Genomic DNA, 85,212 nt, shown 5'->3' with positions numbered 1-85,212 from the left:
GAATGAGGGTGTGGCGGCGCTGTCGCGTCACTCACTTGCCCATAGCGCCATCATACTCACTTCCCCTTCGCCATCTTCTCCAGCCTCCGCTGCAACGGCGCCCAGTACGTCCCCGGGCGGAAGCGCTGCAACAGGTCCATGAAGCGGGCGTCGTTGCCGATCAGGATGCGGGGCTCGTTCTTCTCGATGCCCTTGATGATGCGCAGCGCAGCGTCCTTCGGCGTGGTCTTTGCCGCGTTCTCGAACCGCTCGATCATTTGCGAGCGGCGGGCATTGTCGGTGACGCCGACCCCGGTGCGCGAGCTCCGCGCGATCGAGGTGGCGACGCCGCCGGGATGCACGACCGACAGCTTTACGGGACTTCCAGCCACCGCGAGCTCGTGCCGCACGCTCTCGGAAAAACCGCGCACGGCGAACTTGGCCGCGGCGTAGGCCGATTGTCCCGGCGGCCCGATGATGCCGAAGATCGACGAGACGTTGACGATATGCGCCTCGCCCCTCGTCTTCAGGTGCGGCAGGAAGGCGCGGGTGCCGTGCACCACGCCCCAGAAATTGATGTCGAACAGCCACTCCATCTGTGCCGGGTCGATCTCCTCGAACGTGCCCAGCAGCGCCACGCCGGCATTGTTGACGAGGATGCCGAGCGACGGATGCGCCGCTGTCGCTTCGCCTGCGAATTGGGCGATGTCGCCGGGCTGGCTAACGTCGACGCAATGCACGCTGACCTTGCGTGCCGTGTCGCGTCCTTCGCCGATCTCGGCGGCGAGCGCCTTCAGCCCGGCCTCGTCGCGATCGGCGAGCGCAAGGTCGCAGCCGCGCCGGGCGAGTTCGATGGCGAGTGCGCGGCCAATGCCGCTCGCGGCTCCCGTGATGGCGGCGGCGCCGCGAATCGCAGTCATGGATCCCCCCTCAAGCTCCGATTTTGGAACTATGATTTACATTTTTTCAGAATGGAACCGAACCGTATTCGAGTTGGCCCCTTAACGTAAGTTACTTGGATGGAGACAAGCAGCATTGGGAGCCGCCGATGGGACAATCAAGACCATTTACTGCAACGGCACTCATCGTTGAAGACGACCCCATGCAGAGAGAGATGCTCAGTCTCCTGCTGGAGGAGAGCGGCTATCAGGTCATCCAGTGCGAGAGCGCCGAAGCGGCCGAGCGGGTGCTCGAGACGAGCGCAGGCGCACTCTGCCTGATGCTGACCGACGTGCAGCTGGCCGGCCGCATGAACGGCGTCGAGCTCGCCCATGTCGCCAAGGGACGCAATCCCAAGCTCGACATCGTCGTCACCTCCGGCCGTCCCTTGATGCAGCCCTTGCCCGACGGCGCCAAATTCTGGGCCAAGCCCTGGACGCCGCTCGACGTGCTGCGCGAGGCCGAGATCGCGCAGCTGTCCTGACGGTGACGGTATCAGAACTGCCTTGTTTGCAGGGCTGGCCTGTTCTCAACCCGTCATCCTGTTTTTGAGTCAGGCTCTGAGGCGCGAGCCGCGCGGCGCAAAGCGTCGCGTGACGAGCCTCGAAGGATGAACGGCCGAGATGCAGCCGGGCCATCACCCTCCGAGGCTCGCCGAACAGGCAAGCACCTCAGGGTGACGGTGCTGGAATTGCTTTGTCTGTGGAGCAGGCCTGTTCTCAACCCGTCCTCCTGACGGCTGATTTCGAGGCGCCGCTTTCTTGCGGTGAGGCGGGATGATAGGGTCTGCTCATGACCTGGTCCTTCCTGCTCACCTCGCTGATCGTCGTCGCCTCGCCCGGCACCGGCGTGCTTTACACGCTGGCGGCGGCATTGACGCGCGGTTCGCGAGCCAGTCTGGCTGCCGCCTTCGGCTGCACGCTCGGGATCGTGCCGCACATGATTGCAGCCATGCTGGGACTTGCCGCCGTGCTCCACACCAGCTCGCTCGCCTTCGCCGCGCTGAAATGGTGCGGCGTTCTCTATCTGCTCTACATGTCCTGGCAGGCCCTGCGCGAGCGAGGTGCGCTGGCGGTGGAGGGTGAGATCAAGGAGCGGTCGAGCGGCCGGGTCATCGTCACCGGCTTCCTGATCAACATCCTCAATCCAAAACTGTCGATCTTCTTCCTTGCCTTCCTGCCGCAGTTCATCGCGGCGGACGAAGCCCATGTGCTGGCGCGGATGCTGGAATTGAGCGGCGCCTTCATGGCGGTGACCTTTGCGGTGTTCGTCGTCTACGGCCTCTGCGCCGCATCCGTGCGCGAGCGCGTTATCTCCCGCCCCGTGGTGATGACCTGGCTGCGCCGCAGCTTTGCGGCGGGATTTGCCGCACTCGGCGCCAAGCTCGCGTTTGCCGAGCGGTAGGCGATGGGCGCGATCTCTTCTTAACCTCGCCCCGCGAAGAGCGGAGCGGAGAGGCCGTCATGCCCGGGCTTGTCCCGGGCATCCACGTTCTTCGTGCCGCGGGCAAGGCGTGGATGGCCGGGACATAGGCGAGCGGAAGCGACGCCGTCCTTCGGACGGCTATGCCCGGCCATGACGCTGCGGAAGCTTCCGCGCCTCCGCCACTCACGTCATGTCGTAAGAAGCGGGGAGAGGGCGACGTAGCAGCGACGCACGGCCAATAAAAAAGCGGGCCTTGCGCCCGCCATCTTCAAATTCTCTCAACCTTACCCGACGCCCGGGCGGAGCGAGGCTCCACCCGGGCAAACAAAAGAAGCCTCGTTACTTCTTCTTCGCTGCCTTCTTGGCCTTCTTCGCCTTCTTCTTCGCCGCCTTCTTCGCTTTCTTAGCCATAGTATCCTCTCAAGGGTTAATGGTGGAACGCGACACGAGGGATGCTCGGCGGAGGGCCAGCCTCGCAACATCCTCGACGACAAACTCAGCAGATTCGCAGGTCTCTGCCCCGCGCCGTCATATCCGTGTCATCACGTTATCCACAGCTCAGATGCGTTTTCGGGTGATTTTTGCCCGCGAATCCGCTCCGCGCGGATCGCGAGACGACCGCACGAGGTCCGCCGGCGACATGCCTAACGATCCGACAATGCGTGCGCCGTTCATGAATCCAAAACCAAAGGCGCGCTTTGAAGGATCGCAGTGAGACTCCGTTAAGTGCAACCCGCGCATTGTTCCCCGCAAGAAAACGGGGATGGGTCATGGACGGACGGCTGCCAGGAATGGGGGGCGGGGCGCTGCGCTTGCCGCACGCGCCATGCTGAACGTACCGACACTCTGGACGGTCTTCGCCGTCAACTTCCTGGCGCTCGGCCTGATCTGGGCCTACGTGACGCGTTCCTATCCGAAATTCGCGGCCGCACGGTTCTGGATGGCATCGGCCTTCGTCGGCGCGGGCGGCGCGATGGCGGCGCTGATCCGTCTGTTCGTCGCCTCTCCCGTGCCGCTTCTTATCGGGGGCGCCGGTATCATTGCGGCGAGCTGCTTTGCCGCCATGGGCATTCAGCGCTTCTACGACCGGCCGGTCTCCTGGCGCGTTATGGCTGCGACGGGGATCATCAGCATCGGCGGCGTTGTCTTCTTCATGGTCGGCTTCGACCACATGCAGCTGCGCATGCTCAGCTACACGATCGGCCAGGCCCTGCCGCTGGTGCTGTCGCTGCGTCTGTTGCTGTTACCGCCTGAAGGGCGCGTCAATCCGGGCGCCCGTCTGGCCGGCATCGTCATCATCACGATCATTGCGATCTTCCTTGCCCGTGCGGTGGGCAATCTGCTCGGCCACGATTTCTCGGCGGTCGCCGGCGGTCAGACCCATGCCGTCATGGTGCTGGGGCTCCTGTTCCTGTCGATGACGCTCAATTTCGGCTTCCTCCTGATGGCGATGGACCGGCTGCGTGGCGAGGTCGCCGACCTCGCGCTGCTCGACGATCTCACCGGTGTCGCCAACCGGCGCCATCTGTTGCAGCGCCTGTCCGAGGAATGCGCCCGTTCGGAGCGCAGCGGCGAGCCGTTCTCGCTGCTGGTGATCGATCTCGACGGCTTCAAGACCATCAACGACACCCACGGCCATGCCGCGGGCGATGCCTGCCTCCAGCACTTCACCCTGATGGCGCAGACGCGGCTGCGGCCCGGCGACATGCTCGCCCGCACCGGCGGCGACGAGTTCTGCATCGTGCTGCCGTCCTCTTCCATGCGCGAGGCGGCCGCAATCGCCCGCCGCGTGCTCGAGGTCTGCCGTCGGGACGCCGCGGCCTGCAACGGCCACGACATCCCGATCGCGATCTCGATCGGCGTGGCGCAATGGGACCGCGGCATCGGCCAATTCCCGGACCGCCTGATCGCGCATGCCGATCACGCCCTCTATGCCGCCAAGAAGAACGGCAAGAACGACTTTGCCGTCTACGATCCGGCGCCGCCGCTCTCGCCCGAGCCGAACGGCACGGGCGAAGCCGCGCACAATTTCGCCTGACGGCGTGCTAGGCTCGGGTCCGCATTGGACCCTTGATGATGTCTCGCCTGCTCGCGGCCATTCTCGCCGCTCTTCTGATTGCACCCGCCGCCGCAGCCGACGCCGAACTCGCAAAGCTCGCGCGCGCCTCCGGCACGCCCGACATTCCCGGCCTGAAGATCGTCTGGCTGGCGCCGTGGGGCGATGTCCGCAGCGCAAGACCCTGGCGCAACATCATCGTGCACCAGACCGAGGGGCCGGCGGGCTCGGCGCGCGGCGGCGCGGCGGAGCAGTCGAAGAACCCGACACGGCGCGGCGTCACGGTCTGGGTCGAGACCGACGGCACGGTCTATTGGGCGGTCGCGGAAAACCTGGTGCCGACCCATGGCGACGGCGCCAACCGCAACGACAACAAGTACATCGACAACAGACCGACCTATCGCCAGGTGGTGCGCGACAATTCGATCGGCGTCGAGTTCGCCGGCAATTATCCCGATGTCGCGGCCGGTCCCACCGAGGCGCAGGTCGCGGCGTGGAAGATCCTCGTAAAGGTGCTGCGTGCGCGCTACGGCATCCCGCTCGACCGCGTCTATGCGCACAACTGGATCGACTACAAGGACGCGCGCTATTGCGAAGGCTGCTGGCTCGCGACGCTGGCGAGGACATGGGGGGAGTAGCCCGCGTGTCATTCCGGGGCGCGCCTCTTGGCGCGAACCCGGAATCCATTCATCCACCAACTCTGTCGCGCGATGGATTCCGGGTTCGCGCTACGCGCGCCCCGGAATGACGGGAGGGGTTACATCGCCTCCGCCATCCAGCCGAAGAACCGCCGGATCAGACCCGGCCGCCGCGGCAATTCCGGCGGCTCGTCCGCTGCGAGCACGCGTTTGAAGAAGTAGTCCAGGAACACCATGTCGTTCGGCTCGGTGACGGTGAATGTCTCGTCGCCGAAGTACACGCTGTAGTTAAAGAAGAACGGACCCATGATCGGGATCGTCGCGGTCGAGGCGTAGTCCTTGGAGATCACGAACCCGGCGGGGTCGAGCCCGTGCTCGCGCATCGCCTGCTCGACCAGCGGCAGCTTGCGCATGAACTGGGCGGAGAAGCCGCCGACGGTGGATTGCAGGATGATCGACACGGCGCGTCCATTCGCTTGCTGTTGTCGGTCCGGTCCTTTTGGGTCGGTTGAGCGGACCCGCGGGTTCAAGGCCAGCGCGGTTCCAAGTCAGCCAGGGGGAGGGCTGTGATGGCCGTCTCGTTCGGCTGTGCGGCCGCGACAATTCTTGCGATACCGCGCAAAGTCGCTGGTCGAGCCGGAGTCGCTCGCGCCACCTTCTCCACGAGGGGAGAAGGGACAGCGAGCATTTGGCAACAAAAAAGCCGGCGTTGCCGCCGGCTTTTCCGTCTCTTTCGATCCGCCAATCTCTGGCGCCAGCGAAGCCCGCTTAATGCGCGGCTTCCAGCGCGGCCTGTTCCGCCCTTGCGATCGTGCCCTTGACCGCGGACTGCACCTTCTCGAAGGCGCGGACCTCGATCTGGCGGACGCGCTCGCGCGACACGCCGAACTCGGCGGCAAGGTCTTCCAGCGTCATCGGCTCATCGGCGAGGCGGCGGGCCTCGAAGATGCGGCGTTCGCGCGGGTTGAGCACGCCCATGGCGCCGTTCAGCGCGTTACGGCGGTGATCATACTCCTCGTGCTCCGCCATCATGGCTTCCTGGTTGGGCGTATTGTCGACCAGCCAGTCCTGCCATTCGCCGGCTTCGCCGTCGTCGCGGATCGGCGCGTTGAGCGACGCGTCGCCACCGAGGCGGCGGTTCATGTCGATCACGTCCTGGTCCGTCACGCCCAGCCGCTTGGCAATGGTCGCAACCTGGTCGGGGCGGAGATCGCCCTCGTCCAGCGCATTGATCTTGCTCTTCGCCTTGCGCAGGTTGAAGAACAGCTTCTTCTGGTTCGCGGTGGTGCCCATCTTCACGAGCGACCAGGAACGCAGGATGTACTCTTGAATCGACGCCTTGATCCACCACATCGCGTAGGTGGCGAGACGGAACCCCTTCTCGGGTTCGAAACGCTTCACCGCCTGCATCAGGCCGACATTGCCTTCCGAGACGACCTCGGAGATCGGCAGGCCGTAGCCGCGATAGCCCATGGCGATCTTGGCCACGAGGCGGAGATGGCTGGTGACGAGTTGGTGCGCCGCGTCGCGATCGTCATGCTCGCGCCAACGCTTGGCGAGCATGTATTCCTGCTGGGGTTCCAGCATCGGGAACTTGCGGATCTCGGCGAGGTAGCGAGAAAGGCCGGATTCTCCATTGAGCACCGGCAAAGCAGCGGTACGGGCCATAGTTGAGCCCTCCAAGGTTCAGGCCCCCGATAGCGGCGGGCCAGGCAGACGACCGCTGTGTTAAAGCCGGCCGTAGCTGCGATGTTCCGCGTTGGTCATTTCCAACGCAGGCGCAATATACCCTATGGGGGGTCAAAAAGGGAAGGATTGCTGACGTCACGTCCCCGTGTGGCAGCTATAACTTTTTGTAATGTAACGCTTTTCCTAACGAGGCTGCGTCATAGCGCCGCTTTCAGGGCGCTCTCCAGGAGAAGCAAATCCTCCGGCAAAGGCGCCTCCCAGTGGAGTAATTCTCCAGTCCTCGGGTGCTCCAATACCAGCAGATAGGCGTGCAGGGCTTGCCGCCCGAGCGCTGCCAAAGCGGCTTGCGACTCCGGGCCGAGCTGGTTGGCCTTGGTCTTGAAATGCGGGCCATAGACCGCATCGCCCATCAGGGGGTGGCCGATATGGGCGAGGTGGACGCGGATCTGGTGGGTGCGCCCGGTCTCGAGCTCGCAGGCGAGCAGCGCCGCGATCGGCTTGCCGTCGCGCCCGGCAAAGCTCTCCAGGATCTCCCAATGCGTCACCGCCTCGCGGCCGCCCTGGCGCACCGCCATCTTCTCCCGCGCATACGGATGGCGGTCGATCGGCGCATCGACGGTGCCGCGATGCCGGTTCGGCACCCCCCAGGCGAAGGCCATGTAGCCGCGCCGCATCGCGCCGGTGCGACCGTGGTCGGCGAACTGCGCCGACAGCGAGGCGTGGGCGAGGTCGTTCTTGGCGACCACCATCAGCCCGGTCGTGTCCTTGTCCAGCCGGTGCACGATGCCGGGCCGGCGCACCCCGCCGATGCCCGACAGCGTCGCGCCGCAATGGGCGATCAGCGCGTTCACCAGCGTGCCGGTCTCGTGGCCGGCCGCGGGGTGCACGACCAGGCCCTTGGGCTTGTTGATGACGATGATGTCGTCGTCCTCGAACGCGATATCGAGGGCGATCTCCTCGCCCTTGGGCTCGGCGGGGGCGGCCTCCGGCACGTCGATTGTGATCGTATCGCCGCCACTGACGTGATAAGCGGGGTCGCGGATGGCGGAGGCCTTCAGGCTCACCGCGCCCGCCAGGATCAGGGCTTTCAGCCTCGATCGCGACAGGTCCGGCAGGCGCGCCGCCAGCACGCGGTCGAGCCGGGCCGAGCCCTCGTCGCCGGCGACGACAACCTCCAACCTTTGCGCAGAGCCTGAGTTTTCCATGACGACGTCTGATACCGCTGTTCCCGAACCGACCCCCGAGCAGGCCGCGCTGTTCGCGCGGGTGCGGCGGATGATGCTGATCGCGGGGTTGACCACGGCGCTGGCGATCTGCGCCGTTCTGATCGCGGTGGGCTACCGCCTTTTCAAGTCGGAGGGAAGGGCGCCCGAGCCGGCCGGCGACGTCACCGCCACCCTGCCGAAGGGCGCCAAAATCGTCTCGACCGGGGTCGCCGGCGACCGCCTCGTGATCACGCTCGATGTCGGCGGGGTCACCGAGATCCGCACCTTCGACGCCCACACGTTGAGGCCGGCCGGAAAGCTGAAATTTGCCAATGAGCCGTAAAAGGCCCATTCGGGTCCTTGCGGCCGACAAATTTCGAGGTTATTGGCTAGCCCTCACGCTCCCTTCGTCTAGCGGTTAGGACGCGGCCCTCTCAAGGCTGAAACAGGGGTTCGATTCCCCTAGGGAGCGCCAAATCCAGGATATTCCGCGATATTTTGCGATGGGAGTCCCGATCGGGAGCGCCTGCCTTCGATCGACTAATTCTGCAAGCGGTGGTGGGCAGGAGTCTTGCCCTGGCTCGATGACTTTGCCAGTTCTCCAGGGTTTCTTAGACGCCTGTCGACTGCAAACGCGATTTGTCCATCCGGCGTCCATTCATCGCCGGCACGATCTGCTCATTCCCGCTCCATCACGTCGGCGATCGCCTTGATGCGGCTTCTGGCGTATTTCGGCAGGCCGGCGCTCAGCGAATCGCCGCTGTTGAAGGAGCTGTTGCCCATGAGCAGTTGCGCAGGCACGAGGTTTCGCAGAATGGGCGTTTTGCTGTATTCCCTTTGCTTGGTCAGCACGTCGTTCCTGACCGCAATCACGATGTAGACCGTTGCGATGGCGGCTTCCCGCTCGGTCGGATGCTGTTGCAGAACCGCAAGCAGCTTGCCGAACTGGATGACCTGGTTCACCCAAAAGATGTTCTGCTCGAGCCCGCTGGTGACTGTGGAGTCGAGCCCTGTCAGGGCCGGTAGCTCGGCAAGCTGCGGCTGCGTGACCAACATGATCTCACTCTGGAACTCGATGAAATCCGGAATGGGCTTTTTGCTCTCCTCGCGGAGCTTGTTTGCAAGCTGAATGCCCGCCGGAATTTTCCCTTCGAACATGTAGCGGGACTGCACGCAGATTGCCTTCGCGTCCTCGCACCAGCGGCGATTCGGCGGACGGTTGTGCGCGACGCCTTCGTCCTTGTTGGGAACGGCATCGCCCGCCGTGATCGGCCGGTGCTTGACTGCCGGATCGATCTGCTCGAGGAACGCGACATTCGCGTACCGCGACAGATCCAATGCCGCTGCCGGTCTTGGAAGTCGAAACCGCGCCTCTGCCTGGTAGACCGAGAGCTTCAGCTTCACTTGTTGGTTGAGCGTGGGCTCAACGAAGCTCGGGAAGAGCGAGAGGAAGCGCCGCTGAAGCGGGCGTGAGCGGGCCCAATCGTCGAAAGGAATGAGCCCGGTCGAGGAATCGGCGAGCTTGTCGTTGCGTTGGTCGGCGAAGATGATCATGCGCGGTTTGATCTGTGCGATCGGAACGCTGGCGGCTGCGGGTACGTCCTCGAGCTGGAATTCCTGCGCTTCCGCGCCCGTGCAAGTGGCCACGCAGGCGGCGACGAGAACAGCGGCACGGTTGACTCTCATGGCGTCAATACTCAATTCAGCCGCCGCCAGAAATAGTCGGGATCGACTCGGAGCGGCGGTCGCGGGACGCGGTCCTCGTCATCGGGATGTCCGCGCCAGGAGGGATATTCGCGCGGACCAAGACGCCAGGTCGGGAATGGAAGGGGCAGCCGGTTATCGCCGTAAAGGCGGTTATCATAAGACCGCGGCTGGAATGGCCCGTCGTCGTCATAACCGCCACGATAGGCGTAACGTTCTGCACGCGAGACGATCCGAAAGTGCGAATCATCGATTCTGCCCGACGGATCCCTCTTGAAGTACTCGGTGAAAGCCCGCCCGGAGCCGGGCGGTGCAGGGTCGCCGGTATAAGGATCGATCGACAGAGCAACGAGCTGATGCATGGCTTCGCGCGAAGGGCCGTTCAACGCCGTCCTGGGAGCGTGCAGCTCCCAGGCTGCCTGGACGATCGGCTCGAACATCGGCAGCGCCACTTTCGCTCCGGTCTGGCCGCGCCCAAGGGTGCGGCGCCCGCCGTCGCCGTTGTCGTAGCCGACCCAGATGGCGATGGTGACGTCATTTGTGAAACCGACGAACCAGGCATCGACCGAATCATCAGTGGTACCAGTCTTGCCGGCGACATAGGGCGAGAGATGCTTCACCACGCGCGCGGTTCCGCGCGCGAGCACGCCCTGCAGCATTGATTTCAACTGGTAAAACGATGCGCGGTCGGCGAAGCCGATCCAGGACACCGCATGCGGATCGTGCTGGTAGATTGGGCGGCCGTCCTGTTCGATCGTTTCGATCGCATGGGGCTGGGGCCGTGCGCCTTCGTTGGCGATGGCTGCATAGAACGCCGCAAGGTCGATGAGCCGCACGGTTTGGGCACCGAGCACGAACGGGTAGTAGCGCACGCATTCTTTGTAGAGCTGTGCTTCCATCGCGAGCTCGCAGACCCGGTCGAGGCCTCGCTCGGCGCTGTCGTCGAGACCGGTCGCGAGCAGTTGCACGGTGGCGAGATTCCGGGAGTTTTCCAGCGCGTGCCGCAGTGTGATGGCGCCGGAAGCGCCGCCGTCGTAGTTCTTCGGCGACCAGAAATCGCGCTGGCGTCCGTGGACCGTCGCCCCGATCGGTGGCAGCGTAATGGGTTCGTCCATCACCAGCGTGTTGGGCTGCAATCCCTTCCGAAGGGCGGCGAGGTAGGTCAGCGGCTTCAAGGTCGAGCCGGGTTGCCGCAGGCTCTGGACGACGCGGTTGAGCTGGCTTGCCGGATACGAAAAGCCGCCCGCCATCGCGAGAATGCGGCCGGTTTCGTTCCCGAGCACGAGCGCCGCTCCCTGCACGGTCGGTCGAATGCGCAGATCGGCACGCGCCGCTTGCTTACCCTTGGCTTCCCGCACCTGCACGTAGACCACGTCGTACGGCTTCAGACCGCGCGGGATCGCGGCGCTCCAGGTGTTCAGCGGCAGGATGCTTCCGTCGGCCAGACCGACGTTGATCGCTTGGCCGCGCTTGCCATGCGTATTCTCCAGGACGACCGCCGATTCCCAGTGAACGTCATAGAGAGGTAGCCGCGTCGCCTTCAACGCCACGAGCCAAGCCGGTTCCGTGGCCCTCGGGACTGCTGCAATCAGACGGACAGCATCGGAAATATTCGCCTCGGGGCCCTCAAATCTGTAACGACCGGTGCTCAGCTCGTACCGCGCGAGGCCCTCCTGCAATGTCGCTTCGACTACGCGCTGCAAGGCCGAGTTGACGGTCGAGCGCACCGTGTAGGAGGAGTTGGTGAGAGTATCGAGGCCCGCGACCATCTTTGCCTCGCGGGCGATGTGATCGACGAAGTGAAAGCCGAAGTCCCGTCGCGTCGGCCGGTACTCGACGAGCTGCGGCAACACTGCTTGCGCCGCGGCAGCGCCGATCATGGCGTCGTCCTGCATGCGGCCCAGCACATAAGCAAGGCGCTCGCGCGCGCGCTCAGGGTGGTGGTCGGGATTGAAGTAATTCGGGCCCTTGGCGAGCCCGGCGAGCAGCGCGCCCTCGACCGCGGAGAGCGCCTTGGCTGGTTTGCCGAAATAGCTGCGCGCCGCCATCTCGATGCCCCAGGCTCCGCGACCGAGATAAATCGAGTTGAGATAGAGCTCGAGGATTTCCGCCTTGGTCAGGGTGCGCTCTATCCGCGAGGCAACGATCATTTCGCGCAGTTTCCTTTCGTAAGTGATGTCGTTGCCCACCAGCAGGTTCTTGGCGACCTGCTGCGTAATGGTCGAGCCGCCCTGCGGCCGGCCCGGCTGCGTGAAGTTGCCGATGAACGCGCGGACCAGTCCGCGCTCGTCAATGCCGGAGTGTTGGAAGAAACGCTTGTCCTCGGCGGCGACGAATGCGTTGCGCACCGCTTCTGGGATATCCGCAAGCTCGACCCAGATGCGGCGATTGTTCGGCGCGTAAATCTCGGCAAGGAGCTCGCTCTTGTTGTCGAGGACTGCGCTGGTGCCAGGAAGCCTGAGGTGCTTAAGCTGTAGCGCGTCGGGCAGATCCTTGACCGCGCTATTGTAGAAGGCGATGACCTGACCAAGATCGACCGGAGATCCCTCCACTTTCTCGACCTTGCAGAACTGCCTGTAGGCCAGGTGGAGGTCGGCCAGATTCAGTCCTTTGAGCGCCTTGATCTCGCTGCTCAACGCCTCCTTGTCATCCATGGCAGTGGCAATCAGATCGTCCAGGTTGAGGTCCTCGATGTCGAAAGCCTTGCGCATGTGGGCGCAGCCGGCACTCAAAAGCTGCGCCACCTCGGAGCGGTCGCGCACCGCATCGAACTCCGTCTTGACCCCATCCGGCCGGGTAGTGACCTGGCTGAAGGCAAGCGCCGTGGCGAAGATCTTGATCAGAATCGAGTCCATGACCTGCCGACGGTCGAAAAAGCCGCCCTCGTAAGGTCCCGTTTTGTAGAACGATATTGAACAAGGCTGTATTGAGGAAAAAGTTCCTGAGGCGCCGCCGCCCGCTTCTCCGGGCCTTCAGCACCGCTCCGACCCGACCGCGCCGCGGAACCAACGCTGTGGCCAGTGCGTTTTAGAAGGACCGTATTGGCAGCGCACTCATGAATGCCCCTCTTTCAGTGGTGCTTGTCGCGGCGCTCCTCAGCGCCGCCGTCGCTACGATGCCTGCGGATGCTGCTTCTCGAAAAAAGAACACTCTTGCCGCGGTCTCCCCTGCAGCGAACGTCGCTCAGCCGCCCACGGACAGATTCTTGGCCTGCGACGTCCGGGTGCGAGACTATCTTCGCGAAGGCGGAGCGGTGACACGGGTGACCAAGATCGACGTGGACGATGCCCGACTGCAGTTGAACATTCATCACGAGTATGGAGAGGCGGGAAAGTCGTCTCGAAAATACCTCCGCGGGGACACTGAAGATGAAATGCGCAAAAATCTGCGTGGAATATTGGATGAGTTCGCTGCGGCTGCGAAGGCGGCAACGGCTGGTCGCGCTTGGTATGTGATCGCTGCTCGCAAGGTCATGCCGGACCCCCGCGACGGTTCGGGCGAGGCCACGAGTCCGTGGACGGCCGTCGTCCTCGCGGATTTCGAGGGAAAATGCAGACCCATCACGTTCTATCAGTCCGTCGACCGCAACAAGCTCGATCCTGAACTGAGCAAGAAATTGGATGATTGAAGTTTTGCGCTTTGAAGTGATTTGCAGTCGTAGCGACGGCGCCTGGACGCCATGAAGCGCGGTGAGGTGCTCAACGGCCGTCGCCGGTGAGTTTGCAGTATTGGCAGCGAGGCGTCGATCGCGCATCGTAGCGGCGAGGTTTGCCGCTTTGCGCACGCCGATTGGCCAATTCGCAGGCGGTCGGCCGGGCGACCTGAACCGCCGGACGGCACGGGCAAATCGACGTGCGCCTGCATCGTCTCAGTGATGCGCCGAAACACTCCTGACGGTCTCGCTCAGCATATCACCTGGCGCGGAACGGCTGAGGTCACCCAGGCTGATGATGCCGATCATCCGCTTGCTCTTGTTGATCACCGGCAACCTGCGGACCTGCAGCTTCTCCATATGATGCATCGCCTTTGCGAGGTCATCGTCCTCCCGGCAGCAATGGATGCCTTCAGTCATCACATCGCGCGCCGTCGCGCGGCCGGCATCGAAGTTGTGGCTCGCGAGCCCTTTGCAGACGATATCGCGGTCGGTCACCATCCCAACCAGTTTGTCGTCCTCGCCAACCGGAATGCAGCCGATGTCATGCGCCCGCATCAATTTGGCAAGCTCGGTGAGAGGGGTGTCGGGGCTGACCCAGTCGACACCCTTGTGCATCACGTCTTTGACTTTCATGGCGAGCCTCCGTTCGTGGGTTTCAAGTGCATTGATGCAACGCAGCAGCCCCCATTTTCTGAATTGTACAACCGATCGGGCGCGAGATCGCAGCAGAAGGCATCATTCCCTGGCCGTCCGACCAGACAAGCGCAGACGTTGTCGCCGTGACCCTCCCTACACTCTAACAGCGACTTCGCGACCCGAGTTCCCGCCCAGGATCGCAAAGGCAATGGGCCGTGTCCAAAATCCTCAGTCGTGCGCGCTAAAGCGCCCGTGCGGCGCATCGGCCGTCAGGCGCGCAAACTGCGCGTGTCCCATATGAAGCAGCGTCTCGTGATCGCCGGCTTCCATGTAGATGTCCGGCTGTGCCTTGATGCTGTCGTCGACGATGATATCCAGCCCGTAGCATTTGCCGACGGCAGGAACTGCACCGTGTGCACAGTCGCTGAACAGCCGATCGATCTCGGTTTCATCGGCCATGTGGACGTCGTCGCCGAGCTCTGTCCTCAGGTCCGACAGGTGGAGGTGGTGCGATGCGGGCAAGATGGCCAGCATGTATTCGCTGTCGCGCCGCAACACGATGCCCTTGGCGAGGCGATCGCCAGGGATGTGGCATACCTCGGCCGTGCGAGCGGACGTCATGCTGAGTTCGTGCGGGATCACCTCGTATTGGATGTTCTCAGCGGCTAGGTATTTCTGGAGCGTGGGAGCAATGGCCATGACATCACCTCCGATGCTGGATGCAAACCATCCACCGTAGGGGCTTCCCGGCAGGCTCGCGCCATACGATGGGCGGCTATCTGACTATAGACCCAACATAGGTCTTCCATCCGCAATTATATATACGAGTTCGCAGTTTTATTGAGGATGGCTCGCCAAGCTGCGCTATTCCACGGTATTATACGGTGCGGCTCCGCTTCGAGAGCGCGATGTCGCTTGACGACTGACTGACAGCGCCGGCTGCATCAGACGATCTCACCGCCTTGTGCCGTTCCGCGATGCCGGTTCTGGCACGCGTGTCCTCGCCGCGAGGTGCTAATCCCGAATCGAACGGGCGGGCGTCGCTCATTTCCGCTATAATGAAACCATGACGATCGGGATTACCGGACCCGGACGCAAGGTACCAAGGCAAAGTGCCGTGGTCAGGCTCATCGTTGCGGCCATCGTCATTGGGACTTGCCTCATCCTGCTCGCGCTCGCGAGCGACCTCCTGGTCGGCTGGCTGTGGTTTTCCTCGATCGGCTATCTGCAGGTTTTTGGGACGACAATCGGCGCCGAGGCCGCCGTCTTTCTTGCTGTCTGGACGGCAACCGCCGTCATCCTTTGGTTGAACGGATGGCTCGCACTGCGCTTTGCCCGACGAGGGTCGACGCAGCCTGTCGCCGCTCCGGCGCAAAGCGTCGCGGGCAACGTGCAACCGGATCTGCTTGCGCTCGTGCGCGACCAACTGCCGCTGCCCCGGTTGATCGCAGGCGGTGCAGCTTTGCTCGCTCTTCTTGTTGCGGCGGAGGAAACCGGCAACTGGGGCGTCTTCCTGCGATTTGTCTATCAGGTACCCTACGGCGCAGACGATCCGCTCTACAACAAGGACATCGGCTTCTACCTCTTCTCACTGCCCGCCTATATCGTCATCAGGAACTGGATGATGCTCGCGCTCGTTCTGAGCGGGCTTTTCGCCGCGGCTGTCTACTGGCTGCATGGCGACATCGAATACGACGTTCGCCGCCGGTCAATATCGCCGGCGGCGATCGCTCATGGTTCCGTTCTGCTTGGCTTCTTCTTCGCGGTAAAAGCCTGGTCCTACGTTCTCGACCGCTATCTGCTGCTCTATGGCGACAATAGCGTCGTCGTCGGCGCAAGTTACACCGACGTGCATGTGGGGCTGCCGGCGTTGTGGCTGATGATCGGAATTTCGATCATCGCGGCGCTTGCCGCCTGGGCGAACGTCCGGGTTCGCACCTACCGGCTTCCGGCGGTGGCGATCGTGCTCGTCGGCGTGGGCATGTTCGTCCTGTCCGGCGTCGTCCCTGTGCTTTTCCGGCAGTTCTTCGTCAAACCGAGCGAGTTGGAGCTGGAGAGGCCCTATATCGAACACAACATCGCGCTCACCCGGCAGGCATACAATCTCGATCAGATTGCAGCCAAGCCGTTTGCCGCCGAGCAGAAGCTTACCCCCGAGGTGCTCGAAGCCAACAAGGCGACGATCGAAAATATCAGGCTGTGGGACTGGCTGCCGCTGTCGGATACCTACGCGCAACTTCAGGAAATCCGCACCTACTACAAATTCCACGACCTCGACGTTGATCGCTACTGGCTCGATGGCTCCTACCAGAGCGTGATGCTCTCGGCCCGCGAATTGCGGTCCTCGCTGTTGCCGCCGAACGCCCAGACCTGGGTCAATCGCCACGTGCTGTTCACCCACGGCAATGGCGCGGTGATGAGTCCGGTCACACGCAAGAGTGCCGAAGGACTGCCGCTGTTCTATCTGCGGGATATTCCTCCCGTCGCAGACGTCGGTCCCAGGATCGACGAGCCGCGCATCTACTTCGGCGAGCAGACCGACGACTACGTCATCGTCAAGGGCAGCACGCCGGAGTTCGATTATCCGAAGGGGAAAGAGAACGCCTATGCGGCCTATGGCGGCGCCGGCGGCATCCCGATCGGGGGAATGGCCGCGAGAATGCTGTTTGCTTACTATTTCAACGACCCGAACCTGATTCTTTCAAGCTACATCACGACCGACAGCCGGATCATGATCCGGCGCAATATCCAGACGCGGGTGAGCACGATCGCTCCGTTCCTCAGGCTCGATCACGATCCTTATCTGGTCGTCAGCAGTGGGCGCATGTTCTGGATGCAGGACGCCTATACGACGAACTCCTATTTCCCGTATGCAGAGCCGGCACAGGGGCTCGATCTCAACTACATTCGCAATTCGGTGAAGGTTGTCGTTGATGCGTATAACGGGACTGTCGACTTCTACCTGGTTGATTCCGGCGACCCGATTGCGGCGACCTACCAGCGCATCTTTCCGAGCCTGTTCAAGCCGTTCACGACGATGCCGCCGGACTTGCGGAAGCACGTTCGCTATCCGGAAGACCTGTTCCTGATTCAGGCCCGGATGTACCAGGCCTACCACATGGAGGCGGCCGACGTTTTCTACAACCGCGAGGATCTCTGGCAATTCCCGCGTCAGCCGGGCGGCGACGGCATCTCGATGATGACCCCCTATTACATCATCATGCGGTTGCCCGGCGAACCGCAGGCCGAATTCTTCCTCATGCTTCCCATGGTACCGAGCCGCCGCGACAACATGATCGCGTGGCTCGCCGCGCGCTGCGACGCACCCGACTACGGCAAATTGATCGTCTACGAATTCCCCAAGGAGAAGCTCGTCTACGGGCCGTTCCAGATCGAGGCGCGGATCAATCAGAATACGGAGATCTCGCAACAGCTCACGCTGTGGAATCAGATGGGCTCGCGGGTGATCCGCGGTGCCAATTTGCTTGCGATTCCGATCGAGAACTCGATCCTTTACATATCACCGCTCTATCTGCGAGCGCAGCAAGGACACCTGCCGGAGCTGAAGCGCGTGATCGCAGCCTATGGCGAGCGTGTCGTGATGAAGGAGACGCTCGCCGAGGCGTTGGCCGCCCTGTTCACGGAAACCGGTCCGGCGCCGGTCGCCTCGAGCCGGATGGAGGAGACGCCCCTGGCAAGCCCGACGGCAAATCAGTCCAGGGAGGCGCTTGATCGCTACAACCAGGCAGTGGAGCGATTGAAGGCAGGAGATTGGAAAGGTTTCGGCACGCAATTCGATGCCATGCGCGAACTCCTGGAGGACATGAACCGGCGCCCCGCCGACCGATAGTGCCGCCCCCCGCTATGCGCATCCTTACATCCTCCCTGGCCGAGGCAACTATGTGCGAAGGTGTGCTTCAAGGGTGTGCCGTTAGGAATTACGGCGCCATTTCGATAATATGAGAGCTCGCGGATTAGTCTGACTAGCGCGCCATTTCTCTGAGCCCGTCGGGCTTCCACGCTTGGAGATTGATTGTTTCGTCCAAAGGATTGAGCCTGTGGCACTAGCCATCAACATCCGCGCCGACAACAGTTCCGCAACCGAGATCGAACGGCTGTGGGACCAGGTTGCTGCCTTTGAGGTCGAGCCGTCGATGCGCGCCCTCGGCTACCGACCGCATTTTACTTTTGCAATCTACGATACCCCTTCGATCAGCGAGAAGACTGCATGGGATGCCATGCTGACGGCCGTCGCTGGCGAGGCGCAGCTGCGTATCGAATTCAAACAGGTTCGTTGGTTCGAAGGTTCGCCTCTCGTCCTCTGGGCCGACCCGACGTCCAATGGGGCCCTAACCCGCATCCACAGCGCCATCAGTGCAGCAATTGATCCGGTGCATTGTCGCCCTCATTATCGGCCCGGAACATGGACGCCACACTACGCTCGGCACGCGCATCGCCGACGAACGGCGCGATGACGCCATTGCCTTTGCAAGGTCATACGACGGCAGGATCGAAGTGCTGTTCGATGTGGTCGATTGCGTTGCCTTTCCGCCGGTGCGAATTATATCCGAGCAGAGATTGCCGTCGTAGTCGGTCGTCAATCCGGGTGATGGTTTCGCGAGAGCTCAGCCCATCCTGAGCGACGCTTCGGACCTGATCCGCTGCAGGCGAGCCATCTCGCGACTGCGTGGCTGTCGGGCAAAACAGCCGAAACAGGATGTCAACCCCGTCCTCCAAAAATATTCCACTTTACCGAAATTCGGATTTATCGTATGTGTCGCCCATCCCAGCCCGGCAAAGGGGCGGTCGTACGTCGTCACGAACGCGGGCTGGGTTGCGGTGGACGCGGGCGGCGTTAAAGGCGGTCGGTAGCGTGCAGGGCGAGATGAACCTCGTGAGCGCGCTACGGACCGCGAAGACGGACGGCGCCCAAGCCCTGCGGAGCCTTTGACGGAGCAGGGCCGTGCCCTGCGAAGCCTCTTGGCGAAGCAGGGTCAGCTCGCGTACGGCGAAACCGTGTGGTCCTGGCCGTCGTTGCTACGGTCAAGCCTTGGCGAAGGCGGCAATCGCGTCAACCGGCGCGGTGCCGTGCATTTCGCGAAGGCGAGGGAGGCCAGAACGAACTCGGCTCCCGGGAGAGCGCGGCATAGGCCGTCAAACCATCGCGCAGGGAAGGCCGGGTTTCGGCTGCCCTGTGTCTCCCCTGTGCATTGCGTGTGCATCTGTTCAGCGCAGGGGTCTCAATGGGTGCCAGCCGGCGCCCGGTCTTCCCTGCGCCCTTTCTTTCGAGGGGGTGTGAAGCGAAGCACAGCTCGGGCAAATCATGCCGCGAGAACGCAGGCGCGCGCCCGGACCTCGCGCCCGGACCTCGCGCCCGGACCTCCCATGTGAGCATGCTGCATCGGCATCCGCGGCGGTGGTCGTCGTCCCGAAAATCTGCCTCTATGCGGTCCAGATGCACCTCCGAAGCTGCTGCCGGGCCTTTGGAGGTTTTGGCAATAGCATGCGGAGCGACGATATGAGCGGTTTGGTGATCTCTGGCGGCCGGGTGGTGGATCCGGCGAGCGGGATGGATGCCATCGGCGATGTGGCGGTGGTGGACGGCAAGATCGCCGCCGTCGGCTCCTCGCTCGGCGGCGCCGAGCGGGTGATCGACGCCACCGGCCTCGTGGTCGCGCCCGGCTTCATCGACCTGCACGCGCACGGCCAGTCGATCCCGGCCGACCGTATGCAGGCGTTCGACGGGGTGACAACGACGCTCGATCTCGAGGCCGGCGTGCTTCCGGTCGGGTCCTGGTATGAGCGTCAGGCCAGGAAAGGGCGCGTGCTGAACTACGGCGCCGCCACCAACTGGGCCTTTGCGCGCATCGGCGCGATGACGGGCTCCAATGCGGAAAGCTCGCTGGAGGCGTTCGGCAACGCCATGCGCGACCGCCGCTGGATGGACAATGTGGCCAGCGATACGGAGGTGGCCGGCATCCTCGATCGCCTCGCGCGCGGCCTCAACGAAGGCGGTATCGGCATCGGGATCTTGAACGCCTATGCGCCGGGCGCCGGCGTGCAGGAGCTGACGGCGGTCTGCCAGCTTGCAGCGGCCAAGGACGTGCCGACCTTCACCCACGTCGCCTATATGTCGCGCATTGACCCTGAAAGCGCGGCGGAGGCCTATATCCGCCTGATCGGCTATGCCGGCGCCACCGGCGCGCACATGCACATCTGCCATTTCAACTCGTCGAGCAAGACCGACATCGAGCGCTGCCGCGTGCTGGTCGAGAAGGCGCAGGCGCAGGGCCTGCCCATTACGGTCGAGGCCTATCCTTACGGCACCGGCTCGACCGTGCTGGCGGCGGCCTTCTTCAGCGATCCCCAATTCGTCGAGCGCAACGGCACCGGTTACGATTCCGTGCAGCGGGTGACCGACGGCTATCGCTTCCACGACCGCGAGGAGCTGCTCAAGGCGCAGGCCGAAGAGCCGTCCTCGCTGGTGCTCTGGCACATCCTCGACACCGAGAACAATTCGCATCACCGCGACCTGCTCGACATGTCGGTGCTCTATCCCGGCGGCGCCATCGCCTCCGATGCGATGCCGTGGACGCTGTCGGACGGCACCACCTATACCGGCGACGCCTGGCCGCTGCCTGATGATGCGACGTCGCATCCGCGCTCGGCCGGCTGCTTCACAAAGTTCATCCGCGAATGGGTGCGCGAGCGCAAGACGGTCTCGCTGCTGGAAGGCGTGCGCAAATGCGCGCTGATCCCGGCGGAGATCCTGTCGCAGAGCACGCCCGCGATGCGCGCCAAGGGCCGGCTCGCGAAGGACGCCGATGCCGACATCGTCGTGTTCGACTACGAGAAGCTCAGCGACCGCGCCACGTTCACGGCGATGAACCGTCCATCCGAGGGCGTGCGGCATCTCGTCGTCAGCGGCCAGCCGCTGATCAGCGACGGCGTGCTGGACGTGGCGGCGCGGCCGGGCAAACCCGTGCGCCGCCCCGTCGTCGAGAGCTGACCCATGCCGGTCCCCGTTCTCCTGGTCACGGGCTTTCTGGGGGCGGGCAAGACCACGGTCGTCAACCATCTGCTGGCGCATGCGGAGGGACGGCGCATCGCCGCCGTCGTCAACGATTTCGGCGCGATCAACATCGATGCGGAGCTGATCGCGGGCGCGAGCGACGGCGTGGTGAGCCTTGCCAACGGCTGCATCTGCTGCTCGCTCGAAGGCGATCTGCTCCGCACGCTCGCGACGCTGCTGCGGCGTGATCCGAAGCCGGACTATATCGTCATCGAGACCAGCGGCGTCGCCGATCCCTCCGACATCGTGCGCAACCTGATGGATCCGGTGATCCTGCGCGAGGCGCCGCTGGAAACCGTGCTCTGCGTGATGGACGCAGGCACACCGCCGTCAGCCCTCGATGACGCGCTGGTGCGCGCGCAGCTGCGCGTCGCCGATATCGTGGCGCTCAGCAAGCTGGATCTGGCGGAGGAGGGCGCAGGTGCCCGGATGCGCGAGGCCATCCGCGCGCTGCGCGTCCCCGCCGTGGTGGTCGATGCGAAACACGGCGAGATTCCGTCCGCGCTGCTGTTTCCCGCAACCATCGATCGCGCGCCTGCGCCGCGCGAGCCGGGGCCACGGCGGCCGGCAGAGGAGCGCTTCGAGACGCTGAGCTGGACCTCGGACCACCCGATCTCGCTGCCGCGCTTGCAGCAGGCCATCGGCCGGCTTGCGCCAAAGCTCGCCCGCGCCAAAGGCCTGTTCGAGACCATCGAGCAGCCCGGCCGCCTGACCGTGTTCCAGTTCGCCGGCGGCCGCGCGACGCTGGCGCCGGGTGAAGCGCCGACACCAGGCGTGCCGCGGTCACGGATCGTCTTCATCGCTGAGCTCGGGGTGCTCTCGAAAGCCGAGCTCGACGGGATTATGGCGGGGTGCGTTGCGAGTGGGTGAGATGAGGCGGTAGGATGGATTGCAGTCACAGGGATCAGCCTGGCATGTCGTCCAAAATCGCACCCGCAGACGCCGCTTCGCGCCGCGCCGCCAAGCCGACGATCGTCTATCCGGCCGGCACGATGCCCGGGCCCGACCTGGCCGCGCTCGAGCAAGCCCGCCGCACGATGGTCAAGACGCACGAGCTCACCGTGCCGCCACGCGATGCCAGAACATTTCGCGTGGCGCGCGGCCAGTTTTTCCGCATCGTCAGCATCGAAGGCCCTCAGGTCGGCGACCTCAATCTCTGGAATGCAGAGGATCTCTCCGAGCGCTTCTTCAGCGGCAAGACGCGGGCGCTCCATGGCACGCATGTCGGCACCGGGGACCGGCTCTGGAGCAATATGCCCTACCTTCGGCCGATGGCGACCATCAGTCACGACACGCTCGGCTGGTACGGCTTCGATGAGGACGGCGCCGGCATTCATGATGTCATCGGCACGCGCTGCGATCCCTATACAAATCTCCTGTTGAACGGCACGGCTTACGATTTCTGCTGCCATTCCAACCTGTCCCGCGCGCTTGCCGCTGAGCTCAAGATGGAGCCACGCGCGATCGAGCATCACGTCCACGACGTGCTCAACGTCTTCATGTGCACCGGCTTCACGAAGGACACGCACCAATATTTCATGAAGGCAAGTCCGGTCCGTTCCGGCGACTTCATCGAGTTTCTCGCGGAGATCGACCTGCTCGGCGCGTTGTCGGCCTGTCCCGGTGGCGACTGTAGCGCAACCCATTCCAGCGATGCTGCGGCATGCCATGCGCTCAAGATCGAGATCTTCGAGCCGGATCGAACGACACTGAAGGACTGGAGCTGGCCGTCGCCAAGTGCGTATCACCGTCGCCACGGTGGGCATGCGCAAAGCTGAGCTTCAATCCAGGCAGCTTCCCCGGAACGCGGCCATGTCACTCCCCCTCCGGCTCGGCCGGCTTCTCGGCCGCCTCCTCGGCGTGAACCGGCGGAGCGCCGTGCGCGCCGCGCAGCCGGATCATGGTGTCGATCACGTCGACCTCGATCTTCAGCATGTCGAGATCGCGCGTCATCTCGCGCACCTCCTGGCCCTTGCGCGCCAGCTCCTCGGAGACGTCGACCGCCATCTTGCGCTCGGTGACGTTGCCCGGCGTGTTGACGAACAGCTTTGCGCGCATCCATTCCAGCCGCGCCCGATGGGTGTCGCGCTCGAATTTCTTCTCCGCGTAGCGGCGCCGCGCGCCCGCATAGGCGCCGACCAGCGCGGTTTCCGGCAGGCTCCACAATTGCTCGACCGACATGGTCATGCGGTTCAGGTCCCGGGTTCGGCTCGGCGGAGGTTTGCCCCGCAGCCTATCAGACCCTTCCGGCCGGCAATTCTCAAGAGGGGGCGGGCAGCTCCGCGTCCGGCAAATTCACGCGAATTGCGCGAGGCCGTGGCCGACGGACCAGTTCTCCCTGGGGGCATCGAGCACGTTCACGAACACGTCTTCGGACCGGACGCCCGGGTTCTCGCCGAGCAGGTCCGCGATCCGGCGGTACAGCGCCTTCTTCTGCTCCGCGGTGCGCGAGGCGAACACGGTGATCTGGATCAGCACGGCGTCCTCGCTTCGCGCGACGCCATAGGCGTTGCCGCAGCGGAAGTTCGCGGGCTCATGCTCGCTGATGGTCATGAACTCGTCGCCCTCGGGCACGTTCAGCGCCTCGCGCATGGCGCGATAAAGGCCGTCGAGGATCGCCTGCCGGTAGGCGTCGGGCTTTCCGGCGCGCATCGAGACGTGAAGGAGAGGCATGAGCTGGTCCCTTTGCATGCGGGCCGACCGGCCAGGGCGCATGGTGCGCGCCAGCGGTCCGGCTCATTGACGAAACGGGCTATCAATCCCAATTGGTTTTTGACACCATGTCGAGAAAACATGTTCTTGACATCGTGTCAAATACTTTCAGGCCGAGGACCGACATGTGAGACCGCGCGAATTCGACCACGACGACGTCCTGCGCATCGCGTTCGACCAGTTCTGGCGCAAGGGCGTGCGCGGCGCCTCGCTGTCGGACATCGCGCGCGATGCCGGCGTCCAGCGCGGCAGCCTCTACAATGCCTTCGGCAGCAAGGAGGCGCTGTTCCTCCAGGCCTATGAACGCTATGCGGGCGATTATCTCCTCGCCCTGCAAAAGGCGCTCGGCGCGGGCAGTTTGCGAAAACGCCTCACCGCGTTTTTCGACCTGACCATCACGAACTTCCGCTCGGGCTCGCCGCCGCGCGGATGCCCGACCACGCGCGGCTTGATGGAGCTCGGCGCGGTCGAAGGCGAGGGGCTCGACGAGGAAGCGCGCCAGGCCTTTGCGAACCTCATCTCGCGCATCACCGCTCTGGTTCAGGACGCGTTGTCGGCAGGTGCGAAACGAGGCGAATTCGACGGCAATCCCGCGGCCGCAGCGCTGCACATCATCACGGTGACGCGCGGCCTCGCGGTGCTCGAACGGGCCTTCGGCGACGAGGCGCAGCTGCGCAAGATCGCCGCCCACACCATCGACCTCGTGCTCGGCAAGGCGGGCGGTTAGGCGTCAGCAGCAGGCAAGCGCGTTGACCGCCCGCGTGGCCGCATCCTCTTTCCCGGAGCCGACGAACTGGCACACGACAGACTCGAGTTCACCAGGCTGCTCGCTGCGGGCGACCGCCAGCAGCCGCATCAATTCCGCCTCGTCCTTCGACAGGCGCCGGCACGACGGCGGCATGAAGCACAGCTCGCACGGCCGGCCGCTGCGCAGGATCCTGACCAGTGCAGCCGCCCGTGCGACCAGAAGCGGGCTGTCGGCAATGCCGGGCGCTTCATCGGCAAAGCGATAGGCCGCCTCCCAGCAATCGGAGGCGCCGGTCGCATAGGCCGCGCCGATGAAGCGGAACAGCGAAAGCGCGACGCGGCAGAATTGATCGTAGCTTTCGACGCTCGGACGGGTCGCGAGCGCGGCCTGGAGCGGACAGGGGCGCGATTGGCCGGCTTCCGGGTCAGGCACGGGATTGCTCGTAGCCTCCATCATGAACGATCTCGTCAATGCAATGTGGGACTGCCCACAAGCCAGCTCTTCATCACCATTGTCCGGTCCTGGTCGAAGGGCTCGGCGTGCCGGTCAGGCAGGATGAGGCCGGCCATGCGGAAGATGGTCGCAAGTCCCCGCACCGGCGCCAGCGCCCAATCCGCGCCCACCGGTGGCAGCCAGCACTCGAACTGCTCGCGCGCGACATCGTCGCGCTCCTTCTGCGCGGCGGCGATCGCCCGCAGGATTCCGTGCTCGCTCTCCGACATGCGCGGACAGGTGGGGCAATGCACTTCGATGGCCGTATGCGCCGTGCAGGCAAAGATCTCGATGATCGCTTCCAGTGATGGCACGGCATCGCCCACGCGGAAATGGTCGTACACCTGCTGGATGTCGGCCGCGGTCGGAACGGCGCTTCCGCTGCGCGCCTTGGCCCGAAAGCCCCAGATGAAGAGCCGCTCGGCCGCGGTCAGTGCCGGAAGGTCGATGGGCTTGGCGTATGTCGATTGATGCATTGAGCCTCTGGCCTTTCGCTGCGGGCACGCCGCGTCTGGCGCTGACGATCTGCGCCGATCGTTCTGCCAGAGCCTGTCGCAAGTCAACGCGTCGAAGGCCGATATCGAGGTCTTCTAGATTTGAAGAGTTTGGATCTCGGATGCGGCCGGCCCCGCAAACCTGCCAGGCCGCAGGCGGCATGCCGGCCGCCTGCCCACGTGACTTTGCGGGGACTTGGGGAGCCCGAATGCTTAAAGCTTTGCTAAGGGGAACGGCATAAACTCGCATATCAGCCTTTCCAATTTTGCGAGCCCCGATGATTTTCTCCCGCATCAGTTTCAAGCTGGTCCTGATTGTCGGTATCAGCCTCCTCGGCATGATTGCGCTGGCGCCGATCGCGCTGTCGACCCTGCGCACGCAGATGGTCGCCGATCGCCAGGCCAAGACGCAGCAGATGGTGGATGTCGGCTACGGCATCCTGGCGCACTATCAGAAGCTCGAGAGCGAAGGAAAACTCCCGCGCGAACAGGCGCAGGCCGCCGCGATGGCGGAGATCAAGAGCCTGCGCTACGACAAGGTCGAGTATTTCTGGATCAATGACATGACCCCCAGGATGGTCATGCACCCGATCAAGCCCGAGCTCGACGGCAAGGATCTCGCCGGGATGAAGGATCCCGCCGGCAACGCGCCGTTCCTGGGTTTCGTTGACGTCGTCAACAAGCAGGGCGCCGGCTTCTACAGCTATCTCTGGCCGAAGCCCGGCTTCGACCAACCGGTCGGGAAGATCTCCTATGTGAAGGGCTTTGCGCCCTGGGGCTGGATCATCGGCACCGGCATCTATCTCGACGACGTCGATGCCGTGTTCCGCCAGAACGCGACGACGTTTGCGCTGGTGTGTCTTATCGTGCTCGTGCTGGTGCTCGGTGCCTCCTTCGTGATCGGCCGCAGCGTCACGAAGCCGCTCGCGAAAATCACCGCGCTGACCGAACGCCTCGCCGCCGGCGACAGTGTGTTCGATGTGCCCTACACTGATCGCCGCGACGAGGTCGGCGGGCTCGCCAACGCGCTCGCCGTGTTCAAGGACAATGCGTCGGCCGTGAGCCGGATGCATGCCGAACAGCAGGAGGCGAAGCTGAGGGCCGACGGCGAGAAGCGCAAGACGATGGCCGATCTCGCCGGCAAGTTCGAGGCGAGCGTCCAGGCCGTGGTCCGCGACGTCTTCGACGAGGCGCGCGCGATGCAGCAGGCCGCCCAGGGCATGTCGGAGACCGCAAACAAGGCGACCGATCGCGCGAGCTTCGTGGCGACGGCCTGCCAGCAAGCCTCGAGCAATGTGCAGACGGTGGCCTCCGCTGCCGGCCAGCTGTCGTCCTCGATCACCGAGATCAGCCAGCGCGTCGCGCAGGCCGCGACGGTGGCCGACAAGGCGGCCGCCGACGGTCAGCGCACCAACGACACCGTGCAGGGGCTTGCCGCCGCCGCGCACAAGATCGGCGAGGTCATCGACCTCATCAACCAGATCGCCTCGCAGACCAATCTGCTCGCGCTCAACGCCACCATCGAGGCGGCGCGCGCGGGCGAGGCCGGCAAGGGCTTTGCGGTGGTCGCGAGCGAGGTGAAGTCGCTGGCGAGCCAGACCGCGAAGGCGACCGACGAGATCGGTGCGCAGATCACCGCGATCCAGGCCGAGACCAACCAGGTCGTCGGCAATATCGAGAGCATCCGCGCCACCATCATGGAGGTCAACGAGATCTCCTCGTCGATCGCAGCCGCCGTCGAGGAGCAGGGCGCGGCGACGCAGGCGATCGCGCACAGCGTGCAGGAGGCGGCCTCCGGCACCGACCAGGTCTCGCAAAACATCTCCGGCGTTACCGATGCGACCGCCGAGACCGGCCGGGCCGCCGGCCTCGTGCTGCAATCCAGCGGCCGGCTGACGCAGAAACTGCAATCGCTCGAGCACGAGGTCAGTACCTTCGTTGCCGGCGTGCGGGCAGCCTAGTATAGCGGCAGGATGGACCCAAACTCCGATCGGCGCGCGCGCATCCTCCTCATCAATCCGAACAGTCTTGAGGCGACCACGGCGATGATGGTCGCCATCGCGAAGTCGGCCGCCGTGCCCGGTTTCGACATCGTCGGCGCCACGGCAACGCGCGCGCCGTCGATGATCGTGTCGGTGGAGGCGCTGGAGGCGGCCGCCCCCGAGGTCGAGGAGATCGCGCGGGCGCATCAAGCTTCCTCGGACGGCATCATCGTCGCGGCGTTCGGCGATCCGGGCCTTGCCGGAATCAGGGCGGCGATCAGGTTGCCTGCGGTGGGCATCGGCGAGTCGTCGATGCTGGAGGCCGCCGAAGGTGGCCGCCGCTTCGGTGTGGCGACCACGACACCGCTGCTCAAAGCGAAGATCGACGCATTGCCGGACGCGCTGGGACTGCGATCGTGCTACGCCGGCACGCGCTTTGCCGAAGGCGATCCGAACGAGCTGATGCGCGATCCGGCGCGGTTGCGCGCAGCCCTTGCCGGCGCGGTCGAGGCCTGCATCGCGCAGGACGGGGCGGAGGCTGTCATCATCGGCGGCGGGCCGCTGGGTGAAGCCGCGCGCGAGCTTCAGCCGATGTTCACAGTCCCTGTCATCGCCCCGATTCCGTCGGCCGTGAGGCGGATCATTCGCCTCGCCACGGCGTAACGCCTGCTTTTTTTCCGCGCCGCGGCATCGGCCGTGATGCGGAAAACTGTTTTCCTTGACATGACGTCGGCCGTGCTCGACGTGTAACGACATCGAGTGATGGCACGCGCGTGCCCTCGCGAAAAGAAAAACAGCACTGGGATGACGTCATGAGCGCGGGCCTCAACGAGAAGGACTACCTCGCCACTCTGAGCGGCCTGTGGGACAAGGCCTGGCCGAAGGGCATGCCGCGTTCGCCGAACTATCTGCACGGCGAAGTTCCCTTGACGGAATATCTGCGCGCCTGGGCGAAGCGGAGCCCGGATCGTCCCGCGGTGATCTTCTACGGGCACGTCACCACCTACGCCGATCTCGACCGGCAGAGCGACCGCTTCGCGGCGCTGTTGCAGGCCAAGGGCGTGCGCAAGGGCGATCGCGTCGCCGTCTTCCTGCCGAACTGCCCGCAATTCCATATCGTGTTCTTCGGCATTCTGAAGCTCGGCGCGGTCCATGTCCCCGTCAGCCCGCTGTCGCGCGCGTTCGAGCTGTCCTACGAGCTGAGCGATACCCAGGCCGATGTGATCGTGGCGCTGGACCAGCTCATCCCCGTCGTCGAGCAGGTGCGGGGCGAGGTGCGGCTGCGCGAGATCATCGTCACCAGCTTCGCCGATGTCGTGCCGGCATCGCCCGCATTTCCCGCACCGGACTCGATCCGCGCGTCGCGCATCGCGGTCGCAGGCGCGACCGATCTGCTGCCCGCGCTTGCCGCGATGCCTGCGCCTGCGCCGCTGCCGCCGCCCGGCCTCGATGAGGTCGCCGCGCTCAACTACACCGGCGGTACCACCGGCATGCCGAAGGGCTGCGTCCATACCCATCGCGACATGGTCTACACCGCCGCCGCCAATTACGGCATCTCGGTCCTGTCGGACGAGAGCAGCGTGTTCCTGTCGTTCTTTCCGGAGTTCTGGATCGCGGGTGAGAATCTTGGCCTGATCTTCCCGCTGTTCTCCGGTGCGACGCTGGTCCTGCTCGCACGCTGGGATGCCGTCGGCGCGATGGCCGCGATCGACAGGTACAAGGTCACGATCACAGCGATGCCGGTCGACGGTGCGGTGGAGCTGATGGATCATCCGCGCTGGAGCGAATTCGACCTGTCGTCGTTGAAGCAGGTGCGCGTCGTCTCCTTCGTCAAGAAGCTCAACGCCGACTATCGCAGGCGCTGGAAGGATCTCACCGACACGATCCTGATGGAGGCGGCCTGGGGCATGACCGAGACCCACACCTCCAACACTTTCACGGCCGGCTTCCAGGACGACGATTTCGATCTCAACAATCAACCGATCTTCGTCGGCCTGCCGGTCCCCGGCGCCGAGTTCAAGATAACCGATTTCGAGACCGGTGCGCTGCTGCCGCTCGGCGCCGAAGGCGAGATCCGCGTGCGCACGCCGTCGCTGCTCAAGAGCTACTGGAACAAGCCGGAGGCGACCGCAGAGTCGCTCGTTGATGGCTGGCTGCGCACCGGCGACATCGGCAGCATCGACAAGGACGGCTTTCTGCACTTCCTCGGCCGCCGCAAGGAGATGCTGAAGGTCAAGGGCATGAGCGTCTTCCCGCCGGAGATCGAGGCGCTGCTGGGTCAGCATCCGAAAGTGCTGGGCTCGGGCGTGGTCGGACGCGACGATCCCGACAAGGGTCAGGTGCCGGTGGCCTATATCCAGCTCAAGCCGGAGGCGATCGGGACCATCTCGGCGGAGAGCCTGCGCGCCTGGTGCGCCGAGCGCATGGCCGTCTACAAGGTCCCGGAGATTCGCATCATTGAAGCCCTGCCCCTGACGGCGACGGGCAAGGTGAAGAAGCAGGACCTCAATCCAAATCTGCCTGCCGCAGTCTGAGTGAGAGACATCATGTCGTTCAAGAAACTCCTGATCGCCAATCGCGGCGAGATCGCCATCCGCATCGCGCGCGCGGCGGCCGATGCCGGCATCGCGACGGTTGCGATCCACCCCGCAGAGGACGCGCTGTCGCTGCATGTGCGTGTCGCCGACGAGGCGGTCGAAATCCCCGGCCGCGGCGCGCGGGCCTATCTCGACATCGAGGCGGTAGTGACGGCGGCGAAGAGCGCCGGCTGCGATGCGGTGCATCCCGGTTACGGCTTCCTCAGCGAGAATTCGGCGTTCGCCAAGGCCTGCGGCGACGCGGGCATTGTGTTCGTCGGGCCGAAGGCTGCGGCGCTCGAGCTGTTCGGCGACAAGGTCGCGGCACGGCAATTGGCAAAACGCTGCGGCGTGCCGATCATCGCCGGCACCAGCGGGCCGTCGTCGCTGGAGGAGATCACGGCGTTCTTCACGTCGCTCGGCAGCAATGCGGCAATCGTGATCAAGGCGATGGCCGGCGGCGGCGGCCGTGGCATGCGCGTGGTCGAGAGCGCGGCGGATCTGGCGGAAGCCTATGCGCGCTGTCAGTCCGAGGCCAAGGCGGCGTTCGGCTTCGACGGCGTCTATGCCGAGCGGCTGATCCGCCAGGCGCGCCACATCGAGGTGCAGATCATTGGCGACCGCCATGGCGCGATCTCTCATCTCTGGGAACGTGAATGCACCATCCAGCGCCGGCACCAGAAGTTGATCGAGGTGGCGCCGAGCCCTTCGCTGGGCGAGCCCTTGCGGGGCCGCATCATCGAGGCGGCAAGGCAGCTTGCGGCGGCGGCAGCTTACGACAATCTCGGTACCTTCGAGTTCCTGGTCGACGGAACGGCGGAGGACAGCTTTGCCTTCATCGAGGCCAATCCGCGGCTCCAGGTCGAGCATACCGTGACGGAAGCGGTGCTGGGCCTCGATCTCGTCCGCGCCCAGCTCGCGGTCGCCGCGGGTAGCACGCTGGCCTCGCTCGACCTTGCGCAAGGATCGATCCCGAAGCCGCGCGGCTACGCCATGCAGCTCCGCGTCAACATGGAGACGCTGGACGAGACAGGCGCGACGCATCCGACCGGCGGCGTGCTCGCCGTGTTCGAGCCGCCGTCGGGGCCCGGCGTCCGCGTCGATAGTTTTGGCTATGCGGGCTACAAGACCAGCGCGGCCTTCGACTCGCTGCTCGCAAAAGTCATCGTGCATACGCCGGGCGAGGCCTGGCATGACGTGGTCGCCAAGGCTTCGCGCGCCTTGCGCGAATTCCGGATCGACGGCGTCGTCACCAACATCGCCTTTCTCCAGGCCGTGCTCGCGCATCCCGACTTCAGGACCAACCGCATCGCGACCGATTTCATCGACCGCAATATTGCGAAGCTCGTCGAGGCCGCCGACGGCGCGGCCAAGCCGCTCTATTTTGCGGCGACCGAGCGAAGCGGCGTTCACGGCACCGAGGCGCAAGTCGCGCAGGCCGTGCCTGAAGGCGCGGTGATGGTCGCCGCACCCTTGCAGGGAACCATCGTCACCATCCAGGTGAAGGAAGGTGAGGTCGTGCGCCCTGGCCAGCAGCTCGCCGTGATCGAGTCCATGAAGATGGAGCATCTCGTCATGGCCGAGCAGGGCGGCCGCGTGATGAAGCTCGTCGCCGGCGACGGCGTCACGCTGATGCATGGCGAAGCGATCCTCTATCTGGAGCCGCTCGACGTCGCGGCCGACGCGTCGGCGGCGGAGACCGATGTCGATCTCGACCATATCCGCCCCGACCTCGCCGAGCTGATCGCGCGCCAGGCCAACACGCTCGATGCGAACCGGCCGGCCTCGGTCGAGCGCCGCCGCAACACCAATCAGCGCACGGCCCGCGAGAACGTCGCGCAGCTCGTCGACGACGGCTCCTTCATGGAGTACGGCAGCCTCGCGATTGCGGCGCAGCGCCGCCGGCGCAAGCTCGATGATCTCATCAAGAACACGCCGGCCGACGGCCTCGTGATGGGCGTTGCCACCGTCAATGCGGAGAATTTCGGCCCCGAGGGCGCGCGCTGCATCGTCGTGGCCTACGACTACACCGTGCTCGCGGGCACGCAGGGCCACATGAACCACAAGAAGATCGACCGCATGCTGACATTGGCGGAAGATTGGCGCGTGCCGCTGGTGTTCTACGCCGAGGGCGGCGGCGGCCGGCCCGGCGACACCGACCGGCTCGGCATGACCGGGCTCGACGGCCCGTCCTTCGTGCAGTTCGCTCGGCTCTCCGGCCTCGTGCCGGTGATCGGCGTCGTCTCCGGCTATTGCTTTGCCGGCAATGCCGCGATGCTCGGCTGCTGCGACGTGATCGTCGCGACCAAGAACGCCTCGATCGGCATGGGCGGCCCCGCCATGATCGAGGGCGGCGGGCTCGGCGTCTATCATCCGGCCGAGGTCGGGCCGGTTTCGTTCCAGTCACCGAACGGCGTCATCGACATCCTCGTCGAGGACGAGGAGGAGGCGACGCGCGTCGCGCAAAAATACCTGTCCTATTTCCAGGGCGCGGTGACGGAGTGGCAAGCCGCCGACCAGCGCCTGCTCCGCCGCGCCATCCCCGAGAACCGCCTGCGCGTCTACGACATCCGCAGCGTGATCGATCTCGTCGCCGACAAGGATTCCGTGCTGGAGCTGCGCCGCGACTACGGCGTCGGCATGATCACCGCGCTGATCCGCATCGAGGGCAAGCCGTTCGGCCTGATTGCCAACAACCCGCGCCATCTCGGCGGCGCGATCGATGCCGATGCCGGCGACAAGGCTGCGCGCTTCCTCCAGCTCTGCGACGCCTTCGATCTGCCGATCGTCTCGCTGTGCGACACGCCCGGCTTCATGGTCGGTCCGGAAGCGGAGAAGACCGCGATCGTGCGCCACGTCTCGCGCATGTTCGTGACCGGCGCCAGCCTCACCGTGCCACTGTTCGGCATCGTGCTGCGCAAGGGCTATGGGCTGGGCGCGCAGTCGATGATCGGCGGCGGCTTTCATGCCTCGTTCTTCACCGCGGCCTGGCCAACGGGCGAGTTCGGCGGCATGGGCCTCGAAGGCTATGTCCGCCTCGGCTTCCGCAAGGAAATGGAGGCGATCGCCGATCCCGAAGAGCGCGAGACCTATTACCGCAACAAGGTCGCCGAGCTCTACGCCAACGGCAAGGCGGTCTCGATCGCGTCGGTGTTCGAGATCGACAACGTCATCGACCCCGCGGAGACGCGGCGGTGGATCATGGCGGGGCTTAGGTCGGTGCCGAAGCCCGAGCCGAGGACGACCAAGAAGCGGCCGTGCATCGATACGTGGTGAGGGCGGTGCAGCAATTTTGCGCGCCCCGATGATCTAGGCAATTTGCTTCCACAACGTCATGCCCGGGCTTGTCCCGGGCTTCTTTCGCATCCGCGACAAAGGCGTGGATGGCCGGGACAAGCCCGGCCATGACGTCGCCGAGAGCCTGCCATCTCCCCCGTTCCGGTTCCCGATTGACATCCCCGCCCGTGGTGCCAGACTTTGCACAATAATATAGGGTGGAGACGTCCGCGATGGCGAGCCTTTCGGCCTCGAACCATGTCGCCCGTGTCTTGTCCGTCGCCAATCACGTGGCCGACGTCGATGCCTCTTCGCGGATTGCCAATTCCTGGCGGCGCTGCCTGATCAGCCACAAGCTCGATCCCGCCCGCCAGGGCCCGCCGCAGACGCTCACCGAGGCCGAGATCCGGCAGGTCGCCGAGCCGTTGGAGGAGACGATCCGGCTCGCAACGCCCGAGCTCGACGACCTCGCCCGCGTGCTGCGCGACGCCGGCTATTGCGTGAATCTGGCCGATGTGAACGCGACCATGCTGTTCAGCCGGCTTCCGGGCGAAGCCGACGCCAGGATGTTTCTGGACTGGAAAATCTACACCGGCTCGAATTTCGCCGAGACTTTTGAGGGCACCAACGGGCTCGGCACCGCGCTCGCCGAGCAGAAGCCAATCCTGGTGCATCGCGACGAGCATTTTCGCGCGCAGTGGCACATGTTCTCCTGCGCCGTGGCGCCGCTGTTCGACCAGGCCGGCCGGCTCGCCGGTGCTGTCAACATCACCTCCTGCCGTGAGGATCTCGAGCGCGCCGCGCATCAGCTCGCGCTCGCGGTGACCATGGAGGCGACGCGGCGGATGGAGGGCGCGATCTTCCGCGGCCATTTCCGCAACGCCTGGATCGCGACGGTGCCGGGTGATGGCGGCAGCGGCCTGCTCGCCTATGACGACGACCGTCGCATCGTCGGCGCCTGTCGCTCCGCGCGTGCGCTGCTCGGCCTCACCGACGGCATGATCGCATCGGGCATCGATCTGTCGCGTTACATCAAGTTCGATCATCACGCCGCGCGCAGTGCGGACGATGTTGCTGACCTGCGCCGCGCCGATGGCAGTCCGTTGGGCCGGGGCCACGTTGCTCCGCCGCTGCGCGCCAAATCCTTCATGGGTCCACACGCTCCGCGCCGCGATGCGACGATCGACCGTTTTGATGCCTTGCATCGGCTCGCCGGCCGTGATCCCGGCCTGATCAGAAGCGTGAAGCGGCTCAGGAGCATCGGCGATCACAATCTGCCGGTGCTGCTGCATGGCGAGACCGGCGTCGGCAAGGACGTGTTCGCGCGCGCCATTCATGCCGCCAGCAACCGTGCGCGCAACCACTATGTCGCGCTGAACTGCGCGGCGATGCCGGAGAGCCTGATCGATGCCGAGCTGTTCGGTTACGAGGCCGGGGCCTTCACCGGCGCGCGGCGCGAGGGCTCGAAGGGCCTGATCGTGCAGGCCGACGGCGGCACGCTGTTCCTCGACGAGATCGGCGACATGCCGATCGCGCTGCAAACGCGCCTCTTGCGCGTGCTGGAAAACCGCGAAGTCTGGCCGCTCGGCGCGCTCAAGCCGGTGCCGGTAGACATTCGCCTGATCAGCGCCACCCATCGCGATCTCGGCCGTATGGCGGAGGAGGGCGCCTTCCGCGCCGATCTCTATTTTCGTCTCCGCGGCATGGAGGTGAAGCTGCCAAGCTTGCGCGAGCGCGCCGACCGCGACGACATCATTCGCCAGATCGCACGCGAGGAAGCGCCCAATTGCCGCCTGTCGGACGAGGCCTGGGCGTTGCTCTCGGCCTATCACTATCCCGGCAACATGCGCCAGCTCCGCCATGTGCTGCGGCTTGCCGGCTGCACCGCGGAGAACGGCGTCATCACCGATGCCGATCTCGATCTGCCGCCGTTCGGCGGCCGTGCGGCGGAACCGGACCTCGCTGCGGCCGAGCGCGCGACGATCGTCGAGGCGCTGCGCAAGCACGGCGGCCGTGTGATAGAAGCGGCGCGTTCGCTGAGGCTTAGCCGCGCGACGCTGTATCGGAAGATCAAGCAGCTGAAGATCGAGACGGCGCAGTAGGACGTCATCTGCCTGCTATCGAGTTCAGGAGCGGCCCCGGATTTCGCCTCTCCCCGCGTGCAGGGAGAGGCCGACGCGCGAAGCGCGGCGGGTGAGGGGGAGTCTCCGCGAGTCCAACTGTCACCTCCCTTGCGGAGGCTCCCCCTCACCCCAACCCTCTCAGCGCGAGCGAAGCTCGTCGCGGTCCCGCAAGCGGGGCGAGGGAGCGCACCGGTGCCGCCGCCCTTACGAAAAATCCGTCCAGCTCAGATGCCGCGAATCGAGGTCGCCGACTGAAACGGTGCCGCGGATTTCGTGAGGAACGTGGAAGCTGCTGCGCAGATACACGAGCGGCGCGGCCCCGTCGGAATGCGACACACCGCGGACCTCGCCGACGAAGATCGAATGCGTCTTGGTTTCGAACTCCTGCGCTAGCACGCAATCGAACGCGGCCACCGCATCCGTCAGCACCGGTGCGCCGGTGGCCCCGCGCGTCCATTGCCCGAATGCAAAGCGGTCGTCGCCATTGACGCCTTTCTGGCCGCTGAAGGTGAGCGCCAGCAGCGCGTGGTCCTCGTGCAGGAAGTTGATCGCGAAGGCGCCTTCCTCGCGGATGCGCGCATGCGCGCTGGCGTTGCGGTTGACGCAGACGATCAGCGACGGTGGATTGTCCGACAGCGAACAGGCCGAGGTGACCGTGAGTCCTGTGCGCTTGCCGTACTCGGCACCGACCGTGACCAGCGCGACGGCGCCGGCGCATTGGCGCATCGCCTGCTTGAAATCCTTTGCGTCCACGCTCACGCGGAAATCTCCGAAACGGGTGCGGATGCGGCACGATCGCGCCGCATCCGCGTCGGGTCAAGCCGCCTTCTTCGCGGAGCCGAGATGCTTCAGGCGCGGCATCACCTCGTTGCTGAGCAGCGAGAGCGAATGGTGCCAGGCCTCGGCCTTGTGCTTGTAGTCGAAGCCGAACACCAGCAGCACGCCGAAGCCGCCGACCTCGTCGTAGATCTTCTCGATCTTCTCGGCGACGGTCGCGGGCGAGCCGACGATCCAGTTCCGCTTGGCGCAATATTCGACGGTGACGTCGCTGTCGGGCACGTCGGGCGCGTGCTTCAGATAGTCCTTGAAGCCGAAATGGCCGAGCAGGGGCAGGAAGTATTCGTGCATCATCCGGCCCATCATGTCGCCGGTCGAGAGCTTCCAGGCCTCCGCGTCGGTGTCGGCGACGAAGACTTCGCGCACCAGCCGCCAGTCCTGCCGGTTCGGCTTGCGGCCGGTCTTCGCCGCACCGATCTCGACCGAATCCCAATGGCTGCCGACATAGGCCGGGTTGAGGTTGAGGCTCATCGGGATGAAGCCGCGCTCGCCGGCGAGCTTCAGCGTGTCCGAGTTCTTCGACAGCCCGGCGACGCCGATCGGCGGATGCGGTGCCTGCAGCGGCTTGATGTGAGGCTTGAGGAAATCGAACATCGTGTCCGGCTTGGTCACGGTCCAGAATTTGCCCTTGTAGGTCCAGGGCGCGGGATCGGTCCACATCTTCAGGATGATCTCAAGCGCTTCGCGGGTCATGTCGCGGTTCTGCCCGCTCATGCCGTCGACGTTGAACATCGCCCAGTCGCTCGGCAGGCCGCTCGCCGCGACGCCGAAATTGAGCCGGCCCTCGGACAGGTGGTCGAGCATGGCGACGCGGTTGGCGAGCTCGGCCGGGTGGTGATAGGGCAGCAGGAAGCCGCCCGGCCCGATGCGCAGGCGCTTGGTCTGCATCAAGGCTTGCGCGATCAGGAGGTCCGGCGTGGGATTGGGTTCCCATGGCGCGGTGTGGTGCTCGCCGACCCAGGCCTCCTGATAGCCGAGCTCGTCGAGCCAGCGCATGACTTGCAGGTCCCAGTCGTTTCCTTCCTTCAGGCCGCACTCCGGTGGATGCGAAGGCATCGTGAAATAGCCGATCTCCATGGGTTTCCTCTCCACAGTTGACGCGTCTTGCTGCGCGGTTCACGGATGTGAGTGGGGACGCATGAGCAAGCGGTGTGCCAGCGCGGCAGCGTCTCAGACCTGCGAGAAAACGCTGGTTTGCGGCGGCAATAGCCGATATCCCGGGGCGAATTTGCTGGCCGTCGTCTCATTGTCGCGAGACGGCGTCTTGCCGGTGAGACGAGGACGAGAACCGAGATGAGCGAACCCGCCTATGTCGCGGTGGACTGGGGCACCAGCAGCTTCCGGCTCTGGCTGGTCGATCGGGCCGGCCAGGTCCTGGCCGAGCGCCGTAGCGATGAAGGTATGCTGGCCGCGGCCAAGACCGGATTTGCCGGCGTGCTGCAATCGCATCTTTCGGCGATCGAAGCGCCGGCTCATCTGCCCGTTCTGGTCTGCGGCATGGCCGGCGCCAAGACCGGCTGGGTCGAGGCCGGCTATGTCGACACGCCGGCGCCGCTTGCTGCCATCCTGAAGCAGGCCGTGCGCGTTCCGGGCGAGGCGCGCGACATCCGCATTCTGCCCGGCATCGCGCAGCGCGACGCAGGCGCGCCGGATGTGATGCGCGGCGAGGAGACGCAGTTGCTCGGCGCGCTCGGGCTCGAGGCCGCCGGCGAAGCGCTGGTCTGCATGCCCGGCACGCATTCGAAATGGGTGCGGGTGAAGGACGGCACGGTCGCGCATTTCTCCACCTTCATGACCGGCGAGCTGTTCAGCGTCGTGTCGCGCGAGACGATCCTGTCGCTCGCGGTCGCCGGTGCCGATGACGCCGAGGATGTCGCGAGCTTCAAGACGGCGGTGAAAGCCGCGTTTGAGGCGCCGGCCTTTGTGGCCAATCTCCTCTTCGGTGCGCGGTCGCGGCAGCTGCTGTTCGGCGGTACGCCGGCTGCGGCGCGCGAGACGCTGTCGGGCACCTTGATCGGCGTCGAGCTGGCGGCGGGTCTCTCCGGCGCCGTGCCGAAAGCCGGCGTCACGTTGATTGCCTCGGGGCGGCTCGCCATGCTGTACCGGCTCGCCTTCGACGCGCTGCCGGTGATCGTGACGCCGATCGATGCGGATGAAGCCGTCCGCCGCGGCCTGTCGATGGCAGCCGCGGCCATCTGGACGAAGCAAGAAGGATCTTGAGATGAGCGTTCCCTTTCCGCCGATGCAGCGGCCGCTGGTCGCGATCCTCCGTGGCGTGAAGCCGGAGGAGGCCGAGGCGATCGTCAGCGTGTTGATCGAGGCCGGTATGACGGCGATCGAGATCCCGCTGAATTCGCCCGACCCGTTCCGCTCGATCGCCACCGCCGCGAAGCTCGCGCCGGCCGGCGTGCTGATCGGCGCCGGCACGGTGCTGACCACCGCAGATGTCGATCGTCTCAATGACGTCGGCGGCAAGCTGATGGTCTCGCCGAATGTGGATACGCAGGTGCTCGCGCGTGCGCATCAATACGCCATGGTGACGATGCCCGGCGTGTTCTCCCCGACCGAGGCACTGCTTGCGGCGCGGTCGGGTGCATCGAGCCTGAAATTCTTTCCCGCGAGCGTGCTCGGCGCGTCCGGCATTGCCGCGATTCGCGCGGTGCTGCCGGCCGGCGTGATGATCGCAGCCGTCGGCGGCGTCTCCGACCAGAATTTTGCGGAGTATATCAAGGGCGGTGTGACCGCATTCGGGCTCGGCTCCAGCCTCTACAAGCCCGGCATGAATGCGGCGGATGTCGCAGCTCGCGCAAAGGTGACGATCGCGGCCTACGATCGGGCGATTGCGAAAGACTGACCTCGCAATAAACCAGCCGTGATCCCGTCACGGTCGCGCATTATCCTATCTTGCCGTAGCAAGCGAGATCAGGAGACCGACATGGCGATCAACAACGTGGCCGATCTGTTCGTGGCAACGCTCGAACAGGCCGGCGTCAAGCGGATCTATGGCATCGTCGGCGACAGCCTGAATGCTTTTACGGAGGCGCTGCGGCGACGCGGCACCATCGAATGGATCCATGTCCGGCACGAGGAGGTTGCGGCGTTCGCGGCCGCCGGCGAAGCCGAGATGACCGGAAGCCTTGCGGTCTGCGCGGGTTCCTGTGGCCCGGGCAATCTTCATCTCATCAACGGCCTGTTCGACGCGCATCGCAGCCGCGTTCCCGTGCTCGCGATCGCGGCGCAGATTCCGTCGGCTGAAATCGGCGGCGGCTACTTTCAGGAAACCCATCCGCAAAACCTGTTCCGGGAATGCAGTCATTATTGCGAGCTGGTCTCGGATGCGAGCCAGCTTCCTTTCGTGATCGAGAACGCCATCCGCGCGGCCGTGGGCCTGCGCGGCGTCGCCGTCATCGCCATGCCCGGCGACGTCGCTTTCCGCGACCCGCCGAAGCGCGCGCTCTCGACGGCGCGGGGGCTCGCGCTGTCGGCGCCGAGGGTCGTTCCCGAGGCCGATGAGCTGAAGGCGCTGGCGGACCTCCTGAACGGCGCCGAGCGCATCACCCTGTTCTGCGGCCGTGGCTGCGCCGGCGCGCATGCGCCGTTGATGCAGCTTGCGGAAGCCTTGAAGAGCCCGATCGTGCATGCGCTCGGCGGCAAGGAGCATGTCGAATACGAAAATCCCTACGATGTCGGCATGACCGGCTTCATCGGTTTCTCCTCGGGCTATGCCGCCATGCACGCCTGCGACGCCCTGGTGATGCTCGGCACCGATTTCCCCTACAAGCAGTTCTTCCCGACCGACTGCCAGATTGCGCAGATCGACATCCGCCCGGAAAATCTCGGCCGGCGCTGCAAGATCGACCTCGGCCTCGTCGGCGACGTCAAGCTGACCATCGAGGCGCTGCTGCCGCTCCTGAAGACGAAGACGCAGCGCAAGCACCTCGACGATGCCGTTGCGCATTACAGGAAGGCGCGCGAAGGGTTGGACTCGCTCGCCAGGGGCACCCCCGGCAGCAAGCCGATCCATCCGCAATATGTCGCCAAGGTCATCAGCGACCATGCGTCCGAGGATGCCGTGTTCACCGCCGATGTCGGCACGCCCACGGTGTGGGCGGCGCGCTATCTCGAGATGAACGGTCGACGCCGGCTGATCGGCTCCTTCGTGCACGGCTCGATGGCCAATGCGATGCCGCAGGCGATCGGGGTGCAGGCCTCGCAGCCCGGCCGCCAGGTGATCTCGCTCTCGGGCGACGGCGGCTTCACCATGCTGATGGGCGATCTGATCACGCTGACGCAGATGAAGCTGCCGGTGAAGGTCGTCGTCTTCAACAACGGCGTGCTCGGCTTCGTCGCGCTGGAGATGAAAGCCGCCGGCTTCGTCGACACCAATGTCGACCTGCAAAACCCTGATTTCGCGGCGATGGCGCGCGCGATGGGGATCTTCGCGAGGCGCGTCGAGGATCCCGGCGAGCTCCCGGGCGCGATGAAGGAGATGCTGGCCCACAACGGGCCGGCGCTGCTCGACGTCGTCACCGCCAAGCAGGAGCTGTCGATGCCGCCGACCATCACGACCGAGCAGATCAAGGGTTTCAGCCTCTGGGTCCTGCGCGCGGTGATGAACGGCCGCGGCGACGAGGTGCTCGATCTCGCGAAGACGAATCTGCTGCCGCGCTAGGCGCAGCGAAGTTTGGTTGAAGACATGCGAGCCAGGAACGCGGCTCACCTCTCCCCAACGGGGAGAGATAGACACCGACTGCGCTTCCCCTAGCCCCGCTTCGCCGACGGCGCAGGCAGCCGCTCGTGGCGGTGCTGGAAGCGCTGCCAGTGCAGCACGCCGCCGATCAGCACGGCCGGCACGAAGCCGAGCACGATCAGGAAATGCGGCAGCTCCTTCGGCGAGATGAAGGCGATGGCGATGTCCGAGATCAGCCACAGCGCGGCGAACATCACCGCGAAATCCGTGCGCGGGCAGTGCAGATAGTAGAACACGGCGGTGATCACCACGGCAGGTCCGATCGCGATGGCGATCAGGACCGCGGTCAGCTCCTTCGGCGTCACCGCGTCGAGCACCATCGACGCCAACAGCCAGATGGCGGCGAACATGGCGACGATGTCGATCGGATGCCGCACCAAGGTACCTCGCGTGGAAGCCGCGCTATCGTTGTAGGCGCAATTGGCGCCCGTCAAGCCCCAATGTGGCGAAGATCAGGCGCCTCGGTTCACACGGTGACACCCGGTCCGCAGGTCTGTTGGCGCCTCATACACCTGCGGTTGGCCTCATGCCACCTGTCAGGATACGCAAATTCGCGACCGCGCGCTCGATGAGCCGGCATTCCGAGAGTTGGCGGTCGAGCAATCGAAGACGCTTCTCGACACATTCGAACTCCGACTTGGACGGCTGCATTTCGGTCGTGGAGCTCCATTTCGCGAGAGCTTCCGGCTCGTCCAGAAGTTGCTTCACTCGTCCGACCAGACCTGTCCGCTCGGCGATCAGTCCGCGAATGACCGTATCAATGGACTCCTCGAGCAAGGCAATCCTTGCGCCGTCGATCGCGGTATCGCGTTTCGACGAGCGAACAGAAAAGCTTGCGACTGCGCGTTCCAGATCGGCCGGCATGACTGCAAAGAGCCTCGATCTCAAGCAGTCTTGCGCGACGGCGATCGTGGTGCGGTCACGAAATGAATCCCGATATGGCTGCCGTTTCTCCAGACCGTCCTGGCCCGTCTCGAAACCTTTGCGTCCGGCGTGATCATGAGAAAGAACTCCTCGTTGCACACGCGTTCTGGGATTTCGCCTTCGATGTGAAGCTTGGCGCCGCTGTCTGAAATATCATGCAATTGCGCGTTGAGCGACCAGGTCGCGTCAATTGCGATGAGGGTAGTGTCGTACCAATTGCCAAACGCGACGCGCTTCTTGCGGCGTTTTTCCTGCATGCTCATGTGCTGCACCGCCCGCTTGATCAAAGGGCTACATCATATGAGGCGCAACTTAAGCGCTCGTGAAGGGAACTATCGGTTTTCGACACCTCCGGGAGACTACGGAGCACTGTCGGTGTGGCCCCATGGTCTCGTGTTGCGTCACCGCGAGATCTGGGCCTAGTCCTGCTCCATGCCTGGGCTCGGTGGCAGCATGAAATGGCCGAAGGCGGTGGCGATCGGCTTGTCCGCGTCGTCCTGCCAGGCGCGCGCCTCGAAGGCGACGATGCGCCGGCCCTGCTTCACGATCGAGACATTGGCAAAGCTGTCGAGCGCGCGGCCGGAGCGCAAGTAGTTGATGGTCAGCCCGATCGGTTTGGGCGGCGCGGCGGCGCCGAGCTCGCGCGCCACCCCGATGATCGCCGTGGTCTCGAGGAAGGCGCCGGTCATGCCGCCATGGATCGCGGGCAGGATCGGATTGCCGATGATCTTCGGCGAGAACGGCATCGTCAGCGTGCCGTCGTCGTTGACGCGGATGCCGAGGCAGCGCGCGAACGGGCTGCGGGCGAATGGGCCATCCGGGTCCGCCGGCGCCTCCAGGGTCGGGATGCTGCGCGAATCCATCCTGCGGTCGGCGAGCATGTTGGTGCGGTTGGCGCCGATCATGAAGCAGGCGGTCGCGGTCGCGACCGGATCGTCCTCGGACTCCTGATACGCGGTGGAGCGCACGAAGGCGATCGAGCGCGTGGTGCGGTAGCAGACCGAATGCGCCTTGATGTCGAGGCCCGGCGTCGCCGGCTTCTGATAGTCGATACGCAGGTCGAGGGTTGCGATCGCGCGCGTGCCGTCGAGCGCGAGCTGCACCGCCATGCCGCAGCTCTCGTCCAGCATCGCGGTGACGACGCCGCCATGCAGCACTCCGGTCTCGGTGTCGCCGACGAAGACGGGACGGTAGGGCAGGCTGGACCAGGCCTCGCCGGGTGCGAAGCGGTCGAGCTGGAGCCCGCTGATATGGCCGTAATCGGAGCGGCGGCCCTTGATGGCCTCGGCGAGTTCCTCGAACGGGAGCGTGGCAGATAGGCTTGGCGTCGATGAGCTGGACATGGCGATGTTCTAGACCAGTGCCGGGCGCCGCGCAAAACCCCGAATACGCGTCGTGTGGCAGGTCTGCCGGCGGTTGGGCCTCGACAGGGCGGGCCGAAGCGCCGATGGTGGGCGCCTCGTTCGTTCGACTAGCCGCAAGGAGCGCTTATGGCCGACCCCGAAACACCCGGCACCAATCAGGGGCCCGTCACCATTTCGAGCTCGAGCTCCGAGCGGGCGCCGATCATCTATTTCGACGGCGCATCCTGTTTCGGCCATCACAACGGCGCGATCCAGATCGAGCTCGCCGCGAACCTGCTGATGCCGGTCGGCGCCGCGGTCAGGGTCGACGTGATCCAGACCGCGCATCTGCGTTGCAGCGTCGGCGCCGCACTTGCGCTGCGCGAAGCGCTCGACAAGGCGCTCGCGATGTACAAGCAGGGGCAGCAGCAGCCGACGGAGGAGATCCCGGCGGTGAAGAACTGAGGCTGGCGGCGCGATCGCCTGTCACTGCGATCGCAGTTTCTCAGCTCACATGCACCTTCGGCTTCCTGCCGCCGTTCCACTTGCCGTCGAGCGCGCGCTCGATCTGGGCGGCGAGTTGCAGGAGCAGGCCGTCATTGGCCTGCTTGGCGATCGCCTGGATGCCGAGCGGCAGGTCGTGGTCCTGGGTTGCCATCGGCATCGAGATCGCCGGCATGCCGCAGAGATTGGCGAGCGGCGTGAAGGCGAAGAAGCGCCAGAGATTGCCGAACCAGTCGAGCACATCGGGATTGTCGGAGATGGTGAGATATTCCCTGGTGCCGACCTTCGGCGTCGGCAGGGCGATGATCGGCGTCAGGATCACGTCCCACTGTTCGAAGAACGCGCCGAAGCCGCGTGACGTCGTGTTGAACACGCCTTGCATCTTCGCGCGCTCGGCGAAGCTCGTGTGCCGGCCGGCTTCCCAGATCCTGATGTTCATGGGCTCGATGAGATCTTCCGGCGGCTTTTCCAGTCCGCGCGCCGCGAGCATGTTGGAGATCACCACCGCGAAATTCGAGATGTAGCAGGTCGTCTGCGCCGCGAACGCGGCGCGGAAGTCGAGCTCGGGCAGCGCATAGTCGACGTGGTGACCGAGGCCTTCGAGGAAGCGGCCGGTCTTCTCCAACTCGGCCGCGATCTGCGGCGTCGCGGTGTAGTCGCCCCATGTGTGCGACAACGCGATGCGAAGCTTGCCGGGATCGCGCTTGATCATCTCGGAATAGGGTTGCGCCGTGGTCCAGAACGGCATGAACTCGCCGGGCGCAGGTCCGCGGGCGTGATCGACGAAGGCGGCGGTGTCGCGCACCGAGCGCGACTGGCAGCCCTGGATCGACACGAGCCCGGTGAGGTCGGACATGTGCGGGGCCAGCGAGAACACGCCGCGCGAGACCTTCAGCCCGATATTGCCGTTGACACCGGCGGGAATGCGGATCGAGCCGCCGCCGTCGGTCGCATGCGCGATCGGCACCACGCCGGCGGCAACCATCGCGGCGCTGCCCGCCGACGAGCCGCAGGTGGTGTAGTCGGTGTTCCAGGGATTGCGCGTGACGTAGACGGCCGGATTGTCGGCCGAGCTGCATACGCCGAATTCCGGCGTGGTGGTGCGCCCGATCAGGTTCAGTCCGGCCTGACGGAATTTGCCGGTCAGGAACGTATCGGCGGCGGCGCGATTGCCGCGCATCAGCAACGAGCCCATCTCCTGGAGCCGGCCCTTCATGGTCGGCCCGAGATCCTTCATCAGGAAGGGCAGGCCGGCGAACGGGCCGGCGAGGTTGGCGCCGTCCCTGGCCGGGTCGGCGATCACGTCCTCGAACAGCTCGACCACGCCGGACAGCGCCGGATTGACCTTGGCGACGGCAGCAGTGGCCTGGCGGGCCAGGTCCTTCGGTGTCAGCTCGCCCTTGCGGACGCGCGCCGCCAACCCCACGCCATCGTGCTGCGCCCACTCGTTCCAGCTCATCGGCAAAGTCATGAATTCAAATCCCTAGATGCGACGTTCCTTCCTTTCGCACGGACCCTGCGTGAATCAACTGAGCCGGCGCGAAGGGCAGGGTTGCATGGGGCGGAGAGGTCGCACGACCGGGGAGGCCGGCCGTCTCAATCCGATAGTCGCGCGATCACCGCAACCGGCCCGCCGCCCGGTGGGCCCTGATGCTCGGCGCCGCCGGAGACGTAGACCGCGCCGGTGCCGGCAAGGCCTGCGATCAGGCCGCCGACCGCGGCGCGGGCGTGGCGCGTCGAGCTGATGTCGGTATCCTCCAGCATGGTGTGGCGAAAGCCGCGTACGCTGCCATCAGGCGAGGCCTCCGCCTTGGCGAAGATGTTGACGAGCTCGCGGCCGGCTTCCGCTTGCGGCGCGACGCCAAGCCCGACGCTCTTCAGCGCCGACGTCACTGCGGCGGCGTCGATCGCATCGCTCATCACGGCGTGGCCGATTTCGAATTCGCTGACCGATGCCGCCGAATTGCCGAGCACGATGACGACGTTGTGCATCAGCTCGATTCCGGCCGAGGTGGACGCCACCTTCGAGAACAGATCGTAGCGACGCAGCACGTCCTCGTCGCTGATGTCGGAGCCGGTCTCGCCGAGCGCGACCGCAACGCCGAGCGCGGAGGCGCCGCGCGAATAGGCCATCGAGCCGTAGGCGCTGGTCGTCGCCGTCTTGTTGCCGCGTGCGCTTGCGGCCTCGACGCGATCGCTGGTGAGCAGCGGGCACTTGATCTGCACGAAATGGACGTCGGCGGGATCGGTGATGCCGGCGTCCGCCATCGCGGCCTTCACGGCCGCGGCCGTCTCCGCGATCTGCGCGGCGCGTCCGAGCTCCTCCGGCAGGAAGTCCCGTGTGTGCGCCATGCCGATGCTCAGGCGCTTGCCCGACAAGCCCGCCGGCGGCCGCTCGATCTCGCGGCGCGTGAACACGGTGATGTGCGGGCTGAGCACGCCTTCGGTGCCGCCGGACATCACGAAGGCGATGCGCTGCTCGACCTCCTCCGGGGACAAGCTGAGCTGCGGCGCCAGAGCCGTGCACAGCGCGGCGACGGCATATTCCCGGGTAAAGTCGTTGACGCCGCCATTGCCCTCGGTCTTGCCGAGAATGGCGAGGATCGATTTGGGATCGATCGCGCCGGCGCCGATCATGGCCATGAGGCCGGAGACGTCGCCGGGTCCCTTGGTGGCGATCTTGATGACGCCGACCGATGTCGTCCGCATGACTGGTCCTCAGAGTTCGGTGGTCCGGCGGTGCAAACAGCCGTTGAACCGGGGCGCATGTCAAGCCACTGGCCGCAACCTTTCATCCGTCACCCTGAGGTGCGAGCCCTGCGGCGCAACGCGTCGCTGGGCGAGCCTCGAAGGATGCACGGCCCGGCTGCATCTCGGCCGTTCATCCTTCGAGGCTTCCTTCGCAGCGCTATGCGCGCTGCGGCGTTCGCACCTCAGGATGACGGGTCTGCTATTTTGGTCCGGCGCAACGCAACAGAGGAGCCTTCGCCATCCCCATGATTGTGGCGAGATCGCATCGGTTCAACAAAAAATCGTCTGTCGACGGTTGCGCGCGGCACCTTGATGAATCAACCTCGGTTGGTCCATAAGCGGCGTCCCGCGACCGGATTTCGGTTTGCGTCGCGTGCTTGGAGAGAGGGATTCTCGCGTGGCAAATATCAACCAGAAAATTGCGCAGGAGCTTGGGGTTCGGGCCGAGCAGGTCGAGGCGGCGGTGACGCTGCTCGACGGCGGCGCCACGGTTCCCTTCATCGCCCGCTACCGCAAGGAAGCGACCGGTGCGCTCGACGACGCGCAATTGCGCACCCTGGAGGAGCGCCTGGGCTACCTGCGCGAGCTCGAAGACCGCCGCAAGGCGATCCTCGAATCGGTCCGCGAGCAGGGCAAGCTCGATGCCGCACTCGAAGCCACGATCATGGCCGCCGACAGCAAGGCGCGCCTGGAAGACATCTATCTGCCGTTCAAGCCGAAGCGCCGCACCAAGGCCGAGATCGCCAAGGAAGCCGGCCTGGAGCCGCTCGCCAATCAGCTGATGGCCGAACCCGGCAACGATCCCAAGGTCGTCGCCGAAGGCTTTATCAACGCCGAGAAGGGCGTGGCTGACGCCGCCGCCGCACTCGACGGCGCCCGCGCCATCCTGGTCGAGCGGTTTGACGAAGACGCCGATCTGATCGGCGCGCTGCGCGAGGAGATGTGGACCAATGCGCGCATGGCCTCCAAGGTGCGCGATGGCAAGAAGACCGAGGGCGAAAAATTCGCCGACTATTTCGAGTTCTCCGAGCCGCTGACCAGGCTGCCGTCGCACCGCATCCTGGCGATGTTCCGCGGCGAGAAGGAAGAAATCCTCGATCTGCAGATTCAGGCCGAGGCGGAAGCGCCGCCGCCCGGCGTGCCGAGCGCCTACGAATTGAAGATCATGAAGCGTTTCGGCATCGCCGACCTCAAGCGTGCCGGCGACCGCTGGCTGATCGACACCGTGCGCTGGGCCTGGCGCACCAAGATCCAGGTGCATCTCAACATCGACCTGCGCATGCGGCTGTGGAATGCGGCCGAGACCGAGGCCGTGCGCGTGTTCGCGTCCAATTTGCGCGACCTGCTGCTGGCCGCGCCCGCCGGCACCCGCGTCACCATGGGGCTCGATCCCGGCTACCGCACCGGCGTCAAGGTCGCCGTCACCGACGCGACCGGCAAGGTCGTCGATACCGCCGTGATCTATCCGCACGAGCCGCAGCGGCAATGGAACGAGTCGCTCGCGATCCTCGGCAAGCTCGCGCTCAAGCACCGTGTCGAGCTGATCGCGATCGGCAACGGCACGGCCTCGCGCGAGACCGACAAGCTCGCAGGCGATCTCGTCAAGGGCCTGGCCGAGCTGAAGATGAACAAGATCGTGGTGTCGGAAGCCGGCGCGTCGGTCTATTCGGCCTCGGCCTTTGCCTCGGAGGAACTGCCCGGTCTCGACGTCACCCTGCGCGGCGCGGTCTCGATCGCGCGGCGGCTCCAGGATCCGCTTGCCGAGCTCGTCAAGATCGAGCCGAAGGCGATCGGCGTCGGCCAGTATCAGCACGACCTCGGTCAGGCCAAGCTCGCCAAGTCGCTCGATGCCGTGGTCGAAGACTGCGTGAACGCCGTCGGCGTCGACGTCAACACCGCCTCGGCGCCGCTGCTCGCCCGCGTGTCGGGCGTGGGCTCGGGCCTTGCGCAGAGCATCGTGGCACATCGTGACGCCAACGGCCCGTTCAAGTCGCGCAAGGCGCTCAAGGACGTGCCGCGGCTCGGGCCGAAGGCGTTCGAGCAGTGCGCGGGCTTTTTGCGCATTCTCGGCGGCGAGGATCCGCTCGATGCCTCCGGCGTGCATCCGGAAGCCTATCCGGTGGTGCGCCGGATTCTCGTGGCCACCAAGAGCGATATCAAGGCGCTGATCGGCAGCAGCGAGATCGTGCGCACGCTGAAGCCGAAGGATTTCGTCGACGAGACCTTCGGTCTGCCGACCGTCACCGACATCCTGCGCGAGCTCGAAAAGCCCGGCCGCGACCCGCGTCCGGCGTTCAAGGCCGCGGTGTTCAAGGAGGGTGTCGAGGAGATCAAGGATCTCAAGAAGGGCATGATCCTCGAAGGCACCGTGACCAACGTCGCCGCCTTCGGCGCCTTCGTCGACATCGGGGTGCACCAGGACGGCCTCGTGCACATCTCGGCGATGTCGAAGACCTTCATCAAGGACCCGCGCGAGGTGGTGAAGCCCGGCGACATCGTCAAGGTGAAGGTGCTGGACTTCGAGGTCGCCCGCAAGCGCATCTCGCTGACCTTGCGGCTCGACGACGAGGTCGGCGCCAAGAAGGACGCCCCCGGCATGCAGCGCGACAATGGTGCGCGCAATGCAGCCCGCATGACCTCGTCGGCGCCGCGCAAGCAGGAATCCTCCGGCGGCGGCGCGCTCGCCGAAGCCCTGCGCCGCGCGGCGGAGAAGAACAACGGCAAGCGGGTGTGAGTTTTAACCTCTCCCCGCTCTTCTGCGGGAGAGGTCGGATCGCGTCAGCGATCCGGGTGAGGGGCAGGGCACCAAGTCGCCAAGATGGAAAGTCCATCCGACTCGAAGGACGACTGCGTATCGAAGGTTGGGCCTCCAATTCAAATCGCATTCGCGGATGCAGCCCCTCACCCCACCCTCTCCCCGTAAGAACGGGGAGAGGGAGCGAGAGAGCGCGCGTTCCTGACTTCAGCGTCAGAATCTGGCGCATTTGTAAGTTGATAGAGACAGCTCGTTCTCCTCTTCTGATCCTCCGGGTGCGGCGGGCGACCGCCGCACTGCAAGGAGGGTTTTCAGATGAACAACAGGCTTCTCACAGGCATCGTCGCAGCGGCACTTGCTGCGACGCTGGCGGTCGCCTCGCCCGTTCTCGCCCGCGGCGGCCCCCCCCCCCCCCCCCCCCCCCCCTGGCGGGCATGGCGGCGGCGGCTTCGGCGGCGGCGGGCATTTCGGCGGCGGAGGGATGCACGTCGGCGGTATGGGCGGCGGCATGCACGTCGGCGGCATGGGCGGTGCTCATTTCGGTGGCGCGCGCTTTGCCGGCTCGCCGATGGCCGCCCACGCTGCCATCGGGCCGCGCTTTGCCGGTGCACCGTTAGCAACCCGCGCGGCCTTCGTCGGGCCGCGCTTTGCCGGCGCAGGCTTTCACAACCGGCCCTTCATCGGCCGCCACGCCTTCTTCTTCCGGCATCACCGCTTCCATCGCTTCGCCTTCTTCGGCGCGCCCTTCGTCTACGCCAGCTACTATGATGGCTGCTGGCGCCGGACCTGGACGCCCTATGGTTGGCACTGGGTCAATGTGTGCGGGGATTACTGGTACTAGCATCGCCGTACCGCACCATTGTCGCGATCGCCATCGGACGGTTCCGCTCAGCCCCGGAACGGGATAGTCTGGTGGCGATCGTCGCGCGGAGTTTTGCATGACCGGAGGTCACCGCCGCATCCTGGTCGTCGAGGACGATCCGGAAACCGCAGGCCAGCTCGTCGAGGAGTTGACGACCTCCGGCTATGAGGTCGATCTCGCCGCCACGGGGCGCGAAGCCCTGAGCCAGGGCGCCGCGCGCGACTATGCCGTGATCACCATCGACCGCATGCTGCCCGACATCGACGGCATCGCCGTGATGCGCCAATTGCGCGGCGACGGCATCGCAGCCCCATTCCTGATCATCTCGGCGCTCGGCGAGGTCGACGACCGCGTGCGCGGCCTGCGCGCCGGCGGGGACGACTATCTCGTCAAGCCGTTCTCCTTCGTCGAGCTTCTTGCGCGGCTGGAGGCCTTGGGCCGCCGCAGCGAGACCATCGCCAAGGAGACGCTGCTGCGCGTCGGCGACCTCGCCATCGACCTGATCGCGCGCAACGCCAGCCGCCGCGGCCGCAAAATTCCGCTGCTGCCGCGCGAGTTTCAGCTGCTCGAATATCTCGTCCGCAACGAGGGCCGCGTCGTCTCGCGCGCGATGCTGCTCCAGCACGTCTGGGACCTGCATTTCGATCCCTCCACCAACATCATCGACGTCTATGTCGGGCGCGTCCGCCGCAAGGTCGACGATGCCCAGGCCTATCCGCTGATCCATACCATCCGCGGCATCGGATATTGTCTCCGTGCTCCTGGCTAAGACGCTACGTTCCTCGACCTTCCGCCTGGCGCTGATCGCGATCGCGGCGTTCGGGCTGATCGTCGCGGCGATCATGGCTTATGTCTATTTCGGCACGCTCGCCTATGTCGAGAGCCGGCTCGGCACCGCCGGCGATCACGACGGCTTTACCGGCACGATCGAACTCGCCATGGTCGCGGTCGCGGTGCTGCTTCTGGTGCTCGCCGGGCTCGCAGCCGTGCTGGTGACCCGGCGCACGGTGGGGCGGATCGAGGAGATCAACGCCACCAGCCGGGCCATCATGCTGTCCGGTCTCGACCGCCGCATTCCCTTGCGCGGCAGCCACGACGAATGGGACCGCGTCGCCGAAAACCTCAACCAGATGCTCGACCGCATCGAGACGCTGATGGGCGAGGTCAAGCAGGTCAGCGACAATGTCGCCCACGATCTGCGCACCCCGCTGACGCGCATGCGCGGCCGGCTGGAAAAGGCCTATCATGCTCCGCGCAACAGCGAGGCAGATGCCGCGCTGATCGGCGACACCATCGCCGATCTCGATGCCGTGCTCGGCATGTTCGCCTCCATCACCCGGATCTCGGAGATCGAGACCCGCGCCCGCAGGAGCGCCTTTCGTGCGCTTGATCTCGCCGAGATTGCCGGCGAGGTCGTCGAGCTCTACGATGCCGCCGCCGAGCAGGTTTCGACGCGTCTCAGCCTCGGCGGCGACCGCGAGGTCGCGATCACGGGCGACCGCGACCTCCTGTTCGACGCCGTCGCCAATCTCGTCGACAACGCGATCAAGCACGGCTGCAAAGGCGGGCAGGTGATGGTGACTTGCCGCAGCGCCGATGGCGGCGCCGTGATCGCCATCGCTGACGACGGTCCGGGCATTCCGGCCGACCAGCGCGATCATGTCTTCAAGCGGTTCTACCGGCTCGAACAGAGCCGCTACACGCCGGGCAACGGCCTGGGCCTCAGCCTCGTCGCCGCGGTCGCGCGCCTTCATGGTGCCGAGATTGCGCTGCATGACAATGCGCCGGGCCTGACGGTCCAGCTCCGGTTTCCGCCGCCTGCGCAGCCCGGCACCCAACTTGCATGATCGGACTGGTACCGAGTGGAAGTCCTGCAATGTCCCGCCTGCCAGACCTCGTCATCACCAATGCTCGCACGCGCGGCCGCGAGATCGTCGACATTGCGATCACCGATGGCGTGATCACCGCGATCGGCAACCGGCTCGATCCCGGTGCACAGGCCTTTGTCGATGCCAAAGGCGGCCTGGTGACGCCGGCTTTTGTCAATCCGCACCTGCACCTCTGCAAGGTCTGGACCCTGCCGATGATGTCGGAGGCGGCGCTCGAGGCCTATCAGGGCGGCGGCATGAGCGAGGCGGCGAAGGCGGTCGATCTCGCTGCAGTGGTGAAGAGTAATTACGACGCGTCCTGGATCGTCCCGAACGCACGGCGCGCGGTGGCGCTCGCCGCGCTTCACGGCAATCTCCACATCCGCGCCTTCGCCGATGTCGACACCAAGGCCCGGCTGGAGGGCGTCAAGGCGCTGCTCGCGATCCGCGAGGAGTTTCGCGGCATCGTCGACATCCAGGTCGTGGCTTTCCCGCAGGACGGCCTGTTTCGCGAGCCCGGCGCCGACGGTCTGATGCGCAAGGCGATGGCGCTCGGGGCCGACGTCGTCGGCGGGATTCCCTGGATCGAAGCCGATGAAGAGGACATGCGCCGCCATGTCGCGTTCTGCTTCGACCTCGCGGCCGAGCACGGCGCCGAAATCTCGATGCTGCTGGACGACGTCGGCGACGCCAACATGCGCACGCTCGACATGATGGCGCGCGCGGTGATCGCGCGAGGCGTCGAGGGCCGGGCGCTCGCCCATCATTGCCGGGCGATGGCGCTCTATCCCGAGAATTATCTCCGCGAGCTGATGGTGGTGCTCGGAAAGGCCCGTGTCAGCGTCGTCAGCAATCCGCACAACGGTCCGCTGCACGCGCGGGTGAAGGAATTGCTGGGCGCGGACATCAATGTCTGCCTCGGCCAGGACGACATTTCCGACGCCTATTATCCGTTCGGGCGCAACAACATGCTGGAGGTGGCATTCCTCGCTTCGCATCTGTTGTGGATGACGAAGAAGAGCGAGTTCGAGACGCTCTACGACATGATCACCACGCGCGCCGCCACGGCGATCAACCTCGAGCTCTATGGTCTCGGGCTCGGCTGCGCAGCCAATCTGGTCGTGCTCGAGCAGGCCGACGTCACCGAGGCCCTGCGCTTCCACGCCCCGCCCAGCATCGTGATCAGCCATGGCCGCATCGTCGATACCGACCGCATGCGCGCGCTGGCGCAGACCGCGATCGGCGATTGATCCGCGCTGCTCAGAGCTCGATCACGCCGCGGCGCGCGGCATGCGCCACTGCATCGGTGCGGCCGGTGGCATCCAGCTTGTCGAGCAGCGAGCCGACATGGAATTTCACGGTGTGCACGGAGATGCCGAGCTGGCGCGCGATCATCTTGTTGGAGGCGCCCTCGGCCATCAGCGCCAGCACGTCGAGCTCGCGCTGCGTCAATGCGATGTCGTCGGGCATGCCGCGCGGATCGCGGGCAACGACCGTCGCGGCGGCCTGCTCGCCGGGTGCGGCAAGGCGCAGCCCGGCGACATTGCCGAGCAGCGCAGCCAGGCGATCGGCGAGAGCGGCATCGTCGATCTCCAGGGACAGCACGATCTCCGGCAGCTTGTTCTCGCTCACGCCTCCGGCCTCTCGCCGACCGTGACCTTGAAGCTGACCGGCTCGCCGCCGCGGCGCACCGCGACATCGACGATTGCGCCGACGCTCGAGGGTCCCAGCGTCCGCGACAGCGCGCGCACGCCGGACAGCTTCTGGTCATTGACCGCCACGATCACATCGCCCTGGCGAATGCCGGCCGCCGCCGAAGGCCCGGCCTTGTCGACACTCATCACCATCGCGCCGATACCGTCGTCGAGCCGCACCGGCTGGAGTCCGAGCCCGAGATACCCGCGCGCGATGCGGCCGCGCGCCTCTAGCTGCGGCGCGATGCGCTCGATCGTCGCCGTCGGGATCACCAGCACACGCCTTGGGCCGAGCACCGCCATGCCGAAAGCTTCACCCGTCGCATCGAGCGCAAGGCCGCCCTCCTGGCCGGGACGCAGGCGGACGTCGAGCTCGATCCGCGCATCGATGTCGCCACCGCGCAAGGAGCGCCAGCTCTTGCCGGACGCAGATACCATGCCGAGCGCGGCGCTCGGGGTATCACGGTTGGTGGCCACGACAACCGACAACGTGCCGAGGGGCGGGACCGTCGCGGCCAGCTTGACCGGGGCGACGCCAATCTCGGCACGCAGCAGCGCGATGTCGGTCGTATGGTCGCGGCCGGCGATCGTGGCGGCGACCCGGCTGCCGTCGGGGAGGCCGATCTCGACCTCGCCCTCGTCGGCCAGCGCCTCGTCGGCGGTGACGATCAGGCCGGGCTTCCAGACGAAGCCGGTCGCGCGGGAACGATGCGAATGCACGGAGACGACGGAGGGCGCGGTGCGGGCCACGACGTCCGCGAGCGCGGACGACAGTGAAGACAGAGGAGTTGGAGCGGTCATGGTGGTCTCCTGTAAGTTGTCCTCAATCTGGGATGTCGCGGGCGATTGCGAAACTGGCCGGGTGGCCAGGACAGAGCCGGCGCCGGCCGACGAACATGTGATTGGGAGCCGCTCACGGGAACGTGTAGCAATCGGCCGAGATTGCGCCGCACGGCCCTACACGTTTCCAGCGAGCCCCAACCGATGACCATCGACCTCACCCGCCGCACCCTGCTTCAACTCGCCGGCGCCACCTCGCTCGCGATGGCCGCCGCGGCTGCTGCACGCGCCGAGGGCACTGCGCAAGGCACCGGGCCGACCTATGCCAGCCGCACGCCGATGCGGGTCGGCATGGTGACGCTCCGGGTGAAGAATCTCGACACGGTTGCCGACTACTACCGCGACGTGATCGGGCTGGCCGTCATGGAGCGCTCGGCGACAGTTGCAAAGCTCGGCACGGCCGGCATCACGCTGCTCGTGCTCGAGGCGCGTCCCGATGCTGCGATCGAGCCGCGCAATGCCGCCGGCCTCTACCACACCGCCTTCCTGATGCCGACCCGCAAGGACCTCGCGCGCTGGCTGGTGCATGCCGCCTCGCATCGCGTGCCGCTATCGGGCTTTGCCGACCATCTCGTCAGCGAATCCGTCTATCTCGACGACCCCGAAGGCAACGGCATCGAGGTTTATGCCGACCGCGATCCCTCGCAATGGCAGTGGAGCGAGGGCAGCGTGAAGATGGCGACCGACGAGCTCAACATCCCCGACCTGCTGTCGCTGACCAACACGCGCATTCCCGACTACGCCAAGGCGCCGGACGGAATGCGCATCGGCCACATGCATCTGCGCGTCGGCGATCTTGCGCAGGCGGAAAGCTTCTACCACGGCACGGTCGGCCTCGACCCGACCCGCAAGCGCAATGGTGCCGCGTTCCTGTCGTCGGGGCGTTATCACCATCACCTCGGCATGAATGTCTGGCAGAGCCAGGGCGCCGGCCAGCGCGACGATCAGACGACGGGTCTCGCCTGGTTCTCGCTGGTGATGGCGAAGCCGGACATTCTCGCCGCCCAGGTGGAGCGCCTGCGCAAGGGCGGCACGCAGGTCACGGCGCTTGCGGACGGCGTGGAGGCGATCGATCCCTGGGGCACGCGGGTGCGGCTGCTCAGGGTTTGATCGCCTGCGCAGGCATTGCTAATACCCGTCAGGCGCAAACCAGTTTCCGGGACCCCTGACATGCCCGATTTCCACGGTGTCTTCCCCTATCTCGTCTCGCCCGTCGATGCCGACGGCACGGTGCGCAGGAATGTGCTCGCGAAACTCTGCGACGACCTGATTGGCGCCGGCGTTCATGGGCTGACGCCGCTCGGCTCGACCGGCGAATTCGCCTATCTCAACGCCGCGCAGCGGACTGCAATCGTGCAGACCACCATCGAGGCGGCGAAGGGCCGCGTGCCCGTGGTGGCCGGTGTGGCCTCCACCTCGACGGCCGATGCGGTGGCACGGGCGAAGGCCTATCAGAAGCTCGGCGCCGACGGCATTCTCGCGATCCTGGAGGCCTATTTCCCGCTCGCCGATGCCCAGGTCGAATCCTACTTCCGCGCCATCGCGGATGCCGTGGACATTCCTGTCGTCATCTACACCAACCCGCAATTCCAGCGCTCCGACCTCACCCTCGACATCATCGCGCGCCTCGCCGGGCATCCGCGCATCGGGTACATCAAGGACGCCTCGACCAACACCGGCCGGCTGCTCTCGATCATGAACCGCTGCGGCGATTCCTTGCGGGTGTTCTCGGCCTCCGCCCACATTCCGGCCGCGGTGATGCTGATCGGCGGGCTCGGCTGGATGGCGGGACCTGCCTGCATCATCCCACGCCAGAGCGTGGCGCTCTACGACCTCTGCAAGGCCGGCCGCTGGGACCAGGCCATGGCGCTCCAGCGCAGGCTGTGGCGCATCAACGAAGCCTTCGCCCGCTTCAATCTCGCCGCCTGCATCAAGGCCGGCCTTTCGATCCAGGGCTACGACGTCGGCGATCCCATCCCGCCGCAGGCCGCGCTGACGGCCGATGCGCGCAAGGTGGTGGAAGCGGCGCTCAGGGAGCTGGGCTGAGCTCTCTCCCCGTCGTCATGGCCGGGCTTGACCCGGCCATCCACGCCTTGCCGCGTAGCACAAAGAACGTGGATGCCCGGGACAAGCCCGGGCATGACGAATGTGTGGGTTCACCGCCCAAAACCGCGGCTGGCATGCCTCCGGTCGATCCGCTAAAAGGCAGCCCGCAGTTTTGAAGACTTGAGGACCCCACGGAATGAACATTCTTCCCGGCAATTTGCGTTTCGGAGCGGGCCAGCCCGTCAAGCGTTTGGAAGACCTGAGGCTGCTGACCGGGAAGGGGCAATTCATCGACGACAAGCCGCAAGACGGCGCGCTGTGGTTGCACGTGCTGCGCTCGCCGCATGCGCATGCCAGGATCGTTTCGATCGACACCAGCGCCGCGGCCGCGATGCCCGGCGTCACCGCGATCTACACCGGTGCGGATCTCGTCAAGGACGACGTCGGCAGCATCCCGACGCTGAGCATCTTCAAGCGCCCCGACGGCAAGCCGATGACGGTGCCGCCGCGCCGGCTGCTCGCCCATGAGATCGTGCGTTACACCGGCGAGGCGGTGGCGGCGGTGGTGGCGGCCTCCCGCGCGGAAGCGCAGAGCGCGGCCGAGGCGATCGTGGTCGAATACGACGTGCAGCCCGCGGTGGTCGACCCGGTCGAGGCGGTGAAGCCCGGCGCGCCCGTGGTGTGGCCGGAGGCGCCCGACAACATCGTCGGCGCGATGGCTTACGGCGATGCCGCCAAGGTGGACGAGGCCTTTGCCAAGGCCGCGCACACGGTCGAGCTCGATATCATCAGCCAGCGCCTCGTGCCCTCCGCGATGGAGCCGCGCTCCACCATTGCGGAGATCGACAAGAAGACCGGACGTCTCCTGCTGCATGTGCAGTCGCAGACGCCGGCCTCGACCCGCGACGTGCTGGCTGAAGCCGTGCTCAAGCGTCCCAAGGACAGCGTCCGCGTGCTGGTTGGCGACATCGGCGGCGGCTTCGGCCAGAAGACCAACCTCTATCCCGAGGACGGCATCGTCGCCTACGCCGCGACCAAGCTGAACAGGAAGATCCGCTGGCGCGGCGACCGCACCGACGAGTTCGTCGGCGGCACCCATGGCCGCGACCTCACCTCTACCGCGTCGTTCGCGCTGGACGAGAAGGGCAAGGTGCTGGCCTATCGCGTCAAGTCGATCGGCTGCACCGGCGCCTATTCCTCGGGTGCGGCGAACATCATCCCGCTGGTGCTCGGGCCGTTCGTGCAGACCGGCGTCTACGATCTGCCGCTGGTGCATTTCGAGGTGAAGTCGGTCATGACCCACACCGCGCCGGTCGGCGCCTATCGCGGTGCCGGCCGGCCCGAGGCCGTCTTCATCGTCGAGCGCCTGTTCGACGCCGCCGCGCGAAAAATCGGCATGGATCCGCGCGCGATCCGCAAAGCCAACTACATCAAGCCGGCGCAGCTGCCCTACACGAACGCTGCGGGGCAGGTGTACGATTCCGGCGCGTTCGCGCACATGCTTGATCGCGCCGTGAAGCTTGCCGATTGGGACGGCTTCGCCGCGCGCAAGAAGGCGGCGAAGAAGAAGGGCCTGCTCTACGGGCGCGGGCTCACCTCCTACATCGAATGGACCGGCGGCCGCGCCCATACCGAGAAGGTCAGCCTGCACGCGACCTCGCAGGGCCGCGTCGTCCTGCACTCCGGCACCATGGCGATGGGGCAGGGGCTTCAGACCACCTACACCCAGATGATCTCCGACACGCTCGGCATTGCCATGGACAAGATCGACGTGGTCCAGGGCGACACCGATCTCGCCATGGGCTTTGGCAGCGTCGGCTCGCGCTCGCTGTTCGTCGGCGGCACGGCCGTGGCCGTCTCGTCGAATGACCTGATCCAGAAGGCGCGCGAGAAGGCGGCGAACGTGCTGGAGACCTCGGTCGAGGACATCGAGTATCAGGGCGGCATGCTCACCGTCGTCGGCACCGATCGCCGCATCAACCTGTTCGACCTTGCCGAGAAGGAGAGCGGCGCAAAGCTCAGCGTCGATTCCGAAGGTGAGGTGGACGGTCCGAGCTGGCCGAACGGCACGCATATCTGCGAGGTCGAGATCGACCCGGAGACCGGCGTCTCCCGCGTCGTGCGCTACACCACTGTCGACGACGTTGGCGTTGCCGTGAACCCGATGCTGGTGACGGGGCAGATCCATGGCGGCGTCGCGCAGGGCATCGGCCAGGCGCTCTATGAGGGCGTCTCCTACGATGCCGACGGCCAGCTCCTCACCGCGAGCTACCAGGACTATTGCATCCCGCGCGCCGGCGACGTGCCGCCGATCGAGGTGACGCTGGACGATTCCGCGCCCTGCCGCACCAATCCGCTCGGCGCCAAGGGCTGCGGCGAATCCGGCGCCATCGGCGGCCCGCCCTGCGTCACCAACGGCGTGATGGACGCACTCGCCGAGCTCGGCATCACCCAGCTCAACACGCCCCTGACGCCGCAGAAGATCTGGCAGGCGATCAGGGACGCCAAGGCGGGCGGGTAAGCGCAACGCTTTGTTGCGCTGGCTTTCGCGACAAACTCAACTGTCGTCCCGGACAAGCGCGCCCTAAGCGCGCGCCGATCCGGGACCCAACCACAGGGAGCGGTTTGGCGCGAAGCCGGTAACTCCGAGTCCTCGTAACCACGTCCGCCTGTGGCTATGGGTCCCGGATCTGCGCTTACGCTTGTCCGGGACGACGGCGGAGGATGTGGCGCTTGTGCACGCCAAACACCGGGCTACAAGAGTCAAATCAAATCCCCAGCATCATCTTCGCGATGATGTCGCGCTGAATCTCGGACGTGCCGCCGAAGATCGTGTACGCCCGGCCGTTGAGATATTCCGGCACCACCGTCAGCATCTCCTCGGGCGTCGCCGGCTCGTGGTTGAGCTTGTAGAGCGGGCGCATCGGCTCGACGGCGAGGGCGTCGTGGCCGATCACGTCGGCGCCCAGCCGCGTCACGGCCTGGCGGATCTCGCTGTTGCGCAGCTTCAGGATCGACGACACAGCGCCCGGATTTTGTCCGGTCTGGAGCGCCGAGAGCACGCGCAACTCGGTCATCTCCAATGCGTCGATATCGACCTCGACCTCGGAGATGCGCGTGGCGATATCGGGACTGTCGATGGCGCGGCCGGTCAGGTCCGACTCGGCAAGGTCCGCGATCGCCTTCAGCCCCTCGCGCAGCTTGGCGGACGCGATGCCCGAGCCGCGCTCGAATTCGAGCAGATATTTGCCGTAGGTCCAGCCCTTGCCCTCGTCGCCGACGCGGTTGGCGACGGGCACGCGCACGTCGTCGAAGAACACCTGGTTGACCTCGTGGTCGCCGCCGATGGTGAGGATCGGGCGCGTCGTGATGCCCGGCGTCTTCATGTCGATCAGGATGAAGCTGATGCCGTCCTGCTGCCGCGGTCCGTCGCTGGTGCGCACCAGCGCGAACATGCGGCTGGCGTGGTGGGCATGCGTGGTCCAGATCTTTGTGCCGTTGATGATGTAGTCGTCGCCGTCGCGCACCGCGCGCGTCTTCAGCGACGACAGGTCGGAGCCCGAGCCCGGCTCGGAGTAACCCTGGCACCAATAATCCTCGCCGGAGAGAATGCGCGGCAGGTAAAAGTTCTTCTGCTCCGGCGAGCCAAAGCCGATGATGACGGGCCCGACCATCTTCACGCCCATCACGTTGACGTTCGGCACGCCGGCGCGTGCGGACTCAGTCTCGAAGATCCAGCGCTGCGCCGGCGTCCAGTCCGGCCCGCCATATTCGACCGGCCAGCCCGGCGCGCCCCAGCCCTGCCTGTGCAGCGCGCGCTGCCAGGCCATGCCGATGTCAGGATCGGAGAACACCGACGGCGTCAGCGCGGTCGCGCGCTTCATCTCCTCGGTGAGATTTTTGGCGATGAAGCCGCGCACCTCGTCCTGGAAGGCGCGCTCCTCGGCATTGAACGACAGGTCCATGATGCGCTCCTTTCCGTTCAGGCCGGCACGCCGGCACGGCCAAGCCGGGCGTGGCGGGCATAGTGGTGCGCGCTGCCGCCGAACAGCGTGTCGAAGGCGACGAGCCGCTTGAAATAGGCGCCGACCTCGAGCTCCTCGGTGACGCCCATGCCGCCGTGGAGCTGGATCGACTGCTCGCCGACGAAGCGCGCGCATTTGCCGATCTTCGCCTTTGCGCCCGACGCGGCCCGCGCGCGCTCGATCGGCGTGCTGTCTGCCTTCAGCGCTGCGCGCAGCGCCATCGAGCGCGCCTCGTCCACCTGCATCGCCATGTCGGCGAGGCGATGGCGGATCACCTGGTTGGCGGACAGCGGCCGGCCGAACTGTTTCCGGATCTTGGTGTATTCCAGCGTCGTCTCCAGCAGCGTCTGCATGATGCCGACGGCTTCAGCGCCGAGCGCGGCCATGGCGCGATCGATCGCCCATTCGATTGCGGGCAGCGCATCCTTGCCGTCGCCGAGCAGGGCGTCCTCCGGAAGATGCACGTCGGGCAGCTCGATATTGCAGGCGCGCCCGCCACCGAGCCGCGGATAGTCGGAGATCGAGAGGCTCGGCGCCGTTGCCGGCACCAGGAACAGGCCGATCCGCCCCGACGGCCCCCGATGATCGTGAATATGCGCGGAGACGATGATCTCGTCGGCGGCATGGCCGTCGAGCACGGCGATCTTGCTGCCGGTAAGGCGCCAGCCCTGCGCGGTCTTGTTGGCGGCGGTCGCGACTTTTGCAAGATCGAACCGCGCTGCGCGTTCGGAATGCGCAAGAGCCAGCTTCAACGATCCGTCCGCGATCTTCGGCAGGCTCGCCTGCTTCTGCGCGGTGCTGCCGCATCTGTCGATCAGCGCAGCTCCAAGCACGACCGTCGCGACATAAGGCTCCGACACCAGTCCGCGGCCGAAGGCTTCCATCAAGATGCCGATCTCGACCGCACCACCGCCGAGCCCATCAAATTCCTCCGGGATCGGCAACGCCAGCCAGCCGAGCTCGGCAAACTGCGTCCAGACATCAGGGCTGAAGCCGAGCGGGTCGTTCGCCATCTTGCGGCGATGATCGGCATCGTAGCTCTCGGCCACGAAGCGTTCCGCGCTTTCGCGCAACAGCCGTTGCTCGTCACTGAGATTGAGGTCCATGACCTTACTCCGCGGCCGGCGGCGGCTTGCGCACGGAGGGATGCAGGCCGGATGGATCGACGATCATGCCGAACTCCTGAAGGTTATGGGCGTGACAGAGCTGATGCAGGGCGAAGGCCTGGTCGATTGCAGCCGGCTGGCCCATCACGTCGACGGAGCGGTTCACGGCCTCCTTGGTCAACTTCAGCGCGAAGGATGGTTTTGATGCGATCCGGCGCGCCAGCTCCAGCACGCGCGACGACAGCTCCGCGCGCGGCACGACCTGGTTGACCATGCCGAGCTGATGCGCCTCCTGCGCGCTCCAGCTGTCGGCCGTGAACAGGAATTCCTTGGCCTTGCGCGGGCCGAGCTCCCAGGGATGCACGAACCATTCGACGCCGCAGACGCCCATGGTGACCACGGGATCGCAGAACTGCGCATCGTCGCTGGCGACGATGAGGTCGCAGGCCCAGGCCAGCATCAAGCCGCCGGCGATGCACTTGCCGTGCACCTCGGCGATTACAGGCTTGGCGAGGTTGCGCCAGCGCCGCGTGATCTGGAGATATATTTCCTGCTCGCGCGCGAAGCGGCCATGGGCATTGGCTTCCGCGAAGCCGCCCCAATTTCCGATCGGCGGAAAATCGACGCCCGCTTCATTCTTGCCGCCCGGGCGCAGATCGTGGCCTGAGGAGAAGTGCGGCCCGTTGCCAGCGAGGATGATCACCTTGACCGCGTCGTCCTGCACCGCGGCATCGAAGGCGGCGTTGAGATCGTAGGTCATTTGCAGGTTCTGCGCGTTGCGCGCATCGGGCCGGTTCATCACGACGCGGGCAATCGCCGGCTCCGGCCGCTCCACGAGGATGGTCTCGAACGAGGACATCGCGTTCCCCCTGGCGTTTCCGTTTGGTCTTATTGTTTCGTTGAGTTGACTATGTTGGCCAGTGATAGGCAAGGGGCTTGCGTCAATCGGCTGCTTTTCGCGCCGCCGGCACAAGATGTCTGGCACCGCGCGCGGTCAATCTGGTAGTTTGCACCGGATTCCACCGGGAGAAATTTGATGCGCAAAATCCTGACCGTGCTGGCAGCGCTGGCCTCGCTCAGCCTCACCAATTGCGGCTACAACGCGATCCAGAGCGAGGACGAGCAGATCAAGGCCAACTGGTCCGAAGTCGTGAACCAGTATCAGCGCCGCGCCGATCTCGTGCCCAATCTGGTCAACTCGGTAAAGGGCTTTGCCCAGCAGGAGAAGGACGTGCTGCTCGGCGTGACCAATGCGCGCGCCAAGGTCGGCAGCATCCAGGCGACGCCGGAGGTGCTGAACGACCCCGCGGCCTTCCAGAAGTTCCAGGCCGCCCAGGGCGAGCTCTCCAGCGCGCTGTCGCGCCTCCTGGTCGTCACCGAAAACTACCCGCAGCTCAAGTCGGACGCGCTGTTCAAGGACCTGATGTCCCAGCTCGAAGGCACCGAGAACCGCATCACGGTGGCGCGCAACCGCTACATCAAGGCGGTGCAGGAGTACAACGTCACCATCCGCTCGTTCCCGAGCAATCTCACCGCGATGATGTTCGGCTACAAGGAGAAGCCGAACTTCTCGGTGGAGAACGAGAAGGCGATCTCGACCGCACCGAAGGTCGATTTCAATCCGGCGCCTGCGCCGTCGAAGTAAACGCGTTCAGCCCCGATGCGCACCACATCCTCCGCTGTCATTCCCCGCGAAAGCGGGGAATCCAGCACGCCGCGGCTTCTCCGTCATCCGCCGGCGTCTCTGGAATACTGGATCGCCCGGACAAGCCGGGCGATGACGACGAGGTTGTGGCGAACGATTGCCGTATTCGCACTCGTCCTCGCCTTCGTCCTCCCAGCCTCCGCGGACGTCGCGGTGCCACAACTCACCGGCCGCGTGGTCGACCAGACCGGCACGCTCTCCAGCGGCGACATCGCCGCGCTGTCGCAGAAGCTGCGCGATTTCGAGACGCGCAAGGGCAGCCAGATCGCCGTGCTGATCGTGCCGACCACGCAGCCGGAGACGATCGAGCAGTTCTCGATCCGCGTTGCGGAGTCCTGGAAGCTCGGCCGCAAGAAAGTCGACGACGGCGCGATCCTCGTCGTTGCCAAGAACGACCGGCATTTGCGCATCGAGGTCGGCTACGGCCTCGAAGGCGCGCTCACCGACGTCACCTCGCGGCGGATCATCGACGAGATCATCACACCGAAATTCAGAACGGGCGATTTCAGCGGCGGCATCTCGGATGGCGTCGATCGGATGATCCGCGTCATCGACGGCGAGCCGCTGCCGGTTCCTTCGCCCAGCGTGAATTTCGGCCATCTGGACGATCTCGCGCCGCTCTTCATCGTGACGCTGTTCGCCTCGATCGGGGTCGGCGGGTTCTTCCGGGCCATGCTGGGGCGGCTGCTCGGATCATTGGCGACCGGGGGTATCATCGCGGCATTGACCTGGCTCATTCTCGGCTCTTTCGCGCTTGCCATGGCGCTCGGAGCCCTCGGCTTCATTATCGGGTTCATCGCCGATCTGTTTTCCGCGATGGGGCCAGGCTCGGGGTCGTCGCGTCGGGGCTCGTGGTCGAGCGGATCCTCGGGAGGCGGCTGGAGCAGCGGATCGTCGGGCAGCAGCGACAGCGGCAGCGGCAGCTTCAGCGGTGGCGGTGGCAGTTTTGGCGGCGGCGGCGCCTCGGGGAGCTGGTAGCGGTCATGAGCATCAAGCGCATTGCCAGACATCTGGTGCAGCATCATTGGCGGGCAAAGCAGATCTTTCCGCCAAAGGTGCTCAGCCGCATCGAGCAGGCGATCAAGCAGGGTGAGACCACGCATTCCGGCCAGGTCCGCTTCGTCGTCGAAGGCGCGCTCGACGGCCGCCCCCTGTTCCGCAACCAGCCGGCGCGCGAGCGTGCGATCGACGTGTTCTCGCACCTGCGCGTCTGGGACACCGCGCACAACAACGGCGTCCTCATCTATCTCCTGCTCGCCGACCGCGACGTCGAGATCATCGCCGACCGCGGCATCGACGCGAAGGTGGGCGCGGCGGGCTGGGAGACCATTTGCCGCGCCATGGAGGCGCAGTTCAGGTCCGGCCAGTTCGAGCACGGCGTGATCGACGGCATCGCGGCGGTGTCGCGCGAGTTGGCGAAGCATTTTCCGCCAGGCGGCCCGCATCGCAACGAGCTGCCGGATGCGCCGGTGGTGATGTGACGGACGGGCGATAATCCGCATTCCGTCATTGCGAGCGCAGCGAAGCAATCCAGAGTCTTTCCGCGGTGGCAGTCTGGATTGCTTCGCTAAGGCCTCGAAGGGCGACGGCCCGGCTGTTGCGCGGCCGTTCATCTTCCCCGGTTACAATTTGTTTCATACCCGCCACACCGGTTCCACTTTCCCGGCCCAATTCGGCCCCGGATAACTTCCTAAAATTTCGGTAAGCGGGTCCCGAAGTAAGGATTTCGCAAGCAATGAAAGTTACCAAAAGGTCAATCCAGACTGGAGTATTTGAGCCGTGAGCGAACCAATGGCTGAGCAGGCTGCCCAAGACACGAGCGTCGTCGAAGCTGCGACCGCGCCGCAGGCCGTCGAAGCTGCCGGGATCGAGGCGCCCTCGATCGCCCCCGACCATGAGGCGCCGCCCAAGCCCGATCCGGTCAAGATCGAGCCGCCGCGGATCGAGGTGCCGAAGTTTGAGGCCAGGGTTGAGCCGAAGGCCGAGAGCAAGCCCGAGCCGAAGCCCGGCAAGCTCATCGTCATGCCCCCGTCGGACCGCGCCTGGGACCGCGAGGATTTCGCCCCGCACGTGAAGGCGGACGAGCCGCGCGAGGCCGGCGGCAAGCGCCGGCTGTCGGCGATGGTCGCAGTGGTGGCGATTGCCGCCAGCGTCGGTGCGATCAGCGGTGCGCTTGCAACTGCCGGCATGATGCACTTTGCCGCTCCGGCGCCGGCGCAGGTCGCCGACACCAGCGCGCTGGATGCCTCCGTCGCGCGGATCGATGCCGACCTCGTCGCGCTCAAGGCGAATGTCGAGCACACCTCCAAGACCGGTCTCAGCCAGTTCAACCGGGCCAACGACCGCCTCGACAAGCTCGAGAAGGCGCAGGCCGAGCCGATGGCCAGGATCGCAAAACTGTCCGAGACCGTGGACAAGCTCCGTGCCACGCCGCCCGCCGCTCCCGCGCAGGCCGCAGCCGCGGCGCCCGCCAAGGAGACCACCGGCTCGATCGCGCCGACCCAGGTTGCGACCGCGGCCGCCGCACCGGCTCCGGTGCCCGCCGCGCCCAGGACCGAGGTCGGCCGGCTCCCGACGATCGAGGGCTGGGTGCTGCGTGACGTCTCGAACGGCGGTGCGCTGATCGAGGGCCGCGGAGGCCTCTACGAGGTCTATGCCGGCGATCCCATTCCCGGCGTCGGCCGCGTCGATGCGATCCGCCGCCAGGACGGCCGCTGGGTGGTTGTGACCAGCAAGGGCCTGATCGTCGCGCGCTAAGCTGTCGACATTCGACTTTCGAAGAGGCGCTTCACCACCATGTGAAGCGCCTTTTTGCTTGAATAGGGGTCCCCGCGCGGTGTTACTGAAGGCATGAGCCGCGCGTTGCGAATTCTCCTTGCTGTCGTCGTGCTTTTGGGTGGCGCCATGTCGCTACCGGCAGCGGAGAATGCACAGCTCACGCGCGGCACCGCCATCACCGATCCCGATGTCCTGCGCAAGCTCGACCAGAACGATGCGCTCACGATCTCGCGCCTGTTGTGGCCGGAGCGGAACGCGGATTTTCCGCTCACGAACGATCTGCTGTTCTCCTGGATGCCGCAGCTTGCGCCAATTCCACCGGCAATCGATGCGGAGTTCGATCGCTACATCGCAGGACACAAGGCGGCATGGCCGAGCGAGACCATCGGCGTCGGCGAAGGTTTTGACGTCCAGTTGTTCGATCGGGCCGCGCTGAAATCCCCCAACACGCGTTTCGTGCTGGCCGGCATCGTCAACCGCATGGACCGCGCCTATGTGGCGGAGGACTCCTGCGGCGAGATCCGCTTGATCTATCGGCTCACCCGTTTCGACGCCGGACCGGATGGAGCCAGGACGGCGACGCGCCTGCCGATGACGTTCAATCTGGTGATGAAGGCGCGCGATTCCCGCCAGATCGGTTCGAACGGCAAGCCGGTCACCTGCGCCGAGGTGGCGCGGCGCTGGCTCGGCAATGGCGACTGGCAGGAGCTGATCGGCGGTGGCTTCCATCCTTACGATGCCATGCTCGATCGCATCGAGACCAACATCCAGGTCTCCATCGCGCCGAAATCGGCGCTGCACGATTTCCGCTCGGACTATTTGCTCAAGGTGTTCAAGTATGATTCCGCGACGAAGACGTTCGAGGAATCGACGCTGGAGAACCAGATCGACCGCGACCGGATTTTTGCGGACAATGATCTCCGGCGCGACTTCAAGGCGTGGCTGCTCGCGCCCGACCATCTGCGCGAATTCGATCGCGGCACGGTGCTGATCCCCGAGAAATTCCTGGCCAAGGCTGCTGTCGTGCCGACACCCGCGGGCCTTGATGCCTCCGCGTTGCAGCCGGAGTTCGGCATGATGCAAGGCGAGGGCAACAGCGATCCCGTTTTCACCGACAGCGACGTGGTCGGCGCGTTGAAGCAAGCCACCGCGCGCGGTGACATGCAGAACATCCGTTCGGTCGCAGGCTTCCAGCGCCGTCTCAACGACGTCACCTGCGCCGGCTGTCACCAGACCCGCGGCATCGGCGGCTTCCATTTTCCGGGCGTGGATTGGCTCGCGGACAAGCCGTCCAATTCCACCATCGTGCCGGCCTCGCCGCATTTCCTCGGCGACCAGCTTCGCCGCCGCGACATCCTGACCGCGTTCGCGGCCGGACAGCACCCTGATTTCTCACGTGGATTTGCCAGCCGGCCGCAGGCCCGCGGCAGCCAGGAACTGGCCGGCACCGAATATCAGGACGGCTGGGGCGCGCATTGTTCCCTGCAAAATGCGGGATCGGGAACGCTCGACAAGAGTTTTACGTCGTGGAGCTGTGCCAAAGGGTTGACCTGTCAGGCCGCCGCGGCCTCGCGCCGCATCGGCATGTGCTTCATCAAGACGCGTTAGCGCGTGCACAAGCCAGACAGAGCGATTTGGATGACCCATGACGGACGCGAGCGAAGCCAACAAGGAGCGCAATCGCGAGATCGCGCGCAATGAGGAAGCCAAGCAGATCACCGGCAGCATCCGCGTCAGCATCTGGGCGGTCGCAATGGTCGTGATCGTCGGCGGGATTTTGTTCACGCTCGGCTGGCTGGAGCTGCAGTAGCTGCGCCCTCTTTCGTCATGCCCGGGCTTGTCCCGGGCATCCACGTTCTGGTTTCCGCGCTCAAGATCGTGGATGGCCGGGACAAGCCCGGCGAGGGCGAGCTATCTCCACACTGTCGTCCCGGCCTGCGCCGGGACGACGGCGGAGTGTGTAGCGCTGGCGCGCCTCTTACCCCACCGCCCCCGAACCCCGCAGCTGCTTGATCGCTGCCTCGTCGTATCCCGCTCCGCGCAAGATCTCGTCACTGTGCTCGCCGACGCCGGGCGGCTTGCGCGGCTGCACCTTCTTGGCGCCGTCGACCCAGATCGGGCTGGAGATGGTGAGCATGGTGTCGTTCTCGAACGGCACCAGCACCTCGTTGTCCAGCATCTGCTTGTCGTTCGGGATGTCGTCCAGAATGCCGACGACGCCGAACACGAGGCCATTGCCGTCGAGGATCTTGCGCCATTCGGCGAGATCCTTCGTGGCGAACACCTCGTCAAAGATCTTGATCAGCTCGACGGATCGCGCGTGGCGGTCGGGCTTGGTGGCAAAACGGGCATCGGTGATGAGGTCCTCGCGCCCCATGCAGCGCGCGAGCGTCGGCCACTGCCGGTCCTCATTGAGCAGCGACAGGATGATCCAGCGGCCGTCCTTGCACTGATAGTGGTTGGTCACGGCGTTGAGCGCGCGCTCGCGCGGGCGCCGTTCGCCGAACTTGGCGCCGCAGAGCTTTGCCTGCGCCAGCACGCTCGCCGCCCACACCCCGTTCGCCATCAAATTGGAGGCGACATGCGAGCCCTTGCCGGTCTTCTCGCGCTGATAGAGCGCGGTGACGATCGCGCTGTACAACGCCATGGCGCAGGGGTGATCGCCCATGCCGGCAACCGAGCGGGCCGGCGTGGTGTCGGTGTCGGCGCGGACGAGATCCATCAGGCCGGAGCGCGCCCAATAGGCATTGCTGTCGAAGCCGGGCTTGTTGGCCTCCTCGCCCTTTTCGCCATAGCCGGTGAAAGAGGCATAGATCAGCCGGTCGTTGAGATGGGCGAGGTGGTCATAGGTGATGCCGAGCTTGGTGCGCACCGGCGGCGGCATGTTGGTGATGAAGACGTCGGCCTCTTCGACGAGCTTGTAGAGCACCGCCTGCGCCTCCGGCTTGGAGAGGTCGAGCGCGAGGCTCTTCTTGTTGCGGGCCTCGAGCAGCCAGGCGAAATTGTGCTCGCCGGTCGGATAGCCCGGCAGGTTGGGCAGATTGCGGTAGGGGTCGCCGGCGCCGGGCGGCTCGATCTTGATGACATCGGCGCCGAAATCCGACAGCACGGTCGCGGCCGCGGGCGCTGCGATGAAGCTCGCGCAGTCCAGCACCTTCAGCCCCGCAAAAATGCCCTTGTCCATCGCGGCGTAGCTCCCTCGCTCTTGTCGTTTCCCGCGCGCTGGAATTGGCACGGGTCAGGTCTTGGCAGCATTAGACCGATGTTTCGGCGGGATGCAACGGCGGTAGGCGCAGGGCATCGCTGCAGCGATCGGCGCGTGTCCGCCACGGATCCGAAACCATCTCCCGTCACCCTGAGAGGTGCTCGTCCTGCGGTGTGCCGCAGGACGAGCCTCGAAGGGCGAGGGCCCGGCTGTATCCGGGCCGTTCATCCTTCGAGGCTCCCGGCACGATGCTTGGCATCGCGCCACTCGCACCTCAGGATGACGGAACTGATATTGCGCGGTGTTGTGAAGGCGGCTCCAGAAGCAGCCTCACTCCTCCCCCGCGAGCAGTGCAGCATTGCCGCCGGCCGCAGCCGTGTTGATCGTCACGGTCTGCTCGGTCGCGAAGCGCGCGAGGTAGTGCGGGCCGCCGGCCTTCGGGCCGGTTCCGGACAGGCCGTTGCCGCCGAACGGCTGCACGCCGACCACGGCGCCGATCATGTTGCGGTTGACGTAGATGTTGCCGACCTGGACGCGGTCGATGATCGCCTCGATGCTGTCGTCGATGCGGGAGTGGACGCCGAGCGTGAGCCCGTAGCCGGTGCGCTCGATCGCCTGCAACACGCGTTCGAGGTTCTCGGGGCGATAGCGCACGACATGCAGGATCGGGCCGAACACTTCCTCGGTGAGCTGGCCGGCCTCCTTGAGTTCGAAGATGTGCGGCGCGACGAAGCAGCCCTCGGGCGCGGGGCCGGCAAAGTGCAGCCGCGCCTCGGTCTTCATCCGCGCGATATGCGCATCGAGGCGCTGCTTGGCCTCAACGTCGATCACCGGCCCGACATGGGTTGCGACATCGGAGGGATCACCGATCTTCAATTCCCGCGCGGCGCCCGCGATCATCTCGATCATGCGGTCGGCGACGTCCTCCTGCACGAACAGGAGCCGTAGCGCCGAGCAGCGCTGGCCGGCGGAACGAAACGCCGAGGTCACGACGTCGTCGGCGACCTGCTCCGGCAGCGCGGTGGCATCGGCGATCATCGCATTGATGCCGCCGGTCTCCGCGATCAGCGGCACGATCGGCCCGTCCTTGGCCGCGAGCGTCCGGTTGATGCTGCGGGCGACCTCGGTCGAGCCGGTGAAGACGATTCCGGCGATATCGGGATGCGCGGTCAGCACGGCGCCGATGCGGCCGTCACCGATGACGAGATGCAGCGCGCTCTTCGGGATGCCGGCCTCGTGCAGCAGGGCTACGGCCTCGCGCGCGATGCGCGGCGTCTGCTCGGCGGGTTTTGCGACGACACTGTTGCCGGCCATCAGCGCTGCCGTGACCTGGCCGAGGAAGATCGCCAGCGGGAAATTCCACGGCGAGATCGCGACGAAGACGCCGCGGCCACGCATGGCGAGCGCGTTGCTCTCGCCGGTCGGGCCCGGCATCGCCGTCTCGCTGCCGAACAGCTTGCGGCCCTGTGCGGCATAGTAGCGGCAGAAGTCGGCGGCCTCGCGCAGCTCCGAGAGCGCATCGTCGAGCGTCTTGCCGCCCTCGCGCTGGAGTAGCGCGATGAAACGGGCACTGCGGCTCTCTAGCAGATGCGCGGCCTGCTCCAGCGCTGCCGCGCGCGTGCCCGCCGGCGTCCGGCTCCAGGCCGCAAAGCCCGCACGGGCGGCGGCCACCGCTGCGTTGGCCTGGTCCGGCGTTGCATCGGCGACCGGCTTGGGATCGGCTGCCGCGGCCTTGACGTCTGTCAGTAGCTGGTCGAGCGCGGCGCGCGCGCCGAACTCGACGCCGCGCGAATTGCGCCGCTCCGGCGCGAACAGATCGCAAGGGAGCGGAATCCTTGGATGGGCCGCCGCTTGCGGCCGGACGATGGCATCCGCCGGACGCTGCAACAGCGCCGGGACCGGGACGCGATAATCGGCGGCCTGCGCCACGAAGGAGGAGTTGGCGCCGTTCTCCAGCAGCCGCCGCACCAGATAGGCGAGCAGGTCGCGGTGGCTGCCGACCGGGGCATAGGTACGGTAGGCGATGTCAGGGTGGTCCTTGGCGAGCTGCTCGTAGAGCGCTTCGCCCATGCCGTGCAGCCGCTGGAATTCGAAGCCGCTGCTGCCCTCCGCCATCTCCAGCACGGTCGCGACCGTCAGCGCGTTGTGGGTGGCGAATTGCGGGAAGATGCGCGGCCGCAGGCCGAGCAGCTTCGCGGCGCAGGCGACGTAGTTCAGATCCGTCATCGCCTTGCGCGTGAACACGGGATAGCCGTCGAGCCCGCGCTCCTGGGCGCGCTTGATCTCGGTGTCCCAATAGGCGCCCTTGACCAGCCGCACCATCAGCTTGCGGTCATGGGCGCGGGCGAGCGCATCGACATAGTCGATCACCGCGCTCGCGCGCTTCTGATAGGCCTGGATCGCCAGCCCAAAACCGTCCCAGCCTCCAAGCGAGGGATCGGCCAGCGTTGCCGCGATGACGTCGAGCGACAATTCCAGCCGGTCGGCTTCCTCGGCATCGACGGTGAAGTTGAGATCATGGGCCTTGGCGCGCTGCGCCAGATCGAGCAGCTGCGGCACCAGTTCGGCCATCACGCGCGCGTGGCTGATCGCCTCGAAGCGCGGATGCAGCGCCGAGAGCTTGACGGAGATGCCGGGCCGGTCGGGCAGGGGATGGTTGCCGGCCGCCTTGCCGATGGTCTCGATCGCGCTGGCATAGGCGTCGAAATAGCGCCTGGCGTCCGCCGCGGTGCGCGCGCCTTCGCCGAGCATGTCGAAGGAGTAGCGCGTCTTCTGACCGGAGCGCGGCTTGCCCCGCTCCAGCGCCTGCTCGATGGTCTCACCCAGCACGAAATGATTGCCCATCAGCCGCATCGCCTGGCGCGTGGCGGTGCGCACCGCCGGCGCCCCTAGCCGCTTCACCAGCCGGCCGATGGTGCCGTCGGGCGTCTCGCCGGGCTGGATCACCCGCGCCGACAGGCCGAGCGCCCAGGCCGAGGCGTTGACCAGGAAGGCGGTGGACTTGGTCTCGTGATGGATGAAGTCGCCCTCGCCGAGCTTGTCCTCGATGAACTGGTCGGCGGTGTGCGCGTCCGGCACGCGCAGCAGCGCCTCGGCCAGCACCATCAGTGCGAGGCCCTCCTTGGTCGAGAGCGCGAACTCCCGCAGCATGTCCTCGACCCCGCCGAGCCGGTCGTCGCGCTTGCGGATCGCCTCGATCAGCCGCGTCGCGGTGCGATCGATCCGCGTCTCCTGCGGCGGGGATAGACGCGACGCCGGGAGGAGGCGGGCGGCGATGTCGGTGTCATCGGGCGCGTAGGGGGCGGTGAAGGGAGGCGGGATGTTCGGCATGGCGTGTCCTGTGGCTCAAATCGAGGATAAGGCCCGCGTTACCGTAGTTCGATAGACAAATTAGCCGAGTTGCCTTAGAAAATGAAGATAGATGCCATTATAGCCAGATAAAATATGGAACTTGATCGGATCGACCGGAGAATCCTCTCGATTTTGCAGGAGGATGGGCGAATCGCCAATGTGGAGCTCGCCGAACGCATCGGCTTGTCGCCGACGTCGATCGGCGAGCGGCTGAAGCGCTTGCAGCGCGAGGGCTTTGTCGAGGGCTATGGCGCGCGGCTCAATCCGCACCGGCTTGGCCTCGGGCTTCTGGTGTTCGTCGAGGTGCTGCTCGACAAGACCACGCCCGACAATTTCGAGCGCTTTGCGCGCGCGGTGAAACTCGCGCCTGAGGTCCTGGAGTGTCACATGGTTGCCGGCGGCTTCGACTATCTTGTGAAGGCGCGGCTTGCGGACATGACGGCGTATCGGCGATTCCTCGGCGAGACCCTGCTGTCGATGCCGGGCGTGCGCGAGACGCGGACCTATGCGGTGATGGAGGAGATCAAGCGCGACGCACCATTGCCGGTAGGCCCGTGAAGTGCCGTCGCGATTGTCATTGGCGTGGCGTTGAACGAGCGGCCTTCGCGGGAAAAATAGCTATCCTTGCGCAATCGCAACGCCTGTCGTCGAATGCACTGGCCGTCTTCTGAAATTTTCTTGGCCTCGCTCCCGGAGGTATTCCGGGAGGCAGCGAAACGCTGGCGGGCTTATACTTTGAGGTTTTCTGCGGAGGTCTTGCCCCGGTTTGCGATCTCTTCGTATTCAACCGTCTGTCCCTCGTTCAGGGTGGACAGACCGGCTTTCTGCACTGCCGAGATATGCACGAACACATCCTTGCCCCCCGACGCAGGCTGGATAAATCCATAACCCTTCGTCGGGTTGAACCACTTGACCGTACCTTTAGCCATCACGACTTCTCCGCGGGTCTTCCTCCGAGATCTCGAACCGCCAGTCCCCGCCAACCGGCCGGTTCGGTCCTAACAGGATACGCGGATTGTGGCAGGCTTGGTAGCTCAAACCACGTCAGCCTTTCGCCGAATTCCGCTCAACTTCGCGGCGTTTTTGCCGGTTTTGCCCGTTTCGCGGTCAATTGGCCCGCGCGCCGTCAATACGTGGTGGCCAGATAATCGACGATCTTGCCGACATCGGCATCGTCGATCGGTGCGCCATAGACCTTGATCATCTTGGTCACCTCGGCTTGCCAGAAGCCCTTCTTGTCCTTCATCGGCGGCTGCGTGTTGATGTAGTCGGCCGAGTGGCAGGCGCTGCAATTGCCCTGTACGACCTCGAGATTGGGGCCGGGCTTGAAGGCGGCGACCTCGTCGGGCGTCTTGTAGTTGATCGGCGCCGCAAATGCCGAACCCACCACGGCGGTGAGAGCGAGCGAGATGGCGAGGAGAACTGTGCGCTGCATGATCATTCTCCCCTCAGGCCACGCTGACGCGGACGGTTTCAACGACGTTGCGCAAATAACCCGCCGGGTTCCAGCGCGGCATGTCCGGCTGGGTCTCGCCGCCATTGCCGGTGGCGCGGACCTTGAGCTCGTACGAGCCGGCCGCAAGCTTCACCGGCAGCTTCCATTCACGGAACGCGTATTTGCCGAGGTCCTTGCCGAGCTTGGCATTGGTCCAGCTCTTGCCGCCGTCGGTGGAGACCGCGACGTCCTTGATGCCCTTGCCGCCGTCGAAGGCGATGCCGCGCAGCGTCGTAGCTCCTGCCTTCAGCCTGGCGCCGTCAGGCACGCTGGTGATGAAAGAGCGAATGGTGAAGCGGTTGATCGGGATGGTCGCCTTCGGCGCGGTGCCGGGCTCGACCGCATTGTTCGGGGTATCAGGAATGCGATAGGCCGACTTCATCCAGAAGCCGTCATAGACATTGTCGATGACGGTGATCTCGTTGAGGTGCTTGACCCAGTAGGTGCCGTAATAGCCGGGCACGATCAGGCGCAGCGGGAAGCCGTTGAGGAACGGCAGGTCCTCGCCGTTCATGCCGTAGGCCAGCATCACCTCGCCGTCGCTGGCGTGATCGATGTCGAGCGCCTTGATGAAGTCAGGCGTCTTGTCGCTGACCGGACCGTCCATGCCGTTGAACGTGACCTGCCTGGCGCCGCTCTGCACGCCCGCCATATCGAGCACGGTCTTCAGCGGCACGCCGCGCCAGCGCGCGCAGCCCATGGCGCCGTTGGCGAGCTGGCCGCCGGCGACACGCGGCTCGAAGAAGCCGCGGCTGTTGCCGGAGCATTGATTGACGGCGACGATCTCGGTCGCCTTCATCTTGCGGATGTCCTTGAGCGACAGCTTGAGCGGCTTGTCGACCTTGCCCTTGATCTCGAGCGTGAACTTGTCGGGGTCGAGATTGTAGGGCAGGTCGGAGAGGTGATAGCGCACGAAGAACGCGTTGTTCGGCGTGATCGGGCCGTCGTTGAACACCGCGAACGGCGTCTCGAGCTGCGGCGGCCGGCTGGTCAGGCCGATCATCGGCCGCTTCTGCGGATATTTCACCAGCGGCCGTTCGCCATTGGCGAAGGGCAGGGTGACGGTGTCGAGCGCCAGCGCTTTGGTGGAGTTCAGTGTGGCCGCCATGGCGGCAAGCCCCGCTCCTTTGAGCAGGTTGCGTCGGTCGAACATCTGGTCCCCTCCCGGAGCTTTTTCGTTGGCTCGCGGTCATCACCGCGATCCTGCGTTCATCTGTCGCAACGATGCCGATGAAGTCAATTCGTGCTTTCGCAGCAGGCCCATGTCGCTGCATTGCAGCAGGCCGGTGTTACGGCGACGTCGAGCTGTAACCGCAACGAAGGTGTGCTCCCTCGCCCCGCTCGCGGGGAGAGGGTTGGGTTGAGGGGGAGTCTCCGCGGGGACGGTGACAGTCGAGTTTGCGGAGGCTCCCCCTCACCCGGAATCCGCGCTGCGCGCGCATTCCGGCCTCTCCCCGCACGCGGGGAGAGGCGAAGAATCAGGCCGCGACGCGTTCGCCGCGCGCGACGAGCGCCGACAGCTCCCTGGCATCCGCGACCACGCGCACGGCCATCGGCTCGTCGCGGCCGCGGATCGCGACCTCCTGCTGCGGCAGCGCGTCGTCGGCAAGACCTGCGGTGCGGCGGACCTCTTCCGAGACGATGGCTTCACAGGCCAGCGTCTTGGTCATGTCCTGGAGGCGGGCGGCGACGTTGACGGCGTCGCCCAGCGCCGTGAACACGATGTGATCGCGATAGCCGATGTCGCCGATGATGACCTCGCCGCCGTGAATGCCGATGCCGAAGCGGATCGGCTGGCGCAGATCGTGGCTCAGCAGCTCGTTGAGCTCGTCGATATGCGTGGCGATGCCTGCGGCCGCTTTCAGCGCCTGCCGGCAGGCCGCTTGCGGATCTGCTGACAGCCCGAACAGCGCAAGCATGCCGTCGCCGACGAACTGGTTCGGCTGGCCGCCGTTCTCGACCACGGCCTGCGAGACCGCGCCGAGGAAGCGGTTGACGATGAAGACGGTGTCGAACGGCAGCCGCTTTTCGGCGAGCTGGGTCGAGCCGCGCATGTCCACGAACAGGCTGACGAGATAGCGCTCCTGGCCGATCCGGGCCGGCGTCGAAGCAGTCGCATTCGCCGACAGGGTGTGCGAGGTGAAGAGCTGGAAGAAGGAGAGATCCGACGTCGGCCGCAGCTGGCAGGCGAGGCGGATCGAGGGGTCGGTGGTGCCGACACGGGTGAGCACGAAGGCCTCGCGCTGTGACGGCTCGGGCAGGGCGCCATGGTCGCCGATGATGCGGATGCGGCAAGTCGAGCAGCGGGCGCGGCCGCCGCAGACGCTGGCATGCGGCACATTGTGGCGCAGGCTCGCTTCCAACACGGAGAGGCCCTTGGGGACCCGCACCGTCTTGCCGTTGCCGTAGGACAACGCGATCATGCCGCCGCGCCGCTCGCGCCAGGCGCGCACGCCGCGCGCGGCCAGCGCCAGTCCGAGCAGCCCGACATAGCCGATGATGAGGCCGCCGGTGATGCGGTCGAGCGTGTTGGCTTCCGCGACCGTGCCGACCTGGCGGCGGGTGAGATTGTGCGTGCGCCATTCCCCGTCGTCGGCTTCGACCGCGACGCTGCGGCCGCCCTGATAGACGCCGAGCAGCGCCAGCGTCGGGATCAGCACTGCGGCCGCGAGCAGATAGGGCGCGGCGCGCGTGAAGAACGGCTTGAGGCGGAGCCAGAAATAAATGCCGATGCAGCCGTGGACCCAGGCGATGATCAGCAGGATCGTCATGGTCCAGATGCGGTTCGATGCGACGAAGAACAGATAGAGTTCCTGCGGATAGAGTTTTTGGTGTCCGTACAGCGTCTGGCCGAGCCGCACGCCGATCACGTGCGCCATGACCAGGGCGGGGATGCTCAGCCCCAGCACGAGCTGGAGCGGCTCGATCGTCCGCCAGCGGAACTGGCGCCGCTGGTACAGCGCATAGATGCCGAGCCCCATATGGGTGAGCGCGGCGGTGTAGAACACGATCGCAACAGGCAGGAACTGCCAGAATGCGGTGTGGTAGTAGACCCCGACCTCCATCGCATCGACCGAGACGTTGCCGAGCGCATGGTTGAGGAAATGGCTGACCACATAGGAGAACAGGATGACGCCGCAGATGAGCCGCACCTGCCGCACGCTGGTCGCGCGGACGAGTTCGGGCATGTGGACGGGAGCGGTGGCCATGATTCGGTTGTATCAGTTCAAGAAGGAGAACAGCCAGCCTAGCGTTTAATTCCGGCGGTGGACAGTTTCCGGGATCACATGCGCGGCAAGGTTACAAAACCGTAGGGTGGGCAAAGGCGCGCTCTTGCGCGCCGTGCCCACCATCCCGCGTCCACCACCGTCGTCGTCCCGGACAAGCGCGCCCAAAGCGCGCGCCGATCCGGGACCCATTACCACCGGGAGGTGTTTGGCGAAGACTCGGAGTTACCAGCTCGTGCCACACTCCTCCCTGTGGTTATGGGTCCCGGGTCACGCTTCGCTTGCCCGGGACGACGGGGCCCCGCATTGACTCCCCCTCCCAAGTCGGGGAAAAGCGCGGCCGTGACGATCGCTCCCGACATCTCTGCGAAGCCAGACGGCGCCGAACGCCGTCTCGTCCTTGCTGCCGTGCTCGTCATCGCCGCGATGACGCTGCTGCGCATCGTCTACGCCTCCGCGATCGAGCTGCGCACCGACGAGGCCTATTACTGGACCTGGTCGAAGGAGGCGGCGCTCAGCTTCCTCGATCATCCCCCGGGCATCGCCTGGCTCATCCGTTTTGGCACTGCGATCTTCGGCGACACCGCGCTCGGTGTCCGTTTCGGCGGCATTGTCGCCATGCTGGTGACGCAACTGCTGCTCGCCGACATCGTCCGCCGCCTCACCCATGATGCGCGTGCGGTCATGATCGCGGTGCTGATGCCGGAGGCCGCGCTCTATTACGGCCTCTTGATGGCCAAGGTCGCGCCCGACGTCGCCATGATCCCGTTCGCGGTGGCGATGATGTGGTCGCTGGTGCGGCTGGCGCAGAGCGATGACGGGCGCTGGTGGCTGGCAGCGGGGCTGTTCGCCGGGCTGGCGATGCTGTCGAAATTCACCGCGGTCATGTTCGCACCGGCGGTGGCCGCTTTTCTTCTCGTGCCGGATTGGCGCTGGCGCTGGCTGCGCAGTCCTTACCCCTATCTCGCCGTGCTGGTCGCGATCGCAATGTTCTCGCCGGTGCTGATCTGGAATGCGCAGCACGACTGGGCCTCGTTCCGGTTCCAGGGCGTGCGCGCCACCGCCAATTACGGCATCTCGCTCCGCACCGTCGGTGATTACATCGGCCTGCAATTCGGTCTCGTCGGCTTCGTCATGTTGCCGGTAGTGCTGTGGGGGCTCGTGATGACGGCATGGCGCGGGTATCGTACGCGCGAGCCGGTCGCGATCCTGCTGTCGACCGCGGTGCTGGTGCCGTTTCTCTATTTCTTCATGAAATCGCTGACGCTCCGGGTCGGCGATACCTGGCCGATGTTCATGTGGCCGGTCGGCTTCGCGGCGGCGGCGGTGAACCTCGTCATGCTGTCGCGTGACACCTGGTCGGCGCGGGTAATCCGGTCGAGCCTGTTCTGGGCGAAGACGGCGATCGTCTCGGGCATCGCCTTCGTCGTCATCGTGTTCCTCTACTACGTCGCCGCGCCCTGGAATTTTCTCGGCAAGATCGATCCGATCGGCGCCGAGGCCGGCTACGAGCAGGTCGCAGCGCGCGCGCAGGCTGCGCTGGATGAGACCGGCGCGACCTGGATCGCAACCACGGACTACCGCACCTATGCCATGATGCGCTGGCTGTTCAGGGGCCGCGTGCCCGTCATCGAGATCAGCGAGCGCGGCCGCTTCCAGGATTTCCGCGATCCCGGCATGGACCGGATCAAGGGACATGCCGGCATCTATGTCGGGCGCGAGCCGGACGATCGTTTATCGCTGTGGGAGAATATCCCTGCGAAGCGCGAGCAGCTCGGTCAGGTCGAACGCCGCTGGCGCGGCGTACTGACGGATACCTACGTGCTTGAAAAGCTCACCGGCTGGACCCCGGACCTGTCTCCGCCGAAGGACTCGCCGTTGTTTCAGTGGCGGGTGCTGGCCCTTCTCTCCCTCTCCCCGCACGCGGGGAGAGGGGTGGGGTGAGGGGGACTTACTCCTCGTCCTCTTTCTTCCGCAGCAGATCCGTTGCGAGATCCGACAGCTTCGGCGGCGGTAGCGCCGCGAACGGCAGCGGGCGTGTCACCTCGATCGCGGCCAATCCGAGCCGCGCCGTCAGCAATCCGTTGAGCACGCCTTCGCCCAGCCGTTGCGACAGCTTCGCTGCAATCCCGTGGCCCAGCATCTGCTGCACCAGGCTGTCGCTCGCGGCCATGCCGCCGGTGATGGCGAGGTGGGCGATGACGTGGCGGAGCAGGCGGATCATGCCGAGCGCGCCGGGCCGGCCGCCATAGAGGTACGCAAGCTGGCGGATCAGACGCAGCGCGGCGACGAGCACGAACATCACGTCGATCGCCGCGCGGGGCGAGACCGCCGTGACGATCGAGACCTTTTGCGCGGCCGACGACACCAGCCGTCGCGCCTCCACATCCAGCGGCGACATCAATTCGCGCTCGGCGAGGCGGATCATGTCGGCGCCGTCGATGATCTCGCCGGTGTGGCTCTCCAGCGTGGCGCGGGCGCGGGCGAGCCGCGGATTCTGGTGCGCGATCTTCAGGAGGTCCTGCACGATGACGCGGCTTTCCCTGCGGTCGTCGCTGGCAAGCACTGCGGCTGCGCGCTGATGCAGCTTCTCGATCGTCGCGAGGCGCGCCAGCCCGAACGCTTCACGCCCGATCACCACCGCGAGCGCGAGCGCGGTGACGAGCGCGAAAGCGAGCCCGACGAAGCCGAGGCTTTCGCTGCGTGCAAACAAATCCTCGATCAGACGGACGACGCCGAGGCCGACGCCGAGCAGCGTCAAGCCGGCAACGCCCGACCAGAACAGCGTGCCCCAGGAAAAGCCGCGCCGCGCCGGAAGTGCCGGTTCGATCGGCACCGGCAGCGCCAGTGGATCTGGCTCCGGCGTGATCTGGATCGTGGCGCGGCTAAGCCGGCTGGTCTCGTTGGCTTCGGTGACGACGACGCCGGGATCGTCGAGGCGGAACGTCGCCGGCCGCCGCGGCGGGGATCGCTCGTTCATGAGAGCTTGTCTCCGATCAGGAACTGCAAGGCACGGTCGAGGCGGATGTGTGGCAGCGTCGGCTCGTCCGTCCCTTCGCGTTCGAGCTTTGGCGGGCGGAAGCGCAGGAAGCGGAAGTCGCTTTTCCCGGCGGCCTCGGTCGAGAGGCCGCGGAACGCATCCGTGCCGTTGAACAGCGGCTCGGGATCCAGGGGCAAGTCGCCGGGAAAGGTCGCAACCTCCGTGTTGCCGTCGAAGAACTCGCCGCCGGCGCTTTCGCCTGCGGCCGGCGTTCCCAGGATCGACGGCAGTTTGTCGCGGCCATGCGCGACCTGAGCTTCGCGCGTGGCGCGGACGGCAGCAAGCGCCACCACGTCGATCGCCGCGCCGGTATTTTCCGCGCGCGCAACCGCCTGCGTCACGGCGCGCCGCAGCACGGCCTCGAGCCGGTCGTGACTGGAATGATGCAGATGGTCCGCCTTGGTCGCCGCAAACAGGATGCGGTCGATGCGCGGCCGGAACAGGCTGGAGAGCAAGGTGCTGCGGCCGATGTTGAAGCAATCGAGAATGCCGGCGAGCGCAGCTTCGAGATCGTGCAGCGCCTCGGGTCCGGAGTTGAACGCGACGAGCGCATCGGCCAGCACAATCTGGCGATCGAGGCGCGCAAAGTGATCGCGGAAGAACGGCCGCACCACGACGTCCTTGTAGGCTTCGAAGCGGCGCACCATCATCGCCCACAGCGAGCCGTCCGGCGCCTGGCCGCCGACGGGCACGTCGAGCGCCGCAAAGGTCAGCGCCGGGGAGCCCGCGAGATTGCCGGGCATCAGGAAGCGGCCAGGCGGCAACAGGCTCATTGCAAAGCGCTCGTCGCGGCACGCGCGCAAGTAATCGGTGAAGAGCTTTGCGGCGGTCAGCGTCGCCTGCTCGTCCTCGCGCGCCTCGGGCTTGAGCGTGGCGAGGTGGGCGTGCCAGTCGGCGGCAAGATGGGCGCGTGGCGCCTCGCGCGACAGCGCAAGACTCTCCGCCGACCATTGCTCGTAGCTCTTTTGCAGCAGCGGCAGGTCGAGCAGCCACTCGCCGGGATAGTCGACGATGTCGAGCGTCAGGGTGCGGTCGGCACCGTTGTGGCGCTGATAGTCGATGACGAGCCGCAGCTCGCTGATGTCGACGGTCGAGGTCGGCCAGTGCCGTTCCTCGACCAGCGCGCGCAGATGAGTCTCATAGGCAAAGCGCGGCACGGCATCGTCCGGCTGCGGCGCGAGATGCGCGCGCGCGATCCGGCCCGAGGCATAGGCTTCGAACACCGGAAACCGGCCGCCGCGCGTCAGCCCATGGATCAGCGCGGTGATGAACACCGTCTTGCCGGCCCGCGACAGGCCGGTGACCCCGAGCCGCACCGTCGGATTGAAGAAGTGCTCGCCATAGTCGATCAGCGCCCGGGCCGACAGGCGCGCCTCTTCGACCATATCCTGGAAACTGAATGCCATGTGAACGTTAGGGGATCTCGGCGGGCGGAAAAGTGAAGCTGTTCACAAAGGTGGCAATTGCGTGGGGAAAATCAAGCTTCATACTTCCACCGCCTTTGTCGGTAAATCAGCCGATTGAACGACGCGCCGATCCCGAAAGACCCATACAACGAGAGCATTGACTCGCTTTGTGGATTGCCATGACCGTCTTCCAACTGAAACAGCTTGCATCCAATTCCGTCCATGCCGCAGCCGACGCGATCGGCTGGAACTACGACCGCGCCGAACTGATCGCCGACGGGATCATTCATGCAGTCGGTGTGTTTTCCGGTACCGTCGCCGCGACCGTTCTGGTGATGCTTGCGGTGCTTTATGCCGACGCCACCAACATCGTCGGCGTCTCGATCTATGTCGCCGGCCTGCTCTCGATGCTGGTGCTGTCGGCGAGCTATAATCTCTGGCCGGTCTCGCCGGTCAAATGGCTGCTGCGGCGCTTCGACCATTCGGCGATCTATCTCCTGATCGCCGCGACCTACACGCCGTTCATCCTGGAGCTGAAAGACAGCGTCTTCGCGCTGGTGCTGCTCGTCTGCGTCTGGTGCGTGGCGATCGTCGGTATCGTGCTGAAGCTTCGCTATCCCGGCCGGTTCGACCGCGTCGCGGTCGGTATCTACCTCGCGATGGGTTGGAGCGGCGTGATGCTCTACGACGCCGTGGTCAAGGCGCTGCCCGCGCTGGTGCTGGGCTTCATACTTGCGGGCGGGCTGCTCTACAGCTTTGGCGTGATCTTCCATGCCTGGCGGCGGCTGCGCTTCCAGAATGCGATCTGGCATGGCTTTGTCTTGGCCGGTGCGGCGTGCCATTATACCGCGGTGCTCGACCTCGTGTTGAGCTGAGCAGGACCCGCGACGCGGAATAAGCAAAGCGGTATAAGAGCGGTACAAGACAAGAGGAGACGTCGCATGCAGGTGACCGGCAAGGTCGTGGTCGTCACGGGCGGCGCAAACGGCATCGGCAAGGCGCTGTGCGAGGCATTTCACAAGGCGGGCGCAGCCAAGGTCGTCGTCGCGGACATGGACGCCGCCAACGCCAGGGCGGTCGCCGCCATGGTGGATGGCGCAGCCTTCAAATGCGATGTCGCGCAGGAGAAGGACGTCGCCCACGTCATCGAGGAGACCGAGCGGCAGTTCGGGCCGATCGAATTGTTCTGCTCCAATGCCGGCATCGGCGGCGGTTTCGATCCGATGTCGGTCAATGCCGGCGGCGCTTCCGATGAGCCGTGGCAGCGCAGCTGGGCGATCCACGTCATGGCCCATGTCTATGCGGCCCGGCATCTGGTCCCGCGGATGAAGGCGCGGGGCGGCGGCTATTTCCTCAACACGATCTCGGCCGCGGGCCTGCTGTCGCAGGTCGGCAGCCCCGCTTATTCCACCACCAAGCACGCCGCAGTGGGGTTTGCCGAAAACCTCGCGATCTCGCACAAGGCTGACAACATCAAGGTCTCGATCCTCTGCCCGCAGGGCGTCGACACCAACATGCTGCGCTCGATCCCCAAGGGCCCGCAATCCGGCGACGGCGATCTCACGCCCGAGCAGGTCGCCAGTGACGTGCTCGCGGGCCTCGCGCAGGAAACGTTCCTGATCCTGCCGCACCCCCAGGTGCTCGGCTACATGCGCAAGAAGACCGAGAACTACGACCGCTGGATCGGCGGCATGGCGAAGATCCAGGCCAGGATGCGGGAAGAGTTCGGGAAGTAGGGGAGGCTGGTGCTGCGGCTGACCCTGTCATGCCCCGCGAAAGCGGGGCATCCAGTACGCCGCGGCCTGTCGATTCAATCACAACCGTCTCGGAGTACTGGATCGCCCGGTCAAGCCGGGCGATGACACCGAGAATGGAGTTACGCCGCCGACTCCACCTCATCCTCCACCCGGCTCTGCCGCAACGCCCGGGCATAGAGCATCATTCCCTCGCGCACCGTGCGCTGCTCGGCTTCCGTCAACGCTGCCAGCGCGCCGCGCACCTGTTGGCGACCAAAGGCGTGCAGCGCCTCCAGCGTGCGCCGGCCCTTGGCCGTCAGTGACAGCAGCTTGCTGCGTGCATCTAGCTCGTCAGGCGTCTCCCTGAGCTCACCGCAATCGATCAGCTTGCGCACCAGACGGCTGACGCTGGATTTTTCCAGCCGCAGGAAATCGCCGAGCTCGCTGGAGGTCATCGGCCCGCGGATGCCGATCTCCAGAATGGTGTGCACGGCCGAGGGCGGATAGTCCGACGCCGCCACCGTCGCGTCCATGAAGCCGAGCTCACGCACCATCAGGCGCGAGGCGGCGCGGATGTCGTCGATCAGCGATAGCCCGGCCATCTTGACTCCCGACATATAGTTGTATCATACAACTATATGTGCGCAACGGCGCGCGCAAGCGTTTTGGAGTGACCCATGAGCGGAATTTTCCCGGCTGGTCAGCGGATGAGGGACAAGGTCTGCCTGGTGACCGGCGGCGGCAGCGGCATCGGCCGCGCCACGGCCTTGCGGATGGCGTCCGAGGGCGCGGCAGCGATCGTCGTTGCGGGCCGGCGCGAAGCCGAGATCGAAGCAACCGCGGCGGCATGCCGCGAGATCGGCACGGACGCGATCGCGCTCAAGACCGACATCACGCGCGAGGACGACGTGGCGCGCCTCGTCGGCACGGCTGTGAAGCGTTGCGGCCGGCTCGACGTCGCCTTCAACAATGCCGGCTTCCAGGAGCGCCGAGCGCCGCTGGAAGAGCAGGGCATGGAGATCTACGACAGCGTGTTCGACACCAATGTCCGCGCGCTGTTCCTGTGCCTGCGCCATCAATTGCCGGCGATGCTGGCGAAAGGGCGCGGCAGCATCGTCGTCAATGCCTCCGTCAGCGGCGTGCGCAATCCCAATCCCGGCTTCTCGCTGTATTCGGCGTCCAAGGCGGCGGCGATCTCGCTGACGCGCTCGGCCGCCATGGAGAACGCCCCGCGCGGCATCCGCATCAACGCCATCGCGCCCGGCCGCGTCGTCACCGACATGATGCTGCGCGCCGGTGTGGGCGATGTCGCGACGGTGAGCGCAGGCCTGCCGCTGCGGCGGATGGGGAGCCCGGAGGAAGTCGCGGAGGCCGTGGTGTGGCTGTCGTCGGATGCGTCGTCCTACGTGGTCGGGCACGTGCTGGCAGCGGATGGGGGATTTCTGGCGTCGTAATTTCGGGCGGTCGCGCCAGAAAATTCGCTGTCGTCCTGGCGAAAGCCAGGAGGTGGATTCACACTCGAAGTGCAACAGTTGAGAGGAGAAGGCCTCTGCCGGGGTTCTG

At 65.6% G+C, this 85,212-nt stretch carries 75 protein-coding genes and 1 tRNA gene; 41 read left to right on the top strand and 35 right to left on the bottom strand.

Annotated elements, in window-relative coordinates:
* Positions 1 to 56: 56 nt before the first annotated feature.
* Positions 57 to 899, bottom strand: a complete 843-nt coding sequence (locus tag XI09_RS23510) for an SDR family NAD(P)-dependent oxidoreductase (RefSeq protein ID WP_271568977.1) — start codon at positions 897 to 899, stop codon at positions 57 to 59.
* Positions 900 to 1,027: 128 nt separating this feature from the next.
* Between XI09_RS23510 and XI09_RS23505 the strand changes: the two genes are divergently transcribed.
* The 4 genes from XI09_RS23505 (at position 1,028) to XI09_RS23490 (ending at position 5,037) form a co-directional block, all read left to right on the top strand.
* Positions 1,028 to 1,402 carry a response regulator gene (locus XI09_RS23505; RefSeq protein WP_271568976.1) on the top strand — a complete coding sequence of 125 codons (375 nt, stop codon included), beginning with the start codon at positions 1,028 to 1,030 and terminating at the stop codon, positions 1,400 to 1,402.
* Positions 1,403 to 1,710: 308 nt separating this feature from the next.
* Positions 1,711 to 2,322, top strand: coding sequence for a LysE family translocator (locus XI09_RS23500; protein WP_271568975.1), 612 nt, complete (start codon positions 1,711 to 1,713; stop codon positions 2,320 to 2,322).
* 847 nt (positions 2,323 to 3,169) lie between these two features.
* Positions 3,170 to 4,381 carry a GGDEF domain-containing protein gene (locus XI09_RS23495; RefSeq protein ID WP_271568979.1) on the top strand — a complete coding sequence of 404 codons (1,212 nt, stop codon included), beginning with the start codon at positions 3,170 to 3,172 and terminating at the stop codon, positions 4,379 to 4,381.
* Positions 4,382 to 4,413: 32 nt separating this feature from the next.
* Positions 4,414 to 5,037, top strand: a complete 624-nt coding sequence (locus XI09_RS23490) for a peptidoglycan recognition protein family protein (protein ID WP_271568974.1) — start codon at positions 4,414 to 4,416, stop codon at positions 5,035 to 5,037.
* 119 nt (positions 5,038 to 5,156) lie between these two features.
* On the opposite strand, the gene XI09_RS23485 is transcribed toward XI09_RS23490, so the two are convergent.
* The 3 genes from XI09_RS23485 to XI09_RS23475 form a co-directional block, all read right to left on the bottom strand.
* Positions 5,157 to 5,498 carry a hypothetical protein gene (locus tag XI09_RS23485; protein ID WP_271568973.1) on the bottom strand — a complete coding sequence of 114 codons (342 nt, stop codon included), beginning with the start codon at positions 5,496 to 5,498 and terminating at the stop codon, positions 5,157 to 5,159.
* 307 nt (positions 5,499 to 5,805) lie between these two features.
* The gene (gene rpoH, locus XI09_RS23480) at positions 5,806 to 6,705 is read right to left on the bottom strand and encodes an RNA polymerase sigma factor RpoH (RefSeq protein WP_027548376.1); all 900 of its coding nucleotides are present in this window, start codon (positions 6,703 to 6,705) and stop codon (positions 5,806 to 5,808) included.
* Positions 6,706 to 6,923: 218 nt separating this feature from the next.
* Positions 6,924 to 7,931 carry an RluA family pseudouridine synthase gene (locus XI09_RS23475; protein ID WP_271568972.1) on the bottom strand — a complete coding sequence of 336 codons (1,008 nt, stop codon included), beginning with the start codon at positions 7,929 to 7,931 and terminating at the stop codon, positions 6,924 to 6,926.
* Between XI09_RS23475 and XI09_RS23470 the strand changes: the two genes are divergently transcribed.
* Both XI09_RS23470 and XI09_RS23465 read left to right on the top strand, forming a co-directional pair.
* Complete coding sequence (locus tag XI09_RS23470) at positions 7,930 to 8,274, top strand: hypothetical protein (protein WP_271568971.1); 345 nt, start codon at positions 7,930 to 7,932, stop codon at positions 8,272 to 8,274. The two genes, XI09_RS23475 and XI09_RS23470, sit on opposite strands and share 2 nt — an antisense overlap.
* A 57-nt stretch (positions 8,275 to 8,331) precedes the next feature.
* A tRNA-Glu gene (locus XI09_RS23465) sits at positions 8,332 to 8,406 on the top strand.
* A 203-nt stretch (positions 8,407 to 8,609) separates the two neighbouring features.
* Here XI09_RS23465 and XI09_RS23460 read toward each other — a convergent pair.
* Entirely contained in the window at positions 8,610 to 9,632 is a 1,023-nt protein-coding gene (locus XI09_RS23460; protein ID WP_271568970.1) for a hypothetical protein, read from the bottom strand.
* On the bottom strand, positions 9,629 to 12,490 hold the full coding sequence (locus XI09_RS23455; RefSeq protein ID WP_271568969.1) for a penicillin-binding protein 1A: 2,862 nt from the start codon (positions 12,488 to 12,490) through the stop codon (positions 9,629 to 9,631). The genes XI09_RS23460 and XI09_RS23455 overlap by 4 nt, the downstream gene beginning before the upstream one ends.
* Positions 12,491 to 12,690: 200 nt before the next feature.
* On the opposite strand from XI09_RS23455, the gene XI09_RS23450 reads away from it, so the two are divergent.
* Positions 12,691 to 13,263 (top strand): hypothetical protein, encoded by a 573-nt coding sequence (locus XI09_RS23450; RefSeq protein WP_271568968.1) that lies wholly within the window; start codon positions 12,691 to 12,693, stop codon positions 13,261 to 13,263.
* A gap of 240 nt (positions 13,264 to 13,503) precedes the next feature.
* On the opposite strand, the gene XI09_RS23445 is transcribed toward XI09_RS23450, so the two are convergent.
* Together XI09_RS23445 and XI09_RS23440 are read right to left on the bottom strand one after the other, a co-directional pair.
* On the bottom strand, positions 13,504 to 13,923 hold the full coding sequence (locus XI09_RS23445) for a CBS domain-containing protein (RefSeq protein WP_271568967.1): 420 nt from the start codon (positions 13,921 to 13,923) through the stop codon (positions 13,504 to 13,506).
* A gap of 231 nt (positions 13,924 to 14,154) precedes the next feature.
* On the bottom strand, positions 14,155 to 14,625 hold the full coding sequence (locus tag XI09_RS23440; protein ID WP_271568966.1) for an aminoacyl-tRNA deacylase: 471 nt from the start codon (positions 14,623 to 14,625) through the stop codon (positions 14,155 to 14,157).
* A 367-nt stretch (positions 14,626 to 14,992) separates the two neighbouring features.
* On the opposite strand from XI09_RS23440, the gene XI09_RS23435 reads away from it, so the two are divergent.
* From XI09_RS23435 to XI09_RS23415, 5 genes are all read left to right on the top strand, one after another.
* Positions 14,993 to 17,776 (top strand): UPF0182 family membrane protein, encoded by a 2,784-nt coding sequence (locus XI09_RS23435; RefSeq protein ID WP_271568965.1) that lies wholly within the window; start codon positions 14,993 to 14,995, stop codon positions 17,774 to 17,776.
* A gap of 208 nt (positions 17,777 to 17,984) precedes the next feature.
* Positions 17,985 to 18,401 carry a 2'-5' RNA ligase family protein gene (locus tag XI09_RS23430; RefSeq protein ID WP_271568964.1) on the top strand — a complete coding sequence of 139 codons (417 nt, stop codon included), beginning with the start codon at positions 17,985 to 17,987 and terminating at the stop codon, positions 18,399 to 18,401.
* Positions 18,402 to 19,429: 1,028 nt separating this feature from the next.
* Positions 19,430 to 20,935: an amidohydrolase family protein gene (locus XI09_RS23425; protein ID WP_271568963.1), complete on the top strand. Its 1,506-nt coding sequence runs from the start codon at positions 19,430 to 19,432 to the stop codon at positions 20,933 to 20,935.
* Positions 20,936 to 20,938: 3 nt separating this feature from the next.
* The gene (locus XI09_RS23420) at positions 20,939 to 21,868 is read left to right on the top strand and encodes a CobW family GTP-binding protein (protein WP_271568962.1); all 930 of its coding nucleotides are present in this window, start codon (positions 20,939 to 20,941) and stop codon (positions 21,866 to 21,868) included.
* Positions 21,869 to 21,912: 44 nt separating this feature from the next.
* Positions 21,913 to 22,776 carry an urea carboxylase-associated family protein gene (locus XI09_RS23415; RefSeq protein ID WP_271568961.1) on the top strand — a complete coding sequence of 288 codons (864 nt, stop codon included), beginning with the start codon at positions 21,913 to 21,915 and terminating at the stop codon, positions 22,774 to 22,776.
* Between the two features lie 37 nt (positions 22,777 to 22,813).
* Here the strand turns inward: XI09_RS23415 and XI09_RS23410 are convergent, their stop codons facing one another.
* Positions 22,814 to 23,185: a hypothetical protein gene (locus XI09_RS23410; protein ID WP_271568960.1), complete on the bottom strand. Its 372-nt coding sequence runs from the start codon at positions 23,183 to 23,185 to the stop codon at positions 22,814 to 22,816.
* 108 nt (positions 23,186 to 23,293) lie between these two features.
* On the bottom strand, positions 23,294 to 23,671 hold the full coding sequence (locus XI09_RS23405) for a tautomerase family protein (RefSeq protein ID WP_271568959.1): 378 nt from the start codon (positions 23,669 to 23,671) through the stop codon (positions 23,294 to 23,296).
* Positions 23,672 to 23,837: 166 nt separating this feature from the next.
* On the opposite strand from XI09_RS23405, the gene XI09_RS23400 reads away from it, so the two are divergent.
* Positions 23,838 to 24,437: a TetR/AcrR family transcriptional regulator gene (locus tag XI09_RS23400; protein WP_271568958.1), complete on the top strand. Its 600-nt coding sequence runs from the start codon at positions 23,838 to 23,840 to the stop codon at positions 24,435 to 24,437.
* A 3-nt stretch (positions 24,438 to 24,440) separates the two neighbouring features.
* Here XI09_RS23400 and XI09_RS23395 read toward each other — a convergent pair whose 3' ends face one another.
* Both XI09_RS23395 and XI09_RS23390 read right to left on the bottom strand, forming a co-directional pair.
* Complete coding sequence (locus XI09_RS23395; RefSeq protein WP_092190229.1) at positions 24,441 to 24,914, bottom strand: hypothetical protein; 474 nt, start codon at positions 24,912 to 24,914, stop codon at positions 24,441 to 24,443.
* An 11-nt stretch (positions 24,915 to 24,925) separates the two neighbouring features.
* Entirely contained in the window at positions 24,926 to 25,426 is a 501-nt protein-coding gene (locus tag XI09_RS23390; protein WP_271568957.1) for a hypothetical protein, read from the bottom strand.
* Positions 25,427 to 25,722: 296 nt separating this feature from the next.
* On the opposite strand from XI09_RS23390, the gene XI09_RS23385 reads away from it, so the two are divergent.
* The 5 genes from XI09_RS23385 (at position 25,723) to XI09_RS23365 (ending at position 35,380) form a co-directional block, all read left to right on the top strand.
* The gene (locus XI09_RS23385; RefSeq protein ID WP_271568956.1) at positions 25,723 to 27,405 is read left to right on the top strand and encodes a methyl-accepting chemotaxis protein; all 1,683 of its coding nucleotides are present in this window, start codon (positions 25,723 to 25,725) and stop codon (positions 27,403 to 27,405) included.
* Between the two features lie 12 nt (positions 27,406 to 27,417).
* Entirely contained in the window at positions 27,418 to 28,089 is a 672-nt protein-coding gene (locus tag XI09_RS23380) for an aspartate/glutamate racemase family protein (RefSeq protein ID WP_271568955.1), read from the top strand.
* A 149-nt stretch (positions 28,090 to 28,238) separates the two neighbouring features.
* Positions 28,239 to 29,960 carry an AMP-binding protein gene (locus tag XI09_RS23375; protein WP_271568954.1) on the top strand — a complete coding sequence of 574 codons (1,722 nt, stop codon included), beginning with the start codon at positions 28,239 to 28,241 and terminating at the stop codon, positions 29,958 to 29,960.
* Positions 29,961 to 29,972: 12 nt separating this feature from the next.
* The gene (locus XI09_RS23370; RefSeq protein ID WP_271568953.1) at positions 29,973 to 33,278 is read left to right on the top strand and encodes an acetyl-CoA carboxylase family protein; all 3,306 of its coding nucleotides are present in this window, start codon (positions 29,973 to 29,975) and stop codon (positions 33,276 to 33,278) included.
* A gap of 233 nt (positions 33,279 to 33,511) precedes the next feature.
* Positions 33,512 to 35,380 (top strand): sigma-54-dependent Fis family transcriptional regulator, encoded by a 1,869-nt coding sequence (locus XI09_RS23365; RefSeq protein WP_271568952.1) that lies wholly within the window; start codon positions 33,512 to 33,514, stop codon positions 35,378 to 35,380.
* 225 nt (positions 35,381 to 35,605) lie between these two features.
* Here the strand turns inward: XI09_RS23365 and XI09_RS23360 are convergent, their stop codons facing one another.
* Positions 35,606 to 36,160 carry a flavin reductase family protein gene (locus XI09_RS23360; RefSeq protein WP_271568951.1) on the bottom strand — a complete coding sequence of 185 codons (555 nt, stop codon included), beginning with the start codon at positions 36,158 to 36,160 and terminating at the stop codon, positions 35,606 to 35,608.
* Between the two features lie 57 nt (positions 36,161 to 36,217).
* Positions 36,218 to 37,315, bottom strand: a complete 1,098-nt coding sequence (locus XI09_RS23355; protein WP_271568950.1) for an LLM class flavin-dependent oxidoreductase — start codon at positions 37,313 to 37,315, stop codon at positions 36,218 to 36,220.
* 216 nt (positions 37,316 to 37,531) lie between these two features.
* Here XI09_RS23355 and XI09_RS23350 point away from each other — a divergent pair, with 216 nt between their 5' ends.
* From XI09_RS23350 to poxB, 3 genes are all read left to right on the top strand, one after another.
* Positions 37,532 to 38,458, top strand: a complete 927-nt coding sequence (locus tag XI09_RS23350) for a 2-dehydro-3-deoxygalactonokinase (RefSeq protein WP_271568949.1) — start codon at positions 37,532 to 37,534, stop codon at positions 38,456 to 38,458.
* 1 nt (position 38,459) lies between these two features.
* A complete protein-coding gene (locus tag XI09_RS23345; RefSeq protein ID WP_271568948.1) occupies positions 38,460 to 39,092 on the top strand; it encodes a 2-dehydro-3-deoxy-6-phosphogalactonate aldolase in 633 nt (210 codons plus the stop codon).
* An 81-nt stretch (positions 39,093 to 39,173) separates the two neighbouring features.
* Positions 39,174 to 40,910, top strand: a complete 1,737-nt coding sequence (poxB, locus tag XI09_RS23340; RefSeq protein ID WP_271568947.1) for a ubiquinone-dependent pyruvate dehydrogenase — start codon at positions 39,174 to 39,176, stop codon at positions 40,908 to 40,910.
* An 89-nt stretch (positions 40,911 to 40,999) separates the two neighbouring features.
* Here the strand turns inward: poxB and XI09_RS23335 are convergent, their stop codons facing one another.
* The 4 genes from XI09_RS23335 to XI09_RS23320 form a co-directional block, all read right to left on the bottom strand.
* A complete protein-coding gene (locus XI09_RS23335) occupies positions 41,000 to 41,365 on the bottom strand; it encodes a hypothetical protein (RefSeq protein ID WP_271568946.1) in 366 nt (121 codons plus the stop codon).
* Positions 41,366 to 41,492: 127 nt separating this feature from the next.
* On the bottom strand, positions 41,493 to 41,852 hold the full coding sequence (locus tag XI09_RS23330; RefSeq protein WP_271568945.1) for a hypothetical protein: 360 nt from the start codon (positions 41,850 to 41,852) through the stop codon (positions 41,493 to 41,495).
* Between the two features lie 20 nt (positions 41,853 to 41,872).
* Positions 41,873 to 42,175 (bottom strand): PilZ domain-containing protein, encoded by a 303-nt coding sequence (locus tag XI09_RS23325; protein ID WP_271568944.1) that lies wholly within the window; start codon positions 42,173 to 42,175, stop codon positions 41,873 to 41,875.
* A gap of 156 nt (positions 42,176 to 42,331) precedes the next feature.
* Complete coding sequence (locus XI09_RS23320; protein WP_271568943.1) at positions 42,332 to 43,255, bottom strand: PaaI family thioesterase; 924 nt, start codon at positions 43,253 to 43,255, stop codon at positions 42,332 to 42,334.
* Between the two features lie 147 nt (positions 43,256 to 43,402).
* Here XI09_RS23320 and XI09_RS23315 point away from each other — a divergent pair, with 147 nt between their 5' ends.
* On the top strand, positions 43,403 to 43,720 hold the full coding sequence (locus tag XI09_RS23315) for a hypothetical protein (RefSeq protein WP_271568942.1): 318 nt from the start codon (positions 43,403 to 43,405) through the stop codon (positions 43,718 to 43,720).
* A gap of 40 nt (positions 43,721 to 43,760) precedes the next feature.
* Here the strand turns inward: XI09_RS23315 and XI09_RS23310 are convergent, their stop codons facing one another.
* Together XI09_RS23310 and XI09_RS23305 are read right to left on the bottom strand one after the other, a co-directional pair.
* Positions 43,761 to 45,230, bottom strand: a complete 1,470-nt coding sequence (locus tag XI09_RS23310) for an amidase (protein WP_271568941.1) — start codon at positions 45,228 to 45,230, stop codon at positions 43,761 to 43,763.
* Between the two features lie 125 nt (positions 45,231 to 45,355).
* Entirely contained in the window at positions 45,356 to 46,468 is a 1,113-nt protein-coding gene (locus XI09_RS23305) for a ring-opening amidohydrolase (protein WP_271568940.1), read from the bottom strand.
* Between the two features lie 439 nt (positions 46,469 to 46,907).
* Between XI09_RS23305 and XI09_RS23300 the strand changes: the two genes are divergently transcribed.
* Positions 46,908 to 49,244 (top strand): Tex family protein, encoded by a 2,337-nt coding sequence (locus XI09_RS23300; RefSeq protein ID WP_271568939.1) that lies wholly within the window; start codon positions 46,908 to 46,910, stop codon positions 49,242 to 49,244.
* Positions 49,245 to 49,596: 352 nt separating this feature from the next.
* Here the strand turns inward: XI09_RS23300 and XI09_RS23295 are convergent, their stop codons facing one another.
* Positions 49,597 to 49,803, bottom strand: a complete 207-nt coding sequence (locus XI09_RS23295; RefSeq protein WP_271568938.1) for a hypothetical protein — start codon at positions 49,801 to 49,803, stop codon at positions 49,597 to 49,599.
* Here XI09_RS23295 and XI09_RS23290 point away from each other — a divergent pair.
* The 4 genes from XI09_RS23290 to XI09_RS23275 all read left to right on the top strand — a co-directional run bounded on the left by XI09_RS23290 (position 49,789) and on the right by XI09_RS23275 (position 53,245).
* Positions 49,789 to 50,106 carry a hypothetical protein gene (locus XI09_RS23290; RefSeq protein ID WP_271568937.1) on the top strand — a complete coding sequence of 106 codons (318 nt, stop codon included), beginning with the start codon at positions 49,789 to 49,791 and terminating at the stop codon, positions 50,104 to 50,106. The two genes, XI09_RS23295 and XI09_RS23290, sit on opposite strands and share 15 nt — an antisense overlap.
* A gap of 97 nt (positions 50,107 to 50,203) precedes the next feature.
* On the top strand, positions 50,204 to 50,896 hold the full coding sequence (locus XI09_RS23285; protein WP_271568936.1) for a response regulator transcription factor: 693 nt from the start codon (positions 50,204 to 50,206) through the stop codon (positions 50,894 to 50,896).
* Positions 50,883 to 51,974 (top strand): sensor histidine kinase, encoded by a 1,092-nt coding sequence (locus tag XI09_RS23280; protein WP_271568935.1) that lies wholly within the window; start codon positions 50,883 to 50,885, stop codon positions 51,972 to 51,974. The genes XI09_RS23285 and XI09_RS23280 overlap by 14 nt, the downstream gene beginning before the upstream one ends.
* A gap of 29 nt (positions 51,975 to 52,003) precedes the next feature.
* Positions 52,004 to 53,245: an amidohydrolase family protein gene (locus XI09_RS23275; RefSeq protein ID WP_271568934.1), complete on the top strand. Its 1,242-nt coding sequence runs from the start codon at positions 52,004 to 52,006 to the stop codon at positions 53,243 to 53,245.
* Between the two features lie 10 nt (positions 53,246 to 53,255).
* Here XI09_RS23275 and XI09_RS23270 read toward each other — a convergent pair whose 3' ends face one another.
* Positions 53,256 to 53,627, bottom strand: a complete 372-nt coding sequence (locus XI09_RS23270; protein ID WP_271568933.1) for a response regulator transcription factor — start codon at positions 53,625 to 53,627, stop codon at positions 53,256 to 53,258.
* Entirely contained in the window at positions 53,624 to 54,490 is an 867-nt protein-coding gene (locus XI09_RS23265) for a S1C family serine protease (protein ID WP_271568932.1), read from the bottom strand. The genes XI09_RS23270 and XI09_RS23265 overlap by 4 nt, the downstream gene beginning before the upstream one ends.
* 183 nt (positions 54,491 to 54,673) lie before the next feature.
* Here XI09_RS23265 and XI09_RS23260 point away from each other — a divergent pair, with 183 nt between their 5' ends.
* The 3 genes from XI09_RS23260 (at position 54,674) to XI09_RS23250 (ending at position 59,096) form a co-directional block, all read left to right on the top strand.
* The gene (locus XI09_RS23260; RefSeq protein ID WP_271568931.1) at positions 54,674 to 55,639 is read left to right on the top strand and encodes a VOC family protein; all 966 of its coding nucleotides are present in this window, start codon (positions 54,674 to 54,676) and stop codon (positions 55,637 to 55,639) included.
* Between the two features lie 60 nt (positions 55,640 to 55,699).
* The gene (locus tag XI09_RS23255; RefSeq protein WP_271568930.1) at positions 55,700 to 56,575 is read left to right on the top strand and encodes a dihydrodipicolinate synthase family protein; all 876 of its coding nucleotides are present in this window, start codon (positions 55,700 to 55,702) and stop codon (positions 56,573 to 56,575) included.
* 196 nt (positions 56,576 to 56,771) lie between these two features.
* The gene (locus XI09_RS23250; protein WP_271568929.1) at positions 56,772 to 59,096 is read left to right on the top strand and encodes a xanthine dehydrogenase family protein molybdopterin-binding subunit; all 2,325 of its coding nucleotides are present in this window, start codon (positions 56,772 to 56,774) and stop codon (positions 59,094 to 59,096) included.
* 247 nt (positions 59,097 to 59,343) lie between these two features.
* On the opposite strand, the gene XI09_RS23245 is transcribed toward XI09_RS23250, so the two are convergent.
* Genes XI09_RS23245 through XI09_RS23235 form a run of 3 tightly spaced genes read right to left on the bottom strand, consistent with a single transcriptional unit; the run spans position 59,344 to position 62,565 of the window.
* A complete protein-coding gene (locus XI09_RS23245) occupies positions 59,344 to 60,540 on the bottom strand; it encodes an acyl-CoA dehydrogenase family protein (RefSeq protein ID WP_271568928.1) in 1,197 nt (398 codons plus the stop codon).
* A gap of 17 nt (positions 60,541 to 60,557) precedes the next feature.
* Entirely contained in the window at positions 60,558 to 61,706 is a 1,149-nt protein-coding gene (locus XI09_RS23240) for an acyl-CoA dehydrogenase family protein (RefSeq protein ID WP_271568927.1), read from the bottom strand.
* A 4-nt stretch (positions 61,707 to 61,710) separates the two neighbouring features.
* A complete protein-coding gene (locus tag XI09_RS23235) occupies positions 61,711 to 62,565 on the bottom strand; it encodes an enoyl-CoA hydratase (RefSeq protein WP_271568926.1) in 855 nt (284 codons plus the stop codon).
* 177 nt (positions 62,566 to 62,742) lie between these two features.
* Between XI09_RS23235 and XI09_RS23230 the strand changes: the two genes are divergently transcribed.
* From XI09_RS23230 to XI09_RS23205, 6 genes are all read left to right on the top strand, one after another.
* On the top strand, positions 62,743 to 63,351 hold the full coding sequence (locus XI09_RS23230; RefSeq protein ID WP_271568925.1) for a LemA family protein: 609 nt from the start codon (positions 62,743 to 62,745) through the stop codon (positions 63,349 to 63,351).
* A 132-nt stretch (positions 63,352 to 63,483) separates the two neighbouring features.
* The gene (locus XI09_RS23225) at positions 63,484 to 64,389 is read left to right on the top strand and encodes a TPM domain-containing protein (protein WP_271568924.1); all 906 of its coding nucleotides are present in this window, start codon (positions 63,484 to 63,486) and stop codon (positions 64,387 to 64,389) included.
* A gap of 5 nt (positions 64,390 to 64,394) precedes the next feature.
* Positions 64,395 to 64,892: a TPM domain-containing protein gene (locus XI09_RS23220; protein ID WP_271568923.1), complete on the top strand. Its 498-nt coding sequence runs from the start codon at positions 64,395 to 64,397 to the stop codon at positions 64,890 to 64,892.
* A 310-nt stretch (positions 64,893 to 65,202) separates the two neighbouring features.
* Entirely contained in the window at positions 65,203 to 66,168 is a 966-nt protein-coding gene (locus XI09_RS23215) for a hypothetical protein (protein ID WP_271568922.1), read from the top strand.
* Positions 66,169 to 66,261: 93 nt separating this feature from the next.
* Positions 66,262 to 67,797 carry a hypothetical protein gene (locus XI09_RS23210; protein ID WP_271568921.1) on the top strand — a complete coding sequence of 512 codons (1,536 nt, stop codon included), beginning with the start codon at positions 66,262 to 66,264 and terminating at the stop codon, positions 67,795 to 67,797.
* A 37-nt stretch (positions 67,798 to 67,834) separates the two neighbouring features.
* Entirely contained in the window at positions 67,835 to 67,999 is a 165-nt protein-coding gene (locus XI09_RS23205) for a hypothetical protein (protein ID WP_271568920.1), read from the top strand.
* A 168-nt stretch (positions 68,000 to 68,167) separates the two neighbouring features.
* Here the strand turns inward: XI09_RS23205 and XI09_RS23200 are convergent, their stop codons facing one another.
* Complete coding sequence (locus tag XI09_RS23200; protein WP_271568919.1) at positions 68,168 to 69,373, bottom strand: CaiB/BaiF CoA transferase family protein; 1,206 nt, start codon at positions 69,371 to 69,373, stop codon at positions 68,168 to 68,170.
* Between the two features lie 351 nt (positions 69,374 to 69,724).
* A complete protein-coding gene (putA, locus tag XI09_RS23195; RefSeq protein WP_271568918.1) occupies positions 69,725 to 72,724 on the bottom strand; it encodes a bifunctional proline dehydrogenase/L-glutamate gamma-semialdehyde dehydrogenase PutA in 3,000 nt (999 codons plus the stop codon).
* Positions 72,725 to 72,838: 114 nt separating this feature from the next.
* Here putA and XI09_RS23190 point away from each other — a divergent pair, with 114 nt between their 5' ends.
* Positions 72,839 to 73,303: an Lrp/AsnC ligand binding domain-containing protein gene (locus XI09_RS23190; protein WP_271568917.1), complete on the top strand. Its 465-nt coding sequence runs from the start codon at positions 72,839 to 72,841 to the stop codon at positions 73,301 to 73,303.
* Positions 73,304 to 73,473: 170 nt separating this feature from the next.
* Here XI09_RS23190 and XI09_RS23185 read toward each other — a convergent pair whose 3' ends face one another.
* The 4 genes from XI09_RS23185 to XI09_RS23170 all read right to left on the bottom strand — a co-directional run bounded on the left by XI09_RS23185 (position 73,474) and on the right by XI09_RS23170 (position 77,449).
* Positions 73,474 to 73,674: a cold-shock protein gene (locus XI09_RS23185; protein ID WP_008563500.1), complete on the bottom strand. Its 201-nt coding sequence runs from the start codon at positions 73,672 to 73,674 to the stop codon at positions 73,474 to 73,476.
* A 197-nt stretch (positions 73,675 to 73,871) separates the two neighbouring features.
* On the bottom strand, positions 73,872 to 74,180 hold the full coding sequence (gene sorB / locus XI09_RS23180; protein WP_271568916.1) for a SorB family sulfite dehydrogenase c-type cytochrome subunit: 309 nt from the start codon (positions 74,178 to 74,180) through the stop codon (positions 73,872 to 73,874).
* A gap of 13 nt (positions 74,181 to 74,193) precedes the next feature.
* Positions 74,194 to 75,393: a SorA family sulfite dehydrogenase catalytic subunit gene (sorA, locus tag XI09_RS23175; RefSeq protein WP_271568915.1), complete on the bottom strand. Its 1,200-nt coding sequence runs from the start codon at positions 75,391 to 75,393 to the stop codon at positions 74,194 to 74,196.
* A gap of 325 nt (positions 75,394 to 75,718) precedes the next feature.
* Positions 75,719 to 77,449 (bottom strand): adenylate/guanylate cyclase domain-containing protein, encoded by a 1,731-nt coding sequence (locus XI09_RS23170; protein WP_271568914.1) that lies wholly within the window; start codon positions 77,447 to 77,449, stop codon positions 75,719 to 75,721.
* 444 nt (positions 77,450 to 77,893) lie between these two features.
* Between XI09_RS23170 and XI09_RS23165 the strand changes: the two genes are divergently transcribed.
* The gene (locus XI09_RS23165) at positions 77,894 to 79,411 is read left to right on the top strand and encodes a glycosyltransferase family 39 protein (RefSeq protein WP_271568978.1); all 1,518 of its coding nucleotides are present in this window, start codon (positions 77,894 to 77,896) and stop codon (positions 79,409 to 79,411) included.
* Positions 79,412 to 79,418: 7 nt separating this feature from the next.
* On the opposite strand, the gene XI09_RS23160 is transcribed toward XI09_RS23165, so the two are convergent.
* Positions 79,419 to 80,447 carry a YcjF family protein gene (locus XI09_RS23160; RefSeq protein ID WP_271568913.1) on the bottom strand — a complete coding sequence of 343 codons (1,029 nt, stop codon included), beginning with the start codon at positions 80,445 to 80,447 and terminating at the stop codon, positions 79,419 to 79,421.
* On the bottom strand, positions 80,444 to 81,913 hold the full coding sequence (locus XI09_RS23155) for a YcjX family protein (RefSeq protein ID WP_271568912.1): 1,470 nt from the start codon (positions 81,911 to 81,913) through the stop codon (positions 80,444 to 80,446). The genes XI09_RS23160 and XI09_RS23155 overlap by 4 nt, the downstream gene beginning before the upstream one ends.
* 179 nt (positions 81,914 to 82,092) lie before the next feature.
* Between XI09_RS23155 and trhA the strand changes: the two genes are divergently transcribed.
* A complete protein-coding gene (gene trhA / locus XI09_RS23150) occupies positions 82,093 to 82,788 on the top strand; it encodes a PAQR family membrane homeostasis protein TrhA (RefSeq protein ID WP_271568911.1) in 696 nt (231 codons plus the stop codon).
* Positions 82,789 to 82,854: 66 nt separating this feature from the next.
* Positions 82,855 to 83,649 carry an SDR family oxidoreductase gene (locus XI09_RS23145; RefSeq protein WP_271568910.1) on the top strand — a complete coding sequence of 265 codons (795 nt, stop codon included), beginning with the start codon at positions 82,855 to 82,857 and terminating at the stop codon, positions 83,647 to 83,649.
* Positions 83,650 to 83,789: 140 nt separating this feature from the next.
* Here the strand turns inward: XI09_RS23145 and XI09_RS23140 are convergent, their stop codons facing one another.
* Positions 83,790 to 84,251 carry a MarR family winged helix-turn-helix transcriptional regulator gene (locus tag XI09_RS23140; protein WP_271568909.1) on the bottom strand — a complete coding sequence of 154 codons (462 nt, stop codon included), beginning with the start codon at positions 84,249 to 84,251 and terminating at the stop codon, positions 83,790 to 83,792.
* Between the two features lie 75 nt (positions 84,252 to 84,326).
* Between XI09_RS23140 and XI09_RS23135 the strand changes: the two genes are divergently transcribed.
* Positions 84,327 to 85,103: an SDR family NAD(P)-dependent oxidoreductase gene (locus XI09_RS23135; protein WP_271568908.1), complete on the top strand. Its 777-nt coding sequence runs from the start codon at positions 84,327 to 84,329 to the stop codon at positions 85,101 to 85,103.
* Positions 85,104 to 85,212 lie beyond the last annotated feature (109 nt).

It is taken from the genome of Bradyrhizobium sp. CCBAU 11386, assembly GCF_028128955.1.
Lineage (GTDB): Bacteria > Pseudomonadota > Alphaproteobacteria > Rhizobiales > Xanthobacteraceae > Bradyrhizobium.
The sequence above is the reverse complement of the archived record's forward strand: the minus strand, read 5'-3'. Positions and strand labels throughout refer to the sequence as shown.

Excerpts from the sequence above, each read along its gene's own strand:
- XI09_RS23510 (WP_271568977.1), bottom strand. The coding sequence starts at position 899 with ATGACTGCGATTCGCGGCGCCGCCGCCATCACGGGAGCCGCGAGCGGC.
- XI09_RS23505 (WP_271568976.1), top strand. The coding sequence starts at position 1,028 with ATGGGACAATCAAGACCATTTACTGCAACGGCACTCATCGTTGAAGAC.
- XI09_RS23500 (WP_271568975.1), top strand. The coding sequence starts at position 1,711 with ATGACCTGGTCCTTCCTGCTCACCTCGCTGATCGTCGTCGCCTCGCCC.
- XI09_RS23495 (WP_271568979.1), top strand. The coding sequence starts at position 3,170 with ATGCTGAACGTACCGACACTCTGGACGGTCTTCGCCGTCAACTTCCTG.
- rpoH (WP_027548376.1), bottom strand. The coding sequence starts at position 6,705 with ATGGCCCGTACCGCTGCTTTGCCGGTGCTCAATGGAGAATCCGGCCTT.
- XI09_RS23470 (WP_271568971.1), top strand. The coding sequence starts at position 7,930 with ATGACGACGTCTGATACCGCTGTTCCCGAACCGACCCCCGAGCAGGCC.
- XI09_RS23475 (WP_271568972.1), bottom strand. The coding sequence starts at position 7,931 with ATGGAAAACTCAGGCTCTGCGCAAAGGTTGGAGGTTGTCGTCGCCGGC.
- XI09_RS23455 (WP_271568969.1), bottom strand. The coding sequence starts at position 12,490 with ATGGACTCGATTCTGATCAAGATCTTCGCCACGGCGCTTGCCTTCAGC.
- XI09_RS23450 (WP_271568968.1), top strand. The coding sequence starts at position 12,691 with ATGAATGCCCCTCTTTCAGTGGTGCTTGTCGCGGCGCTCCTCAGCGCC.
- XI09_RS23445 (WP_271568967.1), bottom strand. The coding sequence starts at position 13,923 with ATGAAAGTCAAAGACGTGATGCACAAGGGTGTCGACTGGGTCAGCCCC.
- XI09_RS23440 (WP_271568966.1), bottom strand. The coding sequence starts at position 14,625 with ATGGCCATTGCTCCCACGCTCCAGAAATACCTAGCCGCTGAGAACATC.
- XI09_RS23435 (WP_271568965.1), top strand. The coding sequence starts at position 14,993 with ATGACGATCGGGATTACCGGACCCGGACGCAAGGTACCAAGGCAAAGT.
- XI09_RS23425 (WP_271568963.1), top strand. The coding sequence starts at position 19,430 with ATGCGGAGCGACGATATGAGCGGTTTGGTGATCTCTGGCGGCCGGGTG.
- XI09_RS23420 (WP_271568962.1), top strand. The coding sequence starts at position 20,939 with ATGCCGGTCCCCGTTCTCCTGGTCACGGGCTTTCTGGGGGCGGGCAAG.
- XI09_RS23415 (WP_271568961.1), top strand. The coding sequence starts at position 21,913 with ATGTCGTCCAAAATCGCACCCGCAGACGCCGCTTCGCGCCGCGCCGCC.
- XI09_RS23410 (WP_271568960.1), bottom strand. The coding sequence starts at position 23,185 with ATGACCATGTCGGTCGAGCAATTGTGGAGCCTGCCGGAAACCGCGCTG.
- XI09_RS23405 (WP_271568959.1), bottom strand. The coding sequence starts at position 23,671 with ATGCCTCTCCTTCACGTCTCGATGCGCGCCGGAAAGCCCGACGCCTAC.
- XI09_RS23395 (WP_092190229.1), bottom strand. The coding sequence starts at position 24,914 with ATGATGGAGGCTACGAGCAATCCCGTGCCTGACCCGGAAGCCGGCCAA.
- XI09_RS23390 (WP_271568957.1), bottom strand. The coding sequence starts at position 25,426 with ATGCATCAATCGACATACGCCAAGCCCATCGACCTTCCGGCACTGACC.
- XI09_RS23385 (WP_271568956.1), top strand. The coding sequence starts at position 25,723 with ATGATTTTCTCCCGCATCAGTTTCAAGCTGGTCCTGATTGTCGGTATC.
- XI09_RS23380 (WP_271568955.1), top strand. The coding sequence starts at position 27,418 with ATGGACCCAAACTCCGATCGGCGCGCGCGCATCCTCCTCATCAATCCG.
- XI09_RS23375 (WP_271568954.1), top strand. The coding sequence starts at position 28,239 with ATGAGCGCGGGCCTCAACGAGAAGGACTACCTCGCCACTCTGAGCGGC.
- XI09_RS23370 (WP_271568953.1), top strand. The coding sequence starts at position 29,973 with ATGTCGTTCAAGAAACTCCTGATCGCCAATCGCGGCGAGATCGCCATC.
- XI09_RS23365 (WP_271568952.1), top strand. The coding sequence starts at position 33,512 with ATGGCGAGCCTTTCGGCCTCGAACCATGTCGCCCGTGTCTTGTCCGTC.
- XI09_RS23355 (WP_271568950.1), bottom strand. The coding sequence starts at position 37,315 with ATGGAGATCGGCTATTTCACGATGCCTTCGCATCCACCGGAGTGCGGC.
- XI09_RS23350 (WP_271568949.1), top strand. The coding sequence starts at position 37,532 with ATGAGCGAACCCGCCTATGTCGCGGTGGACTGGGGCACCAGCAGCTTC.
- XI09_RS23345 (WP_271568948.1), top strand. The coding sequence starts at position 38,460 with ATGAGCGTTCCCTTTCCGCCGATGCAGCGGCCGCTGGTCGCGATCCTC.
- poxB (WP_271568947.1), top strand. The coding sequence starts at position 39,174 with ATGGCGATCAACAACGTGGCCGATCTGTTCGTGGCAACGCTCGAACAG.
- XI09_RS23330 (WP_271568945.1), bottom strand. The coding sequence starts at position 41,852 with ATGCCGGCCGATCTGGAACGCGCAGTCGCAAGCTTTTCTGTTCGCTCG.
- XI09_RS23325 (WP_271568944.1), bottom strand. The coding sequence starts at position 42,175 with ATGAGCATGCAGGAAAAACGCCGCAAGAAGCGCGTCGCGTTTGGCAAT.
- XI09_RS23320 (WP_271568943.1), bottom strand. The coding sequence starts at position 43,255 with ATGTCCAGCTCATCGACGCCAAGCCTATCTGCCACGCTCCCGTTCGAG.
- XI09_RS23315 (WP_271568942.1), top strand. The coding sequence starts at position 43,403 with ATGGCCGACCCCGAAACACCCGGCACCAATCAGGGGCCCGTCACCATT.
- XI09_RS23310 (WP_271568941.1), bottom strand. The coding sequence starts at position 45,230 with ATGACTTTGCCGATGAGCTGGAACGAGTGGGCGCAGCACGATGGCGTG.
- XI09_RS23305 (WP_271568940.1), bottom strand. The coding sequence starts at position 46,468 with ATGCGGACGACATCGGTCGGCGTCATCAAGATCGCCACCAAGGGACCC.
- XI09_RS23290 (WP_271568937.1), top strand. The coding sequence starts at position 49,789 with ATGGGCGGTGCTCATTTCGGTGGCGCGCGCTTTGCCGGCTCGCCGATG.
- XI09_RS23295 (WP_271568938.1), bottom strand. The coding sequence starts at position 49,803 with ATGAGCACCGCCCATGCCGCCGACGTGCATGCCGCCGCCCATACCGCC.
- XI09_RS23285 (WP_271568936.1), top strand. The coding sequence starts at position 50,204 with ATGACCGGAGGTCACCGCCGCATCCTGGTCGTCGAGGACGATCCGGAA.
- XI09_RS23275 (WP_271568934.1), top strand. The coding sequence starts at position 52,004 with ATGTCCCGCCTGCCAGACCTCGTCATCACCAATGCTCGCACGCGCGGC.
- XI09_RS23265 (WP_271568932.1), bottom strand. The coding sequence starts at position 54,490 with ATGACCGCTCCAACTCCTCTGTCTTCACTGTCGTCCGCGCTCGCGGAC.
- XI09_RS23260 (WP_271568931.1), top strand. The coding sequence starts at position 54,674 with ATGACCATCGACCTCACCCGCCGCACCCTGCTTCAACTCGCCGGCGCC.
- XI09_RS23255 (WP_271568930.1), top strand. The coding sequence starts at position 55,700 with ATGCCCGATTTCCACGGTGTCTTCCCCTATCTCGTCTCGCCCGTCGAT.
- XI09_RS23250 (WP_271568929.1), top strand. The coding sequence starts at position 56,772 with ATGAACATTCTTCCCGGCAATTTGCGTTTCGGAGCGGGCCAGCCCGTC.
- XI09_RS23245 (WP_271568928.1), bottom strand. The coding sequence starts at position 60,540 with ATGGACCTGTCGTTCAATGCCGAGGAGCGCGCCTTCCAGGACGAGGTG.
- XI09_RS23240 (WP_271568927.1), bottom strand. The coding sequence starts at position 61,706 with ATGGACCTCAATCTCAGTGACGAGCAACGGCTGTTGCGCGAAAGCGCG.
- XI09_RS23235 (WP_271568926.1), bottom strand. The coding sequence starts at position 62,565 with ATGTCCTCGTTCGAGACCATCCTCGTGGAGCGGCCGGAGCCGGCGATT.
- XI09_RS23230 (WP_271568925.1), top strand. The coding sequence starts at position 62,743 with ATGCGCAAAATCCTGACCGTGCTGGCAGCGCTGGCCTCGCTCAGCCTC.
- XI09_RS23225 (WP_271568924.1), top strand. The coding sequence starts at position 63,484 with ATGACGACGAGGTTGTGGCGAACGATTGCCGTATTCGCACTCGTCCTC.
- XI09_RS23220 (WP_271568923.1), top strand. The coding sequence starts at position 64,395 with ATGAGCATCAAGCGCATTGCCAGACATCTGGTGCAGCATCATTGGCGG.
- XI09_RS23215 (WP_271568922.1), top strand. The coding sequence starts at position 65,203 with ATGGCTGAGCAGGCTGCCCAAGACACGAGCGTCGTCGAAGCTGCGACC.
- XI09_RS23210 (WP_271568921.1), top strand. The coding sequence starts at position 66,262 with ATGAGCCGCGCGTTGCGAATTCTCCTTGCTGTCGTCGTGCTTTTGGGT.
- XI09_RS23205 (WP_271568920.1), top strand. The coding sequence starts at position 67,835 with ATGACGGACGCGAGCGAAGCCAACAAGGAGCGCAATCGCGAGATCGCG.
- XI09_RS23200 (WP_271568919.1), bottom strand. The coding sequence starts at position 69,373 with ATGGACAAGGGCATTTTTGCGGGGCTGAAGGTGCTGGACTGCGCGAGC.
- putA (WP_271568918.1), bottom strand. The coding sequence starts at position 72,724 with ATGCCGAACATCCCGCCTCCCTTCACCGCCCCCTACGCGCCCGATGAC.
- XI09_RS23190 (WP_271568917.1), top strand. The coding sequence starts at position 72,839 with ATGGAACTTGATCGGATCGACCGGAGAATCCTCTCGATTTTGCAGGAG.
- XI09_RS23185 (WP_008563500.1), bottom strand. The coding sequence starts at position 73,674 with ATGGCTAAAGGTACGGTCAAGTGGTTCAACCCGACGAAGGGTTATGGA.
- sorB (WP_271568916.1), bottom strand. The coding sequence starts at position 74,180 with ATGCAGCGCACAGTTCTCCTCGCCATCTCGCTCGCTCTCACCGCCGTG.
- sorA (WP_271568915.1), bottom strand. The coding sequence starts at position 75,393 with ATGTTCGACCGACGCAACCTGCTCAAAGGAGCGGGGCTTGCCGCCATG.
- XI09_RS23170 (WP_271568914.1), bottom strand. The coding sequence starts at position 77,449 with ATGGCCACCGCTCCCGTCCACATGCCCGAACTCGTCCGCGCGACCAGC.
- XI09_RS23165 (WP_271568978.1), top strand. The coding sequence starts at position 77,894 with ATGACGCTGCTGCGCATCGTCTACGCCTCCGCGATCGAGCTGCGCACC.
- XI09_RS23160 (WP_271568913.1), bottom strand. The coding sequence starts at position 80,447 with ATGAACGAGCGATCCCCGCCGCGGCGGCCGGCGACGTTCCGCCTCGAC.
- XI09_RS23155 (WP_271568912.1), bottom strand. The coding sequence starts at position 81,913 with ATGGCATTCAGTTTCCAGGATATGGTCGAAGAGGCGCGCCTGTCGGCC.
- trhA (WP_271568911.1), top strand. The coding sequence starts at position 82,093 with ATGACCGTCTTCCAACTGAAACAGCTTGCATCCAATTCCGTCCATGCC.
- XI09_RS23145 (WP_271568910.1), top strand. The coding sequence starts at position 82,855 with ATGCAGGTGACCGGCAAGGTCGTGGTCGTCACGGGCGGCGCAAACGGC.
- XI09_RS23140 (WP_271568909.1), bottom strand. The coding sequence starts at position 84,251 with ATGGCCGGGCTATCGCTGATCGACGACATCCGCGCCGCCTCGCGCCTG.
- XI09_RS23135 (WP_271568908.1), top strand. The coding sequence starts at position 84,327 with ATGAGCGGAATTTTCCCGGCTGGTCAGCGGATGAGGGACAAGGTCTGC.